We start from the raw sequence: 98,833 nt of genomic DNA on the forward strand, positions 1-98,833 counted from the left end.
CCTCGCGGCCGTCGGGGCCGGGCCGGACGATGCCGCCGTGCCGCCGATTGTGGAGCGCGTTGCCGGCGACGATGCGCGCGCCGAGCTCGGCCACGCGCCGCTCAAAGGCCTCGAACTCGGGGAACTCCGCCGCGATCTGCTCGCCCGCGCCCTCGCCGGCGTAGGCGTCGGAGTCCCAGTCGGGCTCGACGATCATGAACAGGTACTGGTCGGCCATCGCCGCATCCTCTCCTCGAGCCAGGCGCGTCGGTCGCAGTCTGGCAGGTGCTGTGACCGGGCGGCCACACGAGGGAGACGATCGGCGCGCGCCGGTTTCGACACCGTCGGCGCGTCAGTCCTCGACGCGGTGCATCGCCCGGGCGGCGTCCGAGACGGAGCCGGTGAGCGAGGGGAAGACGGGGAAGACGCGGGCGACCTGGTCGACGGTGAGGCGGTGCTCCATCGCCATCGTCACGGGGAAGATGAGCTCGGACGCCTTCGGCGCCACGATGACGCCGCCGATGACCGTGCCGGAGCCCGTGCGCGCGAAGAGCTTCACGAAGCCGTCCTCGACGCCCATCATCTTCGCGCGGGCGTTCGTCGAGAGGTCGATCCGGTACACCTCGCCCTGCGCGATGCCGTCCTCGATCTCCTTCTGCGACCATCCGACGGTCGCGATCTCGGGCTGCGTGAAGATGTTCGAGGCGACCGTGCGCATCGAGATCGGGTCGACCGCGTCGCCGAGGGCGTGGAACATCGCCGTGCGGCCCTGCATGGAGGCGACGGATGCGAGCGGCAGGGCATCGGCGCAGTCGCCGACCGCGTAGACGTTCGGCAGGTTCGTGCGGGCGACCCGGTTGACGAGGATGTTGCCGGACTCGGCGAGCTCGATGCCCGCCTCCTCGAGGCCGATCCCTGCCGTGTTCGGGATGGAGCCGACGGCCATGAGGCAGTGCGAGCCCTCGACGGTGCGGCCGTCGGTGAGGGTGACGACGACACCCGTCTCGGTGCGCTCGACCTTCTCGGCGCGCGACTTCGACAGCACGTGCATGCCCTGGCGGCGGAAGACGTCCTCGATGACGCGGGCGGCGTCGGAGTCCTCGCCGGGCAGCACCTGCTCGCGGCTCGAGATGAGCGTCACCTCGGCGCCGATGAGGCTGTAGGCGCTCGCGAACTCGGCGCCGGTGACGCCGGAGCCGACGACGATCAGGTGCTCGGGCACCTCCTCGAGGCCGTAGAGCTGGGTCCACGTGAGGATGCGCTCGCCGTCGGGCATCGCCGAGGGGAGCTGCCGGGGCGTCGCGCCGACCGAGACGACGATGGTGTCGGCCTCGAACTCGTCGAAGTCGGCGCCCTGCTTGCCGGTCGAGACCACCACGCGGCCGGGCCCCTCGAGGCGGCCCTCGCCCTGCACGATCGTGACGCCCGCGGCCTCGAGGTCGGCCTTCATGTCGAGCGACTGCTTCGCCGCGAGCGACAGCAGGCGACGGTTCACGGCGCGCAGGTTGACGGCGACCTCGGGCTTCTGCGGGCGGCCGCTGTCGCCGCGCACCGAGAACTGCACGCCCAGCTGGCTCGCGTCGCGGATGGCCGCTGCCGACTCGGCGGTCGCGATGAGCGACTTCGAGGGCACGACGTCGGTGAGGATCGCGCTGCCGCCGACGCCCGTGCGCTCGATGAGGGTCACGTCGGCGCCGAGCCGGGCGCCCGCGAGCGCGGCCTCGTACCCGCCGGGTCCGCCGCCGATGATGACCACGCGCTGCTTGCGCTCGAATGCACTCACGCGCTCCATCATCCCGCACATCCAGGCGGCGACGATCCCCTGCCTTCAGCCGGCGGCGCGCTCGTGCACCGCCGAGGTCAGCGACGTGCCGTTCACCTCGACGTAGAGGGTGCCCTCGGTGCGGGAGACCGACATGGTCGTCCGCCGCGCGACGGCATCGGCGACCGCGTCGACGAAGCCGTCGTCGAACCACACGAGCCGCACGTCCTCGACGCGGTGGATGCGCTTGCCCGCCCACTTCGCGGCCACTCGCTCGGGGTCGCGGTGCGTGTAGACGGCGGTGCGCTCGGCAGCGCGGCTGCCGCGGTGCACCCGCTCCGCGTCGGGCGCGCCGATCTCGATCCAGGCCATGAGCGCCCCGGTGAGGTCGCGCGCGAGCACCGCCGGCTCGTCGCCGCCCGCGACGCCGTCGCCGAATGCGATGCCCTCCTCGTGCTCGAGGCACAGGGCGAGCACCCGGGTGACCATGAACGCCGTCGTCTCCGAGGGGTGCTGCGCGACCTTGAGCGACAGCTCCTCGTAGACGCCGCGATCGACGTCCGAGAGCTGCACGTCGAACGTGTGGATCGTCGCGCCGATGGCCATGGTCGCCGAGCCTACGCGCCGTGCGCCCTGCTGGCCGCCCGTCGCCGGGAGCGCCCCTAGAGTGGGCGCCATGACGCACCCGCTCGACCCCCCTGCCGACCCGCGCGAGGTCGCGCGCCTGGCCGCCGACGACATCCGCCGCATCACCGGCGTCGAGTCGCACGACATCGCCCTCACCCTGGGCTCCGGATGGGCGCGGGCCGCCGACCTGCTCGGCGAGACCACGCACACGATCGACGCGACCGAGATCACCGGCTTCTCGAAGCCGGCCCTCGAGGGGCACGTCGGCACGATCCGCTCGGTGCGCACCGACGACGGCCGCCGCGCGCTCGTGATCGGCGCGCGCACGCACTACTACGAGGGCCACGGCGTGCGCCGGGTCGTGCACTCCGTGCGCACCGCCGCCGCCGCGGGCGCGAGCATCATGGTGCTCACGAACGGCGCCGGCGGCATCAAGCCGCACTGGACCCCGGGGCAGCCCGTGCTCATCAGCGACCACATCAACCTCACCGCCGACTCGCCGCTCGAGGGCGCCACGTTCGTCGACCTCACCGACCTCTACTCGCCGCGCCTGCGCGACATCGCCCGCACCGTCGACGGCAGCCTCGACGAGGGCGTCTACGTGCAGTTCCGCGGTCCCCACTACGAGACGCCCGCCGAGGTGCAGATGGCGAAGGCGATCGGCGGCCACATCTGCGGCATGTCGACCGCGCTCGAGGCGATCGCCGCGCGCGAGGCGGGCATGGAGGTGCTGGGTCTGAGCCTCATCACCAACCTGGCCGCCGGCATCCAGACGACGCCGCTGTCGCACGCCGAGGTCATCGAGGCGGGCCGCGAGGCCGAGGCGCGCATCTCGCGGCTGCTCGCCGACGTGGTCGCCGCGATCGGGACGCAGGCGTGAGCGCCTCTCCCGAGACCGTCGCCGCGGCGCGCGCGTGGCTCGCCGGCGACCCCGACGAGGCCACTCGCGCCGAGCTCGAGGCGACGATCGCGTCCGCCGAGGCCGGCGACGACGCGGCGGTCGCCGAGCTCGCGGATGCGTTCCGCGGCCGCCTGCAGTTCGGCACGGCCGGGCTGCGCGGCCGCATCGCGCCGGGCCCCAACCGCATGAACCGCGTGGTCGTGCAGCAGGCCTCCGCCGGGCTCGCCGCGTTCCTGCTGAGCCGCGAGCCGCACCCGTCGGTCGTGGTCGGCTGGGACGGCCGCCGCGGCTCCGAGCGGTTCGCGCGCGACACGGCCGAGGTGCTCGCGGGCGCCGGCGTGCGCGCGATCCTGCTCCCCCGCCTCATGCCGACGCCCGTCACCGCGTTCGCGGTGCGCGACCTCGGCGCGAGCGCGGGCGTGATGGTGACGGCGAGCCACAACCCGCCGGCCGACAACGGCTACAAGGTGTACCTCGGCGGCGACGACGAGGGCAGCCAGATCGTGCCGCCCGTCGACGCCGAGATCGCCGCCCGCATCGCCGAGGCGGCCGAGACGCCCGTCGCCGACTACCCGCGCGGCGAGCCGGAGGTCACGGGCGAGGCCGTCTGGCGCGCCTACGTCGCCGCGACCGCCGCCATCGGCCAGCCCGACCAGGGCGTCGCCGGCGCGACGAGCGGCCCGCGCGTCGTCTACACGCCGCTCCACGGCGTCGGCCTCGAGACGGTCGAGGCGGTGCTCGCCGAGGCGGGCTTCCCGCCCGTCATCCCCGTCCCCGAGCAGTCCGAGCCCGACGGCGCCTTCCCGACCGTCGACTTCCCGAACCCCGAGGAGCCCGGCGCGCTCGACCTCGCGATGGCGCTCGGCACGGCCGAGCAGGCCGACCTCATCATCGCCAACGACCCCGACGCCGACCGGCTCGCGGTCGCCGTGCCCGACGCATCCGCCCCCATGGGCTGGCGCATGCTGACGGGCAACGAGGTCGGGCTGCTGCTCGGCTGGGACGCCGCCCGCACCGCGCGCGGCCAGGGCGTGCTGGCGGCGTCGATCGTCTCCTCCCCCGGCCTCGGCGCCATCGCCCGGGCGCACGGGCTCGAGTTCGTGCAGACGCTCACGGGCTTCAAGTGGGTCTCGCGCGTGCCCGGCCTCGTCTACGGCTACGAGGAGGCGCTCGGCTACCTCGTCAACCCCGGCACCGTGCGCGACAAGGACGGCATCTCAGCGCTCGTGCGGCTGCTCACGCTCGCGAGCGACCTCCACGAGCGCGGCTCGTCGCTCGGCGAGGAGCTGCTCGCGCTCGCGGGCGAGTTCGGCGCCTTCGCCTCGGGGCAGGTGAGCGTGCGCGTCAGCGACCTCGCGCGCATCCCCGCGATCATGGCGGCGCTGCGCGCGGCGCCGCCGGCCGAGCTCGCGGGCTCGCGCGTGCTGGCCGCCGACGACCTGGCCCTGCCCGAGCACGGCTCGATCGGCGACATCCTGCGCTTCACGCTCGACGACGGCTCGCGCGTCATGGTGCGCCCGAGCGGCACCGAGCCGAAGGTGAAGGTCTACATCGACGCCTCCTCGACCGACGGCGCGCCCGCGGCGCGCGTGCGCGCGGCGCGCGAGCGGGTCGCGGCGATCGCCGAGGCGGTGCGGCCGCTGCTGGCCTGAGCCCGGGCCCGGCCTCGTCCGGATGCGGCACACTGGTGGGCGGATGCGCCGACCGGGCGCGGGAGGGACGCGCATGCTGCGCACGATGCTGCAGGGCAAGATCCACCGGGCGACGGTCACGCAGGCCGAGCTGCACTACGTCGGCTCGCTCACGGTCGACGAGGACCTGCTCGACGCGGCCGACATCCTCCCCGGCCAGCAGGTCGACGTCGTCGACGTCGACAACGGCGCACGCATCACGACCTACGCGATCCCCGGCGAGCGCGGCAGCGGCATCCTGTGCGTCAACGGCGCGGCCGCCCGGCTCGTGCACGTCGGCGACACCGTCATCGTCATCGCCTACGCCCAGCTCGACGACGCCGAGGCGCGCGCGTTCGAGCCGTCGGTGGTGTTCGTCGACGACGCGAACCGCATCGTCGAGACCGGCCACGACCCGGGGCACGCGCCCGAGGGCACCCACTTGCGCACGGCCGCGCGGCCGCTGACCGACTAGCGCGCTCGCGCCGGCCGGCGTCGGGCCGGCGTCAGCCGCGCAGGGCCGCGATCGCCGCGTCGCGGTCGGCGGCAGCCGCGAGGCGGTCGATGACCCCGTCGCCGTCGAGCGCGTTGGCGAGCTCGGCGAGCATCTGGAGGTGGCGGCGCGGGCTCTGCGCGGCCATCGCGATGACGACGCGCACCGGGTCGTGGTGCGGGTGCCCGAAGGCGACCGGCTCATCGAGCACCACGATCGCGAGCGCATCGCGCCGCACGACGGCGCTCGCCCGGGCGTGGGGCACGGCCACGCCGGGCGCGACGACGCAGTAGGGCCCGGCCTGCTCGATCTGCTGCACGAGCTCGTCGACGTAGGCGCGGCCCACCGCGCGCGCGGTCACGAGGTCGACGCCGCCGGCGCGCACGGCCGCGCGCCAGTCGGCGGCATGCACCCCTGGCGAGAACGTGGCCTCGTCGAGCGGGAGCGTCATCGAAGGTCGTCGAACCCGTCGGCGATGAGGTCGGCGATCTCCTCGCGCTCCTCGAAGGTGCAGAAGGCGCTCGCCGCCGCGTTCTGCGCGACCTGCTCGAGGTCGTCGAGCTCCCAGTCGAACGCCTCCACGAGCAGGCCCAGCTCGCGCGTGAGCGTCGTGCCCGACTGCAGGCGGTTGTCGGGGTTGACGGTGACGCAGAAGCCCAGCTGGTGCAGCAGGTCGATCGGGTGGTCGTCGAGCGCCTCGCCCCACTGCGCGATCGTGCCGGTCTGGAGGTTCGAGGACGGGCTCACCTCGAGCGCGATCTGGCGGTCCTTCACCCACTCGGCCAGCTCGCCCAGGCGCACGACGACGGCGTCGTCGGTCTCCTCCTCGACGACGATGTCCTCGGCGATGCGCGTGCCGTGGCCGAGCCGCAGCGCGCGGCCCGCGAAGAGCGCGTCGGCGATCGAGTCGAGCCCCGCACCCTCGCCCGCGTGCACCGTGGCCGGGAAGTGGGCGTGGGCGAGCCGGTCGAACGCCGACTGCAGGCGCGAGGCGGGGAAGCCGGCCTCGGGGCCGGCGATGTCGAAGCCGACGGCGCCGCGGTCGCGGTGCCGCAGCGCGAGCTCGGCGATCTCGTCGGCCCGGTCGAGGTGGCGCATGGCGCTGATGAGCTGGCCGGTGCGGATGCGGCCGCCGTGCGTGGCGACGAGGGCGGCGGCCTCGTCGATGCCGGCCTGCACCGCCTCCACCGCCTGGTCGAGGGTGAGGCCCCGCTGCAGGTGCTGCTCGGGCGCCCAGCGGATCTCGCCGTAGACGACGCCGTCCTCGGCGAGGTCGAGCACGAACTCCTTCGCGACCCGGTGCAGCCCGTGCTCCGTCTGCATCACCGCGGTCGTGATGTCGAACGTCGTGAGGTACTCGGGCAGCGAGCCGGAGTTCGACTGCGCGGCGAACCACGCGCCGAGCTCCGCCGCGTCGGTCGCCGGCAGCGCGAAGCCGATCTCGTCGGCGAGCTCGATGATGGTCTGCGGCCGCAGGCCCCCGTCGAGGTGGTCGTGGAGGCTGACCTTGGGCAGGCTCTGGATGTCGACGCCGTCGACCTCGTAGCGGCTCATCTCGTCTCCGTCGTCCGATGCGGTGGATCTCGATGCTATCCGCCGAACGTGGCCGTCGTGTTGCCGACGACGCGCGCCGGCGGCGCGGCCGGCGTCAGGCGATGCGCTCCCGCACGATGGGCGGCACCGGCACCGCGGTGCCGGGCGCCGCGAGCTCCCAGGCGCCCTCGAGCGCCTCGAGCGCGCGCGGGATGCGGGTGGCGTCGTCGGCGCTGATCGTCCAGAGCGGATCGCCCTTCCGCACCGCGTCGCCCGGCTTCACGTGCAGGTCGATGCCGGCCGCGTGCACGACCGGGTCGCTCGCGCGGGCACGGCCGGCGCCCAGCCGCCAGGCGGCGATGCCGAACGGCAGCGCCTCCTGGCGCGCGAGCACGCCGTCGGCCTCGGCGACCACCGTGTGCGTCTCGCGCGCGACCGGCAGCGGCGCATCCGGGTCGCCGCCCTGCGCGACGACGAAGCGCCGCCAGACGTCCATCGCGCGGCCGTCGGCGAGCGCGGCCTCGACGTCGGCGTCGCCCTTGCCCACCGCGTCCAGCATCTCCCGGGCGAGCGCCACGGTGAGCTCGACGACATCGGCCGGGCCGCCGCCGGCGAGCACCTCGACCGACTCGCGCACCTCGTTGGCGTTGCCGATCGCGAGGCCGAGCGGCACGTCCATCGTCGTGAGCAGCGCGCGCGTCTCGACGCCCGCGTCGCGGCCGAGCTCGACCATCGTCAGTGCGAGCTCGCGAGCGCGCTCGAACTCCTGCATGAACGCGCCGGAGCCGAACTTCACGTCGAGCACGAGCGCACCGGTGCCCTCGGCGATCTTCTTCGACATGATCGACGAGGCGATGAGCGGGATCGCCTCGACCGTGCCGGTGATGTCGCGGAGCGCGTAGAGCCGCTTGTCGGCCGGGGCGAGGCCCGTGCCGGCCGCGCACACGACGCCGCCGACGGTGCGCAGCTGCTCGAGCATCTCGTCGTTCGTCAGCTCGGCCCGCCAGCCGGGGATCGACTCGAGCTTGTCGAGCGTGCCGCCGGTGTGGCCGAGCCCGCGGCCCGACAGCTGCGGCACGGCGGCGCCGAAGGCGGCGACGAGCGGCATGAGCGGCAGCGTGATCTTGTCGCCGACGCCGCCGGTGGAGTGCTTGTCGACCGTGGGCGCGTCGAGCGACGAGAAGTCCATCCGCTCGCCGGAGGCGATCATCGCCATCGTGAGGTCGTGGATCTCGCGGCGCTCCATGCCGTTCAGCAGGATCGCCATCGCGAGCGCCGCCATCTGCGGGTCCTCGACGTAGCCGCGCGTGTACGCATCGATGAGCCAGTCGATCTGCTCGGTCGAGAGCGCACCGCGGTCGCGCTTCGTGCGGATGATGTCGACGGCGTCGAAGGCCTCAGCCACGATCTGCCCCTCCGGTCTCGGGATGCCCTGCGGCGTAGGCGTCGAGCGCGCCCGGGCCGAACGCATCCGGGAGCACCTCCGCCATGGTGCGGATGCCGCTCACGGTGTCGAGCAGCATGCCGGGGGCGGCGTGCTCGGAGAGCAGCTGGCGGCAGCGGCCGCACGGCATGAGCCGCTCGCCGTCGCCGTTGACGCACGCGAAGGCCACCAGCCGGCCGCCGCCGCCCATCACCATCGCGCTCACGAGCGAGCACTCGGCGCACAGCGTGACGCCGTAGGCCGCGTTCTCGATGTTCGCGCCCGTCACGACCCGGCCGTCGTCGACGAGCGCCGCCGCGCCCACCGGGAACCGCGAGTACGGCACGTACGCGTGCCGGGTCGCCCCGTGGGCCGCGTCGTGCAGCGCCTGCCAGTCGATGTCGCCCATCGCCGCTACTGCTTCACGTACGGCTTGCCGCTGGCCGCGGGCGGCCTCGACCGCCCGATGAAGCCGGCCACCGCGAGCAGCGTGATGACGTACGGGAGCATGAGCATGAACTCGCTCGGCACGGGCGAGCCGATCGCGCCGAGCGTCTGCTGCAGCGCCGACGCGAAGCCGAACAGCAGCGCCGCGAGCGTCGCCTTGATCGGGTGCCACTGGCCGAAGATGACCGCCGCGAGGGCGATGTAGCCGAGTCCGGCCGTCATCTCGCGCGTGAAGGAGCCGTTGGAGTCGAGCGTGAAGTACGCGCCGCCGAGGCCGGCGACGGCGCCCGCGAGCGCGACGTTCCAGAAGCGCAGCCGGTTCACCTTGATGCCGACCGTGTCGGCGGCCATCGGGTGCTCGCCGATGGCGCGCAGGCGCAGGCCCCAGGTGGTCTTGAACAGGCCCCACGCGATGAGCGGCACGATGACGTACATCGCGTAGACGATGATCGTCTGCTTGAACAGCGCCGGGCCGATGAGCGGGATGCTCTCGAGCAGCGGGATGGGGATCTTCGGCAGGCGCACGGGCGAGTTGAGCGCCGGGTTGTCGGTGAGCACCGACGAGTAGAAGAAGTTCGTCAGGCCCGCGACGAGCACGTTGAGCACGACGCCGACGATGACCTGCTCGACGAAGTAGCGGATCGCGAAGACCGCGAGCACCATCGACACCAGCACGCTCGCGAGCATCGCCGCGACGACGCCGACGAGCGTCGAGCCGGTGGCCGAGGCGACCACGGCACCGGTGAACGCGCCGCCGAGCAGCTGCGCCTCGATGGCGATGTTCACGACGCCCGCGCGCTCCGAGAGCACGCCGCCCATCGCGCCGAGGATGAGCGGCACCGACAGGCCGACGGTCGCGAAGAGCAGGCCCGCGATCGGGATCATGGACCCCGCGCCCGCCCAGGTGAGGAACGCGACGACGAAGAGCACGCCGAAGACGATCGGCAGCCAGACGCCGAGCCTCCGCGCGGTGGCCGCCGCCCAGAACGACAGCGCCGTGAGCGCCGCGAGCAGGATGACGATGACGATGCCCGTCGCGCGCGCCGGGAGCACCGCGTCCGGCAGCTGGAACAGGTCGCCGGACGAGGCGAGGCGCAGCGTCGCGGAGCCGTCGCGGCCGAGCACGACCGTGAGCAGGAGCGCGACGAGCGTGAGCACCGCGTACGAGATCGGCGCCTTCCAGTGCTTGACGACGGCGCGCTCGAGCTCGACGGTCTCGGCCTGCGCCGGCGCCTGGGTGGTGGGCTGCTGCGCGGTCACGACTGCGCTCCCTTCGCCTTGGTCGCGTCCGCGATCGCGGCCTCGTCGCGCAGCTGCCTGCGCGACTTCCTGCCGGGCTGCGGCAGGCCGAACATCGCGCGCACGAGCGGCGGGGCCGCGATGAACAGCACGATGAACGACTGCACGACGAGGATGATGTCGATCGGCACGCCCTCGGCCGCCTGCATGCGGAAGCCGCCGGCCTTGAAGGCGCCGAACAGCAGCCCCGCGAAGAACGTGCCCCACGGCGTGGAGCCGCCGAGCAGCGCGACCGTGATGGCGTCGAAGCCGATGCCGGCGTCGATGCCCGAGGTGAAGCCGGTGGTGACGGCGCCCGTCACCTGCTGGGCGCCCGCGAGCCCCATGAAGCCGCCCGCGAAGAGCATCGCGTAGACGGTGAGGCGCTTGACGTCCATGCCGGCGTTGAGCGCGGCGTTGGCGTTGTAGCCGACGGCGCGGAACTGGAAGCCGATGTTCGAGCGGTTGATGAGCCACGAGCAGAAGATCACCGCGGCGACCGACAGCACGAAGCCCCAGTGCAGGATGAACGGCGGGCCGAAGATCGACGGCAGCACCGCGGTCTCGGCCATCGGCGGCGAGATCGGGTTGTTGCTGCCCGGGTTCTGCAGGAGGCCCGGCGTGCGCAGCATCCAGGTGATGAACCACAGCGCGACGAAGTTCAGCATGATCGTGACGATCACCTCGTGCGCGCCCGTGTACGCCTTGAACGCGCCGGCGATGCCGCCCCAGATGGCGCCCGCGGCGATGCCGGCCGCGATCGCGACGAGCACGTGCAGCACGGGCGGCAGGGCGAACGAGTAGCCGACCCAGCCGGCCGCCGCGGCGGCCCACAGCATCTGGCCGCGGCCGCCGATGTTGAACAGGCCGACGCGGAACGCGATCGCGACGCCGAGGCCCGCGGCGATGAGCGGGGTGGCGAAGTTGAGCGTGTCGGTGAGCGGCTTGATGAGCTGCGCGAAGCCGGCGTCGGCCCGCGAGACGTTGAGGATCGAGCCCTGGAAGAGCGCCCAGTAGGCGCCGCCGACGGCGTCCCATGCCGCGGCGAGCGTGTCGCCGGGCCGGGCGAAGAAGTAGCCGCTCGTCTCCTGCACGCGCTCGTCGGTCGCGGCGATGAGGATGCCGCCGACGACGAGCGAGGTGATGATCGCGAGCACGGCCATGACGAGGTTGCCGCCCATGATGCGGCGGAAGGCGCTGCCCCAGGGGTCCTCGTGCTCGACCTGCCGGTCGTCGGTGGGCACGACGACGGCCGGCGCGGCCACCTCCGCGGCCTCCGGCGCGTGCACGACGGCGGGGGCGTCGCCGGAGTCGGGCGAGCCGCCCGGGCGCTGCAGCCCCGCGGGCTCCATCGGGTCGTCGGCGTCGCGCGGCCTGTCGTTCACGCTGCGGCTCCCTTCGAGGGGGTCGGCGCCGGGATGCCGGCGGGGCGCTCCCCGGCCATCATGAGGCCGAGGATGTCGCGGCTGGTGTCGGCGGGGACGATGCCGACCACGCCGCCGCGGTACATGACCGCGATGCGGTCGGCGAGCCCGACGACCTCGTCGAGCTCGGTGGAGACGACGATGACGGGGATGCCCGCGTCGCGGGTGGCGATGATCTGGCTGTGCACGAACTCGATCGAGCCGACGTCGAGGCCGCGGGTGGGCTGCGAGGCGACGAAGAGCGAGAGCGGGCGCCCGAGCTCGCGCGCGAGCACCACCTTCTGCTGGTTGCCGCCCGAGAGCGTGCCGACGTGCGTGTCGATGCCCTGGGCGCGGATGTCGAAGGCGCCGAGCTTCTCGGTCGCGAACTCGTCGCGGGCGCCGCGGTCGATGGTGCCGGCGCTCACGAACGGCGCTCCGCGGTAGCGGTCGAGCATGAGGTTCTCGGCGATCGTGAAGTCGCCGACGAGGCCGTCGACCTTGCGGTCCTCCGGCACGAACCCGACGCCGGCGTCGAGCACCTCGCGCACGGAGTCGCCGAGCAGCTCGTTGCCGTTGAGGTCGATCGAGCCGGTGGCGCGGGGCTGCAGGCCGAGGATGGCCTCGGTGAGCTCGGTCTGGCCGTTGCCCTGGACGCCGGCGATGCAGAGCACCTCGCCGCCCTGCACCGTGAACGAGACGTCGTTGACGACCTTCTGGCCGATCGCATCCAGCACCGTCAGGCCCGTGACCTCGAGGCGGTTGTCGGTGAGCACGGGCGGGCGCTTGTGCACGGTGAGCTCGACCGGGCGGCCGACCATCATCGAGGCGAGCTCGGTGCTCGACGACTGCGGGCTCGCCTCGCCCACGACCTTGCCGAGGCGGATGACCGTGATGCGGTCGGCGATCGCGCGCACCTCGCGGAGCTTGTGGGTGATGAAGACGATCGCGGTGCCCTCGTCGCGGAGCTGCTGCATGATCGCCATCAGCTCGTCGGTCTCCTGCGGCGTGAGCACCGCGGTGGGCTCGTCGAACACGAGCACCTTCGCGTCCTGCGAGAGGGCCTTGATGATCTCGACGCGCTGCTGGACGCCGACGGGCAGGTCCTCGATCTTGGCGTCGGGGTCGATGTGGAAGCCGAAGCGCTGCGAGATCTCGCGCACCTTCTCCTTCGCGCCGGCGAGTCCGCCGAGGGCGCGCTCGTGGCCGAGCAGCACGTTCTCGGCGACGGTGAAGACGGGGATGAGCATGAAGTGCTGGTGCACCATGCCGATGCCGGCGTGCATCGCGTCGCCGGGCCCTGCGAAGCGCTGCGGCGCGCCGTCGAGCAGGATCTCGCCCTCCTCGGCGTGGTACAGGCCGTAGAGCACGTTCATGAGCGTCGACTTGCCGGCGCCGTTCTCGCCGAGGAGGCAGTGGATCTCGCCGGCCCGGACCTCGAGGTCGATGTGGTCGTTCGCGACCAGCGCGCCGAAGCGCTTCGTGATCCCCCGGAGCTCGAGGGTGGGGTGCTCGACGGCCATGTGCCTTCCTTCGACCTTGACGACGCCTGTGAATCTAGTCGGATTGCGCGGGAGCCGCAGGTGCGTCGGCTCCGCTCACGCGCGTGGGGGCCGACCGGAGCCGACCCCCACGCACGTGCCTGCGGACTACGGCTGCGGGCTCGCCGGCGACTCGACCGTGATCTCGCCGGCGATGATGCCCGCGGTGATCTCGTCGAGCTGCGCCTGCAGCTCGGGGTCGACCTCGCCCTCGAAGTCGTGGAACGGCGCGATGCCGACGCCCTCGTTCTCGAGCGTGCCGACGTACGGCTCGTTCGAGAACTCGCCCGCGGCGGCCTGCTCGACGACGGCCTGCGTGCCCTGCGCCATGCCCTTGAGCACCGACGTGAGGAAGAGGTCGGCGTTGTCGGGCGACGTCTCGTAGAGGTCGGCGTCGACGCCCACCATCGTGATGCCCGAGTCCTCGCCCGCGTCGCGGATGGCCTCAGCGGCCGAGAGGAAGATCGGGCCACCGACCGGCATCAGCACGTCGGCGTTCTGGCCGATGAAGGTCTCGGCCATGGCCTTCGCCTCCACGCCGGCCTCGAAGCCGCCCGTGAACGAGCCGTTCTGCGCCTCGGGGTCCCAGCCGAGCACCTGCACGTCCGTGCCGTTCTGCTCGTTGTAGTACATGGCGCCCTCGTAGAAGCCGTCCATGAAGATCGTCACCGGCGGGATCTGGATGCCGCCCCAGGTGGCGATGATGCCCGTCTCGGTGTGCGAGGCGGCGGCGTAGCCGGCGAGGAACGCGGCCTGCGCGGTGTCGAAGACGATCGGCTGCACGTTCGGCAGGTCGATCGAGCTGTCGTCGATGATCGCGAACTGGATGTCAGGGTTGGCCTCGGCGGCAGCCGCGGTGGCCTCGGCGAGGAGGAAGCCCACGGTCACGACCATGTTGCAGCCCTGGTCGATGACGCTCGAGATGTTGGGTGCGAAGTCGGCCTCCGACTGCGACTCGACCTCGATCGCCTCGACGCCCAGGCCCTCGGCCGCCGCGCGGACGCCCTCGGCGCCGAGCTGGTTGAAGGATCGGTCGTCGAAGCCGCCCGAGTCGGAGACGATGCAGGGCTGGATGTCGACCGTGGCGGCCGGCTCCTCGGTGGCGGGCGACGAGCCGCTGGGCGCCTCGGGCGCGGCGGCGCAGCCGGCGAGCAGCAGCATCGCGCCGACGGCGATGGCGCCGCCGCGCGCGGCGGTACGGGTGAACTTCCTCAAGGGATCCTCCAGTGCAAAGGATGCTCGCCGCGACGCGGCTGAGCGCATGATGGTTGAGCATACGGCCGCGCGACGGCGGTTCGAGACGGTCTGAGGGCACCGCAACGCAATCGTTGCAATCCCGAAACCGGGGTCACGGGCTCGAGGGCGACTCCACCGTGATCTCGCCGGCGATGATCTGCTCGCGCAGCGCATCCAGCTCGGCCTTCGTCTCGTCGCTGACCCGGTCGTCGAGGTCGTGGAAGGGGGCGATGTCGACGCCGCCGTTCTCGAGCGTGCCGATGATGGGCTCGTCGGAGATCGTGCCGTCGGTGGCGTCGGTGACCGCGCCCACCACCGCGTCCTCGGTGTTCTTCAGCACGCTCGTGAGCAGCAGCGGCCGGAACTCCTCCGGCAGGGTGTCGTAGCCGTCGTTGTCGACCCAGAGCACGAGCACCTCGCCGCCCGCGTCGAGCGAGGCGCGGAACGCGCCCTCCCCCACCTGGCCGGCGACCGGCAGGATCACGTCGGCTCCCTGCGCGATGAAGGCCTGCGTCTGCGACTGCCCGAGGCTGACGTTCTCGAAGTCGCCCGTGAAGGTGCCGTCCTGGGCCTCCGGGTCCCAGCCGAGCAGCTGCACGTCGGCGCCCTTCGCCTCGTTGAACGCGTCGATGCCGGCGGCGAAGCCGTCCATGAAGAGGGTGACGGGAGGCTGGTTGCCGCCGCCGAAGGTGGCGACCGTGCCCGTCTCGCTCACGGATGCGGCGGCGTAGCCGGCGAGGAACGCCGCCTGCGCGGTGTCGAACACGATCGAGCGCACGTTCGGCGCCTCGACGATCTCGTCGACGATCGCGAACTGCACGTCGGGGTTCGCCTCCGCCTGCTCGGCGGTCGCGGCGGCCAGCTCGTAGCCGACGGTGAGCACGAAGCCGCACCCGGTGTCGACGGCAGCCTGCACGTTGGGCGCGAGGTCGCTCTCGGTGGTGGAGACGAGCACGTTCGCCTCGACGCCGAGCTCCTCCTGCGCGCGCTCCATACCCGCCCAGCTCGTCTCGTTGAAGGAGCGGTCGTTCAGGCCGCCGGAGTTCGTCACCATCTGCGCGCACTCGAGCGACTGCTCGGGGGCGTCGCTCGCGCCGGGCGCGGCAGTCTCGGCGGGCGGCGGCGCCGAGCAGCCGGCGAGCAGCAGCAGGGCTGCCAGCGCCGGGACGGCGAGGACGGTGGCGGCCCTGGCGGGCGAGAGCGTGCGGGACACGGCGACTCCTTCGTGCGGTGGCGCCATGGTAACCGCCATGGCGCGTGCGGGCACCCTGCGATCGCCGCGCTCGATCGGGCAGAGCGACGCCGCGGAGCCGCATGCAGCGCGACGGTGCGCTCAGGCCGATCGAGCGCGCCCCCTCCACAGGTCGGCCCGGCGCTCCCCCGCCCGGGCCCGCGCTGCCGCATGCTCCGGGCATGGAGGCGACCGATCTGTTCCGTGCCTTCCTCGGCGTGCTGACGACCGCCCAGCTGCTCGAGGCCGGCATCGCACGACCGGCGATCGAGCGCGCCGTCGCCGCCGGGCGGGTGCGCCGGCTGCGTCGCGGCTGGTTCGCGTGGAGCGCGCACCCGGATGCGCTGAGCGCGGTGGCGCGGAGCGGATGCGTCAGCTGCCTGACCGCGCTCGGGCACCACGGCGCGTGGCTGCCGCGGGGCAGCGCCCTGCACTGCCGGCTGGCGGACGGCCAGCGCGACCGCGTCGCCGGCGCGCTGAAGGGCTGCCGCCCCTTCGGCCCGAACCCGGCCGTCGCGCGAGCGATCGACGACGTCGAGACGGCCTTCCGCTGCGCGCTCCGCTGCGCCGGCGCGGAGGACCTCGTGGCGGTCGCGGACTCGCTCGTGCACCGCCGGATCGCGACGCTCGAGCAGCTGCGCGGCTGGGCGACCGGAGCACCGGCGTCGCGTCGACGGCTCCTGGACCTCGTGGATGCGGCCGCCGAATCGGGCACGGAGTCGATGGTGCGCGTGCGCCTCCGCGGACTGCGCATCCGCTGCCGCACACAGGTCGTGCTCTGGCGCGGCCGCCGCGTCGACCTGCTGGTGGGCGACCGCCTCATCATCGAGTGCGACTCCGTGGAGCACCACACCGACCGCGACGCCTACCAGCGCGACCGACGCTACGACCGCATCCACGTGTCGCAGGGCTACCTGGTCGTGCGGCTGACGTGGCAGCAGATCCACGACGAGTGGCCGGCCATCGAGCAGGACCTCCTCGCTATCGTCCGCCGAGGCGACCATCGGTGGCGCGGCGCGCGCTCGATCGGGCAGAGCGGCGCGTCGGCGCCGCATGCGGGGTGACGGCCCGCCCCGGCCGATCCAGCGCGCGGGGCGCGGCGTCAGAGGGCGTCGGCGTTGCCCGAGCGGCGCACCGCGTCGACGACCTGCTTCACGCGCTGCGCGTTGTCGGTCGTCGTCACGAGCAGGGCGTCGGGGGTGTCGACGATCACGACGTCCTGGATGCCGACCACCGAGATGATGCGCTTCGACTGCGAGACGACGATGCCCGAGGCCGAGTCGGCGAGCACGGTGCCCTCGCTGCCGAGGATCGCGAGCCGGCCGCGCCGGCCGCCGTTGTGCAGCTTCGCGACGGCCGAGAAGTCGCCCACGTCGTCCCAGTCGAAGTCGCCGGGCACCACCACGAGGCGCCCCCGCTCGGCTGCCGGCTCGGCGACCGCGTAGTCGATCGCGATCTTCTTCAGCTGCGGCCAGAGCCGGTCGACCGCCGGGCCGCGGCGGGCCGGCTCGTCCCAGGCCTCGGCGAGCTCCTCGATCTGCGCGGCGAGCTCGGGCTCGCCGATCGCGAGCTCGGCGAGCAGCACGTCGGCGCGCGCGATGAACATGCCGGCGTTCCAGAGGTGGTGGCCGCCGGCGAGGTACTGCCTCGCGACCTCGGCCGAGGGCTTCTCGACGAACGCGCTCACGGCCGCCGCGTGCGGCGCATCCGCGATCCCGGCCGGCTCGCCGGCGCGGATGTAGCCGAAGCCGATCGCGGGCTCCGTGGGGGTGATGCCGATCGTGGCGATGAAGCCGGCGCGCGCCGCCGCGGCCGCCTCCTGCACCGCGCGCCGGAACGCGCGCTCGTCGTGGATCACGTGGTCGGCGGCGAACGAGCCGACGATCACGTCAGGCTCGCGCCGGCGGAGGATGGCGGCCGCGAGCGCGATCGCCACGGTGGAATCGCGCGGATCGGCCTCGAGCACGATGCTCGCGTCGTCGAGCTCGGGGATCTGCGCCTCGACGGCGGAGCGGTGGGCGCGGCCGGTGACGACCATCGTGCGCCCCGGTCCCGACAGCGGCACGACCCGGTCGTAGGTGGCGCGCAGCAGCGTCTTGCCGCTGCCGGTGAGGTCGTGGAGGAACTTCGGCGCATCGGCGCGCGACAGCGGCCACAGCCGGGAGCCCGCGCCGCCGGCGGGGATGATGCTGAAGAAGTCGTCGATCGCCGTCACGGTGCGAGCCTAGCCAGCGGCGGGCGGCCAGCCGCCGCCCGGGGTGTTCACGCGCCGTTCACCGCGCGCTTCCAGCCTCGGCCGCGCCGCCGACGTACGGTTGCCCCGTGCGCATCGAGCGGGTGGCCATCGTGACGGAGAGCTTCCTCCCCACCGTCAACGGCGTCACGACCTCCGTCTGCCGGGTGCTCGACCACCTGGTCGACACCGGCCGCGAGGCGATGGTCATCACCCCCCGGTGCGGCGCGCCGATGCACTACCGCGGCGCGCCGGTGCACGAGGTGCCCTCGTTCGCCTACCGCCAGTTCCCGGTCGGGCTGCCGAGCCCGCAGGTCGCGTCGCTCCTCGCGCGCTTCCAGCCCGACGTGCTGCACGCCGCGAGCCCCTTCATGCTCGGCGGCCAGGCGATCGCCGAGGCCGCGCGCATCGGCCTGCCGAGCGTCGCGATCTACCAGACCGACGTCGCCGGCTTCGCCCGCCGCAACCGGCTGGGCGCCGGCGCCGCCTTCGCGTGGCAGATCATCCGGCGCATCCACAACGCCGCCGACCGCACGCTCGCGCCCTCGACCGCGGCGATCGCCGACCTCGAGGAGGCGGGCGTGAAGCGCGTGCACCCGTGGGTGCGCGGCGTCGACCTCGACGGCTTCCACCCCGACAACCGCCAGGGCCAGGCCGCCGCGGCGCTGCGCCGCCGCATCGCGCCGCACGGCGAGGCGGTCGTCGGCTACGTCGGCCGCGTCGCGCCCGAGAAGGGCCTCGACCGGCTGCGGGCGCTCGAGGGCGTGCCCGGCATCCGCGTCGTGATCGTCGGCGACGGCCCCGGCATGGCCGAGACGCGCTCACGGCTCTCGCGGCTGCGGCCGCTCTTCCTCGGCCAGCTGCACGGCGACGCGCTCCGCGCGGCCTACGCCGCGATGGACGTCTTCGTGCACACCGGCGCCGAGGAGACGTTCGGCCAGACGCTGCAGGAGGCTGCCGCGAGCGGCCTGCCGGTCGTCGCGCCCCGCGCGGGCGGGCCCATCGACCTCGTGGACCACGGCACCACCGGGTTCCTCTTCGCGCCCGACGACGCATCCGCCCTCCGCCGCGCGGTCGCGACCCTCGCCGCCGACCCGGCGATGCGGGCGCGGATGGGCGAGGCCGGCCGCCGCCGCGTGCTCGGCCGGTCGTGGCCCGCGGTCGCCGACCAGCTGGTCGAGCACTACGAGGCGGCGGCGCGGCGCGCGCTCCGCGGCGCGGGCGGGCTCGTCGACGCCTAGCCCGACGGGCCGACGGCGTCGGCGGGCGGGCATAGGATGGATGCACCTTGCCCGGTCGACCAACGGAGGGAACGCGCGTGTCTGAGACATCGAGCAGCCTCACCCTCCCCGACCCCAAGCCCCAGAGGACCACGTTCAGCGGCACGCTGTATCGCGGCAACGAGGGCATGTGGTCGTGGGTGCTCCACCGCATCACCGGTGTGGCGATCTACTTCTTCCTGCTCGTGCACGTGCTCGACACGTCGCTGATCCGCGTGAGCCCGGAGGCGTACAACGCGGTGATGGAGTCGTACAAGAACCCGATCATGGGCCTGGGCGAGGTGGCGCTCGTTGGCGCCGTCGTGCTCCACGCGATGAACGGGCTGCGCATCATCCTCGTCGACGTGTGGCCGTGGGCCACGCGCCACCAGCGCCTGCTGTTCTGGATCGTGATGGGCGTCGTCGTCGCGCTGATGCTCTACTTCACGCCGAACCACCTGGTGAACGTGTTCTCGCCGGCCGAGGGGGGCGAGTGATGAGCACCACGATCGAGAGCCCCAACTACGCCTACCCGGCGCGCTCGAAGGGCCGTCGCGGCCCCAACCTCGAGAAGGCCGGCTGGATCTTCATGCGCGCCTCGGGCGTCGTGCTCGTGGTGCTGATCTTCGGCCACCTCGCCTACAACCTGCTCTGGACGCCGGGCGGCATCCACGCCATCGACTTCGGCTTCGTGGGCGGCAAGCTCGCCGACCCGTTCTGGCAGTGGTGGGACGTCACGATGCTGTGGCTGGCGATCCTCCACGGCTCGAACGGCATGCGCACGATCGTCAACGACTACGTGCACAAGCCCGCGATCCGCACGGTCGCGATCGGCGCGATCGGCGTCGCCGCCGCGGTGCTGATCATCCTCGGCACGCTCATCACCTTCACGTTCGACCCCTGCCCGACGGCCGCCGACCCCGCGCTGCTGCCGGAGTTCTGCGCGTCGCTCTAGTCGAGATCTACGGAGACCCCCACCTTCCATGGCTGATCACAGTTCCGTCACCGACGGCATCCACTACCACCAGCACGATGTCGTCATCGTCGGGGCCGGCGGCGCCGGCATGCGCGCGGCGATCGAGGCGGCGCCCAAGGCGTCGACCGCGGTCATCACGAAGCTCTACCCGACGCGATCCCACACGGGTGCGGCGCAGGGCGGCATGGCCGCGGCGCTCGCCAACGTGGAGGAGGACAGCAACGAGTGGCACACGTACGACACCGTCAAGGGCGGTGACTACCTCACCGACCAGGACTCGGCCGAGATCCTGACGCGCGAGGCGATCGACGCGGTCTACGACCTCGAGAACATGGGCCTGCCGTTCAACCGCACGCCGGACGGCAAGATCGACCAGCGGCGCTTCGGCGGCCACACGCGCGACCACGGCAAGGCGCCCGTGCGCCGCGCCTGCTACGCGGCCGACCGCACCGGCCACATGATCCTGCAGACGCTCTACCAGAACTGCGTCAAGCACGGCGTCGAGTTCTTCAACGAGTTCTACGCGCTCGACCTGATCATGGCCGAGGTCGACGGCGTCAAGCGCGTCTCGGGCGTCGTCGCCTACGAGCTCGCGACGGGCGAGATCCACGTCTTCCAGGGCAAGTCGGTCGTCTTCGCCACCGGCGGCTTCGGCAAGATCTACAAGACCACCTCCAACGCGCACACCCTCACGGGCGACGGCGTCGGCATCGTGTGGCGCCAGGGCCTGCCGCTCGAGGACATGGAGTTCTACCAGTTCCACCCGACGGGCCTCGCGGGCCTCGGCATCCTCCTCACCGAGGGCGCCCGCGGCGAAGGCGCGATCCTGCGCAACGCCTCCGGCGAGCGCTTCATGGAGCGCTACGCCCCCACCATCAAGGACCTCGCGCCGCGCGACATCGTCGCCCGCTCGATGGTGCAGGAGGTGCTCGACGGCCGCGGCGCAGGCCCGAACAAGGACTACGTCTACCTCGACTGCACCCACCTCGGCGCCGAGGTGCTCGAGACGAAGCTGCCAGACATCACCGAGTTCGCGCGCACCTACCTCGGCGTCGACCCGGTGGTCGAGCGCGTGCCCGTCTACCCCACCGCGCACTACGCGATGGGCGGCATCCCCACCAACAACGACGCGCAGGTCCTGAGCGACAACGAGACCGTCATCCCGGGCCTCTACGCCGCCGGCGAGTGCGCGTGCGTGTCGGTGCACGGCGCCAACCGCCTGGGCACGAACTCGCTGCTCGACATCAACGTCTTCGGCAAGCGGGCCGGCAACAACGCCGTCGCGTACGCGCAGACGGCCGACTTCGTCGACCTGCCCGCGGACGCCGCGGACGGCGTCGTGAAGATGCTCGCCCAGCTGCGCGAGGGCGAGGGCACCGAGTCGGTCGCCGAGATCCGCAAGGCGCTGCAGGAGACGATGGACCGCAACGCCCAGGTGTTCCGCACCGAGGAGACGCTGCAGACGGCGCTCGCCGACATCGCCGCCCTGCGCGAGCGCTACCCGAACGTGCGCATCCACGACCGCGGCCGGCGCTTCAACACCGACCTGCTCGAGGCCGTCGAGCTGGGCTTCCTGCTCGACCTCGCCGAGGTGGTGGTCGTCTCGGCGATCAACCGCAAGGAGTCGCGCGGCGCCCACATGCGCGACGACTACCCGACGCGCGACGACGTGAACTACATGCAGCACACGATGGCGTACCTGACCGACGCCGAGACGGGAGCCAGCCAGGGCATCCGCCTCGACTGGAAGCCCGTGCGCGTCACCCACTACCAGCCGACGGAGCGGAAGTACTGATGGCCGAGAGCGAGCAGAAGAACGAGAACAGCGCCGGCTTCGAGCGCGAGGCCGAGACCGGCGACCCCGCCGCGCAGGCCGACGCCGCCGTCGAGGCGACGACGGCCGACGCCGAGAGCGCGATGTCGTCGAGCGGCACGAGCGCCGCGCCGGTCGGCTCCGCTGCCGAGGCCGCCGACCGCCCGGTCGAGGCCGCGCCGGTCGAGGTGCCCGAGAGCTTCACCGTGACGCTCATCGTGCGCCGCTACGACCCCGAGGTCGACGACGAGCCGCGCTGGGTCGACTACGACGTGCAGATGTACCAAACGGAGCGCATCCTCGACGCCCTGCACCGCATCAAGTGGGAGCAGGACCCCTCGCTCGCCTTCCGCCGCTCGTGCGCGCACGGCGTGTGCGGCTCCGACGCGATGCGCATCAACGGCAAGAACCGGCTCGCCTGCAAGGCGCTCGTGAAGGACTTCGACATCTCGAAGCCCATCTACGTCGAGGCGATCAAGGGACTGCCGCTCGAGAAGGACCTCATCGTCGACATGGAGCCGTTCTTCGACTCCTTCCGCGAGATCCAGCCGTTCCTGCAGGCCTCGGGCAAGCCCGAGAAGGAGCGCCACCAGACGATCGCGCAGCGCGAGCGCTTCGACGACACCACGAAGTGCATCCTCTGCGCCGCGTGCACGACCTCGTGCCCGGTGTTCTGGACCGACGGCCAGTACTTCGGCCCGGCGGCGATCGTGAACGCGCACCGCTTCATCTTCGACAGCCGCGACGAGGCGAGCCAGGTGCGCCTCGACATCCTCAACGACCGCGAGGGCGTGTGGCGCTGCCGCACCACCTTCAACTGCACGGATGCGTGCCCGCGCGGCATCCAGGTGACGAAGGCGATCGCCGAGGTCAAGCAGGCGATGCTGACGGGCGTCAAGCTCTAGGCGAGCGCCCGCCTCTCGAGGGCCCGCTCCCGACCACCATCGGTCGGAGGCGGGCCCTCGGCACATCCTCGGCGACCGCTCGTCGAATAGTTAGCCTGGCAATGTAGTCTGCGGGCATGGACCGCACCTCGACCCTCGACCGCATCCGCCCCTGGGCCGTGTTCATCGCGCTGCCGGTGACGCTTGCGATGGCCGCGCTCGGCTCGGGCGCGTTCGGCGGCGCCGAGGTGCAGGCCTCCTCGAGCGGCGCGCTCGCGGCGGATGCGACGCCGCTCGCCCCCGCGAGCCCGGCCTTCTCGATCTGGTCGGTCATCTACCTCGGGCTCGCCGTCTACGCGGTGTGGCAGGTGCTGCCCGCCCAGCGCCACGACCGCCGGCAGCGCGCGATCGGCTGGCTCGCAGTGGCCTCGCTCGTGCTGAACGCGGCGTGGATCCTGTGCGCGCAAGCGGGGCTGCTGCCGGTGACCGTCGTCGTCATCGTCGTGCTGCTCGCGGTGCTGGCCGCCATCTTCGAGCTGCTGTGCCGCATCCGCCCCGCCTCGCGCCTCGAGGCGGTCGTCGTCGACGGCACGTTCGGCCTCTACCTCGGCTGGGTGTCGGTGGCGACGGTCGCGAACATCGCGGCCTGGCTCGCGGATGCGGGGGTGCGGCCGGAGCCGTTCGAGCCGCTCGCGATCGTGGTGCTGGCGGTCGTCGCGCTCGTCGGCGCGCTGATCGCCGCCCGCGGCGGCGGCCGCATCGCCCCGACGCTCGCCATGCTCTGGGGGCTCTCGTGGATCGGGATCGGGCGCGCGCTCGACGAGCCGGCGTCGTTCCCCGTCGCGGTCGCCGCCGCGGCGGTGTGCGTGGCGATCGGCGCCGCGACGGTGATCGCGCGGCTGCGGCGGGTGCCGGCGCCCATCAGGTAGCCCGGCCGACGCTCGGGCTCGTGGGGCAGACTGGCCGCGTGACCGACGCCACCATCGCCGCCCTCGAGCGGCTCGACGCCCTGCGCGACGCCCTCGACGGCGTCGCCCTGCCGCTGTCGGTGGCGGGCGCCGACGCCGCGCGCGACGCGCGGAAGGCGGCGGTGCGGCAGATCGACGACTACATCCAGCCGCGCCTCAGCCACCTCGACGCACCGCTGCTCGCGGTCGTCGGCGGCTCGACCGGCGCCGGCAAGTCGACGCTCGTGAACGCCCTCGTGGGCCATCCCGTCACCCGCACCGGGGTCATCCGCCCCACCACCCGGCAGCCGATCCTGCTCCACTCCCCTGCCGACGCCGGCTGGTTCGGCTCGACGCGCATCCTGCCCGGCCTCGCGCGGGTGCGGGGCGTCGTGCGCGAGGCGCCCGCGAGCGAGGCGGGCGACGAGCCCGACGCCGCGCTCATCGGCTCGGTCGTGCTCGTCGCCGACGAGCGCGTGCCGCGCGACCTCGCGATCCTCGACGCGCCCGACGTCGACTCGATCGCCGACGAGAACCGCGCGCTCGCCGCGCAGCTGCTCGCCGCCGCCGACCTGTGGCTGTTCTCGACCACCGCCAACCGCTACGCCGACGCCGTGCCGTGGAAGCTGCTCGACGACGCCGCGGCCCGCGACATCACCGTCGGCGTCGTGCTGAACCGGGTGCCGCCGGGCGCCGAGGCCGAGGTGGAGGCCGACCTGCGCCAGATGCTCGCGGTGCGGGGCCTCGCCGACGCGCCGGTCTTCGTGATCGCGGAGTCGCCGCTCGACGGAGGCGGCATGCTCCCCGAGGCCGCGACCGAGGCGATCCGCGGCTGGCTGACCGGCATCGCCGGCGACCGCGCCGAGCGTGCCCGCATCGCCGGCCGCACGCTCGCGGGCACGGTGGAGCGGCTCGGCGTCACGGCGCGCGCGGTCGCCGACGCCCGCGACGAGCAGCTGGTGGTCGCGCAGGACCTCCGCGACACGGTGCGCACCGCGCACGCCGATGCGGCCGAGCGCGTCACCGACGCGACGCGCGACGGCGTGCTGCTGCGCGGCGAGGTGCTCGCCCGCTGGCAGGACTTCGTCGGCACCTCCGACGTGTTCCGCACGGTCGAGTCCTGGTACTCCCGCACGCGCGACCAGGTCGTCGCGTGGTTCCAGGGCAAGCCGCCGCCCGCGGTCGAGGTCGAGCACGAGATCGAGAGCGGCCTGCATGCGGTCATGGTCGACGAGGCCGGCCGCGCCGCCTCCGATGCGTGGCAGCGCGTGCGGCACAGCGCCGTCGGCCGGCAGCTCACGAGCGGCGCCGACCTCGCGCATCCGTCGCCCGACCTCTCGGAGCGCGCCGCGACGCTCGTGCGCGACTGGCAGCAGGCGCTCATGGAGCTCATCACCGAGCAGGCCGCCGGCAAGCGCACCAAGGCGCGGGTGATGTCGCTCGGGCTCAACGTGATCACGGTGGCGCTCATGGTCGTGGTGTTCGCGTCGACCGGCGGGCTCACCGGCGGCGAGCTCGCGATCGCCGGCGGCTCGGCGGTCGTCGGGCAGAAGCTGCTCGAGACGATCTTCGGCGAGGACGCCGTGCGGCGCCTGGCCGCGCAGGCGCGCGACGACCTCGAGACCCGGGTGCGCGCGCTGCTCGAGCGGGAGGCGTCGCGCTGGGACGCGCTGCTCGCGCCCGTGGAGGCGGGCACGGCGGCGGATGTGCTGCGGGACGCGGCGACGGAGCTCGAGACCGCGATGGCGGCCGTCGGGCGCGCCGAGGAGCCGCACTCGCGGGCGCTGCAGCCGAGCGACCTCGTCGAGGGCGAGGCGCTCGACGACGACGCCGAGTCGCCGGTCGACGGCGAGGCCGACGACGTGCGCGAGCTCGGGCCGGGCCCCCACGCCGCCGACGAGCGCCCGGGGGCGCCGCGATGAGCGAGCCGACCGTCGACGCGCTGCTCGGCGCGCTCTCCGAGGCGGCCGAGCTCGGCGCGGGCCGCGTGCCGGAGGCCGAGCTCGAGGCGGTGCGCCGCATCGCGGCGAGCGCCGGCGAGCGCCGCGCGCTGTCCTCCGAGCACACCGTCGTGGGCCTGTTCGGCGCGACCGGATCGGGCAAGTCCTCGCTCATGAACGCGCTCGCGGGCGAGGCGCTCGCGCGCACCCACGTGCGCCGGCCGACCACCTCCGAGCCGCTCGCGGCCGTCTGGAACCCCCGCGGCGCATCCGCGCTGCTCGACTGGCTGCAGGTGAGCGACCGGCGCATCATGGAGCGGCCCTTCGCCGCCGGCCAGGAGCTGTCGCTCATCGTGCTCGACCTGCCCGACTTCGATTCGGTCGCGCTCGAGCACCGCGCGATCGCCGAGCGGCTCGCCGGACAGGTCGACGTGCTCGTGTGGGTCGTCGACCCGCAGAAGTACGCCGACGCCGTCATCCACCGCGACTTCATCGCGCCGCTCGCGACGCACGCGGCGGTGACGGCGGCGGTGCTCAACCAGGTCGACCGGCTGCCGGCCGGCGAGGTGCAGCACGTCGTCGGCTCGCTGCGCGGGCTGCTGCGCCGCGACGGGCTCGAGGGCGTGCGGGTGCTGCCGGTCTCGGCCGCGACCGGCGAGGGCATCGACGACCTGCGGGCGCTCATCGCGCGCTTCGCCGCGGATCGGAAGGCGGCCTCGCAGCGCCTCGCCGCCGACATCCGCGGCATCGCGGGCAGGCTCGAGCAGTCGGGCGTGCCGGGCAAGCTGCGCTCGGCCGACGTGCAGCAGCTCGAGCGGGGCCTCGGCGCCGCCGCGAACGTCGAGGCGGTCGCGCAGGCGGTCGCCGGCAGCTACCGCAAGCGCGCCGGCCAGGTGACCGGCTGGCCGCTCACGGCGTGGATGCTGCGGCTCGCGCCCGACCCGCTCCGACGGCTGCACCTCGCGCTCGGCCGCGAGCGCGGCCGCGACGCCGAGGTGCACCGCACCGGCATGCCGCCCATGAGCGCCGCGCAGCGCGCCCAGGCGGGCACCGCGGTGCGCGCCTACGCCGACGCGGCCGCCGCGGGGCTCGGCGAGGGCTGGTCTGCGGCGATCCACGAGCACGCGGCGGATGCGCTCGAGCGGCTCCCGGCGGAGCTCGACCGGGCGGTCGCCCGCACCGACCTCGGCGCCCGCGGCTCCTGGTGGTGGCCGCTCCTCGCCGCGATCCAGTGGATCGCGCTGCTCGCGGCGGTCGTGAGCGGCATCTGGCTGCTGCTGCCCGTGCTGCTGCCGCTGTGGGGCATGGTCGCGCCGACGATCCCGCAGGTCGAGGGCACGGCGACATGGCTCGACGGCTGGCCGGTGCCGCTCGTGGGGCTCATCGGCGGCGTGCTGCTCGGCATCGTGCTCGGCATCGTGGGCGCGCTCATCGGCGGTGCGGTCGGCGCGTCCCGGCGCGCGCGGGCGCGGCGCCGGTTGCGCAAGCAGGTGCACGCCGTCGCCCAGGAGGTCGTGGTGCTGCCGATCGAGGGCGAGCGGGAGCGCGCCCGGGAGTTCGCCGTCGCCGTCGCCCGCGCGGCCGGGCGGAAGCGCTAGGCGGCAGCCGCCGCCCTCGCGCCGGCCGCCGATCGGGCGGCGACCGCCCGAGCGGCGCGCTCGCGCGCCTCGTCGAGCGTCACGGCCAGCAGCTCGGCGCGCACGTCGGCGAGCGCCGAGGCGCTCATCGACAGCGACGTCACGCCGAGGCCGACGAGCACGACCGCGAGCGCCGGATCCGCCGCGGCCTCGCCGCACACCCCCACGGGCTTGCCGGCCTTCGCCCCGGCCTCGCCGAGCATCCCCACCAGCCGCAGCACCGCCGGGTGCCACGGGTCCTGGAAGGCGGCGACGGAGCCCAGCTGCCGGTCGGCGGCGAGCGTGTACTGCGTCAGGTCGTTCGTGCCGATCGAGACGAAGTCGGCCACCTCGAGCACCTGGTCGGCGACGACCGCGATCGACGGCACCTCAGCCATCGCGCCGACGGTGCGCAGGCCCAGCTCCCGCCCGAGCGCGACGAAGTACTCGGTCTCCTCGACGTCGGCGATCATCGGCGCCATCACCCACAACTCGGCGTCGGTCGCCGCCTGCGCGTTCGCGAGCGCCGTGAGCTGGTCGCGCAGGATCTGCTCGGTCGCGCGCAGCGCACGGATGCCCCTGAGGCCGAGCGCCGGGTTCTCCTCGTGGGCGTCGTTGAGGAACGGCAGCGGCTTGTCGGCGCCGGCGTCGAGCACGCGCGCGACGACCTTCTTGCCGGGGAACGCCTGCAGCAGCTCGGTGTAGGCCGCGGTCTGCGCCTCGACGCTCGGCGCGCTCGACGAGTCGAGGAAGAGGAACTCGGTGCGGAAGAGCCCCACGCCCTCCGCGCCCAGCGCGACAGCCGCGGGCGCGTCCTTCGGCGAGCCCACGTTCGCGAGCAGCGGCACCTTCGTGCCGTCGGCGAGGGCGCCCTCGGTGATGGGCGCGCTCGAGGCGGCCGCCCGCGACTCGCGCTCGACGAGGGCGGCGGCGACGGATGCGTCGTCCGGGTCGAGCACGACGGTGCCGGCCCGCGCGTCGACGATCACGCGCTGGCCGTCGGCGACCGCCGACAGCAGCCCCACGACCCCGACGACCGCGGGCAGCGACTTCGAGCGGGCCAGGATCGCGGTGTGCGACGTGGGACCGCCCTCCTCGGTCACGAGGGCGAGCGTGCGCTCGAGGTCGAGGGTCGCCGTGTCGGCGGGCGCGAGGTCGCGCGCGACGAGGATGAACGGCTCGTCGGACTGCGGCACGCCCGGCGCCGCGACGCCGCGGAGGCGCGCGACGACGCGCTGGGCGACGTCGTCGAGGTCGGTCGCGCGCTCGGCCATGTAGCCGCCCATCGCCGTGAGCATGTCGCGGAACGCGCCGTACGCATCCCACGTCGCGCGCTCGGCGTTCGCGCCGCCGTCGAGCCGCGCGCGCACGTCGTCGAGGATGGCCGGGTCCTGCGCCATGAGCGCGGCGGCCTCGAGCACCTCCTGCGCGTCGCCGCCCGCGGCGGCCGCGCGCGCCTGCAGCTCGTGCGCGACGCCCTCGAGCGCCTGCCGCACGCGCTCGTGCTCGGCACCGGCGTCGGCGGCGAGCGGCTCGTCGCTCGGCGGGGCGAGTGGCTCCGGCATCCGCAGCACCTTCGCGACAGCGATGCCCCGACCGACTCCGACCCCTGAGAGCGCACTCATCCCGCCACACTACGCTGGGCCCCCTGCCCGCCACGACCCCGACCGGAGGCACCATGAAGCCGCTGCTGGAGCGCGTGATGCGGTCGTGGCCGGTGCGGGCGTGGCAGCGCTACAGCGAGCAGCGCGGACCCGTGCTCGCGCAGGGCATGACCCTCCAGGCGTTCCTGTCGCTGTTCGCGGCGCTGTTCGTCGCGTTCGCGATCTTCATGGCGGTGCTGGGCGGCAACGTGGCGCTCCGCGAGGCCGTGATCGACTCGATCTCGTCGTCGATCCCCGGGCTCATCGGCGAGGGCGGCGCGCTCGACGTCGAGCAGCTGACCGGCTCGTCGATCGTCGGCTGGGCGGGCGCCATCGCCGCCGTCTCGATCCTGATCACCGCGATCGCCTGGATCGGCGTGAGCCGCGAGGGCTTCCGCGCGATGTTCGACCTCGGCGCCCCGCCGTCGAACGTCATCCTGCTGAAGCTCGGCGACTTCGGCGTCGCGCTCGGCATCGGCCTGCTCGTCGTCGTCTCCTCGGGGCTGCTCGTGGTCACGCAGACGCTCGCCGATGCGCTCGGCCTCGGCTGGGCGGGCCGGGTGCTCGGCTTCGCCATCCAGCTGCTGCTCGACACCGGCATCGTGCTGCTGCTGTTCCGCTTCGGCGGCCGGCTGCGGCTGCCGGCCAAGCAGGTCGTGCTCGCCGCCCTCGCGTGCGCGGTGGCCTTCCAGGTGCTCAAGCTGCTCGCATCGCTGCTGTTCGGCGCGGTCGAGAACAACCCGCTGCTCGCCGGGGTCGCCGCGGTCGTGATCATCCTCATCTGGCTCGGCTTCATCATGCAGATCCTGCTCGTGTCGCTCGCGTTCGTCGCGGTCACGCCCACCGGCCGCGCCTACACGCGGCTCGTCGAGGCGGGCGGCATCGATGCGCGTCTGAGCCCCGCGCAGGCGAAGGAGCTCCTCGTCGAGGTGCAGGCCAACCGGCGCGAGGGCGGCGACCACGCCCGGCTCCACAAGCGGCTCGCGCGGCGCATCCGCTGACCTCCCGGAGCGCTCCGCGGCCGCCCGGCCGGTCCGGGGCGCCCGTGCCCGCTCGGTAGGCTCGAGGGCATGGTCCGCATCGCCTCCGTCAACGTCAACGGCGTGCGCGCCGCGTTCCGCAACGGCATGGGCGAGTGGCTCGAGGCCGGTGGCTTCGACATCGTGGCGCTGCAGGAGGTGCGCGCGCTCGACGAGGACCTCCTGCCGCTCGTGCCCGGCTGGCACGTGCTGCACGACCCCGCCACCGCGAAGGGCCGCGCAGGCGTCGCCGTGCTCTCGCGCGAGCCGTCGATCGAGCACCGCACCGACATCGGCCTGAAGACCTTCGACACGAAGGGGCGCTGGCTCGAGGCCGACTTCCTCCTCGGCGAGACGCTGCTCACGGTCGTCTCCGCCTACGTGCACTCGGGCGGCGAGGTCGGCAGCGAGAAGCAGGACGCGAAGTTCCGCTTCCTCGATTCGATGGCGAAGCGCCTGCCGCAGCTGCGCTCGCACGCCGAGCACGCCGTGGTCGTGGGCGACTTCAACGTCGGCCACACGCCGCTCGACATCAAGAACTGGCGCGGCAACCAGAAGAACGCGGGCTTCCTGCCCGAGGAGCGCAGCCACCTCGACCGCTTCTTCGGCACCGGCATGGTGACCGGCGTCGACGGCCGCCGCGGCCGCGGCCACGGATGGGTCGACGTGGGCCGAGCCGCGCATCCCGACGTCGACGGCCCCTACACCTGGTGGTCGCAGCGCGGCAAGGCGTTCGACACCGACACCGGCTGGCGCATCGACTACCACATGGCCTCGCCCGCCCTCGGGGCGGTCGCCCGCGACTACCGCATCGATCGCGCGAGCGCGTGGGACACCCGATGGTCCGACCACGCCCCCGTCATCGTCGACTACGACCTGTGATCACTCAGACTGGAACCACCATGGCCAAGCCCCGCCTCTACTCGGGGATGCAGCCCTCCTCGGGCTCGCTCCACCTCGGCAACTACATCGGCGCGCTGCAGCAGTGGCGCGGGATGCAGGACGAGTACGACGCGTTCTTCTCGATCGTCGACCTGCACGCGATCACCGTCGCGCAGGATCCGAAGGTGCTGCGCGAGCAGGTGCGCACCCTCGCCGCGCAGTACATCGCGGGCGGCATCGACCCCGACCGCTCGTGCCTGTACGTGCAGTCGCACGTCGCCGCGCACGCGCAGCTGCAGTGGCTGCTCTCGACCATCACCGGCTTCGGCGAGGCGAGCCGGATGACGCAGTTCAAGGACAAGACCGCCAAGGGCGGGCAGGAGACGGCCTCCGTCGGCCTCTTCACCTACCCGATCCTGATGGCCGCGGACATCCTGCTCTACGACACCGAGGTCGTGCCGGTCGGCGACGACCAGAAGCAGCACGTCGAGCTCACGCGCGACCTCGCCGAGCGCTTCAACAAGCGCTTCGGGCGGACCTTCACGGTGCCGAAGCCCGTGATCCTCGCGAACGGCGCCCGCATCTACGACCTGCAGGCGCCGGCGTCGAAGATGTCGAAGTCGGCCGACAACGACAAGGGCGTGGTGTGGCTGCTCGACGAGCCCGCCCGCACCGCGAAGAAGATCCGCTCGGCCGTCACCGACACCGAGGGCTCGATCCGCGCCGACCGCGCCGAGAAGCCGGGCGTCACCAACCTGCTCGACATCCTCTCCGCGATGACGGGCACGCCGGTGGCCGGTCTCGAGGCGGAGTTCGCCGGGCAGGGCTACGGCGTCTTCAAGACGGCCGTCGCCGACGCCGTCGTCGCCGAGCTGGCGCCGGTGCGCGAGCGCACGCTCGAGCTGCTCGCCGACCCCGCCGAGCTCGACCGCCTGCTGGCTGCGAACGCCGAGCGCGCGGCGGCGGTGGCGGATGCGACGCTCGGCCGCGCGCTGGAGGCGATGGGGCTGCGATGACCGCCGGGTCGCTCGCGGGGCCGTCGCTGCCCGTCGTCGGCGGGAAGGTGCTGCTCACGGCGCTCCGCGAGGCCGACATCGACCGGGTCGTCGAGGCGTGCACGACCCCCGAGGCGGAGCGCTGGCTCGAGACGCCCGTGCCGTACCGCCGCGAGGACGCCGAGTCGTTCGTGCGGGAGTTCGCTCCCGCCGGCTGGCGCGGCGAGCACGACGAGCGCGTGTGGGCGATCCGCGAGTCGCTCGGCGGGCCGCTCGCGGGCGTCATCGGGCTGCGCGAGGGCAGCCGCGAGGTGGGCTTCTGGCTGCACCCCGCGGCGCAGGGCCGGGGCCTGATGGCCGACGCCGTGCGCACCGCGGTCGGCCACGCCGACGGCTGCCTGACCTGGCCCGAGGTGCGCTGGGCCTGCTACGACGGCAACGTCGCGTCGATGCGCGTCGCCCGGGCCGCCGGCTTCCACTACCTCGGCACGCGCGCGGGGCTGCACCGCGGCGTGCCCGAGCTGCAGCACCACGCGGTGCGGCCGGCCCACGGCGAGCCGGCCGACGCGCTCCCCTGGCCCGATCTCGGCTGACCGGCCGGCGCATCCGCCCGCCCGCTCAGCGCGCGTTGTTCGTGATGCCCGCCGCAGCCGGAGCCGCGGCACCCATGCCGGTGATGATCGGCGCCGGCGCCGCGCCGCCGCGCACCTCGAGCGCGCGCCGGTAGAGCGTGCCCGCCCGGTACGACGAGCGCACGAGCGGCCCCGACATGACGCCCGCGTAGCCGATGCGGGTCGCGATCTCGCCGAGCTCGGCGAAGCGCTCGGGCTCCACCCAGCGGTCGACCGGGTGGTGGCGCGGCGAGGGCCGCAGGTACTGCGTGATGGTGATGAGCTCGGTGCCGGCCTCGTGCAGCGCCTCGAGCGTCTCGACGACCTCGTCGTCGGTCTCGCCCATGCCGAGGATGAGGTTCGACTTCGTCACGAGCTCCTCCTCGCGGCTCCAGCGCAGCACGTCGAGGCTGCGCTCGAAGCGGAAGCCGGGGCGGATGCGCTTGAAGATGCGCGGAACGGTCTCGACGTTGTGGGCGAAGACCTCGGGCCGCGTCTCGAACAGCTGCTGCAGGAGGTGCCGGCGGCCGGTGAAGTCGGGCGCGAGCATCTCGACGCCGACGCCGGGGTTGGCCTCGTGGATGCGCCGCACCGTCTCGGCGTAGAGCCAGATGCCCTCGTCCTCGAGGTCGTCGCGGCAGACGCCCGTGACGGTCGCGTAGCGCAGCCCCATCGTGCGCACCGACTCGGCGACCCGCACCGGCTCCATGAGGTCGAGCAGCGCCGGCTTGCCGGTGTCGATCTGGCAGAAGTCGCAGCGGCGCGTGCACTGGTCGCCGCCGATGAGGAACGTCGCCTCCCGGTCCTCCCAGCACTCGTAGATGTTGGGGCAGCCCGCCGACTGGCAGACGGTGTGGAGATCCTGCGCCTGCACGAGCTCCTGCAGCTCGCGGAACTGCGGGCCCATGCGGGCGCGCGTCTTGATCCAGGCGGGCTTGCGCTCGATGGGCGTCTCGGCGTTCCGCGCCTCGATGCGCAGCATGCGCCGGCCCTGCGGCTCGGGGCGGGCGGCGTCGGCCTGGGCCTGCTCCTGCGTCTGCGCCGACTGGCTGCGCGCGCTCACGCGTGCACCGCCGCGCGGTCGTCGAGCGCCACCGAGGTGAACGGCGCGAAGTCGAGCAGCGGCTCGAGCTCGGCCGCGAAGCGGCGCCCGATCGCCATCGGCTCGTGTGGGCGGCCCGTCTCGAGCTCGACGGTCGTCACCCCGGCGTCGGCGATGCCGCACGGCACGATCGCCGTGAAGGGCGCGAGCGAGTTGGCGACGTTGATCGCGATGCCGTGCATGGAGGCGCGCGAGGCGACCCGCACGCCGACCTGCGCGACCTTGCGCTCGCCCGCCGCATCCGCCACCCAGACGCCCGCGCGGCCGCGGATGCGCCGGGTCGCGAGCCCGCTCGCCGCGAGCGCGCGGATGATCGCCTCCTCGAGCCGGCGCACCCAGTCGACGACCTGCACCGCGTCGGGCAGCGCGACGATCGGGTAGGCCACGAGCTGGCCCGGGCCGTGCCACGTGATGCGGCCGCCGCGGTCGACCTCGATCGCCTCGCTGCCGTCGGTCGGGAGGTCGCCGGGCTGCGTCGAGGTGCCCGCGGTGTAGACGCTCGCGTGCTCGAGCAGCAGCAGCGTGGGCCGCGCGCCGTCGACGACCTGCGCGTGGAGCGCGCGCTGCAGGGCCCAGGTCTCGCGGTAGTCGGCGCCCGCGCCCAGCTCGACCACATCCATCCGTCGCTCGGTCTCCACGTCGTCGTGCCCCCATCCGGATTGCTATACCCAGTACGACAATACAGGCGGCAACGGATGCGCGGGCACGGGAATGGGCGCGGCCGGAGGCGAGTTGTAGGCTGGCAGTGCAACGTGCCCGGGGTCAGTGCAAGTCTGAACCGGCGGTGATAGTCCGCGACCCGAGCGGCGCCCTCCAGCAGGAGGTGCTGCTCGGCTGAGCTGGTGGAACTCCAGCACCGACGGTGAGAGTCCGGAGGGGAGGCGCACGTGGGGTCGCGACGCGACCCCTCGGATCCCCGCGCGCGTTCTGGAGAGGACGGCATGGCAGGGATCAGCGGCGCTGAGCAGGGCGCCATGGCGCGCGCCCGCGAGCTCGCGCTCCGCGGCCCCCGCGGCGTCAACCCGCAGGTCGGGGCCGTCGTGCTCTCCCCCGATGGCCGGGTGCTCGCCGAGGGCTGGCACCGCGGCGCCGGCACGCCGCACGCCGAGGTCGACGCGCTCTCGCGGCTCACGCCCGCCGAGGCGCGCGGCGCGACCGCCGTCGTCACCCTCGAGCCCTGCAACCACACCGGCCGCACCGGCCCGTGCGCCGTCGCGCTGCTCGACGCGGGCGTCGCGCGCGTCGTCTACGCCGCGGCCGACCCCGGCGACGCGTCGAGCGGCGGCGCGCAGCGCCTCGCAGCGGCGGGTGTCGAGGTCGTGCGCGCCGACGAGGCCGAGGGCGCGGTGCTCGTCGCCGACTGGCTCTTCGTGCAGCGCACCGGCCGGCCGCGCGTGACGGTGAAGTGGGCGCAGTCGCTCGACGGCCGCGCCGCCGCCGCCGACGGCAGCAGCCGGTGGATCACGGGCCCCGAGGCCCGCGCGCACGTGCACCGCGAGCGCAGCGCCCACGACGCGATCGCCGTCGGCACCGGCACCGTGCTCGCCGACGACCCGCAGCTGACCGCCCGCATCGAGGGCGAGCCGGATGCGCCGCAGCCGATCCCGGTCGTCTTCGGGGGGCGCGCCGTGCCCGGCTCCGCCGCCCTGCACCGGCACCCCCGCGGATTCCGCACGGCCGGCCACGAGCTCGAGCGCGAGCTCTTCGCCCTCGCCGCCGCAGGCATCCAGACCCTCTACGTGGAGGGCGGGCCGACGCTCGCGAGCGCGTTCATCCGCGCGGGCCTCGCCGACCGCCTCACCGTCTACCTCGCGCCGACCCTCCTCGGGGGCCCGCGCACGGCCCTCGACGACCTCGGCGTCGGGACGATCGACGAGCAGCGCCACCTCACGGTGACGCGGCTCGAGCAGCTCGGCCGCGACCTCCTGGTCGAGGCCACGACAGAGAGCGAGCAGTGATGTTCACCGGCATCATCGAGGAGCTCGGCGAGGTCGTCTCGTTCGAGCCCCACAGCACCGGGCAGGGCGAGGCCTGGCGCCTCACCGTGCGCGGCCCCCTGGCCGTCAGCGACGCGTCCCACGGCGACTCCATCGCCGTCAACGGCCTCTGCCTGACCGTCGTCGAGCGGACGGCGGATGCGTTCACGGCCGACGTCATGCAGATCTCGGTCGACATGTCGACGCTCGCCGACCGTCGGCCGGGCGACCGCGTGAACCTCGAGCGCGCCGCCGCCGTCGGCGACCGCCTGGGCGGCCACATCGTGCAGGGCCACATCGACGGCACCGCGCGGGTGCTCTCGGTCGTCGACGCCGAGGGGCAGCGCACCGTGCGCTTCGCCCTCGACCCGGCGCTCGCGCACCTCGTCGTGCGGAAGGGCTCGGTCGCCGTCGACGGCATCAGCCTGACCGTGTCGGCCGTGAGCGAGCCGGGCGAGGCCGAGCAGTGGTTCGAGGTGTCGCTCATCCCCGAGACGCTCGAGTCGACGACGCTCGGCTTCCGCGCCGCCGGCGACCGGGTCAACATCGAGACCGACATCGTCGCTCGCCACGTCGAGCGCATGCTGCAGCTGCAGCGGGAGGCATCATGAGCATCACCACCATCGACGCGGCACTCAAGGCGCTGCGCGAGCGCAAGCCCGTCATCGTCGTCGACGACGAGGGGCGCGAGAACGAGGGCGACCTGATCATGTCGGCGCAGCTCGCGACGACCGAGTGGATCGCCTTCATGGTGCGCCACACCTCGGGCTACCTGTGCGCGCCGCTCACCGGCGAGCGCGCCGACGAGCTGGGACTGCCGCTCATGGTGCTCGAGAACGAGGACGCGCGGCAGACGGCGTACACGATCACCGTCGACGCCGCCGACCGCGACTCCACCGGCATCTCGGCCGACGACCGCGCCCACACGCTGCGCGTGCTCGCCGACCCCGCGACCACCCCGCAGGACCTGCGCCGGCCCGGCCACATCGTGCCGCTGCGGGCGGTCGAGGGCGGCGTGCGCGAGCGCAAGGGCCACACCGAGGCGGGCGTCGAGCTCATGAAGCTCGCGGGCCTCGAGCCGGTCGCCGTGATCGGCGAGCTCGTCGAGGACGGCGGCGAGATGCGCCGGTTGCCCTCGCTCATCGCCTTCGGCGAGGAGCACGACCTGCCGGTCATCACGATCGAGGACCTCATCGACTACCTCGACGCCGGCGGGCTCCCGACGGCGTGCAAGGGCGCGAACGACGAGTCGGCGCGCGTCTCCTTCGAGGTCGAGACCAACGTGCCGACGCGCTTCGGCACGTTCCGCGTCGCCGCCTACCGCGACCGCCAGACCGGCGCCGACCACGTGGCGATCATCGCCGGCGACGAGCTCGCCGACGGCGCGCTCGTGCGCGTGCACTCCGAGTGCCTCACCGGCGAGGCGCTGCACTCGCTCAAGTGCGAGTGCGGCCCGCAGCTCGACGCGGCGGTCCAGGCCATCCAGGAGGCCGGCAACGGCATGGTGGTCTACCTCCGCGGCCACGAGGGGCGCGGCATCGGCCTCATCAACAAGCTGAAGGCGTACCGCCTCCAGGAGGACGGGCTCGACACGCTCGACGCCAACCTCGCGCTCGGCCTCCCCGCCGACGCCCGCGAGTACGGCGCCGCCGCCGGCATCATCCGGCAGCAGGGCGTGCAGTCCATCCGGCTGCTCTCCAACAACCCGCTGAAGCAGGAGGCGCTCGAGCGCCACGGCATCGAGGTCTCCGAACTCGTGCCGCTCCTCGTGGGCGTCGGCGAGCACAACGAGCAGTACCTCTCGGCCAAGCGCGACCGCATGGGTCACCAGCTGCCGGCCGTGATCGCAGCCAACGATGAGCAGGGAGAAGACTGATGGCCGGAGCAGGAGCACCGCGGACGAGCGGGCTGGACGCGAGCGGGATGCGCATCGCGATCGTGCACGGACGTTGGCACGAGCAGATCGCGACCGGGCTGCTCGAGGGCGCCCGGCGCGCGCTCGCCGAGATGGGCGCCGACGTGGTCGAGCTGCCCGTGCCGGGCTCGTTCGAGCTGCCGGTCGTCGCGCAGGCGGCGATCGAGGCCGGGTGCGACGGCGCGGTGGCGCTCGCGGTCATCATCCGGGGCGGCACGCCGCACTTCGACTACGTCGCGCAGGCGGCGACGGTCGGCCTCACCGACGTCGCCATCCGCACCGGCAAGCCCGTCGGCTTCGGCGTGCTGACCCTCGACGACGAGCAGCAGGGCATCGACCGTGCGGGCCTCCCCGGCTCGAAGGAGGACAAGGGCCGCGAGGCCGCCGAGGCGGTCGTCGAGGCCGCGCTCGCGCTCCGCTCCCTGCAGGGCTGAGCCCGGCGCATCCGCCCTCGACGAAGGGCGGGTGCGTCGCGGCGGCGGGCGGGCAACGGTCGTCGAGGCCGTGGCCGGTTACCAGGCTCGGTACACTGGGATGTCGTCGTCCCGGGGCCGCAGCCGTCCCCCAGATGGCCGGCCCGTCACGAGCGGACCGCACCGTTCGCGCGCGCCGCACCACCCCGCATCCAGCGCGCGCCACCGCATCCAGGAAGCAGCATGTCCATCTCCGCAACCCAGACGACCGCCGCGTCGTCGCAGCCGGCCAACTCCCGCGGCCGCGTCATCTTCGCCAGCCTCATCGGCACGACGATCGAGTTCTACGACTTCTACGTCTACGCGACCGCCGCCGTGCTGGTGTTCCCGCACCTCTTCTTCCCTACCGGCGACGACACGACGGCCCTCCTCGCCTCGTTCGCCGCGTTCGGCGCCGCGATGGTCGCGCGCCCCATCGGCTCGGTCGTCTTCGGGCACCTCGGCGACAAGTTCGGCCGCAAGGCGACGCTCGTCGGCGCGCTGCTGACGATGGGCATCGCCACGTTCCTCATCGGCGTGCTGCCCACCTACGCGCAGGTCGGCTGGTTCGCCGCCGCGCTGCTCGTGCTCATGCGCCTCGCGCAGGGCTTCGCGCTCGGCGGCGAGTGGTCGGGCGCGGCGCTCGTCGCGACCGAGAACGCCCCCGCCGGCAAGCGCGCCTGGTACGGCACCTTCCCGCAGCTCGGCGCGCCGATCGGCTTCATCATCGCCAACGGCCTCTTCCTCATCATCGCCGCGCTGCTGCCGAGCGACGACCCCTCGCGGCCCTCGCAGGCGTTCCTCGACTGGGGCTGGCGCATCCCGTTCCTCTTCTCGGCCGTGATGGTCGTCGTCGGCCTGTGGGTGCGGCTGCGGCTCGTCGAGTCGACGTCGTTCGAGAAGGCGAAGCAGTCGGGCACCATCCAGCGGCTGCCGCTCGGCACCGTCGTGCGCCACCACTGGCGCGAGCTGCTGCTCGGCACCTTCTTCATGCTCGCGACGTACGTGCTCTTCTACCTGATGACCACGTTCTCGCTCACGTACGGCCGCACGCCCACCGACGCGGCGATCCCCGGGCTCGGCTACTCGTACAACGCGTTCGTGATCATGCTCATCGTCGGCGTGGTGTTCTTCGGCATCTTCACGCTCGTCTCGGGGCCGCTCGCCGACCGCTTCGGCCGCCGCGCGACGCTCATCGTCGTGACGCTCGGCATCATCGCCTTCGGCCTCCTGTGGGTGCCGCTCACGAGCGCCGGCTTCGTCGGCGTGATGGCGTGGCTCATCATCGGCATGTCGCTCATGGGCTTCACCTTCGGCCCGATGGGCGCGCTGCTGCCCGAGCTGTTCCCGACCAACGTGCGGTACACGGGCTCGGGCGTCTCGTACAACGTCTCGTCGATCCTGGGCGCCGCGGTCGCGCCGTTCATCGCGGTGGCGCTGTGGACGGCGGGCGGCGGCAGCATCTTCTGGGTCGGCGTCTACCTCGCGGGCGCCGCGGTGCTGACGCTCATCGCGCTGCTGCTGTCGAAGGAGACGAAGGACATCGACATGGAGCGCTGACGCGCCCGGCTCGACCGCGGCCCGCCGCCCCTCGGGGTGGCGGGCCGCTCGTCGTCGCGCGTCAGGCGCCGCGGTCGGCGATCGTGCGCACGACCGTCACGGTCGCGTTGCCGGCGGCGAGCCGCTCCATGTCGCTGCCGGGCGCGTCGGCGGCGCGGTGCTCGCGGATCGACAGCCGCACCTCGTCGCCGTCGAGCTCGGTCATCGTGGTCTGGACGATGCCGAACGGCGCGAGCGGCGCCTCGACGAGCTCGAGCCCCGCGGGGTCGGGCACGTCCGGCACGTTGACGTTGAGGATGGTGCCCGCCGGCGCGCCGACGAGCGTCGCGAGCGCGCGGCCGGCGATCGCCGCCGCGGTCTCCCAGTGCTCGTCGCCGCCGTCGCGCAGCCCCACGTCGAGCGAGACGGCGAGCGCGCGCACGCCGCCCTGCGCCGCCGTGAGCGCGGCGCCGACGGTGCCGGAGTGCATGATCGCGCCGCCCACGTTCGCGCCGCGGTTGATGCCGCTCAGCACCACGTCGGGCACGGCGCCGAACGATCCGTGGAGCGCGAGCAGCACGATGAGCGCGGGCGCCGCGTGCACCGCGTAGACCTCGCCGTCGACGCCCGGCACCGTGCGGCGCTCGGAGCGCACCGTGCCCTTGCCGCCCGCAGCGGTCACCGCCGTGCCCTGCGTGGCGATGATGGATGCGCTGGCGCCGGAGTGCTCGTGGGCGGGGGCCGCGACCACGACCTCCATGCCAGCGTCGGCGGCGGCGCGCGCGAGAGCGGCGAGCCCCGGCGAGTCGATGCCGTCGTCGTTCGTGATGAGTGCGCGCATCAGCGCTCCTTCCCGATCGGCTCGAGCTCCACCCGCCCGGCGATGGCGCGGATGGCGTCGGCGTCGCCGGTGCCGAGCCCGCGCCGGGTGGCGTTGACGGCGCCGGCCGCGGCGCCGAGGCGCACCGCGTCGGCGTGGCTGCCGCCGGCCGCGAGCGCCGCAGCGAGGCCCGCCGTGTACGAGTCGCCGGCACCTCGCGTGTCGACCGGCTCGAGCTGCGGCGCGACCACGCGCCACGCGCCCTCCTCGCCGACGACGACCGAGCCGGCGTCCGCGCGGGTGACCGCGACGAGCGCGATGCCGTCGTCGGCGAGCTGCTGCGCGGCCGCGACGAGCTGGCCCTCGTCGTCGCCGTCGTCGACCCGGCCGTCGTCGACCAGCTCCTCGTGGCTGACCTTCAGCACGTCGACGCCGCCCTCGAGCGCGGCAGCGAGGCGCTCGCCGGCGAGGTCGACGAGCACAGTGCGCCCGAGCTCGCGCATGTCGCTCGCGAGCCTGCGGTAGACATCCGCCTCGAGCATCTCGTCGCCGTCGGGCCCCGAGAGGATGACGAGCTCGGCGTCCATCGCCGCGCGCAGCGTCGCCGAGTAGAGCGCGTCGAGGTCGTGCCGGGTCAGCGGCTCGCCGTGCGCCTCGACGACCTCCTGCCGGTCGCCGCTGCGCCGGTCGTGCACGTAGGCCGGGCCGTTCCCGTCGCGGTCGATCGCGACGACCTCGAAGCCCTCGCGGTCGAGCAGCTGCCGCGCCACCGCGCCCGTCTCCCCCGCCACCGTGCACACGACCGTCACGTCGGCGCCGAGCGCCGCGAGCATCCGCGCCTGCCACACGCCCTGCCCGCCGACGTGCAGGTGCACGTCGGGTGCGCCCTCATGCTCCTCGACCGTGATCGTGAGCGTCGGAGCGGGGGCGAAGACGAGCACGCGTGCCATGCGCCCACCCTAGGCACGCCGCCTGGGCGTCAGCGCAGGAAGAGGGCCCGCAGGCGCGAGGTCGTGAACCACAGGCCCACGACGATCATCACCGCGAAGTACAGCAGGTGCAGCAGGATCGACGGCTGGATGAGCCCGGTCGTCAGCTGCCGGATCATGTCGACGCCGTGCCACAGCGGCATCGCCTGGATCACCCACTGCAGGCCCTGCGGGTACACCTCGATGGGGAAGAACGTCGCCGACAGCAGGAACATCGGCATCATGACGAAGTAGACGTAGTCGAGGTGCTGGAAGGTCTTCATGTAGCTCGTGATGGCCATGCCGAACGAGGCGAAGCCGAACGCCACGACGAGCGCCGCGGGGATCGCCAGGATCGCCGTCCACGAGAGGTTGAGCCCCATGAGGGTCGTCACGAGCATGAAGCCCGACGCGTACAGCAGGCCGCGGAACAGCGCCAGCAGGATCTCGCCGAGCGCGACGTCGAGCGGGCCGAGCGAGGTCGACAGCATCTGCTGGTAGAGCTTCGCGTAGTTCATCTTGAAGAAGACGTTCATCGTCGAGTCGTACACGGCGCCGTTCATCGCGCTCACCGCCATGAGCGCGGGCGCGATGTAGGCCGCGTACGGCACCTCGGCGCCGTAGAACTCGACGGTGCCGATGAGGGCGCCGAGGCCGATGCCCATCGAGAGCAGGTAGAAGACCGGCTCGAAGAAGCCGGTGACGACGATGAGCCAGTTGTTGCGGGCGATCACCTGGAGGCCGCGGGCCACGACCGAGCGCGTGTTGCCGGCGTAGATGCCGCGGAGCGGTCCGCGGACGGTCGGCGCGGGCGCCTCGAGCAGCTGCTCGTTCATCGGTCGAGCCTCCGTCGGAAGGTGCGGATCGAGAGCAGGCAGGTGGCGGCGGCCAGCAGCACGAGGTAGCCGACGTGCACGAGCGCCATGCCAGGGGCGAGCGCGGCGCCGTACAGCGCCGCTCGGCCGAGCTCGGCCGCGTGCCAGAGGGGCGAGATCCAGCCGATCCAGTGCAGGAACCAGGGCAGCGTCTCGAGCGGGAAGTAGGTGCCCGAGAAGAGCGTCAGCGGCACGACCACGAAGCGCTCGATGAAGGAGAGCTGGCCGCGGTCCTCGGTCTGCGTCGCGACCCACGACATCACCGCGAAGCCGACCGCGGCGCCGAGCAGCAGCCCGATGGGCACGAGCAGGATCGCCCCGGCCGCGGAGCCGATGCCGAAGAGCACCATCACGAGCACGAAGGCGACGAGCGGCAGCAGCACCCGCACGAGCACCGACACCTGGAAGCCGATCACGATGTGCGCGGGCCCGATCGGGGTGCCGTTCATGGCGAAGAACATCGGGAACCACTTGAAGCCGCCGAAGACGCCGTAGGTGTTCTCCTGCGACGCGGTCTGCATCACCGTCGCCATCGCGAGCGCCGGCGCGAGGAAGGTCAGGTACGGCACGCCGTCGACGCCCGCGGCGCCCTGGTTGGCGTCGACCAGCAGCCCGAGGCCCACGCCGAGCCCCAGCAGGAACAGGAACGGCGAGCCGACGCCGATCGCGACCCACGACGCGACGTACGAGCGCATCGACCGGATGCGGTGCTCGGCGACGAACCACCAGCCCCACGACCGCGAGGAGCGCGCGACGGCGGCGTGGTCGACGCCGCCCACGTCGACGAGCCCGCGGCGCTGCACCGTGCCGCTCATTCGATCAGCGACCTTCCCGTCAGCCGCAGGAAGACGTCCTCCAGGCTCGAGCGCCGCACGAGGCTCGTGATCGGCTGCAGGCCGCGCTCGTGCACCGCCGACATCGCCGCCTCGCCGTCGTCGTCGTAGACGAGCACGCGGTCGGGCAGCACCTCGATGCGCGAGCCGATGCCCTCGATCACGGTCGCCGCCTCGGCGTTGCGGCTCGAGCCGAACCGCACCTCGAGCACCTCGCGGGTGGAGTACTGCCGGATGAGCGCGGCGGGGCTGCCCTCGGCGACGATGGTGCCCTTGTCGACCACCACGAGCCGGTCGCAGAGCTGCTCGGCCTCATCCATGTAGTGCGTGGTGAGCACGAGCGTCGTGCCCTCCTCCTTCAGCCGGAAGAGGCGGTCCCACAGCACGTGCCGCGCCTGCGGGTCGAGGCCCGTGGTCGGCTCGTCGAGCAGCATCGCCTTGGGGCTGTTGATGAGTCCGCGCGCGATCGTGAGCCGGCGCTTCATGCCGCCCGAGAGCCCGTCGACGCGGGCCTTGCGCTTCTCGGTGAGCTGCGCGAACTCGAGCAGCTCCTCGGCCCGGCGCTTCACGTACGGCAGCGGCAGGCCGAAGTAGCGGCCGTAGACGATGAGGTTGTCGATGACCCGCAGCTCCTCGTCGAGCTGGTCGGCCTGCGGCACGATGCCGAGCTGGGCGCGGATCTCGGGCCCGTGGCTCTCGGGGTCGAAGCCGAGCACGCGGAGCTCGCCCGACGTGCGCGTCGACGTCGCCGCGATCATGCGCATCGTGGTCGACTTGCCCGCGCCGTTGGGGCCGAGGAACCCGAACGCCTCCCCCGGCTCGATCGCGAAGTCGATCCCGTCGACCGCCGTGAAGTCGCCGTACTGCTTCGTCAGGCCCTTGGCCTCGATCACCGGTGCTGGCACGGTTCCCGATGCTAGGCCCTGCCGCCGACATCGGCGCCCCCGGGAAGCGGGAGAATGGATGCGATGAGCGAGCGACGAGGGATCTTCGGCCGGCGGCGGGGCGACGACGGGCCGCGGGCGAGCCTCCGCGAGCTGCTGCCCTACCTCTTCCCCAAGAAGGGGCTGCTCGCCGGCGCGATCGTGCTGTCGGTGCTGGGCGCCGCCTTCTCGCTCGCCCAGCCCGCGCTCGCGCAGGAGCTCATCGCCCGCGTCGAGCGGTCGGAGCCGCTCGCGTGGCTGCCGCTCCTCCTGCTCGTGATCGTCGTGGTGGGCGCGGTGCTCGACGGCTTCCAGCACTTCCTGCTGCAGGTGCTCGGCGAGCACGTCGTGCTGCGCACGCGCCGCACGCTCGTCGGCTCGCTCCTGCGGCTGCCGATCGCCGAGTTCGACGCCCGCCGCGTTGGCGACCTGGTCAGCCGGGTCGGCAGCGACACGACGCTGCTGCGCGCCGTGCTCACGCAGGGGCTCGTCGAGTCGATCGGCGGCCTGCTGACGCTCGTGGGCGCGGTGATCGCGATGCTCGTCATCGATCCGCTGCTGCTGGGCCTGACCGTGCTCGTGCTGGGCGTCGCGATCGCCGCGATGCTCGCGGTGATGCCGCTGCTCACGCGCGCCTCCGGCCGCGCCCAGGAGCAGGTCGGGCACCTCACGAGCGCGCTCGAGCGCGCCATCTCGGCCGTGCGCACGGTGCGCGCCGCGGGCGCGACCGAGCGCGAGGCACGGGCGATCGGCGACCGCGCCGGCGACGCGTTCGCGGCCGGTGTCGGCGTCGCGCGCATCTCGGCGCTCGTCGTGCCGATCTTCGGCGTCGCGATGCAGCTCGCGTTCCTCGTGGTGCTCGGCGTCGGCGGCCTGCGGGTCGCCACCGGCGAGATCGGCATCGCGCAGCTGGTCGGCTTCCTGCTGTTCCTGTTCCTCATGATCATGCCGCTCGGCCAGCTCGCCGGGGCGATCTCGGCGGTGAGCGTCGCGCTCGGCGCGCTGGGGCGCATCCAGGAGATCGTGCGCCTCCCCTCGGAGACGGATGCGGATGCCCGCGTCGCGCTCGAGCCGCGGCCGGGTGCGCCCATGGTCGCCTTCGAGGACGTCGCCTTCGCGTACCCGTCCTCCCCCGACCGGCCGGTGCTCGAAGGAGTCTCGTTCGCCGTGCCGGCGGGCACCCGCACGGCGATCGTCGGCCCGTCGGGCGCCGGCAAGTCGACGGCGTTCGCGCTCGTCGAGCGCTTCTACGACGCGGACGCGGGCCGCGTGCTCGTCGGCGGCGAGGACGTCCGCGACGTGGACCGCGCATCCCTGCGCTCCCGCATCGGCTACGTCGAGCAGGACGCGCCCGTGCTCGCCGGGTCGCTGCGCGACAACCTGCTGCTCGGCGCGCCGGACGCCACCGACGAGCAGCTGCTCGCCGCGCTCGAGTCGGTGAACCTGGGCGAGCTCGTGCGCCGCGCCGCGGACGGGCTGGGCGCCGAGGTCGGCGAGGGCGGCGTGCTGCTCTCGGGCGGCGAGCGGCAGCGGCTCGCGATCGCGCGGGCGCTGCTCGCCGCGACGCCGATCCTGCTGCTCGACGAGTCGACCGCCAACCTCGACGCGCGCAACGAGGCCTCGCTCAAGCTCGCGCTCGACGTCGCGAGCGAGGGCCGCACCACGCTCGTGATCGCACATCGGCTCGCGACCGTAATCGACGCCGACCAGATCGTCGTCCTCGAGGCCGGCCGCGTGCTCGCGACGGGCACGCACGCCGAGCTGCTCGAGACCTCGCCGCTCTACCGCGAGCTCGCGGCCCACCAGCTGCTCGCCCCGGCAGCGTGAAGGAGGCACCATGACCGCCAGGAGCTCCCTGCTCTCGACCGACCTGCCGCTGGCCGCCGCACCCATGGCGGGCGGCCCGACCTCGGTGGCGCTCGCCACCGCCGCGGCGGCGGCCGGCGCCTTCCCGTTCCTCGCCGCCGGCTACAAGGCGCCGGAGGCGATGGCGGGCGAGATCGAGCAGCTCCGCGCGCTCGACGCGCCGTTCGGGGTCAACCTCTTCGTGCCCGCGAGCGCCGCGGTGGACCGCGCGGCGTTCGCGGCGTACGCCGAGCGCCTGCAGCCGGAGGCGGACGCCTATGGCCTGCGCCTCGACCCCGAGCCCGTCGAGGACGACGACGCCTGGGAGGCCAAGCTCGACCACCTGCTCGCGCACCCCGTGCCGGTCGTCTCGCTCACGTTCGGCCTGCCGCCGCGGTCCGAGATCGCGGCCCTGCAGCAGCGCGGCACGCGCGTGCTCGCCAGCGTCACGACGCCGGAGGAGGCCGGCCGCGCCGCCGCAGCAGGCGTCGACGGACTCGTGGTGCAGGGCCCCGACGCCGGCGGGCACTCCGCGACCCACGACCCGCTCCGCGCGATCGAGCCGGCCCCGACGGCATCGGTCGTGCGCGGGGTGCTGCGCTCGGTCGACCTGCCGGTGATCGCCGCGGGCGGCGTCGACGGACCGGCCGCGGTGCGCGCGCTGCTCGACGCCGGCGCGGAGGCGGTCACCGTGGGGACGCTCCTGCTGCGCACCGACGAGGCCGGCACCTCGCCGACGCACCGCGCCGCGCTGCGGGATCCGCGCTGCACCGAGACCGTGCTGACCCGGGCGTTCACCGGTCGACCGGCGCGGGCGCTGCGCAACGGCTTCATCGACAGGCACGACGCCGCGGCGCCGGCGGCCTACCCCGCCGTGCACCACCTCACCCGCGAGCTCCGCCAGGCGGCGGGCCGAGCGGGCGATGCCGACCGGCTGCACCTGTGGGCCGGCACCGGCTGGCGCAGCGCGACCGAGGGCCCCGCAGGCGAGGTGCTCGCGCAGCTCGCCTCGCAGGTGTGAGGCGGCGCGGCTAGGGCAGGAAGCGCACCGACTCCGCCGGCCCTTCGTGCACCGTCAGCGTGAAGACATCGGGCCGCGCATAGTGGCCCACCGCATCGAAGTCGAGGTGCGAGCGGGTCTTGGCATCCGGGTCGAGGTCGGCGTACAGGATCGCCTCCTCGTCGAAGACCGGACCCGCGAGCACCTGTCCGGCCGGATCGATGATCACGCTCCCACCGCGCATCAGGATGTCGCCGCCGGGCAGCTCGTACTCGACGGGATGATCATCCGGGAACGCATCCCTCGTGATGACCTGACAGCTCGAGAGCACGAAGACGCGCCCCTCGATCGCGATGTGCTGCGCCGTGGCCTGCCAGGTCGGGCGATCGTCCGCGGTCGGCATGCAGTAGATCTCCACGCCCTTCGCGTACATCGCCTGCCGCAGCAGCGGCATGTAGTTCTCCCAGCAGATGACGGTGCCGACCCGCCCCCCGGGCGTCTCCATGGTGTCGAGGGTCGAGCCGTCCCCGAACCCCCAGACGAGACGCTCCGTGGCGGTGGGCATCAGCTTGCGGTGCTTGCCGACGAGGCCCTCGGTCGGCGAGATCATCAGCGCGGTGCAGTAGAGCGTGTTGCCCAGTCGCTCGATGACGCCGACGACCAGGTGCACGCCGTGCTCGGCCGAGGCGCCCTCGAGTCGGCGCACCTCCTCGCCATCGAGCCGCACCGCGCCGCCCACGTACCGCAGGTACTCCGTGCGGCCGGCATCCGTCCGGGTGCCGATCGCCGTCCCGAAGGACGTCCCCTTCGGGTAGCCGCCGATGAAGGCCTCGGGGAACACCGCGAGCTCCGCGCCGTTCGCGGCGACCTCGGCGATGAGCTGCTCCGCCCTGGTGGTTGCGGCGTCGGCGTCGAACGGCACCGACGCCGCCTGGATCACTGCGACCTTGTACATGCTCGTCTCCCTGTCGGTCATCGATCTAGCCGTGCGAGATGTCGCGGCCCTTCGTCTCCGGCAGGAGCGGCCACAGCACCGCCAGCGCGACGAGCCCGACGGCGATCACGTAGATGGCGGGCGAGTACAGCAGGCCGGTGTTGGCGACCAGCGCAGCGGCGATCAGCGGGCCGGGGCCGGCGAGCAGCGCGTAGGCGATGTTGTAGCCGACCGCCGAGCCGGTCGCCCGGATCGACGCGGGGAAGACCTCGACCAGCAGCACGTTGTTCGTGACCGCCGTGGCCGCCACGAACAGGGCGAAGGGCACCAGGCCGACGATCACCAGGAACGGGTTGCCGGTGTTCATCAGCAGGAACGCGGGCAGCGACCACAGGATCAGACCGATGATGCCGAAGTGGTTCACGGGCTTCCGGCCCCATCGGTCGGCCGCGAGGCCCATGAGCGGGTTGAACGCGACGTAGATCACCATGACGACCGCCGTGGCCCACAGCGCCTCGAAGCGCTCCATGCCCACTGGCCCGGAGAGGTGGTTGTTGGCGTAGGTGACGAGGTAGTAGAGCGACACGCCGAAGATGCCCGCGAAGGCCAGCGTCATGACGAAGGCCTTGGCCTTGTCGCCGCCGGTCGTGTGCTCGATGGTGTTCGCCTTGCGCTTGCGCTCGACCTCCTCGAAGACGGGCGTGTCCTCGAGCTTGCGGCGGATGTAGACCGCCACGATCGCCATCGCGAGCGATGCGATGAACGGCACACGCCAGCCCCAGCTCGCGAGCGCCTCCGAGTCCATGACCGCCGTGAGCGCGACCGCGGTCAGCGTGCCGACCAGGAACGCGAGGCCGGCCGTCGCCGTGACCAGGCTGGCGTACAGCGCGCGCTTGTGCTTCGGCGCGCTCTCCCCGATGTACGCGGCGGCGCTCGTCCACTCGCCGCCGACCATCATGCCCTGCAGCAGGCGGAGGACGACGATGATGATGGGCGCGGCGATGCCGATGGTCCCGTAGGCCGGGACGAGCCCGATCAGCGCGGTGATGACGCCCATGCCGAGGACCGTGATGATGAGCACCGTACGCCGGCCGAACCGGTCGCCCATGGGGCCGAGGAACAGCGCACCGATGGGGCGTGCGAGGAACCCGACGGCGAAGACGGCGAGCGCCGACAGCATCTCGGCGGTGGCGTCGCCGGAGGGGAAGAACTGCGCGCCGATGATCGCGGCGAAGTAGCCGTAGATGGCGAAGTCGAACCACTCCATGAAGTTGCCGATACCGACAGCGACCATGCGCTTGCGGCGGTCGGCGCTGGAGAGCTCCCTGAGCTCGTGGGTGCCGACCTGCTGGTCGACGGCGTTCTGCGACATGTGATCTCCCTTGTCCACTGCGCGGTGCCGTCAGCGTACCGTCATACGGTAATACCGTCTTGCTTCATCGATGATTAGCATGAGCACTATGAACACGGTCGATCTTCGGCGAGTGGACCTCAACCTGCTCGTGGTCTTCCAGGTGCTGTGCCAGGAGCGCAACGTCACGCGTGCGGCCGTGAAGCTGAGCCTCAGCCAGAGCGCCGTGAGCGCGGCACTCGCCAGGCTCCGGGTGCTCTTCGACGACCCGTTGTTCATGCGCGCCCGCGGGGGGATGGTCCCCACCGCGCGCGCGCTCGCGATCTCAGCTCGGGTCGGGCCCAACCTGGCGTCCATCGGCGAGGTGATCTTCGACGACGACGCCTTCGACCCGCTCCGGTCCACCCGCGTCTTCCACCTGGCCATGTCCGATGACGTGGAGGCCGTGCTCGCGCCGTGGCTGATCACCGAGCGCCTGACGCACGGCTGGACGATCGGCTTCGCCATCCATCAGACGAACAGCACGCTGTGGCGCGAGACGCTCCAGGATCCCAGGGTCGATGCGGTCGTCGCTCTCACGCCGCAGCAGCAACCGGCGAGCACGCAGTCCGAGCCGCTCTTCTCGGGCACCTACCTGTGCCTGTTCGACCGGGACAGCGTCGGATGCTCACTGCCGATGACCCGGCAGGAGTACCTGGAGTCCGACCACGTCCGCGTGTCCTTCGACCTGCAGCGCGGCTGGGTCGACGACCGGATGGCGGAGCTGGGCCGCACCCGCAGGACCGTGTGCACCATCAGCCACTTCGGCGGGCTGGCGACCCTGCTCCGGGCGGTGCCGGCCGTCGCGACGATCCCCGAGCACGCCGCGCGAGCGATCGCAGGCGCGACGGGGCTCGACACCAGCCCTGTGCCCATCGAGGCCCCGCGCTTCTCGATCTCCGCGTCGTGGAGCACGCGGTCGGACGGCTCGTCCGAGAACGCCTGGCTCCGCGGCATCCTCAAGCGCTTCGCCGCGGCGGTCTGAGCCGCCGCGGCGCGCGTCGGTCAGGCGAACGGGTTGGGCATCAGCGTGTACTTCGTCTCGAGGTACTCGTGGATGCCCTCGGCGCCGCCCTCGCGGCCGAGGCCCGACTGCTTCACGCCGCCGAACGGGCCCGCCGCGTTGGAGACGACGCCGACGTTCAGGCCCATCATGCCCGTGTCGATGCGGTCGATCATGCGCTGGCCGCGCTTGGTGTCCTCGGTGAAGACGTAGCCCACGAGGCCGTACTCGGTGGCGTTCGCGAGCCGCACCGCGTCGTCCTCGGTCGCGAAGCGCTGGATCGCCACCACCGGCCCGAAGATCTCCTCGATCGACACCGCCATCGACGCATCCACGCCGTCGAGCACGGTCGGCTCGAAGAACGAGCCGGGCCCGTCGATCGCCCTGCCGCCGGTGACGAGCGTCGCGCCGTCGGCGACCGCCGACTCGACGAGCCGCACGGCGTTGTCGACCGCCTTGTCCTCGACGAGCGGGCCGATCTGCACGCCCTCCTCAGTGCCGCGGCCGATCTTCATCGCCTTCACCGCGTCGCCGACGCGGCGTGCGAACTCGTCGGCGATCGACTCGTGCACGATGAAGCGGTTCGCGGCCGTGCAGGCCTGCCCGATGTTGCGGAACTTCGCCAGCAGCGCGCCCTCGACCGCCTTGTCGAGGTCGGCGTCGTCGAACACCACGAACGGCGCGTTGCCGCCGAGCTCCATGGACGCCTTCAGGACGTTGTCGGCCGCCTGCTTCAGCAGCTGCACACCCACGGGCGTCGAGCCCGTGAACGACACCTTCCGCAGCCGCGGGTCGGCCAGCAGCCGCTCCGAGAGCGCGCCGGTCGACTTCGTCGTGATGACGTTCACGACGCCCTTCGGCAGGCCCGCCTCCTCCAGCAGGCCCACGAGTGCCAGCGTCGTCAGCGGCGTCAGCGTCGCCGGCTTCACGACCGCGGTGCAGCCCGCGGCGAGCGCGGGCGCGATCTTGCGGGTCGCCATCGCGAGCGGGAAGTTCCACGGCGTGATCAGGAAGCACGGGCCGACCGGCCGATGGGTCACGATCATCTGGCCCGTGCCCTCGGGCGTCATCATGTAGCGGCCGTCGATGCGCACCGCCTCCTCCGAGAACCAGCGCAGGAACTCGCCGCCGTAGGCGACCTCGCCGCGGGCCTCGGCCAGCGGCTTGCCCATCTCGAGCGTCATGAGCAGCGCGAACTCCTCCTTGCGCTCCTGCAGCAGGTCGAACGCCTTCCGCAGGATCTCGCCGCGCACGCGAGCGGGCGTGCGCGCCCACTCCTCCTGCGCCGCGACCGCCGCGTCGAGCGCTCGCACGCCGTCCTCGACCGAGCCGTTCGCGATCTGCTTGATGACCTCGCCGGTCGCCGGGTCGCGCACGTCGATCGTGCCCTGCTCCCCCTCGACCCATTCGCCGCCGATGAACAGCCGGCCCTGCACGGCCTCGAGGACCTCCGACTCGCGGCTGTCGATCTGGGTGTTGACGCTCATGAGGACTCCTTCGACGGGAACGGTGACATCGTATACGAAGCGCGTGCTACGCGGCGTGGTGGATCCGCGCGATCGCGGCCTCGAGGTACGTCGCGAAGCGCGCGGGATGCTCGGCGTGCGGGAAGTGCCCCAGGTCGGGCATCACCGCGAACGAGCTGTTCGGGATGCGTGCCGCGAGCGCCCGCGAGGCCTCCGGCGGCACGCTGGTGTCGTAGGCGCCGCTCAGCACCGCGATGTGCGGCGACTCGGGCGTCAGCAGGTGCTCGACCTCGGCGACGTCCCACTGCTGGTAGCCCGTGATGTCGGCGTCGTAGGCGCCGTAGCCGCCACGCGAGTACCCCCACCACACCAGGTCGCGGTGGTCACGGGGGGAAGCAGGGTTCATCAGGCCGTAGGTCCACTCGGGCACGTGCAGGGCCTGGTTGACGAGCGGGGAGCGTAAGGCCGGCGTGCTCCTGCCGCGCACGCTCGAGCCCGCCTGGCACGAGACCGCGCCGGCGAACCGGTGCGGATGCGTCGCGACGGCCCGGACGACCGCGGCTCCCGCCATGGACGGGCCGACGAGGATCGGTCGCTCGAGCGCTGCGGCGTCGGCGATGGCGACGATGAGCGCCGTGTAGCCGGCGGGATCGAGGCGGTAGTCGGCCGGATCGACACCACGGACCGGCATCGACTTGCCGTGCCACGGCAGGTCGACTGCCACGATCTCGAACCGCTCGCTGAGATCCGTGTCCGTCACGAGCCCGTGGTACTGGCTTGAGTCGCTGCCTGCGGTCGCGAGGCACAGCAGCTGCTGCCCTCGGCCGGCGCGCTCGACGTAGACGTCGGAGACGCCGTGCGGGCCTTCGACGCGCACGTACCCGCCCCGCAGGCTCAACGGCCGCAGCTCGCTCGGCCCCGCGTGGCGCCCGGACGCCGCAGGGCGGGCGCGGAGCGCCTCGATGAGCCGGCGCACGAGGTGCAGGTGCTGGGCGAAGGAGGTCTCGTCGCCCGCGATGCTCGCGCGGCCGTCGCGCAGCATCGCGAGCACGTGCTGCGCACCCGGGACCGGCTCCTCCGCCAGCAGGGCCGACCATGCGTCGTCGTCCATCCGGATCCGGAAGCGCGGCTCGGCGCCGGCAGCGTCTTCGATCTCGCCGTCGCGCAGCCAGACGCGCTGCTCGCCGCGCGCGTCGGCGAGTGCGAGCACGACGTCGGCGCCGCGCGCCATCGATCGCAGCCGCGCGTCGTCGGCGCACGCCGCGACGATGTCGGCGGGCAGGCTCACGACTGTCGCCCGATGACGGCCGCGAGACCCGCGAGCGACTCCCCGAAGGCCTCCAGCTCGTCGAGCGTGCCCGCGTCGTGGCCCGTCAGGACGTAGGCGGCGTCGGCCGCCCGGATGCGGTCGAGGACGCGGTAGGACTGCGGCACGTCGGCCATGGAGACGAAGGGCATGTCGCGCTCGAGCTCCTCGACGAAGTGCGCCGCATCGCTCGCGATGAGCACGCGCCCCGCAGCCGTCTCGACCATGACCATCGCCTGGCCCGGCGTGTGCCCGCCCACCTCGATGAGCCGCACCCCGTCGGCGATGCCCTGCTCGCCGCTGAAGGTGCGCAGCCGCCCTTCGGCCTGCGCGAGGCGCAGCTGCTCGATCTCCTCCTGGTCGCCGAAGTGCGAGAAGAGCGGCCGGGTCGCGACCTCGCTCGTCCAGAAGTCCATCTCGGCCTGGGAGATGTGCACGGGCGACGACGAGAACGCGCCCAGGTTGCCGATGTGGTCGTAGTGCGCGTGGGTGACGACGACCGGCACGCCCGAGGCCGGGTCGATGCCGAGGCGCCGCACCGCCTCCAGCGGGTCGATGAGCACCGTGCGATCGCGTGCGAGCGCGCCCGCCGCGGAGTAGCCCGTGTCAACGACGATGGCCTCGCCGCCGCGCCGCAGCACCCACAGGAAGTAGTCGAGCGTGAAGGGCCCGTCGTCCTCGCCGTAGAAGGCGTAGTTGAGGAACACGTCGTTGCGGCGCGCGGCGCGCGTGCCGTGCCGCACGACCACGACCTCCCACGGGTGCTGGATCGTCATGCTGCTCGTGCCGGCCGCTACTCGCCGGCCCCGGAGCCGCCCTGGTGCACTTCGACGGTCGGCTCGATGCCGTCGGCGCCGACGACCTCGCGCCACGCCTCGAAGCCGGCCTGGAACGCCACGATGCCCGCCTCCGGCAGCGCGATCTCGATCGCCTCGAGGATCTCGGTGGGCGTCAGGCCGAGGTCGAGCGCGACCCGGATGTGCGACTGGAGGTGGCCCTTCGAGGCCCGCATCACGGTGAGCGAGACGATGAAGATGAGCTCCTTCGTCTTGCGGTCGAGCGTGCGCTGATCCAGGTAGGCGGCGGAGACCATGTGGTTCGCGGCCTGCAGCACGGGGAAGTCCTGCTTCGCCATGACCTTGTGGTAGTCAAGGACGTAGCCGCGCTTCCGCGCCATGTCGTCGATGTACTCCTGCGGGTCGATGGTCGTCATGCTGCGTGCCCTTCGTCGATGGTGATGCCCGTCGCGCGCTCGTAGACCCGCGCGATCTCGGTGTGGTCGGGGTCGTCGCCGAGCGAGGCTCGGCCGTCGGCGAGCGTCTCGAACGCCGCCGCCGTCACGGGCGAGAAGCCGACCTCGTCGGCCATCCTGCGGGCGATCCCCATGTCCTTCAGCATCAGGTCGTAGGCGAACCTCGATGCGTAGCTGCCCGGCAGGATGTGCTGCGGGAACTTGACCTGCGTCGCCTGGCTCATGCCGGTGGAGGCGTTCAGCACCTCGACCATCGTCGACGGCTCGATGCCGTAGTGCTTCGCGACGATGACGGCCTCGGTCGCGACCGCGATGTTCGCGGCGCTGACCAGGTTGTTGAGCGCCTTGGCGGCATGGCCGGCACCCGCAGGGCCGACGTGGACGATCGATGCGCCGACCGTCTCCAGGTGCGGTCGCGCGCGCTCGACCGGCGCCTGCTCCCCGCCCACCATGATCGTGAGCTCGCCGGTCTCGGCCTTCGCGATCCCGCCCGACACCGGGGCGTCGACGTAGTCGATCCCGAGCGCCGCAGCATCCGCGGCGAGCGCACGCGTGCTGGACGGCTCGCTCGAGCCCATGTCGATCACCAGGCTCCCCGGCCGCAGCCGCTGCAGGACCCCGTCCGGTCCGCGCAGGGCGTCCTCGACGTGCCGGCTCGTCGGCAGCATCAGGATGACGACGTCGATCGCCTCGCCCTCGCGCGCGAGGTCGGCGACAGGCTCGGCCTCCGAGGCGGCGGCGACCGCGCTGACCGCATCCGGGAAGACGTCGTAGACGCGCGTCGGGAAGGCGGCGGCGTGCCGCCGCGCCATCGGCGCGCCCATCCTGCCGAGGCCGACGAACAGCGTCGCGCTCACGCGGCGTCCTCCGCGCTCGCGTCGAGGTGCTCCAGTGCGATGGCGGACGCGGTCATGACATGCGCCATCGAGAGCTCGAACGCCGCGTCGGCGTCGTGGCGGGCGATCGCCTCCACGACGGCGCCGAGCTCCGTCCGCATCGCGTGCTGGCGCCCGGGTGCCGAGAGCGTGACGGCACGGAGCTGGCTGATGCGCGCCTGCACGTTCGCGAGCTGCTCGCCGATGATGGGGTTTCGGCTCGCCGCGATGAGCGCCGTGTAGAAGCCGTTCTTGAGGGCGAGCAGCTCGTCGAGCGACGAGGGGGCCTCGTCGGGGATCCGCTCGAACGCCGCGCGCAGTCCCCGGATGTGCTCCTCGTCCGCATAGCCGGCGGCCAGCCTGGCCGCAGCCGCCTCGAGGGCGGCTCGCACCTCGTAAAGCTGCCGGGCCTCGTCGGCGCTGAGCTCGGACACGACCGGGCCGATACCCGGCTGGATGCGCACGAGCCGCTCGCTCTCGAGCTGCCGGAGCGCCTCGCGCACGACGGTCCTGCTCACACCGAGCCGCTGCTCGACAGACTTCTCCGTGATGCGCGACCCCGGGGGCAGCTCACCCCGCACAATCGAAGCACGGAGCTCCTCCACTGCGCGCTCCCTCAGGGGAGCGGCCCGTCGTTCCAGCATCGGCGCGACCTCCTCATCGCGTATGACGGTATTACGATGCCTGGCCGGTCGCAAGTCCGTGCACCGTGAGGGGCTCCCGCTCTGCTCAGGAGCGGCGGCCCGCGCGGTCGAGCGGCGCGCCCTCCCGCCCCAGCCTCGACGGCCACCACGTCCTCGGGCCGATCTCGAGCGCGAGCGCCGGCACCAGCAGCGAGCGCACGATGGTCGTGTCGATCAGCACGCCGAGCGCGACGATGATGGCGAGCTGCAGCAGGAACAGCACCGGGATCACGCCGAGTGCCGCGAAGGTGGCCGCGAGCACCACGCCGGCGGAGGTGATGACGCCGCCGGTGACGCGCAGACCGCGCAGCACGCCCTCCCGGTGCCCGAGCCTGCCGACCTCCTCGCGCACGCGGGTCATGAGGAAGATGTTGTAGTCGACGCCCAGCGCGACGAGGAACACGAAGGCGAACAGCGGCACCGAGGGGTCCATCGCGGGCACGCCGAGCGCGGTGAGGATGACGGCGCCGACGCCGAGCGCCGTCCCGTACGACAGCACCGTGGTGGCGATGAGCAGCACCGCCGACACGATCGAGCGCAGCAGCGCCATCAGGATCAGCAGGATCACCGCGAGCACGACCGGGATGATGAGCGCGCGGTCGCGCTGGGATGCGTCGTTCGTGTCGATCGCGGTCGCGGTCGGCCCGCCGACGATCGCGTCGGGCGTCACGGCGGCCACGCGCTCGCGCAGCTCCCGCACGGTCTCCTGCGCGGCGTCCGAGTCGGGGGCGTCGACGAGCGTCGCCTGGATGAGCACCTGCCCCTCGACCACGGTCGGGGTGGCCGCGGCGAACGGTGAGGCCGGGTCCACGGGCAGCGGGATCGAGCCGGCGGGCGAGTCCTCGCTCGCGACCGCGACGCCGTCGACGCCGTCGACCTCCGCCGCGGCCTCGGCCACCGCATCCAGCTCCCCCTCCGGTGCGAGGATCTGCGTGGGCGAGCCCGAGCCGCCCGGGTAGTGCGCCGAGAGCAGCTCCTGCCCGTCGCGCGCCTGCGACTCCCCCACCACGAACTCGCTCGAGGGCACGCCGTTCGCCTGCAGCTGCACGAGCCCCACCGCGCCGACGCCGAGCACGAGCGCCGAGGCGATCCACACGGCGCGGGCGCGACGGTCGACGAGCTGCGCGACCGCGTTCCACAGGCCCTTGCCCTCGGGCTTCGTGCGCGGCCGCTCGGGCGTCGGCGCGAACGGCCAGAAGGCGACGCGCCCGAACGCCAGCAGCAGGGCGGGCAGCAGCGTGAGGCCGGCGAGGATCGCCGCCGCGATGCCGATGGCGGCGACCGGGCCGAGCTGCTGGTTGGAGACGAGGTCGCTCAGGAGCAGGCACAGCAGGCCCGCGATCACCGTGCCGCCCGAGGCGATGATGGGCTCGAACGAGCCGCGGAGCGCCTGCAGCGTCGCGCGCCAGCGCGAGCGCTCCTGCCCGAGCGCCTCGCGGTAGCGCGCGGTGTAGAGGAGGCCGTAGTCGGTCGCCGCGCCGACGACGAGGATGAAGAGGATGCCCTGGGTCTGGCCGCTGAGCGTGAGGACGCCGGCCTGCGCCAGCAGGAACACCACGAGGATCGCCAGGCACAGCGCGGCGACCGAGGTCAGCAGCACCAGGATCGGCAGCAGCGGCGACCGGTAGACCACGATGAGGATGACGAGCACGGCGCCGAGCGCGACGAGCAGCAGGATGCCGTCGATGCCGGCGAAGGCGGCCGAGATGTCGGCGCTGAAGCCTGCGGGGCCGGTCACCGCTGCGGTGGCGCCGGCGGGCAGCTCGGCCTCCTCGAGCGCCAGGCGCACGGCCTCGACCGTCTCGGTGAGCTCCTCGGTCGAGCCGGAGCCGTCGAGCAGCGCCACGACCTGCGCGGCCTGGCCGTCGTCGCTCGGAATGACCGGCGACACCTCGACGACGCCCTCGAGCTCGGCGATCTCCTGCCGCAGCTGCTCGACCTGCTCGAGGTCGCCCTCGTCGAGCTCGCCCTCGGTCGCGAGCACCACGATCGCGGGCACCTCGTCGGCGCCGAGGAACTCCGGCAGCAGCGACTGCACCTCGGTCGAGTCGGCGCTGGCCGGCAGGAAGCTCGTCTGGTCGTTCGACACGACCGACGAGAGCCGGCCGAAGGTCGGGCCGCCGAGCCCGAGCGCGGCGAGCCAGCCCAGGATCAGGACGGCGGGGATGAGCACCCGCAGCCAGGTGGGCACGCGACGGGTGGACGAGGTGCGGGAGGAGGTAGCCACTTAGCCAGCCTATCTGTTAGTTCGGCTATGTAAACAGCGCATCGCTCGGACGCGCAATGCAGACAGGCTACATGTAGTTCGGCTACATCTCGATTACGGCAGGCCGACGACCTCCACGCCCGCGTCCCGCAGCTCGTCGAGCGCCGCCGCGCGGGTCACGGGCGACACCGCGGAGGTCAGGCCGTCGATGACCCGCACGGAGAGCCCGGCGAGTGCCGCGTCGAGCGCCGAGGCCTTCACGCAGTAGTCGGTCGCGATGCCGACGACGTCGAGCCGATCGACGCCCTGCTCCTCCAGCACCTCGCCGAGCGTCTCGCCGTCGTCGGTCGTGCCCTCGAACGCGGAGTACGCGGGCTCGCCCTGTCCCTTCTTGATGTGGACGTCGATCGCGAGCGCGTCGAGCGCGGGGTGGTACTCGGCGCCCTCGGTGCCGGCGACGCAGTGCACCGGCCAGGAGTCGACGAAGTCGGGCTCCCCTGCCGCGAAGTGCCCGCCGTTGTCGCTGTCGGGGTCGTGCCAGTCGCGGCTCGCGGCCACGAGCGCGTACTCGTGGGTGCGCAGGTGCTCGGTGATCGCGGCGGCGACCGCCGCCCCGCCCGTCGTGCCGAGCGCGCCGCCCTCGGTGAAGTCGTTCTGCACATCGACGATCAGGAGTGCTGTGGTCATGCGCCCAGCGTAGGACTCGGATGCCTCGGCCGAGTTGCGGAGACGATACCCCGGTGGGTATCGTGGGTCGCGACCACATACCCCCAGGGGTATTGCCGATCGCCTCGAGGAGACATCATGTGCCGTTCCGTCCGCTGCCGAACCTGCGGCAAGACCACCTGGGCAGGCTGCGGCCAGCACGTCGCCGAGGTGCGCCGCGGCGTGCCCGCCTCGCAGTGGTGCGGAGGCCACCAGGACGAGCCGAAGCGCGGCTTCTTCGCGTCGCTGTTCGGCCGCTGACCGACAGGGCATAGCGGGCGCCGAGGGCGCGGCCGTATCGTGAGGCGCCAGAGCGTCGTGCGGTGCGGCCGCACCGGTCGGCGCAGGATCGGCGAGCAGGTGCACGCATGACGACGGGACCGGGGCTGACCCGCCTCTGGCGAGCCCTCCGCCGGGCGCTGCCGTCGCGCGGCGTGCCGGTCTGGGCGTGGCGCGCCATGATGCGCGCGGTCGCGGGCCGCGAGCTGCGCACGTTCAACGCAGACCCGATCGCCGACGTCCGCTACGACCTCGACATCGACTACGTCGGGGACGGCGACGCCGCGCACCGCCTCGACGTGCTGTCGCCCGCGTGGCACGCCGATCGAGCGGGCGCCGGGGCGGCGCCGCTGCCGGTCTACGTCTACTTCCACGGCGGCGGGTGGACCTCCGGCGACAAGGCCGCGCTCACGAAGTACTGCGCGAGCCAGAGCGTCGGCGGGATGGTGGTCGTCAACGCCAACTACCGCCGTGCGACGCGCGCCCACATGGGGCACATCCTGCAGGACGCGGCAGCCGTGATGGCGTGGGTCACCGAGCACATCGCCTCCTACGGGGGCGACCCCGAGTCGGTGGTGCTCGGCGGCGACTCCGCGGGCGGGCAGATCGCCGCGCTGCTCACCGCCGCCTCCTTCCACCCCGAGCTGCAGCACCACCACGCGCTGGCCTCCGTCCCCGACCGGCGCATCGTGAAGGGGCTCGTGCAGCACTGCAGCGTGGTCGACTTCTCCGTCGTCTTCGAGCGGGGCTCCGCGCTCAGCCTCGACTTCATCCGCATGCTCGTGCCCCGCCACCGGCACGTCCGGGGCGCGACGGCGTCGGCCGCGATGCGCTGGCTGCGCGGCGAGGCCCGGTTCCTCTCGCCGATCGAGTGGCTCGCGCCGGAGTTCCCGCCCGTGCTCGTGACCACCTCCGAGCGCGACTACTTCTACCGCGCCAACATGAACTTCCTCCAGCGGCTCCGCGCGCACCGCATCCCGGTCGAGGCGCTCGTGTACGACCGGTCGGCGCGCAGGGCGGTGCACACGTGGCAGCAGAACGCCGCGCACGCCGAGTCGCAGGAGGTGTACCGCCGGCTGCACCGGTTCGTGCAGAGGGTGACGGGCGCAGCCCCGGAGGGCCTCCGCGCATGACCGCGACGCGCGGCGGCCCGGGTCCCGCTCCGGAGGGCGGCGGGCCGCCGGAGCGCTGGCACACCGGCGCCGGCGCCCGCGTCGTCGACGTCGCCGACTGGACCGCGACGCCGCGCGGCGCCTCCCGCTCGTGGTTCGACGCCCCGAGCGGACGGCTGGCGACCCTCAGCATGGGGCCCGAGGAGGGCGAGTCGGTGCTGCTCGTGCCCGGCCTGACCGGATCGAAGGAGGACTTCTCGCTCGTCCTGCCGGGCCTCGCGCATGCCGGGCTGCGCGCGCTCAGCTACGACCTCGCGGGCCAGTACGAGTCGGCCGAGGCGGGCCCGGAGCACCTCGTGCCGCCGCGCGCCCGCTACGACTACGACCTGTTCGTCGACGACCTCATCGCGCTGCTCGAGTCCCGCGGCGGCCCGTCGCACGTGCTCGGGTACTCGTTCGCCGGCATCGTCGCGCAGCTCGCGCTCGTGCGACGGCCCGAGCTGTTCTCGAGCCTGACGCTCATGAGCTGCCCGCCCCGGCCCGGCCCGGGCTTCCGCGACGTCCCCGTGGTGGGGCGGTTCAGCGTCGTCGCGAGCAGCCGCGTCAACGCGGCGATCGTGGTGTGGGCGCTGCGCCGCAACGTCGCCCGCGTCCCGCGCTCGCGCATCCGCTTCGTGCGGCAGCGCTTCGGCCTGACCCGGCGCCGATCGGTCACCGACGCCTTCGAGCTCATGCAGCACACGCCCGACGTGCGCGGGATCCTCGCCACCGCGCGCCTGCCGAAGCTCGTCGCGGTGGGCGAGCACGACATCTGGCCGCTCGAGCTGCATCGCCGCTTCGCCGCCGAGATCGGCGCGCGCCTCTCGGTGTACCCGGGCGGGCACAGCCCGTGCGAGACCTCGCCGCTCGAGCTGACCGAGGATCTCCTGCAGCTCATCCGCGGAGCCTGACGTGCGCATCTCCGTCGTGATCCCGGTGCGCGACGACGCGATCGCGCTCGAGGGCTGCCTCGCCGCGCTCGCGCGCCAGTCGCGTGCGCCCGACGAGATCCTGGTCGTCGACAGCGGCAGCATCGACGGCAGCGCGGAGATCGCCGCGCGCCACGGCGCGCGCGTGCTCGCGGTGCACGCGCCCGGCATCCCCGGGGCGACCGCCGCCGCGCTCGACGCGGCCGTCGGCGACGTGCTCGCGCGGCTCGACGCCGACACCGTGCCGCCGCCGCAGTGGGTCGGGCGCATCGAGGCGGCGTTCGCCGCCGACCCGCGGCTCGACGCGATCAGCGGGGCCGCGACCTTCTACGGCGGCACGTGGCTCGTGCGGTACCTCGGCCGCAAGAGCCTCACGGTGGGCTACTTCCGGCTGATCGCCGCGCTGCTCGGGCACGCGCCGCTGTACGGCTCGAACTTCGCGATGCGCGCCGATCTCTGGAGGCGGATGCGACTGGCCGTGCACCGCGACCGTGCCGACGTGCACGACGACGTCGACCTGTCGCTGCACCTGCCGCCCGGCAGCGCGGTGCGCTACGACCCGCAGCTCACCGTCGGCGTCTCCGCCCGATCCTTCACCCGCCCCCGCGGCACGCGCGGCCAGATCGGGATGACGGCTCGCACGCTGCTGGTCACGAGCCGCGAGACGGGCCTCATGCGCCTGCGCCTCGCGTGGTTCCTCGCGGCGCTGCCCACTGGCGCTGCCGCGCGCGGTCCGCTCGGGCGGCTGGAGCGGCGGACGGCGGCGGCGTCGAGACGCGGCTGGCGGCGGCTGCTGCGCCGGTTCCCGCGCCGCTGATCGGCCGCGAGGCCCCGACGATGTCGGGAATGAGGTGCTGGTGCCGCCTGGGAGAATCGAACTCCCGACCTATTCATTACGAGTGAATCGCTCTGCCGACTGAGCTAAGGCGGCGTGCCGAGGCACGATCATCGAGCATAGCGCATGGCCGGCCTGCGCCACGACCGGCGGGACGGCATCCGCCCTTGACGACCGAGGGCGCCGCGCACCAGGCTCGAGCCATGACGGCGACCGCCTGGCAGCGACGGAGCGGCGGGCCCTCCCCCGACGACCTCGACCGCGTCGACGCCTGGTGGCGCGCGGCGAACTACCTGAGCATCGGGCAGATCTACCTGCTCGAGAACCCGCTCCTGCGGCAGCAGCTCGCGCGCGAGCACATCAAGCCTCGGCTGCTCGGCCACTGGGGCACGACCCCGGGACTCACGTTCCTGCAGGCGCACCTGAACCGCGCCATCCGCGAGCGCCGGCAGCGCACCCTCTTCGTCACCGGGCCCGGCCACGGCGGGCCCGCGGTCGTCGCGGGCGCCTGGCTCGACGGCGTCTACGCCGAGCGCTACCCCGAGGTCGGGCTCGACGAGCGCGGCATGCAGCGGCTCTTCCGGCAGTTCTCGTTCCCGGGCGGCATCCCGAGCCACGCGGCACCCGAGACGCCCGGCTCCATCAACGAGGGCGGCGAGCTCGGCTACTCCCTCGCGCACGCCTACGGCGCCGCGTTCGACGACCCCGACCTGCTGGTCGCCTGCGTCATCGGCGACGGCGAGGCCGAGACCGGTCCGCTCGCGACCGCCTGGCACGGCAACAAGCTGCTCAACCCCGCAGCCGACGGCGCCGTGCTGCCGATCCTGCACCTGAACGGGTGGAAGATCGCGGGCCCGACCCTCCTCGCGCGCATCCCAGAGCACGAGCTCGTCGCGCTCATGCGCGGCTACGGGCACGAGCCGCTCGTCGTCACCGTCGGCTTCGACGACGAGCCGGCGCGGGAGGTGCACACGCGCTTCGCCGCGGTGCTCGACGACGCCGTCGATCGCATCGGGGCCATCAAGGCCGACGCCGCCGCGGGCACGCTCACCGAGCGGCCCGCGTGGCCGATGATCGTGCTGCGCAGCCCCAAGGGCTGGACCTGCCCCGACGAGGTCGACGGCGAGCGCATCGAGGGCACCTGGCGCGCCCACCAGGTGCCGCTGTCGGGCGTGCGCGACGACGACGGCCACCGCCGCATCCTCGAGGAGTGGATGCGCTCGTACCGACCCGAGGAGCTCTTCGACGAGCGCGGCGCGCCCGCCGCCGCCGTGCGGGCCAACGTGCCGGAGGGCGACCTGCGGATGGCCGCGGAGCCGGCCTCGAACGGCGGCGTGCTGCGGCAGCCGCTGCGCCTCACGGCGATCGGCGGGCACGCGATCGACGTCGCACCCGACGCGCGCGGCGCCGTCGAGGCGCAGGCGACGGCGGTGCTCGGGGAGTGGCTCGCCGACGTCATCCGCGACAACCCCCGCACGTTCCGCATCTTCGGGCCCGACGAGACCGCATCCAACCGCCTCGCCCCCGCCGTCTACGCCGCCACCGAGCGCCAGTGGAACGCGCGCATCGAGCCCGGCGACGAGCACCTCGCCCCCACCGGGCGCGTGATCGAGGTGCTCAGCGAGCACCAGTGCCAGGGCTGGCTCGAGGGCTACCTGCTCACGGGCCGGCACGGGCTGTTCAACACCTACGAGGCGTTCGCGCACATCGTCGACTCGATGCTCGGCCAGCACGCGAAGTGGCTCGAGTCGGCGATGCACGTGCCGTGGCGCGAGCCGATCGCGAGCCTCAACTACCTGCTCTCGAGCCACGTCTGGCGGCAGGACCACAACGGCTTCAGCCACCAGGACCCGGGCTTCATCGACGTCGCGCTCAACAAGAGTCCCGAGGTCGTGCGCGTGCACCTGCCGTTCGACGCCAACACGCTGCTCGTGACCGCCGACCACTGCCTGCGCTCGACGGGCCGCATCAACCTCGTCGTTGCCGGCAAGCAGCCGGCGCCGCAGTGGCTGAGCATGGCCGAGGCCGAGGAGCACTGCGGTCGCGGGCTCGGCGTGCTGCCGTGGGCGGGCACCGAGCGGGAGGGGGCGGGCCCGGATGCGGTGCTGGCGGCGGCCGGGGACGTGCCGACGCTCGAGGCGCTCGCCGCGGCCGCCATCCTCCGCGAGCGCGCGCCGGAGCTGTCGCTGCGCGTCGTGAACGTCGTCGACCTCGGCAGGCTGCAGCCGCCGGACGTGCACCCGCACGGACTGCCGGACGACGAGTACGACCGCATCTTCCCGCCCGAGGCGCCGACCGTCTTCGCCTACCACGGCTATCCGTGGCTCATCCACCGCCTCGCGTACCGCCGGGGCCACCACCCGAACCTGCACGTGCACGGCTTCCTCGAGCGCGGCACGACGACGACGCCGTTCGACATGGTGATGATGAACGAGCTCGACCGCTTCCGGCTGGCGATCGACGTGCTGCAGCGCGTGCCGGGGCTCGCCGAGGCGCACGCCGGGCTGCTCGACGAGCTCGGCGATGCGCGCGCGAGGGCCCGCGCCCACACCCGCGAGCACGGGGTCGACGTGCCGGAGGTCGCCGACTGGCGCTGGCCGGCGTCGTCGCTCAGCGGCTGAGCGCCGGCCCGCCTCAGCAGTCGATCTGCCCGGCGGGCGCGACGCCGTCGAGGAAGTACTCGTTCACCGGCCGGTCGACGCAGTCGTTGCCGCCGAAGTACTGCCCGTGGCCCTCCGCGTCGACCGAGATGAGCACGCCCGACTCGAGCATCGCCGCGAGGTCGACCGACTGCTGGTACGGCGTCGCGGGGTCGTTGATGCCGCCGATCACGATGATCGGCTCGGCGCCCGGCGCGGTGATCTCGTGCGGCTCGCGCGTCGCCTCGAAGGGCCACGCAGCGCAGCTGCCGAGCCCCACGAAGTCGGGCCCGAGCGTCGGCGCCGCGGCCATGATCTGCTCGGCGTTCGCGCGCACCTCGTCGAAGTCGGTGACCGGCGGGTAGTCGAGGCAGTTGACCGCGATGAGCGTCTCGAGCGAGTTGTCCTCGAAGGAGCCGTCCGGGCGCACGCCGTAGTACGCGTCGGCCTGCGCGAACGCGGTCTCGCCGCGGCCCGCCGCGACGTCGGCGATCACCTGGCGCAGCGTCTCCCACTGCGCGTCGCTGTAGAGGTTGGCGGCGATCGCGGTGAAGAACGCGCCGGAGCCGAGCTGGCGGCCGTCGGCGACCTCGATCGGGTCGGCGTCGATCGCGTCGAGCAGGGCGCGCGTCTGCTGCAGCGCATCCTCCTTCGACCCCTGGAAGGGGCAGTCGCGCTGCTGCAGGCAGTCGGTGACGAAGTTGCCGTACGCGAGCTCGAAGCCGGCCGCCTGGTAGAGCGTGCCCTCGAAGTCGGTCGAGTCGGGCGCGACCGCCGCGTCGAGCACCATGCGGCCGACGTTCTCGGGGAACAGGTCGGCGTAGGTCGAGCCGATGAGCGTGCCGTACGAGACGCCGAGGTAGTTGAGGCGCTCCTCGCCCAGCAGGGCCCGCAGCAGGTCGAGGTCGCTCGCGACCTGCTCGGTGCCGATGTGCTGCAGGTAGTCGCCGGTGTGCGCGAGGCATGCGTCGCCCAGCCACTGCGCCGACTCGAGCTGCTGCTCGAGGTCCTCGTCGCTGAGCGGCTCGGGCGCGGGGCCCGGCGGGATCTCCCACAGCCAGTCGTAGAGCTCCTGCGGGTCGTCGTAGCAGGAGATGGGCGTCGAGCCGCCGACCCCGCGGGGGTCGAAGCCGACGAGGTCGTAGTGCTCGCGCACATCCGGGTGCAGCAGGTAGTCGGCGTAGCTCTGCACGTACTCCACGCCGGATGCGCCGGGGCCGCCGGGGTTGTAGAGGATCGCGCCGCGGCGCTCACCGGTCGCGGGCGCCACGGTGACGGCGAGCTCGATCGACTCCTCGCCCGCGCTGAACCAGTCCATGGGCGCGGTGACGGTTCCGCACCAGTTGGCGCCGCAGTCCTGCCAGTCGACGTCCTGCCCGAAGTAGGGCTCGAGCTCGGGCGCGACGGCCTCGCCCGTGGGGCTCCACCGCGGCTCGTCGCTCGCGCCGGGCGTGCCGGAGGTGCCGGGCGTGCTCGGGCTGCCGGGCAGCGGCGGCGGCAGGATGACGCAGCCCGTGAGGGCGAGCCCGGTGGCGGCGACGACGGCCAGTGCGGTGAGGCCGCGGCGGCGGAGGCGATGCATGCCCCCACGGTATTGCCCGAGCCTGTGGCCGGGGCCTGTCAGCGGCGCTGCGCCGCCCGCGCGGCGCGCACGAGCATCGCCTCGAGCGCCAGCAGCGGCGGCACGTTGGCCTCGATGCGCTCGCGGGCGATGCGGATCTGGTCGAGCACGTCGATCACGGCGGCGCGCTCGAGGTAGTCGGCTGCGGCCTGCACGGTCGGGCGCATCGCCTCGTTGACGAGCTCGCGCCCGACGCCGAGCTGCGTCATGAGGATGTCGCGGTAGAGCGACAGCAGGTCGACGAGGATGCGGTCGACGCCGTCGCGCATGCCGCGCTTGGCTCGCTGCTTCTGGGCGTCGTCGAGCTCCTTCAGCTGGCGACGGAGCTGCGGCGGCACGGTGCCGCCCGGCTCGATGCCGAGCTGGCGCAGCGCCTGCGCGCGCTCGGCCTCGTCGCGCTCGGCCGAGAGCGCGTCGGCGTCGGCCGTCGCGATCTCGACGTAGCGGGCCGCGGCGAGCACGGCCGAGGCCGCCGTCGACACCCGCATCGCGATCTGCAGCGTCTCGGCGCGGCGGGCCCGCGCCTCGTCGCTCGTCGCGAGCCGACGCGCCATGCCGATGTGGCTCTGCGCCTCGCGAGCCGCGCGCTCGGCGACCGCGGGGTCGACCCCGTCGCGCTCGACGAGCAGGCGGGCGACGTCGGCCGGGTCGGGCACCTGCAGCGTGAGGGTGCGCACGCGCGAGCGGATCGTCGGCAGCAGGTCTGCCTCGCTGGGCGCGCAGAGGATCCAGACGGTCTCGGGCGGCGGCTCCTCGAGCGCCTTGAGCAGCGCGTTGGAGGTGCGCTCGGCCATCCGGTCGGCGTCCTCGACCACCACGACGCGGTAGCGCGCGGTCGAGGGTGCGAGCGACGCCCGCTGCACGACGGCGCGGGCCTGCGCGATCGTGATGAGCACGCCCTCGGTCGAGAGCGTCACGAGGTCGGGATGGGTGCGCGCCTCGACGAGGGTCGCCACCTCCGGCTCGATGCCGGTCGGCGCAGACAGCAGCGCCGCGGCGAAGGCGTAGGCGAGGTTGGAGCGGCCCGATCCGGGCGGGCCCGTGAGCAGCCACGCGTGGGTCATCGCGCCGTGGGCGTCGCCCGGCTGCTCGGCCGCGGCGCGACGCAGCTGCTCGACCGCATCCGCCTGGCCGACGATCTCGCTCCAGCCGCCCGTCATCCGCTCCCCTTCAGTGGTGCGCGTCGAGCATCGCACGCACGAGCGACACGACGCTCGCGTGCACCTCGTCGGGGGTGCCGGATGCGTCGACGACGGCGAAGCGGTCGGGCTCGGCCGCGGCGAGCCCGAGGTAGGCCTCGCGCACGCGCCGCGCGAAGTCGAGCCCCGTCTCCTCGAGCCGGTCGTACGGCGCGTGCTCGCGCGCCGCCATCCGCTCGCGCCCCGCCTCGGGCTCGATGTCGAGCAGGATCGTGAGATCCGGCAGCAGCCCGTCGACGGCCCACAGCGACAGGTCGCGCACCTGCTGGCCGTCGAGCTCGCGGCCGGCGCCCTGGTAGGCGACCGAGGAGTCGAGGTAGCGGTCCTGCACGACGACGTCGCCGCGCTCGAGCGCGGGCCGCACGAGCGTCGCGACGTGCTGCGCGCGGTCGGCTGCGTACAGCAGCGCCTCGGCGCGCGGCGCGACGTGCCCCTCGGTGTGCTGCACGAGCCGGCGGATCTCGACGCCGAGCTCGGTGCCGCCGGGCTCGCGCGTGCGCACGACCGTGCGGCCGCGCTCCTCGAGCCACGCCTGCAGCATCGCCGCCTGGGTCGACTTGCCGGAGCCGTCGCCGCCCTCGAGCGTGATGAAGGCGCCGGTCACTGCTCCGCCGCGGGCTTCTTCGCCGCCGGCTTCTTGGCGGCCGGCTTCTTCGCGGCCGGCTTCTTGGCGGCGGGCTTCTTGGCGGCCGTCTTCCGCACCGGCTTCTTGGTCGGGCCCTTCTCGCGCTTGAGCTGCAGCAGCTCGATGGCGCGTTCGAAGGTGATCGCCTCGACCTCCTCGCCGCGCGGGATGGTCGCGTTCGTCTCGCCGTCGGTCACGTAGGGCCCGAAGCGGCCGTCGCGCACCTTCACCGGCTTGCCCGAGACCGGGTCGGCGTCGAACTCCTTGAGCGCCGACGCGGCGCGCCGGGCGCCGTACTTCGGCTGCGCGAAGCGCTCGACCGCCTGCTCGAGCGTGATCGAGAAGATCTGGTCCTCCTCGTCGAGCGAGCGGGTGTCCTCGCCCTTCGACAGGAACGGCCCGTAGCGGCCCGGCCGCGCGGTGATCTCGACGCCCGACTCCGGGTCGACGCCCACGACGCGCGGCAGCGAGAGCAGCTTGAGCGCCGTCTCGAGGTCGACCGACTCCGGCTCCATCGCCTTGAAGAGGGATGCGCGGCGCGGCTTGGGCGCGGCCTTCCCCTTCTTCGGGGCGACGGGCTTGCCCTCGTCGTCGAGCTCGACCGGCAGCGCCTCCTCGATGTAGGGCCCGAAGCGGCCGTTCTTCACGACCACGTCGAGGCCCGTCTCCGGGTGCTGCCCGAGCACGCGGTCCTGCACGGGCTCGGCGGCGAAGAGCTCCTCCGCCTTCTCGGGCGTGAGCTGGTCGGGCGTGAGGTCCTCGGGCAGGTTCGCGCGCTTCGTCTCGCCGTCGGGGCCGGTGCCCTCGAGGTAGGGGCCGTACTGGCCCACGCGCAGCGTGACGCCCTCGGCCACCGGGATCGAGTTGACGGCCCGCGCGTCGATGTCGCCGAGGTTCTCGACGGTCGACTTCAGGCCGGGCCGCTCGTCGCTGCCGAAGTAGAAGCGCTGCAGCCACTCCTGCCGGTCGAGCTCGCCGTCGGCGATGCGGTCGAGGTCGGCGAGCATCTCGGCGGTGAAGTCGTAGTCCACGTAGTCGCCGAGGTTGTCCTCGAGCAGCTTGATGGTCGAGAACGCGATCCAGTTCGGCACGAGCGCGCCGCCGCGCTGCGTGACGAAGCCGCGGCGCACGATCGTGTCGATGATCGAGGCGTACGTGGACGGCCGGCCGATCTCGAGCTCCTCGAGCGCTTTCACGAGGCTCGCCTCGGTGTAGCGCGGCGGAGGCGTCGTCACGTGCTCCTTGCGCTCGAGCTCGGCGAGGTCGACGCGGTCGCCGCCCTTGACGTCGGGCAGCGTGCCCTCGGCCTCGGCGTCGTCGGCGTAGCGCGAGGCATCCTTGCCCTCCTCGTACGCCTGCAGGAAGCCGGGCTCGGTGATGACGGTGCCGGATGCGGTGAACTCGGCGACGCCGCGGGCCGTCTTCTCCGAGGCGATGGTGATGGTCGCGGTCTGGCCCGTCGCGTCGATCATCTGGCTCGCGACGGTGCGCTTCCAGATGAGCTCGTACAGCCGGTGCTCGTTGGGCGTCATCGACGCCTTGACCTCGCTCGGGGTGCGGAAGGCCTCGCCGGAGGGGCGGATCGCCTCGTGCGCCTCCTGCGCCGACTTCGACTTGCCGGCGTAGTGGCGAGCGGCCTGCGGCACCGAGCCCGGGCCGTAGAGGCTCGTGGCCTGCGCGCGCGCTGCGGCGATCGCCTGCGACGACAGCGAGGGCGAGTCGGTGCGCATGTAGGTGATGTAGCCCTGCTCGTAGAGCGACTGCGCCACCGACATCGTCTGCTTCGCCGAGAGCTTGAGCTTGCGGCCCGCCTCCTGCTGCAGCGTCGACGTCGTGAACGGCGCCGACGGGCGGCGGCGGTACGGCTTCGACTCGACGCCGGCGACCGCGAAGGCTGTCTGCTCGAGCTCGGTCGCGAGCGACTCGGCCGCCTCCGCGTCGAGGATCGTGCGCACGCCCTTGATCTGGCCTCGGTCGTCGAAGTCGCTGCCGGTCGCGACGCGGGCGCCGTCGAGGCGCACGAGGCGCGCACCGAAGCGCGACCCCTCGGCCTCGAACTGCGCGGTCAGGCTCCAGTAGCCGGCGGCGACGAACGCCATGCGCTCGCGCTCGCGGTCGACGATGAGGCGGGCGGTCGGCGACTGCACGCGGCCGGCCGACAGGCCCTGCCGCACCTTGCGCCACAGCACCGGGCTCACCTCGTAGCCGTAGAGGCGGTCGAGGATGCGGCGGGTCTCCTGGGCGTCCACGAGCGGCATGTTGAGCTCGCGCATCGAGTCCTTCGCCTGCTCGATGGCGTCCTTCGTGATCTCGTGGAACACCATCCGCTTGACCGGCACCTTCGGCTGCAGCACCTCGAGCAGGTGCCACGCGATGGCCTCGCCCTCGCGGTCCTCATCCGTCGCCAGGATGAGCTCGTCGGCGTCCTTGAGCGCGCGCTTGAGCTCGGCGACGGTCTTCTTCTTCTCGTCGCTGACGACGTAGTAGGGGGCGAAGCCGTGGTCGACGTCGACGGCGAACTTGCCGTACGACCCCTTCTTCAGGTCGGCGGGCAGGTCGCGCGGGCTGACGAGGTCGCGGATGTGGCCGACGGAGGCCAGCACCTGGTATCCCTCGCCGAGGTACCGCTCGATCGTCTTGCCCTTCGCCGGGGACTCCACGATGACGAGCTTCTTGCCCATGCTCACGCTCACTGCTCTTCTTGGGGGATGGTGCGCCCGACCGGGCCACGCCTCGACACAATACACACGGTGTCATGGTGCTCCCCAGGTGGTCGGCGCGGCTGCCGCCCGCCTGCCGCGCAGGAGGGCCGTCGACGCGGGGGCGCCGCCGATCTACGCTGAGCGTGGCGCCGGATGACGCCGGTGAGGGGCCCACGATGGCCGGAAGCGACGTTCCGCAGGCCCCGCGCAGCTATCTGCTCGGGCTCACCGACGCCGGCGGGACGGTGCCGCCGGAGCTCGGCGTGGCCCGCCGGCTCGCGACGCGCGGGCACCGGGTGACGGTGGTCGGCGACCGGAGCATGGCGGATGCGACGGCGCGCGCGGGCGCCGCCTTCACCGCCTGGTCGCGGCCCGCCGTCGAGGTGCGCGACTGGGCCGCACGCTCCCCCGGCAGGCTCGTGCGGGAGCTGGCGGAGGCGATGATCATCGGCCCGGCGCCGTCGCAGGCCGACGACCTGGCCGCAGCGATCGCGGCCGAGCCGCCGGACGTCGTGCTGACCTCCTCCTTCGCGGTCGGGGCGATGATCGCCGCCGAGGCGGCAGGCGTGCCGTACGGCGTCCTCGTCCCCAACATCTACCCGCTCGGCGCCGAGGGCATCCCGCCGTTCGGCGCAGGGCTGCGTCCCGCGCGAGGCCGGGCCGGCAGGATCCGCGACCGGGCGCTGACGGCGGCCAGCACGCGCATGTTCGACCGCCGTGCGCTCGGCGGCCTGAACCGCGTGCGCTCCGCGCACGGCCTCGAACCCATCGCGACGTTCTGGCAGCAGCTCCTGCGGGCCGAGCGCCTCCTCATCCTCACGTCGGCCGCGTTCGACCTGCCGGGCGACCTGCCCGCGCACGCCCGCTACGTCGGACCGGTGCTCGACGACCCGTCGTGGGCCGGCGCCGCGGCGTGGCTGCCGCCGGCGGGCGACGAGCCGCTCGTGCTCGTCGCGATGTCGTCGACCTTCCAGCACCATGCCGAGTGCCTGCAGCGCGTGATCGACGCCCTCGCGATCCTGCCGGTGCGCGCCGTGGTCACCACCGGCCCGGCCATCGATCCCGCGTCGCTGCGCGGCGCGGCGCGCGTGTCGGTGGTGCGGGCGGCGCCCCACGCCGACGCGATGCGCGACGCGAGCCTCGTGGTGACGCACGGCGGCCACGGCACGGTCGTGAAAACGCTGGCCGCCGGCTGCCCGCTGCTGATCCTGCCCCACGGCCGCGACCAGGCCGACAACGCGGTGCGGGTCGTCCTCCGGGGCGCCGGGCGCACGCTCTCCCGTCGCGCCTCGCCGCGCCGGATCGCCGCCGCGGCGGCCGCGCTGCTGCAGGACGTCGACGCCGCGGCGGCGGCTCGTCGGCTCGGCGCCGCGATCGTCCGCGACGCGAGCGGGTCGGCGCTCGTCGACGAGCTCGAGTCGATGTAGCGCGCTCACGGCGCACCGCCCTGCGGCGGTCCGGCGACGGCGGTGCCGGATGCGCGCCACGGGCCGACCGGGACGACGGCCGTCACGTGCGCGTCGAGCCCGTCGAGCGCGCACGCCTCGAGCCGTGCGCCGCTCGCCGCCGCGACCGCCTGCGCGAGCGCGCACGGCGCGCCGTCGGCGAAGCCGGAGCGCGCATCGGCTGCCGCGAGCGCGGCTGCCTCCGCCGCAGCCGCCGCCCGCGCCTGCGCGATCGACGCGGTGCCCGCGCCGACGACGAGCAGCGCCAGCAGCAGCGCCGTGCATGCCACCGCGAGCGCGAGCGCGGCGCCGGCGCCGCGCTCCTCCGCCCACCGCGCCCGCACCTATCGACCGCCGCCGTGCGCGCAGCTGCTCGCCTGCAGCGTCAGCGCGCCGCCCAGCGCCTCGCGCGCGAGCACGGCGCAGACGAGCTCCCCGCGCGCGTCGATGCGCAGCGCGGCACCGTCGGCGTAGAGCTGCGGGTCGTCGCCGCGCCCCGCCGCCCGCGCGGCCGCGCCCGCCGACTGCTCGAGCCCGACCTGGACCGCTGCCGCCGACACCGCAGCGACCGCGAGGCCGATGGCGAGCACCGCCGCCGGCAGCGCCGCGGCGAGCTCGGCCGTCACCGCGCCGAGCTCGCCGCGGCGGTCGCTGCCGGGTGCCACCTACTGCACCGTCAGGGCTCGCTGCACCATGTCGGTGAGGATCCCGCGCACCTCGTCGGAGCGCAGGATCACCACCAGCAGCCCGGCGAAGCCCACCGCCGCCATCGTCGCGATGACGTACTCGGCGGTCGCCGCGCCGTCCTCCTCCTGCACCAGCCTGTCGAGCATCCGCATGCTCGCCTCCTTCCCTCGGGGAGCCCCAAGGGTGCGGCAGGCGCGGGTGCCGGCGTGCGACGATCGAGCCGCCCTGTGGAGGAGCGGCTCGATCGGGATGCTGCGGGGACCCGGTCCGGGGTCGCCGACGGGCCTCAGCGCCGGCGCTGCTGCGGGCGGATGGGCACCGTCGCCACGATCGGGTGCGGGGCGCTGCCGAACGATGCGGCGAGCGCGGCGAACCAGTTGACGAGGGACTCGAAGAGGTTGCGCATGCCCCGACCGTAGGGGCCCGACCTGTCCGCCCCCTAGGTGAGCGGGGTGAGGGCGCCGGTCAGCATCGACGCGATGAGCGGCACGATCACGAGCAGTGAGAAGGCCGGCAGCACGCACGCGCCGAGCGGCAGCGACAGCTGCACCGCGGCCCGCTGCGCCCGCGCCTCGGCCTCGAGCCGCGCGCGGATGCGCGCCGCCTGCGCCTCTGCCAGCAGCAGGCCGCGCACCGGCACGCCCGCGCGACGCGCGAGCGCGAGCGCCGCGTCGACCTCGGCCCAGCCGTCGGCGGCCACCCCGGCATCCGCGAGCGCGGTCTCCGCCGCGGCGCGGGCGCGATCGGCCGCGCCGCCGCCCGCGAGCGCGACGGCGACCAGGTCGAGCGCCAGCCCGGGGGCCGCCTCGCCGCGGGCCGCGCGGCGCACGATCGCTCGCGACCAGGCCCACGCCGCCACCAGCAGCGCCGCGCCCAGGAGCATCGACCACGTGCCGACGCCGCCGCCCGTCGCCGCGCCGACGACATCGAGCCCGAGCGCCAGCCCGAAGCCGATCCCGACGATCGGCAGCGCCATCACCAGCCGGGCCGTCGCGCGCGGCCCGGCGAGCGCCGCCTCGAGCGCCCGCGCCTGCACCGCCTGCTCGCGCAGCAGCCCGGCGAGGCGCTCGAGGGTCGGCGCGGTCGGCGCACCCGTCTCGCGCGCGAGCGAGAGCACCGCGGCGACCGTGCCGCCCGCGCCGCCCCTCTGCGCGTCGACCGCCGACGCATCCGTGCCGAGCACCGACCACGCGCGATCGATGGGCAGGCCGCCCGCGACGAGCGCAGCGAGCCGGTGCACGGTCGCGGCGGCCTCCTCTTGCGCCGCAGCGGTCATCGCCGCCGCACCGCAAGCCGATCGCCCTCGAGCACGAGCGAACCGATCGCCGCCACCCGGCGCACAGGCGCCCCCGCGACCGCCGCGCGCTCGACGTGCAGCACCGCGTCGATCGCGCTCACCGCCTGCCGCGCGAGCGCCGCGGGGCCGAGACCCGCGAGCGCGCCGAGCGCCTCGAGCCTCGCCGGCACGTCGTCGAGCGAGTTCGCGTGCAGCGTGCCCGCGCCGCCGTCGTGGCCTGTGTTGAGCGCCGACAGCAGCTCGCGCACCTCGGCGCCGCGGCACTCCCCCAGCACGAGCCGATCGGGCCGCATGCGCAGCGCCTCGCGCACCAGCTGCTCGAGCCCGATCGCGCCCGCCCCCTCCGCGTTCGCCTGCCGCGCCTCGAGCGCCACGACGTGCGGATGACGGATGCGCAGCTCGGCGACGTCCTCGATCGTCACGATGCGCTCCCCTGCCCCCGCTTCCGAGAGCATCGCGCCGAGCAGCGTGGTCTTGCCCGAGCCGCCGGCGCCCGAGACGAGCACGTTCGCGCGCCGGGCGACGAGCGCGCGCACCTCGGCGAGCGGCACGAGCGCGAAGGCGCCCGCCGCGTCGAGCTCGGCCAGCGTCAGCGAGCGCACGCGCGGCAGCCGGATCGACAGCTGCGCGCCCGCGACCGCGACGGGCGGCAGCACCGCGTGCACGCGGATGCCGTCGTGCAGGCGCACATCGACGCACGGCGTCGCCTCGTCGACGTGGCGCCCGCCCGCCGCGACGAGCGCGACCGCGAGCGCGCGGGCGCGCTCCGGCTCGAGCCGCAGCGCTGCGGCCTCGGCGCCCCGACCGCGATCGACCCACACCTGCCCGCCCGTGACGAACACATCCGTCACCGCCGCCTCCGCCACGAGCGGCGCGAGCTCGCCGAACTCGCGCAGCGTGCCGCCGTCGGCCGCCGTGCGCGCCGGGTCGCGCGTGCTCGGGCGCGGGGCGCCGGCGACGAAGGGGATCCCGGTGGCGCGCTGCTGCATGGGCGCACGCTACGGGCGGCGCGCGCGGCGCGGGGACCGCCGCCGGGCGGCTGTGGAGAGGGCGACCGCGCCGCAACGAGGGAGGCGGCGCCCACCTGGGGGGAGGGGACGCCGCCGCAGGGAGGCGGATGGGGGATCCACCGGTCACCTGCTGGTGCCGGCAGGGCCGGCGTCGCCATCGTAGGCTTCCGAGCGCGGGCCGGGCGGCGCAACACGGCGCAACCTCGCGCCGAGCCCTCGCTAGGCTCGCAGCGACGAGGAAGTCTGGAGGACCCGTGTCGGACCACATCGACCACCTGCTCACCGAGACCCGCCGGTTCGCGCCCCCCGAGGCGCTCGCGAGCGAGTCAGCGACGGATGCCGCGCTCTACGAGCGGGCCGCCGACGACCGGCTCGGCTTCTGGGCCGAGCAGGCGCGAGAGCTGCAGTGGGAGACGCCCTTCACCGAGGTGCTCGACTGGCAGCCGCCGCACGCCAGGTGGTTCCACGACGGCACCCTCAACGTCGCCGTCAACTGCCTCGACCGGCACGTCGACGCCGGGCACGGCGACCGCGTCGCGCTCCACTGGGAGGGCGAGCCGGGCGACCGCCGCACCATCACGTACGCCGAGATGACCGTCGAGGTCAAGCGGCTCGCGAACGTGCTCACCTCGCTCGGCGTGCAGGCGGGCGACCGCGTCGCCATCTACCTGCCGATGCTCCCCGAGGCGGTCGCCGCGATGCTCGCCTGCGCCCGCATCGGCGCCGTGCACACCGCCGTCTTCGGCGGCTTCAGCCCATCCAATCTCCGCGGCCGCATCGACGACGCGGGCGCGAAGCTCGTCATCACCACCGACGGCGGGCACCGCAAGGGCAAGGTGTTCCCGCTGAAGCCGACGGTCGACGAGGCGCTCCGCGAGCCCGGCCATGGCGTCACGAACGTGCTCGTCGTGCGGCGCGGCGAGAACGAGATCGACTGGGTCGACGGCCGCGACGTCTGGTACCACGAGGCGATGGCCGACGCCGATCCCGAGCACGCGGCCGAGGCGTTCCCGGCCGAGCACCCGCTCTTCATCCTCTACACCTCCGGCACGACGGGGCGCCCGAAGGGCATCCTCCACACGAGCGCCGGCTACCTCGCGCAGACCTCGTTCACGCACCGCCACGTGTTCGACCTGAAGCCCGAGACCGACGTCTACTGGTGCACGGCCGACATCGGCTGGGTCACCGGCCACAGCTACATCGTCTACGGCCCGATGGCCAACGGCACCACGCAGGTGATGCACGAGGGCACGTTCGACACCCCGACGCCCGAGCGCCCGTGGCAGATCATCGAGCGCTACGGCGTGACCATCTTCTACACCGCCCCCACGGCCATCCGCACCTTCATGAAGCTCGGCCGCCAGCACACGCATTCGAGCGACCTGTCGAGCCTGCGCGTGCTCGGCACGGTCGGCGAGCCCATCAACCCGGAGGCGTGGATCTGGTACCGCGACGTCGTCGGCGGCGGCACGACCCCGGTGATGGACACCTGGTGGCAGACGGAGACCGGCGCGATCATGATCTCGGGACTCGCGTCGGTGACGACGCTGAAGCCGGGCAGCGCGCAGGTGCCGATCCCCGGCGTCGAGATCGACGTGGTCGACGACTCGGGCGCATCCGTCGACGACGGCGACGGCGGCCTGCTGGTCGTGACGAGCCCGTGGCCGTCGATGCTGCGCACCATCTGGGGCGACGACGAGCGCTACCGCGAGACGTACTGGGAGAAGTTCGGCGACCGCTACTTCGCCGGCGACGGCGCCCGCAAGGACGAGGACGGCGAGATCTGGCTGCTCGGCCGCGTCGACGACGTCATGAACGTGTCGGGCCACCGGCTCTCGACCGCCGAGATCGAGTCGTCGCTCGTCGCGCACGAGGGCGTCGCCGAGTCGGCGGTCGTCGGGGCGACGGATGCGACGACGGGCCAGGCGGTCGTGGCGTTCGTGATCCTGAAGGAGAGCGCCGCGCACCACCCCGTCGAGGAGGCCGAGCGCATCCTCCGCCAGCACGTGGCATCCGACATCGGGGCGATCGCGCGGCCCCGCCAGGTGTTCATCGTGCCCGACCTGCCGAAGACGCGCTCCGGCAAGATCATGCGGCGGCTGCTGCGCGACCTCGCGGAAGGGCGCGACCTCGGCGACACGACGACGCTCGCCGACCAGTCGGTGGTGGAGGCCATCCAGTCGCAGCTGCGCTGACGCGCCGCCCCGCCGCAGATGTAGGGCGAGTTGCGCTGGATGCGCCCGCATGGCAGCCGTTGGCCCTGCATCTGCGGCGGCGTGCTCCGCGGCGCGAGCGTCGCCGAGCAGTCGTGCGGCGAGCCCGCCGGCGCGACGCGGCTAGGCGAACTCGGCGATGACCTCGACCTCGACCGGGGCGCCGAGCGGCAGCTCGGCCACGCCGACGGCGCTGCGCGCGTGGCGGCCCGCGTCGCCGAAGATCTCGCCGAGCAGGTTGCTCGCGCCGTTGATCACGCCCGGCTGGCCGTGGAAGCCCTCGGCCGAGGCGACGAATCCGACCACCTTCACGATGCGGGTGATGCGGTCGAGCGACCCGATCTCGGCGTCGATCGCCGCGAGCGCGTTGAGCGCGCACTGGCGCGCGTCGGCCGTGGCCTCGTCGGCCGACACCTCGGCGCCGACCTTGCCCGTGCGCGGCAGCGCGCCGTCGACCATCGGCAGCTGGCCGGAGGTGAAGACGAGGCGGCCGCTCGAGACGGCCGGGATGTAGGAGGCGACGGGCGGCACGACCGCGGGCAGCTCGAAGCCGAGCTCGCGGATGCGCTCGGCGACGCTCACGCGGACGCCTCGATCGGGCGCTTCAAGAATGCGACGAGGCCGCCCTCCGGGCCGTTCGCGACATGCACGAGCTCCCAGCCGTCGGCGCCCCAGGTGTTCAGGATCGCCGTCTCTCGGTGGATGAGCAGCGGCGTCGTCGCATACTCCCAGGTCGTCTTCGCCATCGTGCGTGGTCCCCTGCCCTCATAGGTTGGTCGCGTACCCTCGTATGCTATGGCCGCATCACGACACAAGCCAGGAAGCCTGCTCGCCTCGCTCCTGGGACTCATCGGTTTCAGCGCGATCGCCGGGATCCTCGTCTCGGCGACGCTGACGCCGGCGCTCGCGGTCGCTTCGAGCACCGCGAACAGCGGCCTCGACATCTTCGAGAGCCTGCCCTCGTACGCGCAGATCAACCAGCAGGCCGAGCGCAACCGCATCTACGGCCTCCGCGACGGCCAGCCCGTCGAGATCGCCCAGTTCTACGCCCAGGACCGCCAGGTGCTGCGCTGGCAGCAGGTGCCGCGCAACACCGTCGAGGCGCTCGTCGCGGGCGAGGACCGCCGCTTCTACTCGCACGGCGGCGTCGATGCGCCGTCGGTCATCCGCGCCGGTCTCTCGCAGGTCGGCTTCGGCGGCGAGTCTGGCGCCTCGACCCTCACGATGCAGCTCGTGCGCCAGCAGATCGCCATGGACGCGTTCATCCGCGGCGACCAGGAGACCTACGAGCAGCAGTACCAGGAGAGCTACCAGCGCAAGCTCGCCGAGATGCGGCTCGCGATCGGCCTCGAGCAGCGCTACACGAAGAACGAGGTGGTGCTCGCCTACCTCAACATCGCCAACTTCGGCGGCAACGTCTACGGCATCCAGGCCGGCGCGCAGCGCATCTTCAACAAGCCGGCCTCCGAGCTGACGATCGCCGAGTCGGCCGCGCTCATCGCGACGGTGCAGAACCCGTCGATCCGCAACCTGTTCAACGCCGACAACTGGGAGCGCAACCAGGAGCGGCGCGACTTCATCATCAACCGGATGGCCGCCGACGGCTACATCACGGCGGAGGAGCGCGACGAGGCGCTCGCGACGCCGGTCGACGAGGAGTTCGTCGACATCCAGCCGGCGAACAACGGATGCATCGCGGGCTACGACTCGGCGCGCTTCTTCTGCGACTACGTGCAGCGCGTGCTCGCGCAGGACCAGGTCGACGGGCACTACATCCTCGGCGCATCCGAGGAGGACAACGCCGCCGCGCTCTTCCAGGGCGGCTACCGCATCTACACGTCGATCGACCTCGGCCTCAACGACTCCGTGCAGGCGCTGCTCGACCAGAACGTGCCGAACACCGAGACCCGCTGGCAGTCCGGCGGCGCCGTGACCCAGCTCGAGGTCGGCACCGGGCGCATCCTGACGATGGCGCAGAACAAGGACTACTTCAACGGCGACGGCGCACCGCCCACCGCGAGCGCGGTGAACTTCAACGCCGACTACGCGCACGGCCGCTCCGGCGGCTTCCAGCCGGGCTCGGGGTTCAAGATCTTCACGCTCGCCCAGTGGATCATCGACGGCCACTCGGTCGACGAGCAGATCGACGCGACGCGCGAGGAGTGGCCCATGGGCGCCTTCCGCGCCGAGTGCACGGGCCTCGTCTCGGAGCCGTGGGACCCGCAGAACAACGAGGGCAACGAGTACGCCCGCATGACGCCGACCGAGATCATGGTCAACTCCGTCAACACCGGCATCGCCCGCATGGCGAGCCAGATGGACCTGTGCGACATCCACCAGACCGCCGCGAACATGGGCGTCGTGCCCGCCGACGGCAGCGACTGGCAGATCTTCGCGCCGGCCGTGATCGGCTCGGGCTCGAACGTGACGCCCATGGGCATGGCCTCGGCCTTCGCCACCATCGCGAACGGCGGCGTCTACTGCCGCCCGATCGCGATCGACCGGATCGTCGCGCGCGACGGCTCCGAGGTGCAGCCTCCCGGCCAGGACTGCCAGCAGGCCATCACGCCCGAGGTGGCGTCGGTGCTGCAGGCCACGCTCGAGACGGTCACCGAGCGCAACCCGATCAACAACCCGCCCGGCACCACGCCCGTCATCTCGAAGACGGGCACGACGAACGGCGTCGTGCAGACCTGGGTGAACGGCGCGAGCCCGTCGATCGCGACCTCCGTCTGGGTCGGCAACATCGTCGGCAACTACTCGCTCGAGGAGCGCTGGAACGTGCGCTCGACGATCTTCCGCGGTGCGATGGCCGAGGGCATCGCCCGCTACCCGGGCGGCGAGTTCCTCTCCCCCGACGCCGACACGCTGCGCGGCAACGCGAGCCAGCTGCCGGATGTCTCGGGCCAGTCGGTCGAGGCCGCCACGGCCGCGCTCGAGGGCGCCGGGTACACGGTGCAGGTCTCCGACCCGATCGACGGCCTGCAGGCCGAGGGGCTCGTCGAGTACACGGCGCCCGGCGCCGGCTCGCTCGTGACCACGTCGACGCCGATCATCCTGTACCCGTCGAACGGCGGGCTCGCCGAGGGCGGCGACGCGGAGGAGACCGCGCCGCCTGCCGACCCGGCCGCCCAGACGTGGCCGGACCTCGTGGCGAGCTCGCTCGCCGACGCCCGCACGACGCTCTCCGGCGCCGGGTTCGACCCCGCGCTGCTGCAGATCACCTGGCAGGACCACGGCGAGGCCAACCTCTGCACGGTGCTCGCGCAGAACCCGCTGCCCGACACGCCGGGCGAGCCCGACGACCCGATCTCGGTCGTCGTGGGCACCAACGCCTCCGGGGGCGACCCTGGCTGCTAGCCGCGCGGTCGGCGCGGTCGTCGGCGGCGTGCTCGCCGCCGGCGCCGCGGTCGCCGCGTACGCCACCGCCGTCGAGCCGCGCGCGTTCCGGATCCGCTCCGAGACGCTGCGCATCCTCCCCGCCGGCGCGCGCCCGATCACGCTGCTGCACCTCGCCGACATCCACCTCGCGCCCTGGCAGGAGACGAAGCTCGACTGGCTCGAGGGTCTGGCGACGCTCGAGCCCGACCTGATCGTCAACACCGGCGACAGCCTCGGGCACCGCGCCGCGCTGCCGGTGCTGGCGGATGCGCTGCGGGTGTTCCAGGGCGTGCCCGGCTTCTTCGTCCACGGGTCGAACGACGTCTACGGCCCCGAGCTGAAGAACCCGCTCCGCTACTTCCGCGGGCCGTCGAGCGTCTCGGGCGAGTCGCGCGTCGAGCGCCTCGACATCCACGGGCTCGAGCGCGCGTACGAGGACCTCGGCTGGCTGAGCCTCAACAACACCGCGCGCGCCATCGAGGTGCGCGGCACCACGATCGCCGGCTTCGGCGTCTCGGACGCGCACCGGCACTGGGACCGGCTCGACGAGACCGAGGGAGCGCTCTCGCGCATGCGACGGGCGCTCGGTGACGCGCCCCGCGCCACGCTGGGCGTGACGCACGCGCCGTACCGCCGCATCCTCGACGCCTTCGTCGACCTCGGCGCCGACGCGATCCTCGCCGGCCACACGCACGGCGGCCAGGTGCGCGTGCCCGGCGGGCACGCGATCGTCACGAACTGCGACATCCCGCGCGAGCAGGCCTCGGGGCTCAGCGAGTGGGCCCACGGCGGCCGCTCCGTGCCGCTCACCGTGTCCCAGGGCATCGGGTCGTCGATCTTCGCCCCGTTCCGGCTCGGCACGCCGCCGGAGGCGGTCGTCGTGTCGCTCCAGCCGCGCGACATCGGGTAGACTGGCGAGGTTGCACAGCCGGGGACGCGTTCCCGGCGGAGCACCGGGGTGTGGCGCAGCTTGGTAGCGCGCGTCGTTCGGGACGACGAGGTCGCAGGTTCAAATCCTGTCACCCCGACTTGAGGCAGAAGGGCTCAATGCGGCGAAGCCGCGTTGAGCCCTTCTGGGTCAAGGTCGAGCAGCGCGCGTACCGAGACCTGGCTGCTGGGCCGGCGAGCGCTCGCGTCTCGATACGCCGCCTGCGGCGGCTACTCGACGAGCGTAGGTGGCGCTACTCGACGACCGCCGCGGGAGCGCCCAGCCGCCCCCCGGACTCCTCCAGGTAGCACGTGGCGCACAGCGACTCGTAGGTGACGGCCTCGCCGTCGATCGCGACCTGGTCGCCGTCGAAGACGAAGCGGTCGCCGACCTTGCGGCCGTTGAACAGCGCCTTGCGGCCGCAGCGGCAGATGGTCTTCAGCTCCTCGAGCGAGTGCGCCAGCTCGAGCAGCCGCGCCGAGCCGGGGAACGCGTGCGTCAGGAAGTCAGTGCGGATGCCGTAGGCGAGCACGGGCACGCCGCGCTCGACGGCGATGCGCAGCAGCTCGTCGACCTGCTCGGGCCGGAGGAACTGCGCCTCGTCGACGAGCAGGCACGCGACGGGCTCGGGCCGCTCGGCGGCGGCCGCCTCGAACGCATCCAGCACCGAGTCCTGCGGCCCGACGAGGAAGTCGACCGCGCGGGTGACGCCGAGCCGCGAGACGACGTCGCGCTCGCCCTTCGTGTCGGTGGCGGGCTTCGCGAGCAGCACGCGCTGCCCGCGCTCCTCGTAGTTGAACGCCGCCTGCAGCAGCCCGGTGGACTTGCCGGAGTTCATCGCCCCGTAGCGGAAGTACAGCTTCGCCACGGCTAGAGCAGGCCGTCTTCTTCTGCGCGGTTGATGAGCTCGGCGCGACGGCCGGCGGGCCGGTCGACGGCCGCGTACTTGGCGCGGACGCGCCGCAGGAAGGTCTTGGCGGTCTCGTAGCCGACGCCCATCTCGGCCGCGACCTGCACGGTCGTCAGCCCCTGCACGTAGTGCGTGAGCGCCCGCCGCTCCCCCGGCGACAGGCGAGGGCGCCGCTCTGCCGGCTCGTCGGTCCAGTTCGTGGTGCGGCGCCGCGTGGGACGACGCACCGCCGCGACCTGCTCGGCCACCGCCTCGACGGGCTCGCTCGGCGGCACGATCGCGGCACCCAGGCCCTCGAGGGCCCGCCGCAGGGTCGTGTCGACGTCGGCGTGCACGACCACGAGCGCGCCTGCGGCGACGACCGTGCGCGCGTGCGCGAGCATGGTCCTGCCGGGCTCCTCGGCGAGCACGACCACGTCGCCAGGGAACCCCGGGTCGACGACGAGGTTGGCGAACCGCGACGAGATCGCGGTCAGGGTGAGCGCCTCACGGGCGTCGATCGCGTCGCGCAGCGCGTCCCTCTGCTCGCTGCCCGCGACCGCGCTGACGCGGCGCAGCGTCCCCGCCTCGGGGGACTCGGTCATGGACATCGGTCTGCCTCTGTCGCTAGGCGGTGCCGCTGCCCGCGGCAGCGGCCTGGAGCTCGGGCGCGGACTCGGGGACGAGGCGCAGCACGCGAGCGGTGCGCTCGAGGCTCTCCCGCGCGGCCACCGGGTCGTCGTTCAGCCGGGTGCCGTAGCTGGGGATGAGCTCGCGGATCGTCTCGCGCCACTGGGGCATGCGCTCCGGGAAGCAGCGCTCGAAGATCGTCAGCATGATGTGGACGGCGGTGGATGCGCCGGGCGATGCGCCGAGCAGGCCGGCGATCGTGCCGTCCGCGCCCGTGACGACCTCGGTGCCGAACTGCAGCACGCCGCCCTTGTCGGGGTCGCGCTTCATGACCTGCACGCGCTGGCCCGCGGTGATGAGGCGCCAGTCCTCGTCGCGCGCGTTCGGCATGAACTCGCGCAGCGCCTCGAGGCGCTTCGTCCGCGACGCGAACACCTCGCCGAACAGGTAGCCGACCAGATCGAGGTTGGCGAGCCCGGCGCGGATCATCGGGTACAGGTTGTGGCCCTTGATCGTCTCGAACATGTCGGTGTACGAGCCGGTCTTCAGGTACTTCGGGCTGAAGCCCGCGTAGGGGCCGAACAGCAGGCTCGCCTCGCCGTCGACGACGCGCGTGTCGAGGTGCGGCACCGACATCGGCGGGGCGCCGACGCTCGCCTTGCCGTAGACCTTGGCGTTGTGGCGGGCGACGACCTCGGGGTTGTCGGTGCGCAGGAACGCACCGGTGATCGGGAACCCGGCGAAGCCCTTCGCCTCGGGGATGCCCGACTTCTGCAGCAGCTTGAGCGCGCCGCCGCCGCCGCCGACGAAGACGAACCGCGCGATCGCCTCGTTGGTGCTGAGGCCCACCTCGCGGCGCAGCTTCAGCCGCCAGGTGCCGTCGCCGAGCCGCTTGAGCCCGGTGACGGTCGTGTCGGTGTGCACGACCGCGCCGTCGGCCTGCAGGCGGTCGAAGAGCATCCGGGTCAGGGCGCCGAAGTCGACGTCGGTGCCGTCGGTCGAGCGGGTCGCGGCGATGCGCTGCGACTTCTTGCGGCCGGGGATGAGCGCGGGCGTCCAGGAGCGGATGACCTCGGGGTCCTCGGTGTACTCCATGCCCGCGAAGAGCGGCTCGTCCTTCAGCAGCTCCCAGCGGCGGCGCAGGTAGTCGACGTTGTCGTCGCCCCAGACGAGGGTCATGTGCGGCGTCGGCGAGATGAAGCCGGAGGGATCGGGCAGCGTGCCGTCCTCGACGAACGACGCCCAGAGCTGGCGGGAGAGCTGGAACTGCTCGTTGATGTCGATCGCCTTCGCGGCGGTCATCGAGCCGTCGGGGCCCTCGGGCATGTAGTTGAGCTCGCAGAGGGCGGCGTGACCGGTGCCGGCGTTGTTCCACGGGCCGGATGACTCCTGGCCGACCTCGGGCAGGCGCTCGAAGACGCGGATCGTCCACGAGGGCTCGAGGCGGTGGAGGAGGGCGCCGAGCGTCGCGCTCATGATCCCTCCGCCGATGAGGGCCACGTCGATCGTCTTCGTCACCCTTCGATTCTAGGACGTCCTCCATGGACGCTCGACCCAGATCGTGCGCATCGCCAGGTTCACAGGCCTAGCATGGGCGCGTCACCATCCGGCGAGAGGAGCGACCATGGGAATCCTGGACGACGCGAAGGACAAGCTCGGCGACGCGGCCGAGTGGGTCAAGGACAAGGCCGAGAACCTGGGCGAGCAGGCGCAGGGCGCCGGGCAGACGCTCGGCGAGAAGGCCGCCGACGCGCGCCACTGGGCCGAGTCGAAGCTGGGCGGCGACAGCGGCGAGCCGCAGCGCTTCGCCGGCGGCGCCGCTGAGGAGCGCACCGCCGACGGCGGCAGCTTCGCCACGGAGTGGGTGGATGCGTCGACCGACCAGGCGGCGGACGCACCGCAGGCCGAGCCGTCGGCGGAGGCGCCGCACGGCGACCACCACCCCCAGCACCCCGCGGCCTGAGCCGGTCGAAGACGGAGGGCGGCGCCGATCGGCGCCGCCCTCCTCCGTTCCGCCCTGGTCAGCCGAGGCGCTGCGCGACGAGCTCCGCCAGCTGCACCGCGTTCAGCGCGGCGCCCTTGCGGAGGTTGTCGTTGGCGACGAACAGGACGAGCCCGCGGCCGGGCTCCGCCGACTGGTCGGCGCGGATGCGCCCCACCAGGGAGGCGTCGGCGCCGGCCGCCTGCAGCGGCGTCGGCACGTCGACGAGCTCGACGCCGGGCGCCTGCTCGAGGAGCGCTCGCGCCTGCTCGGGCGACAGGTCGCGCTCGAACTCCGCGTGGATCGCGAGCGAGTGACCGGTGAAGACCGGCACCCGCACGCACGTGCCGGCGACGCGCAGCTCGGGACGCTCGAGGATCTTGCGCGACTCGTTGCGCAGCTTCTGCTCCTCGTCGGTCTCGCCCGAGCCGTCGTCGACGAGCGAGCCGGCCAGCGGCAGCACGTTGTGCGCGATCGGCTGCGTGTAGACGCCGGGCTCGCCGAGGTCGACGGCGCCGCCGTCGTGCGTGAGCCGCTCCGGATGCTGGCCGGCGGCCCGCTCGAGCTGCCCGCGGAGCTCCTCCACGCCGGCGAGGCCGGAGCCGGAGACCGCCTGGTAGGTGGCGACGACGAGCCGCTCGAGGCCCGCAGCCAGGTCGAGCGGCTTGAGCACGGGCATCGCGGCCATCGTCGTGCAGTTCGGGTTCGCGATGATGCCCTTCACGGCACCGGTGATCGCGTGCGGGTTGACCTCGGAGACCACGAGCGGCACCTCCGGGTCCATCCGCCAGGCCGACGAGTTGTCGATGACGACGACCCCGGCCTCCGCGAAGCGCGGCGCCAGCCGACGCGACGTGGCGCCGCCGGCAGAGAAGATGGCGACGTCGAGGCCGCTCGGATCGGCCGTCTCGGCGTCCTCGATCGTGATCGAGCGGCCCTGGAACTCGATCGCGCGGCCGGCGGAGCGGGCGGACGCGAACAGCCGCAGCTCGTCGATCGGCACGGCGCGGTCGGCGAGCAGCCGCAGCACGACGCCGCCGACCTGGCCGGTCGCGCCGACGACGCCCAGGCGCAGCGGGCGAGCGGGCCCGGCCTCATCGCTCAGCCGCCGGATCATCGCCCGGTCCCCGCGTGCACGACGGCCTCCTGGTCGCCGTCGAGCTCGAACGCCGAGTGCACGACGCGCACGGCCTCGATCAGCTGGTCGGCGCGCGTCACGACCGAGATGCGGATCTCGGAGGTGGAGATCATCTCGATGTTGATGCCCGCATCCGACAGCGCCCGGAACAGCCGCGCCGAGACGCCCGCGTTCGTGCGCATGCCGGCGCCGACGAGCGCCAGCTTGCCGATCTGGTCGTCGTGCTGGATCGACTCGAAGCCGACCTCGGCGCGATGCGCCTCGAGCGCCTGCAGCACGCTGCCGGCCTCCTCCTTCGGCAGGGTGAAGGAGATGTCGGTGCGACCGGTCGCCGCCTCGGACACGTTCTGCACGATCATGTCCACGTTCGCGCCGGACTCGGCGACGATCGTGAAGATCCTGGCCGCCGTGCCGGGCACGTCGGGCACCCCGACGACCGTGACCTTGGCCTCGGACAGGTCGTGGGCGACGCCGACGATCATCGGCTCTTCCATGGTGGACCCCGCTCTCTCTGGGTCGTAGACGATGGTGCCGTCGTCATTCGTGAACGACGATCGGACGTGGAGGGTGACGCCGTGCCGGCGGGCGTACTCGACGCTGCGGATGTGCAGCACCTTGGCGCCGGCGGCGGCGAGCTCGAGCATCTCCTCGCTCGTGACGCGGGCGATGCGGCGGGCGCGCGGGACGACCCGCGGGTCGGCGGTGAACACGCCGTCGACATCCGTGTAGATCTCGCACACGTCGGCCTCGAGCGCCGCCGCGAGCGCCACCGCGGAGGTGTCGGAGCCGCCGCGGCCGAGCGTGGTGATGTCGCCGGTGACCTTGTTGAAGCCGGCGAAGCCCTGCACGATCGCGATCTGCCCGGCGTCGAGCGCCTGGCGCACGCGGCCGGGCGTCACCGAGACGATGCGGGCGGAGCCGTGCTTGTCGTCGGTGAGCATGCCGGCCTGGCTGCCGGTGAACGACACGGCCTCGGCGCCCTGCGACTTGATCGCCATCGCGAGCAGCGCCATCGAGATGCGCTCTCCGGCGGTGAGGAGCATGTCGAGCTCGCGACCGCCCGCGGGGAGGTTCGGCACGACGGCGTGGGCGAGGTCGAGCAGCTCGTCGGTGGTGTCGCCCATCGCGGAGACGACCACGACGACGTCGTCGCCGCGCTTCCTCGTCTCGACGATGCGCTTCGCGACACGCTTGATGCTCTCGGCGTCGGCCACGCTCGACCCGCCGAACTTCTGCACGATGAGGCTCACGCCGCTCCCCAGGTCCCGGAACACCCCAGTCTAGGCGGCGGGCGCATGCCCTCGGCGTCGACGGATGGCGCGGAGGGTCACCTCTCCACAGTGCGGCGGCCCTCGAACGCCCGGCCGAGCGTCATCTCGTCGGCGAACTCGAGATCGCCGCCGACGGGCAGCCCGCTCGCGAGCCGCGACACGCGCACGCCGAGCGGCAGGAGGGTGCGGATGAGGTAGGTCGCGGTGGCCTCGCCCTCGACGTTGGGGTCGGTGGCGATGATGACCTCCTCCACCGCGGCGTCCTGCAGCCGGGTCATGAGCGACGCGACGCGCAGCTGGTCGGGGCCGACGCCCTGCATCGGGTTGAGCGCGCCGCCGAGCACGTGGTACAGCCCGCGGTACTCGCGGGTGCGCTCGATGGCGACGACGTCCTTCGGCTCCTCGACGACGCAGATCGTCGTCGGCACCCGGCGAGGGTCGCGGCAGATCGCGCAGCGCTCCTCCTCGCCGATGTTGCCGCAGACGACGCAGAAGCGCACGCGCTCGCGCACCGTCTGGAGGATCGTCGCGAGCCGGTCGACGTCGAAGGTCTCGGTCTGGATGATGTGGAACGCGATGCGCTGCGCCGACTTCGGTCCGACGCCGGGAAGCCTCCCGAGCTCGTCGATGAGGTCCTGGACGATGCCGTCGTACACCTAGCGCTCCCCTCGCACCCGCGGGCGCTCCTCGATCAGCTCGGCTCCGAGCTCCTCCCGCACGACCGCCTCGCCGTAGCGCGCGGCCTGCGACGCCGAGAGCGCCGGCTCGGGCGCCGGCGCGGAGCGCGCGAGCTCGGCCAGCGACGGCCCGCTCGGCGCCGCCCTGGGCTGCTCGACCGGCGCGGGCTCGGCCGCGATCGGGGCGTCGGGCGCGGAGACGAAGGAGAAGGGATCGGGCTCCGGCTGGTCGGGCAGGTCCTGCTCCGGGAGGTCCTCGGGCGGCGCCTCGGCGTCGCTCGGGATCGTCGCGACGGCCCAGCCTGTGACCGGCTCCGCGGCGGCCGCGGCGGCCGCCGGCTTCGCGCGGGGGGCAGGCGCCACCGCCGCCGAGGCGTCGGGCCGCAGCGCCGGCGGAGGCGCGGCGGCCGGAGCGGGTGCGGGCGCCGCCGGGGTGCGGCCCCGGTGCGCCTCCTCGCCGCCTGCCGCAGCGGCAGGCTCGGACGGGCGGCGCGAGCCCTGACGGGTGCGCGGCACGTACCGCACGTCGAAGCCGAGCAGCTCGCGGATGGCCGTGCGCAGCGCGTCGGCGACGCTCGGACGTGTGCCCTGCGGCTGCTTGAAGCGCTCGACGTCGGCCTCCGACTGGAAGCCGAGCACGAGCACGTCGCCGTCCCGCAGGTCGATCGGCGTGAGGGTCGTCGCGACCATCCACGCCGAGCGGTGCTGGTCGGCGAGCAGCTGCAGCACCTCGTCCCAGGCGTCGCGCAGCTGGCCGAACGTGATCGCCTCCGCCGACGCCGCGACCTGCGGCGCAGGAGCAGCCGGCGTCGGCGCGGACGCGCTCGCCGCAGGCGTGCGGACCTGCGGGGCCGCGGCCGGAGCGGGCGCGGGGGCGCTCGCAGCCGGAGCGGGTGCCGATGCGGGCACGGGCTGCGGCGCAGGGGCGGGCGCGGCCCTCGGCGCCGACGCGGGCGCCGCCTGCGGCGCAGGGGCCGGCGCGGATGCGGCGGCCCGCGGCGCAGGGGCGGGCGCGGATGCGGTGGCCGGCGCCGGCGCGGCTGCCGGCGCCGTCGCGCTCGGGACCGGCGCGGGCGTCGCGCCGTCGAGCCGCTGCTCGAGGCGCTCGACGCGCGCCAGGGTGCCGACCTCGGGGTCGCCGCTCTCGGGCACCAGCAGTCGCGCGGCCATCAGTTCGAGGTGGAGCCGCGGGCTCGTGGCGCCCGCCATGTCGGTGAGCGCCTTCGCCACGATGTCGGCGGCTCGCGAGAGCTCGGCCGCGCCGAAGCCGCCCGCCTGCTCGACGAGCGTGGCGAGCTCGTCCTCGGGGACGCCGTGCAGGATCGCGGCCGGATCGCTGGCCGCGTGCGCGACGATCAGGTCGCGCAGCCGCTCGAGGAGGTCCTCGACGAAGCGGCGCGGGTCCTGCCCCGTCTGCACGACGCGGTCGATCGACGCGAACAGCCTCGGCGCATCCGCCGCCGAGAGCGCGGTGACGATCTCGTCGAGCAGCTCGCCGTGCGTGAACCCCAGCAGCGCGACCGCGTGCTCGTAGGTGACGCCGCCCTCGGAGCCCGCGATGAGCTGGTCGAGCAGGCTCAGGGTGTCGCGCGCGGAGCCGCCGCCGGCGCGCACGACGAGCGGCAGCACGCCGGGCGCGACCTCGACGCCCTCCTGGGCGCACAGCTGCTGCACGTACTCGAGCATGGGCGCCGGCGCGATGAGCCGGAACGGGTAGTGGTGCGTGCGCGAGCGGATGGTGCCGATGACCTTCTCGGGCTCGGTCGTCGCGAAGATGAACTTGATGTGCTCGGGCGGCTCCTCGACGATCTTCAGCAGCGCGTTGAAGCCGCCGGAGGTCACCATGTGCGCCTCGTCGATGATGAAGACCTTGTAGCGGTCGCGGCTCGGCGCGAAGGTGGCGCGCTCGCGCAGGTCGCGGGCGTCGTCGACGCCGCCGTGGCTCGCCGCATCGATCTCGACGACGTCGAGCGAGCCGCCGCCGTCGCGACCGAGCTCGACGCACGAGTCGCAGACGCCGCACGGCTCCGGCGTGGGGCCCTCGGCGCAGTTGAGGCAGCGGGCGAGGATGCGCGCGCTCGTGGTCTTGCCGCAGCCGCGGGGGCCCGAGAAGAGGTAGGCGTGGTTCACGCGGTCGGCGCGCAGCGCCGTGCGCAGCGGGTCGGTGACGTGCGCCTGCCCGATGAGCTCGGAGAACGACTCCGGCCGATAGCGGCGGTAGAGGGCGGCGACCATGCGACCCAGGCTACTTCCCGCCGGTGACGTGCCGCGCCGCAGGCCGGACATGCGAGGACTCCCCGCGCACCCGCCAGAGCCCGGTTGCCCTTGCTTCGTCTCCGACCTGGGGGATTTGGCCTGGATGGCGCCACGCGGGGAGCCGCATCCATCGTACCCAACGCGCGGCACCGGTGCGACGCAGGTGCGCGCCGGTACCGTGTCGGCATGCTTCCCGCGACGGGCAACCCGTTCGACCTCGCCTTCGGCCTGCCCCTGCACCCGCTCGCGGTGCACGTGCCCGTCGTGCTGCTGCCGCTCGGCGCGCTCGGCCTGCTGCTCGTCCTCGCCATGCCTCGCTGGCGGGCGTCGCTCGCCTGGCCCGTCGTCGGCGTGCTCGGCATCGCCGCCGCGGGCGCGCTCGTGGCGAAGCTCTCGGGCGAGGCGCTCGCCGCCAGGGTCGGCTCGCCCGGCCAGCACGAGCAGCTCGGCAACTGGCTGCTCGCGACTGCCGCGACGCTCTTCGCCGCTGCCCTCGCGTGGTGGCTGTGGCAGCGGCGGCTCACCCGCGCCCGGCGCTCGTCGGGCATCATCGGGCTGCTGAGCGGCATCGTGCTGGCGGCGGTCGCGCTCGGCGCGCTCATCATCGCGGTGCTGACCGGGCACACGGGCGCCACCGCCGTCTGGCAGGACCGCGTCGCGGGCATCCCCCCGAGCGCGGAGCCGGAGCCGGCGGTGGGCCCGACCCCGTCCGCGGGCGAGGACGGCATCTCGATCGGCGACGTCGCGGGGCACGACGACTCCGCCTCCTGCTGGGTCGCGATCGACGGCACCGTCTACGACCTCACGGAGTGGGTGACCGAGCACCCCGGCGGCCCCGACCGCATCCTCGGCATCTGCGGCACCGACGCGACCGAGGACTTCGCCGCGCAGCACGAGGGCATGGAGCTGCCCGCCGAGCGCCTGGCGCAGTTCGAGGTGGGCGAGCTCGCCGACCGCTGAGCCGGTCGTCAGGGAGCGTCGACCAGCGCCGCGACCTGCCGCGCGATCTCGAGCTCCTCGTTCGTCGGCACGACCCACACCTCGATCGGCGAGTCGTCGGCCGAGATGCGGCGCTCGCCGCGCCCGCAGTTGCGCTCGGGGTCGAGCACGATGCCCAGCCCCTCGAGCCCCTCGAGCGCGATCTCGCGCACGCGCGCGGCGTTCTCGCCGATGCCCGCGGTGAAGGCGATCGCGTCGGTGCGGCCGAGGTGCGCGAGGTAGGCGCCGACGGTGCCGCGCAGGCGGTGCCCGACGATCTCGAGCGCCTCGACCGCCCGGCCGATCCCCGCATCCGCCGCCTGCAGCACGTCGCGCATGTCGCCCGTGCCGGTCATGCCCAGCAGGCCCGATCGCTTGTTCAGCAGCGTGTCGATCTCGTCGACCGACATGCCGGCGACGCGATGGAGGTGGAAGACGACGCCCGGGTCGATGTCGCCGGAGCGCGTGCCCATCACGAGGCCCGCGAGCGGCGTCATGCCCATCGAGGTCTCGATGCTCCTGCCCCCGCGCACCGCGGTCGCCGAGGCGCCGTTGCCGAGGTGCAGCACGATGCTGTTGACCTCGTCGAGCGGCCTGCCGAGCAGCTCGGCCATGCGGCGCGAGACGTACTGGTGGCTCGTGCCGTGGAACCCGTACTTGCGCACGCGGTGCTCGGCGGCGACCCGCTCCTCGATCGCGTAGCGGTGCGCCGCCGGCGGGATCGTGAGGTGGAACGCGGTGTCGAAGACCGCGACGTGCGGCAGGCCGGGGAACGTCGCACGGGCCGAGCGGATGCCCTGGAGGTTCGCGGGGTTGTGGAGCGGGGCGAGCGGGGCGAGGTCCTCGATCTGCTGCTGCACGTCGTCGTCGACCCGCACCGCGCGGTCGAAGCGCGCGCCGCCCTGCACGACGCGGTGCCCGACGCCGACGAGCCCGGCCCGCTCGAGGTCGGGACCGTGCCGCTCGAACTGCCGCAGCACCCATCCGAACGCCTTCTCGTGATCCGGGATGACGCGCTGCTCGACGACGGGCTCGCTGCCGGGCACCTCGTGCTTGGCCTCGCCGGTGGTCTCGCCGATGCGCTCGATCAGGCCGCTCGCGAGCGCGCGGCCCGCGTCGACGTCGACCAGCTGGTACTTGAGGCTCGACGAGCCGGCGTTGATGACGAAGACGGAGCGCGTCATGCCTGCGCTCCCGGTGCCTGCGCCCCCGAGGCCTGCGCCTGGATCGCGGTGATCGCGATCGTGTTCACGATGTCGCTCACGAGCGCACCGCGGGAGAGGTCGTTGACGGGCTTGTTGAGCCCCTGCAGGACGGGGCCGATCGCGAGCGCGCCCGCCGAGCGCTGCACCGCCTTGTAGGTGTTGTTGCCGGTGTTGAGGTCGGGGAAGACGAAGACCGTCGCCCGCCCGGCCACCTGCGAGTCGGGCATCTTCTTGCTCGCGACCGCCGCATCCGCCGCCGCGTCGTACTGGATCGGGCCCTCGACCGGCAGCTCGGGGGCCCGCTCGCGCACGAGCTGCGTCGCGGCCCGCACGCGGTCGACCTCGGCGCCGGTGCCCGACTCCCCCGTCGAGTAGGACAGCATCGCCACGCGCGGCTCGATGCCGAACTCGCGCGCCGTCTGCGCCGACGAGATGGCGATGTCGGCGAGCTCCTCGACGGTCGGCTCGGGGATGACGGCGCAGTCGCCGTAGACGAGCACCCGGTCGGCGAGGGCCATGAGGAACACGCTCGAGACGACGGAGACCCCCGGCTTCGTCTTGATGGTCTCGAAGGACGGCTTGATCGTGTGCGCGGTCGTGTGGGCGGCGCCGGACACCATGCCGTCGGCGTCGCCCAGGTGCACCATGAGGGTGCCGAAGTAGCTGACGTCGAGCAGCCGCTCCATCGCCTGCTCGATCGAGACGCCCTTGTGCGCGCGCAGCCGCTGGTACTCGGCCGCGTAGCGGGGCCGCAGCTCGGCGTCGTCGGTCGCGACGATGCGGGCGCCCGACAGGTCGAGGCCGAGGGCCGCCGCGCGCTGGCGGATGGACGCCTCGTCGCCGAGGATCGTCAGCCGGGCGATGCCCCTCGCGAGGACGGTGGATGCGGCCTGCAGGATGCGGTCGTCGTCGCCCTCCGGCAGCACGATGTGCCGCACGTCGGCGCGCGCCCGCTCGATGAGGCTGTGCTCGAAGATGAGCGGCGTGACGACGTCGGTCGTCGCGACCTCGAGGCGCTCGAGCAGCGCCGCGGCGTCGACGTGCTGCTCGAAGAGGGCGAGCGCCGCGTCGCGCTTGCGCTGCGTGCCGTCGATGAGCGAGCCGCGCGTGCCGGCGATGCGTCGCGCCGTCTCGTAGGTGCCGTGCGGGTTGGCGCCGATCGGCAGGTCGAGGTCGAGGCCGTCGAGGAGGCGCTGCACGGCGGGGTGCAGCTCGAAGCCGCCGTTGAGGATGATGCCGGCGATCGACGGGAAGGTGTCGGACTGCTGCGCGAGCAGCGTGCCGACCACGACGTCGGAGCGGTCGCCGGGCATGACGAGGATGCCGCCCTCGATGAGCCGCTCGAGCACGTGCTCCATCGACATGCCCGCCACCACCGTGCCGAGCGACTCGCGCGACAGGAGCCCCGGGTCGCCGCGCAGCAGGGTCGCGTCGACGGCGCGGAAGAGCGAGCCGACGCTGGGCGCGCTCAGCAGCGCGTCCTCCGGGATCGACCACACGGGCACCCCGGCCGGCACCGCCCCGGCCATCGCCGCCGGGATCTCGCCCATCGCCGAGGGGTCGGCGCGGTTGACGACGACGCCGGCGATGGCTGCGTGGGCCTGGGCCAGCTCGGCGGTCGTCACCTCGGCGAGCTGCCGCAGCTGGTCGGCCGTGCGGGGCGCGTCGGTCTCGGGGTCGCGACCGCCGAGCACGAGGAGCACGGAGGCACCGAGGTTGGCCGCGACGCGCGCGTTGAAGCCGAGCTCGGTGGGGCTGCCGACGTCGGTGTAGTCGGAGCCGACGATGACGATCGCGTCGAAGCGCTCGTCGATGCGGTGGTAGCGGTCGACGATCGTCGAGAGCGCGGCCTCGGCGTCCTCGTGGACCGCGGCGTAGGTCGTGCCGATCGCCTCGTCGTAGTCGAGCTCGACCGCGTCGTGCGCGAGCAGCAGCTCGAGCACGCCGTCGCGCTCCTCCTCGGAGCGGGCGACGGGACGGAAGACGCCGACGCGCTCGACCCTCCTGCCGAGGGCGTCGAGCAGGCCGAGCGCCACGATCGACTTGCCTGCGTGGCCCTCCGGGGAGGCGATGACGATGCGGGTCGGCACCCCTCCACGCTAGTGCCATGCGTCCGGGAGGTCACGAAAAGGTAACGCTTCCTCGACACTCTTCCGCCGACCACAGCGCGCCCATAGATTCAGGCACATCTGCCCCCCCACTTCACCGGGGGCTTCGTCCTGAACGAAGGATCACCTTGTGAGCACACTGAACTCGAAGCGTGTGCGCCTTCGCAGCGGCATCGCACTCACCACCGCCCTCGCGCTCAGCGCGGGGGCGTCGGTGCTTGGTGCGGCCGCAGCGAGCGCTGCTCCGCCTCAACCCCCCATCGACACGAGCGGCTTCGACAGCGGCCGCTACATCGTCGTCCTCGAGGACGACGCGATGTCGACCTACCGCGGCGGCCTGCCCAACCTGGCGCGCACCGCACCGCTCGGCACCGACGACATCGACGTCGACTCGGCAGCAGCGAACGCGTACGCCGCGCACCTCGAGACCCAGCAGGCCGAGGTCGCATCGGGGATCGGCGCGCAGATCGCGACGAACCTGACGGTGACGATGAACGGCTTCGTCGCCGATCTGTCGGCCGAGCAGGCGCTCGAGCTGGCGCGCGACTCGCGCGTCTCGCAGATCTTCCCCGACGAGATGCTCCAGATCCAGGCGAGCCCCGCCAACGAGTACCTCGACCTCGAGGGCCTCTGGTCGCAGGTCGGCGGCGTCGACGAGGCCGGCGCCGGCGTGGTCGTCGGCGTGCTCGACACGGGCATCGCGCCCGAGAATCCGCTCTTCGCGGGCGAGCCGCTCGGCACGACCCCGGGCGCGGAGCCCTACCTCGACGGCGACGCGATCGTCTTCGACAAGGGCGACGGCAGCCAGTTCGTCGGCGCGTGCGAGACGGGCTCGCAGTTCACGGCCGAGGACTGCTCGACCAAGATCATCACCGCCCGCTACTACGTCGACGGCTTCGGCGCCGACAACATCGGCGGCGAGGACCTCGGCGAGTACCTCTCACCGCGCGACGGCGACGGCCACGGCTCGCACACCGCCTCCACGGCGGCGGGCAACGCCGAGGTCGCCGTGACCTCCGCCGGCGGCGCCGACCTGGGCACCATGTCGGGCGTCGCGCCCGAGGCCCGCATCGCCTCTTACAAGGTGTGCTGGACCGGACCTGACCCCGACCCGAACGCCAACGACGACGGCTGCGCGACGAGCGACTCGGTCGCCGCGATCGAGCAGGCCGTCATCGACGGCGTCGACGTCATCAACTTCTCCATCGGCGGCGGCGCCGCGACCTCGGTCGCGACGGCCACCGACGTGGCGTTCCTGGGTGCTGCGGCAGCCGGCGTCTTCGTGTCGGTCTCGGCCGGCAACTCGGGCCCCGGTGCGTCGACCCTCGACCACGCATCCCCCTGGTACACCACGGTCGCCGCGGCGAGCATCCCGAACTACGAGGCGACCGTCGTCCTGCCGGGCGACGTGCGCATCCCGGGCGGCTCTATCACGGTCCCCATGGAGGAGGGCGCGCCGGAGATCTCCGGGCCCTTCATCTACGCCGGCGACATCGCCGCCGACGGCCAGGACCCGGCTGAGGCCGCGCTCTGCCTCCCCGGCACGCTCGACGCCGCCGAGGCCGCCGGAGCCATCGTGCTCTGCGACCGCGGCGTCATCGCGCGCGTCGACAAGTCGCAGACGGTCGCCGACGCCGGCGGCATCGCCGCGGTGCTCGTCAACGTCACGCCCGGCTCGATCGACCTCGACGACCACGTGATCCCGACGATCCACGTCGACGCGCAGTACCGCGACCAGCTCCTGGCCGCTGCGCAGACGCCCGGCACGGTCGTCTCGTTCGAGGCCGGCAACACCTCGGGCATCGAGACCGTCGCGCCCGTCGTGGCCGGCTTCTCGTCCCGCGGCCCGGCCCTCGCCGAGGGCAGCGACGTCATCAAGCCCGACGTGGCATCCCCCGGTGTCGGCATCATCGCCGCCGGCCCCAACCCCGCCGACGGCGAGCCGACCTACCGGATGCTCTCGGGCACCTCGATGGCCGCGCCGCACGTGGCGGGCCTCGGCGCGATCTACCTCGGTGCGCACCCGAACGCCTCGCCCGCCGAGGTCAAGAGCGCGCTGATGACGACCGCGACCGACACCCGCAACCTCGACGGCTCGGTCTCGACCGACCCGTGGGCGCAGGGCGCCGGCTTCGTGAACACGCAGTCGATGCTCGACGCGGGCCTCGTGTACGAGAACGGCACGGCCGACTGGTTCGGCTACCTGCGCGGGCTCGGCTACGTGCTGCCCGACTCGTGGGTGGGCACCCCGATGGACCCGAGCGACCTCAACATCGCCTCGATCGCCGTCGGCTCGCTCGCGGGCACGCAGACGGTGACGCGCACGGTGACGGCCCTCGAGGCCGGCTCGTACGCGGTGTCGACGTCCGGCATGTCCGGCATCGACGTCGCGGTGTCGCCGTCCACGCTCGAGTTCACCGAGGCGGGCCAGTCGCTCTCCTACGAGGTGACCTTCACCACGGCCGGCGCTGAGCTCGGCGCGTGGACGTCGGGCTTCCTCACCTGGACCAGCTCGGAGCACACCGTCCGCTCGCCGCTCGCGGTGAAGCCGGTCGCGGTGGCCGCCCCGGAGTGGGTCGAGGGCATGGGCACCGTCGGACAGACCCCCGTCTCGGGCATCTCGGGCATCGACGGCTCGATCCCGCTCGAGGCGAACGGCCTGGCTCCGTTCCAGCTGCTGGGAGCCGACGGCGGCGACGCCGGCGACTACTTCCAGTACGTCGTGGAGATCCCGGAGGGCGAGATCGCGCACTACTTCTCGCTCGACGCCGAGGACGACACGGCCGACCACGACCTGTACGTGCTGCGACTGAACGACGCCGGCACGCCGGTCGAGCAGTTCACGGCCGCGACCGGGTCGGCGGACGAGACGCTGCTGCTGGAGGACCCGCAGGCGGGCACCTACGTGGCGATCGCCGAGGTCTGGGCGACCGGCGAGGCCGGCGCGCCGAGCACCTTCGAGCTCGACCACGTCGCCGTCGGCACGGGCCAGCAGGAGGGCTCGTTCCGCACGGAGCCGACGTCCATCGACGGCACCGTCGGCGGGCACTTCACCTACACGGCCATGTGGAACGGCCTCGACACCAACGCCGAGTACCTCGGCGTGGTGGGCTACGGCGGCACCGACGTGCGCACCTTCGTCCACGTGACGACGGGTGACCTGACGATGCCGACGCCGGAGCGCCTCGAGGGCGACGACCGCTACGAGACCGCGGTCGCGATCTCGCAGCACGGCTTCCCGGAGGGCGCTGACGTCGTGTACGTCGCCAGCGGCCAGAAGTTCCCGGACGGCCTCGCCGCTGCCCCCGCCGCTGCCCGTGAGGGCGGACCGCTGCTGCTGACGCAGGGCGGCGCGCTGCCCGACGTCGTGGCCGAGGAGATCGAGCGCCTGTCGCCCGAGCGCATCGTGATCGTGGGCGGCGAGCCCTCGGTCGCGCCCGCGGTCGCCGACGAGCTCGAGGGCCTGGCCGGCACGGTCGACCGCGTGGGCGGTGCGGACCGGTACGAGACGAGCCGCCTGATCGCGCAGTACGCCTTCGAGGAGGGTTCGGCGAACGCGTTCGTCGCGACCGGCCGCAACTACCCCGACGCCCTGTCGGCGGGCGCGGCAGCCGGTTCGATCGACGCTCCGATCCTGCTGGTGGACGGCCTCCGGGACGGCGCGGATGACGCGTCCGTCGCAGAGCTCGACCGCCTCGGCGCGGAGAACGTGTACCTGCTCGGAGACCAGAACTCGATGTCGAACGGCATCGAGCTGGACTTCGACCTGCTGGGTCTCGTCGTCCACCGCTTCGCAGGCTCGGACCGCTACCAGACGGCGGTGCTCGTGAACCAGGAGATGTTCGACGGCCCCGTGCCGGCGATGTACCTGGCCAGCGGGCAGAAGTTCCCGGATGCCCTGAGCGCCTCGGCGCTCGCGGCCGCCGAGGGCTCGCCGCTGTACCTGGCGAAGCCGACCTGCATCAACTCGGCGATCGTGACGGAGAGCCTGCGGCTGGGACAGCCGCCGGTCTTCCTGCTCGGCAGCGAGGCGACCCTGTCGTCCGCCGTCGAGGAGTACGCGATCTGCCCGTAGCAGCGCAGTGAGGGAGGGGGCGGGGACTTCGGTCCTCGCCCCCTTCTCGCTCCGCTAGGATCGCTAGGTCGGCCGTTCGCGGCCGGCTCAGGAGGATTCGCCTAGTGGCCTATGGCGCACGCTTGGAAAGCGTGTTGGGTGCAAGCCCTCGGGGGTTCGAATCCCCCATCCTCCGCCCTTGTGATGAGTCGCGACATAGGTCTCACCTGAGTCGCGACATGTGTCACGAAGAGAGAGCCCCTGGCCATCGGCCGGGGGCTCTTCTCGTGTTGCG

General features: G+C 73.3%; 87 protein-coding genes, 3 tRNA genes, 1 other RNA gene and 1 riboswitch (1 of these 92 cut by a window edge). Of the genes, 38 read left to right on the top strand and 53 right to left on the bottom strand.

What is annotated here, in order from left to right; genetic code table 11:
* From J2X49_RS11375 to J2X49_RS11385, 3 genes are all read right to left on the bottom strand, one after another.
* On the bottom strand, positions 1–217 hold the 5' portion of the coding sequence (locus J2X49_RS11375) for a YciI family protein (protein ID WP_128190619.1). Its footprint begins 164 nt before the window's first position; 217 of the gene's 381 nt are visible here — the first part of the coding sequence; the start codon lies at positions 215–217; its stop codon lies beyond the left edge, outside the window.
* A gap of 114 nt (positions 218–331) precedes the next feature.
* Positions 332–1,771, bottom strand: a complete 1,440-nt coding sequence (locus J2X49_RS11380) for an NAD(P)H-quinone dehydrogenase (RefSeq protein ID WP_246993394.1) — start codon at positions 1,769–1,771, stop codon at positions 332–334.
* Positions 1,772–1,807: 36 nt separating this feature from the next.
* Positions 1,808–2,347: a YaeQ family protein gene (locus J2X49_RS11385; protein WP_128190618.1), complete on the bottom strand. Its 540-nt coding sequence runs from the start codon at positions 2,345–2,347 to the stop codon at positions 1,808–1,810.
* Positions 2,348–2,417: 70 nt separating this feature from the next.
* On the opposite strand from J2X49_RS11385, the gene J2X49_RS11390 reads away from it, so the two are divergent.
* From J2X49_RS11390 to panD, 3 genes are all read left to right on the top strand, one after another.
* Positions 2,418–3,248 carry a purine-nucleoside phosphorylase gene (locus tag J2X49_RS11390; protein ID WP_310126361.1) on the top strand — a complete coding sequence of 277 codons (831 nt, stop codon included), beginning with the start codon at positions 2,418–2,420 and terminating at the stop codon, positions 3,246–3,248.
* Positions 3,245–4,921 (top strand): phospho-sugar mutase, encoded by a 1,677-nt coding sequence (locus J2X49_RS11395; RefSeq protein ID WP_310126364.1) that lies wholly within the window; start codon positions 3,245–3,247, stop codon positions 4,919–4,921. Before J2X49_RS11390 ends, J2X49_RS11395 begins: the two co-directional genes overlap by 4 nt.
* Positions 4,922–4,994: 73 nt before the next feature.
* Positions 4,995–5,414, top strand: coding sequence for an aspartate 1-decarboxylase (gene panD / locus J2X49_RS11400; protein WP_146357855.1), 420 nt, complete (start codon positions 4,995–4,997; stop codon positions 5,412–5,414).
* Positions 5,415–5,445: 31 nt separating this feature from the next.
* Here the strand turns inward: panD and J2X49_RS11405 are convergent, their stop codons facing one another.
* From J2X49_RS11405 to J2X49_RS11445, 9 genes are all read right to left on the bottom strand, one after another.
* A complete protein-coding gene (locus J2X49_RS11405; protein ID WP_310126368.1) occupies positions 5,446–5,883 on the bottom strand; it encodes a PTS sugar transporter subunit IIA in 438 nt (145 codons plus the stop codon).
* Positions 5,880–6,986, bottom strand: a complete 1,107-nt coding sequence (locus tag J2X49_RS11410; protein WP_310126371.1) for an adenosine deaminase — start codon at positions 6,984–6,986, stop codon at positions 5,880–5,882. The genes J2X49_RS11405 and J2X49_RS11410 overlap by 4 nt, the downstream gene beginning before the upstream one ends.
* Before the next feature lie 94 nt (positions 6,987–7,080).
* Entirely contained in the window at positions 7,081–8,370 is a 1,290-nt protein-coding gene (locus J2X49_RS11415; protein ID WP_225792848.1) for a thymidine phosphorylase, read from the bottom strand.
* Positions 8,363–8,797: a cytidine deaminase gene (locus tag J2X49_RS11420; RefSeq protein ID WP_310126377.1), complete on the bottom strand. Its 435-nt coding sequence runs from the start codon at positions 8,795–8,797 to the stop codon at positions 8,363–8,365. Before J2X49_RS11420 ends, J2X49_RS11415 begins: the two co-directional genes overlap by 8 nt.
* A 5-nt stretch (positions 8,798–8,802) precedes the next feature.
* Positions 8,803–10,095 carry an ABC transporter permease gene (locus J2X49_RS11425; protein ID WP_128190313.1) on the bottom strand — a complete coding sequence of 431 codons (1,293 nt, stop codon included), beginning with the start codon at positions 10,093–10,095 and terminating at the stop codon, positions 8,803–8,805.
* Positions 10,092–11,465 carry an ABC transporter permease gene (locus J2X49_RS11430; protein WP_396131326.1) on the bottom strand — a complete coding sequence of 458 codons (1,374 nt, stop codon included), beginning with the start codon at positions 11,463–11,465 and terminating at the stop codon, positions 10,092–10,094. Before J2X49_RS11430 ends, J2X49_RS11425 begins: the two co-directional genes overlap by 4 nt.
* Before the next feature lie 29 nt (positions 11,466–11,494).
* Positions 11,495–13,039 (bottom strand): ABC transporter ATP-binding protein, encoded by a 1,545-nt coding sequence (locus J2X49_RS11435; RefSeq protein ID WP_310126382.1) that lies wholly within the window; start codon positions 13,037–13,039, stop codon positions 11,495–11,497.
* A 126-nt stretch (positions 13,040–13,165) separates the two neighbouring features.
* Positions 13,166–14,272, bottom strand: a complete 1,107-nt coding sequence (locus J2X49_RS11440) for a BMP family ABC transporter substrate-binding protein (protein ID WP_205649594.1) — start codon at positions 14,270–14,272, stop codon at positions 13,166–13,168.
* Positions 14,273–14,405: 133 nt separating this feature from the next.
* A complete protein-coding gene (locus J2X49_RS11445; protein ID WP_310126387.1) occupies positions 14,406–15,506 on the bottom strand; it encodes a BMP family ABC transporter substrate-binding protein in 1,101 nt (366 codons plus the stop codon).
* A 200-nt stretch (positions 15,507–15,706) separates the two neighbouring features.
* Here J2X49_RS11445 and J2X49_RS11450 point away from each other — a divergent pair, with 200 nt between their 5' ends.
* Complete coding sequence (locus J2X49_RS11450) at positions 15,707–16,588, top strand: type IV toxin-antitoxin system AbiEi family antitoxin domain-containing protein (RefSeq protein WP_310126390.1); 882 nt, start codon at positions 15,707–15,709, stop codon at positions 16,586–16,588.
* 38 nt (positions 16,589–16,626) lie between these two features.
* Here J2X49_RS11450 and J2X49_RS11455 read toward each other — a convergent pair whose 3' ends face one another.
* Complete coding sequence (locus tag J2X49_RS11455) at positions 16,627–17,739, bottom strand: mannose-1-phosphate guanylyltransferase (protein ID WP_128188794.1); 1,113 nt, start codon at positions 17,737–17,739, stop codon at positions 16,627–16,629.
* 107 nt (positions 17,740–17,846) lie between these two features.
* On the opposite strand from J2X49_RS11455, the gene J2X49_RS11460 reads away from it, so the two are divergent.
* The 8 genes from J2X49_RS11460 to J2X49_RS11495 all read left to right on the top strand — a co-directional run bounded on the left by J2X49_RS11460 (position 17,847) and on the right by J2X49_RS11495 (position 27,174).
* The gene (locus tag J2X49_RS11460) at positions 17,847–18,998 is read left to right on the top strand and encodes a glycosyltransferase family 1 protein (protein ID WP_310126394.1); all 1,152 of its coding nucleotides are present in this window, start codon (positions 17,847–17,849) and stop codon (positions 18,996–18,998) included.
* A gap of 77 nt (positions 18,999–19,075) precedes the next feature.
* Positions 19,076–19,513 (top strand): succinate dehydrogenase, cytochrome b556 subunit, encoded by a 438-nt coding sequence (sdhC, locus tag J2X49_RS11465; RefSeq protein ID WP_396131305.1) that lies wholly within the window; start codon positions 19,076–19,078, stop codon positions 19,511–19,513.
* Positions 19,513–19,971, top strand: a complete 459-nt coding sequence (locus J2X49_RS11470) for a succinate dehydrogenase hydrophobic membrane anchor subunit (protein ID WP_310126397.1) — start codon at positions 19,513–19,515, stop codon at positions 19,969–19,971. The genes sdhC and J2X49_RS11470 overlap by 1 nt, the downstream gene beginning before the upstream one ends.
* 28 nt (positions 19,972–19,999) lie before the next feature.
* On the top strand, positions 20,000–21,787 hold the full coding sequence (gene sdhA / locus J2X49_RS11475; RefSeq protein ID WP_310126400.1) for a succinate dehydrogenase flavoprotein subunit: 1,788 nt from the start codon (positions 20,000–20,002) through the stop codon (positions 21,785–21,787).
* Between the two features lie 122 nt (positions 21,788–21,909).
* Positions 21,910–22,710, top strand: a complete 801-nt coding sequence (locus J2X49_RS11480; RefSeq protein ID WP_396131328.1) for a succinate dehydrogenase iron-sulfur subunit — start codon at positions 21,910–21,912, stop codon at positions 22,708–22,710.
* Positions 22,711–22,826: 116 nt separating this feature from the next.
* Complete coding sequence (locus J2X49_RS11485) at positions 22,827–23,618, top strand: tryptophan-rich sensory protein (RefSeq protein ID WP_310126406.1); 792 nt, start codon at positions 22,827–22,829, stop codon at positions 23,616–23,618.
* 38 nt (positions 23,619–23,656) lie between these two features.
* The gene (locus J2X49_RS11490) at positions 23,657–25,558 is read left to right on the top strand and encodes a dynamin family protein (RefSeq protein WP_310126408.1); all 1,902 of its coding nucleotides are present in this window, start codon (positions 23,657–23,659) and stop codon (positions 25,556–25,558) included.
* Positions 25,555–27,174, top strand: coding sequence for a GTPase (locus tag J2X49_RS11495; RefSeq protein ID WP_310126410.1), 1,620 nt, complete (start codon positions 25,555–25,557; stop codon positions 27,172–27,174). The genes J2X49_RS11490 and J2X49_RS11495 overlap by 4 nt, the downstream gene beginning before the upstream one ends.
* On the opposite strand, the gene ptsP is transcribed toward J2X49_RS11495, so the two are convergent.
* A complete protein-coding gene (gene ptsP, locus J2X49_RS11500) occupies positions 27,171–28,817 on the bottom strand; it encodes a phosphoenolpyruvate--protein phosphotransferase (RefSeq protein WP_310126413.1) in 1,647 nt (548 codons plus the stop codon). The genes J2X49_RS11495 and ptsP overlap by 4 nt on opposite strands.
* Before the next feature lie 53 nt (positions 28,818–28,870).
* On the opposite strand from ptsP, the gene J2X49_RS11505 reads away from it, so the two are divergent.
* From J2X49_RS11505 to J2X49_RS11520, 4 genes are all read left to right on the top strand, one after another.
* Positions 28,871–29,836 (top strand): YhjD/YihY/BrkB family envelope integrity protein, encoded by a 966-nt coding sequence (locus tag J2X49_RS11505; protein ID WP_310126416.1) that lies wholly within the window; start codon positions 28,871–28,873, stop codon positions 29,834–29,836.
* A gap of 69 nt (positions 29,837–29,905) precedes the next feature.
* Positions 29,906–30,736 (top strand): exodeoxyribonuclease III, encoded by an 831-nt coding sequence (locus J2X49_RS11510; RefSeq protein WP_310126418.1) that lies wholly within the window; start codon positions 29,906–29,908, stop codon positions 30,734–30,736.
* 20 nt (positions 30,737–30,756) lie between these two features.
* The gene (gene trpS, locus J2X49_RS11515) at positions 30,757–31,752 is read left to right on the top strand and encodes a tryptophan--tRNA ligase (RefSeq protein WP_310126421.1); all 996 of its coding nucleotides are present in this window, start codon (positions 30,757–30,759) and stop codon (positions 31,750–31,752) included.
* On the top strand, positions 31,749–32,324 hold the full coding sequence (locus J2X49_RS11520; RefSeq protein ID WP_310126425.1) for a GNAT family N-acetyltransferase: 576 nt from the start codon (positions 31,749–31,751) through the stop codon (positions 32,322–32,324). Before trpS ends, J2X49_RS11520 begins: the two co-directional genes overlap by 4 nt.
* 25 nt (positions 32,325–32,349) lie before the next feature.
* Here J2X49_RS11520 and J2X49_RS11525 read toward each other — a convergent pair whose 3' ends face one another.
* Both J2X49_RS11525 and lipB read right to left on the bottom strand, forming a co-directional pair.
* A complete protein-coding gene (locus J2X49_RS11525) occupies positions 32,350–33,324 on the bottom strand; it encodes a lipoyl synthase (RefSeq protein WP_128188829.1) in 975 nt (324 codons plus the stop codon).
* A gap of 77 nt (positions 33,325–33,401) precedes the next feature.
* Positions 33,402–34,064: a lipoyl(octanoyl) transferase LipB gene (gene lipB, locus J2X49_RS11530; RefSeq protein ID WP_310126427.1), complete on the bottom strand. Its 663-nt coding sequence runs from the start codon at positions 34,062–34,064 to the stop codon at positions 33,402–33,404.
* A 128-nt stretch (positions 34,065–34,192) separates the two neighbouring features.
* Positions 34,193–34,335: riboswitch (FMN riboswitch) on the top strand.
* Between the two features lie 50 nt (positions 34,336–34,385).
* On the opposite strand from lipB, the gene ribD reads away from it, so the two are divergent.
* The 5 genes from ribD to J2X49_RS11555 all read left to right on the top strand — a co-directional run bounded on the left by ribD (position 34,386) and on the right by J2X49_RS11555 (position 39,347).
* Complete coding sequence (gene ribD / locus J2X49_RS11535) at positions 34,386–35,402, top strand: bifunctional diaminohydroxyphosphoribosylaminopyrimidine deaminase/5-amino-6-(5-phosphoribosylamino)uracil reductase RibD (protein ID WP_310126430.1); 1,017 nt, start codon at positions 34,386–34,388, stop codon at positions 35,400–35,402.
* Entirely contained in the window at positions 35,402–36,031 is a 630-nt protein-coding gene (locus J2X49_RS11540; protein WP_246992129.1) for a riboflavin synthase, read from the top strand. The genes ribD and J2X49_RS11540 overlap by 1 nt, the downstream gene beginning before the upstream one ends.
* Positions 36,028–37,296 carry a 3,4-dihydroxy-2-butanone-4-phosphate synthase gene (gene ribB, locus J2X49_RS11545; protein ID WP_310126435.1) on the top strand — a complete coding sequence of 423 codons (1,269 nt, stop codon included), beginning with the start codon at positions 36,028–36,030 and terminating at the stop codon, positions 37,294–37,296. Before J2X49_RS11540 ends, ribB begins: the two co-directional genes overlap by 4 nt.
* Complete coding sequence (ribH, locus tag J2X49_RS11550; RefSeq protein ID WP_310126438.1) at positions 37,296–37,769, top strand: 6,7-dimethyl-8-ribityllumazine synthase; 474 nt, start codon at positions 37,296–37,298, stop codon at positions 37,767–37,769. The genes ribB and ribH overlap by 1 nt, the downstream gene beginning before the upstream one ends.
* Before the next feature lie 222 nt (positions 37,770–37,991).
* Positions 37,992–39,347 carry an MFS transporter gene (locus J2X49_RS11555; RefSeq protein ID WP_310126440.1) on the top strand — a complete coding sequence of 452 codons (1,356 nt, stop codon included), beginning with the start codon at positions 37,992–37,994 and terminating at the stop codon, positions 39,345–39,347.
* Positions 39,348–39,408: 61 nt separating this feature from the next.
* On the opposite strand, the gene surE is transcribed toward J2X49_RS11555, so the two are convergent.
* Genes surE through J2X49_RS11580 form a run of 5 tightly spaced genes read right to left on the bottom strand, consistent with a single transcriptional unit; the run spans position 39,409 to position 43,727 of the window.
* Positions 39,409–40,167, bottom strand: a complete 759-nt coding sequence (surE, locus tag J2X49_RS11560) for a 5'/3'-nucleotidase SurE (protein ID WP_310126443.1) — start codon at positions 40,165–40,167, stop codon at positions 39,409–39,411.
* Positions 40,167–41,096, bottom strand: a complete 930-nt coding sequence (locus J2X49_RS11565) for a PfkB family carbohydrate kinase (protein WP_310126445.1) — start codon at positions 41,094–41,096, stop codon at positions 40,167–40,169. The genes surE and J2X49_RS11565 overlap by 1 nt, the downstream gene beginning before the upstream one ends.
* Positions 41,097–41,125: 29 nt before the next feature.
* The gene (locus J2X49_RS11570) at positions 41,126–41,950 is read right to left on the bottom strand and encodes an ABC transporter permease (RefSeq protein ID WP_128188815.1); all 825 of its coding nucleotides are present in this window, start codon (positions 41,948–41,950) and stop codon (positions 41,126–41,128) included.
* Positions 41,947–42,804, bottom strand: coding sequence for an ABC transporter permease (locus J2X49_RS11575; RefSeq protein WP_146357889.1), 858 nt, complete (start codon positions 42,802–42,804; stop codon positions 41,947–41,949). The genes J2X49_RS11570 and J2X49_RS11575 overlap by 4 nt, the downstream gene beginning before the upstream one ends.
* Positions 42,801–43,727, bottom strand: coding sequence for an ABC transporter ATP-binding protein (locus J2X49_RS11580; protein WP_128188817.1), 927 nt, complete (start codon positions 43,725–43,727; stop codon positions 42,801–42,803). The genes J2X49_RS11575 and J2X49_RS11580 overlap by 4 nt, the downstream gene beginning before the upstream one ends.
* A 54-nt stretch (positions 43,728–43,781) precedes the next feature.
* On the opposite strand from J2X49_RS11580, the gene J2X49_RS11585 reads away from it, so the two are divergent.
* Positions 43,782–45,572, top strand: coding sequence for an ABC transporter ATP-binding protein (locus J2X49_RS11585; protein ID WP_310126451.1), 1,791 nt, complete (start codon positions 43,782–43,784; stop codon positions 45,570–45,572).
* A gap of 10 nt (positions 45,573–45,582) precedes the next feature.
* Entirely contained in the window at positions 45,583–46,611 is a 1,029-nt protein-coding gene (locus J2X49_RS11590; protein WP_310126454.1) for a nitronate monooxygenase, read from the top strand.
* 10 nt (positions 46,612–46,621) lie between these two features.
* Here J2X49_RS11590 and J2X49_RS11595 read toward each other — a convergent pair whose 3' ends face one another.
* Together J2X49_RS11595 and J2X49_RS11600 are read right to left on the bottom strand one after the other, a co-directional pair.
* The gene (locus J2X49_RS11595; protein ID WP_310126457.1) at positions 46,622–47,566 is read right to left on the bottom strand and encodes a carbon-nitrogen hydrolase family protein; all 945 of its coding nucleotides are present in this window, start codon (positions 47,564–47,566) and stop codon (positions 46,622–46,624) included.
* A gap of 4 nt (positions 47,567–47,570) precedes the next feature.
* The gene (locus tag J2X49_RS11600) at positions 47,571–48,896 is read right to left on the bottom strand and encodes an MFS transporter (RefSeq protein ID WP_310126462.1); all 1,326 of its coding nucleotides are present in this window, start codon (positions 48,894–48,896) and stop codon (positions 47,571–47,573) included.
* Positions 48,897–48,975: 79 nt separating this feature from the next.
* Here J2X49_RS11600 and J2X49_RS11605 point away from each other — a divergent pair, with 79 nt between their 5' ends.
* Entirely contained in the window at positions 48,976–49,899 is a 924-nt protein-coding gene (locus tag J2X49_RS11605; protein WP_310126465.1) for a LysR family transcriptional regulator, read from the top strand.
* Positions 49,900–49,919: 20 nt separating this feature from the next.
* Here J2X49_RS11605 and J2X49_RS11610 read toward each other — a convergent pair whose 3' ends face one another.
* The 8 genes from J2X49_RS11610 to J2X49_RS11645 form a co-directional block, all read right to left on the bottom strand.
* Positions 49,920–51,404, bottom strand: a complete 1,485-nt coding sequence (locus J2X49_RS11610; protein WP_310126468.1) for an NAD-dependent succinate-semialdehyde dehydrogenase — start codon at positions 51,402–51,404, stop codon at positions 49,920–49,922.
* Positions 51,405–51,450: 46 nt separating this feature from the next.
* Positions 51,451–52,671: an alpha/beta hydrolase gene (locus tag J2X49_RS11615; RefSeq protein WP_310126471.1), complete on the bottom strand. Its 1,221-nt coding sequence runs from the start codon at positions 52,669–52,671 to the stop codon at positions 51,451–51,453.
* A complete protein-coding gene (locus J2X49_RS11620) occupies positions 52,668–53,465 on the bottom strand; it encodes an N-acyl homoserine lactonase family protein (RefSeq protein WP_310126474.1) in 798 nt (265 codons plus the stop codon). The genes J2X49_RS11615 and J2X49_RS11620 overlap by 4 nt, the downstream gene beginning before the upstream one ends.
* Before the next feature lie 17 nt (positions 53,466–53,482).
* Positions 53,483–53,902: a carboxymuconolactone decarboxylase family protein gene (locus J2X49_RS11625; protein ID WP_310126475.1), complete on the bottom strand. Its 420-nt coding sequence runs from the start codon at positions 53,900–53,902 to the stop codon at positions 53,483–53,485.
* On the bottom strand, positions 53,899–54,798 hold the full coding sequence (locus J2X49_RS11630) for an NAD(P)-dependent oxidoreductase (protein ID WP_310126476.1): 900 nt from the start codon (positions 54,796–54,798) through the stop codon (positions 53,899–53,901). Before J2X49_RS11630 ends, J2X49_RS11625 begins: the two co-directional genes overlap by 4 nt.
* Positions 54,795–55,460 (bottom strand): GntR family transcriptional regulator, encoded by a 666-nt coding sequence (locus tag J2X49_RS11635; protein ID WP_310126478.1) that lies wholly within the window; start codon positions 55,458–55,460, stop codon positions 54,795–54,797. The genes J2X49_RS11630 and J2X49_RS11635 overlap by 4 nt, the downstream gene beginning before the upstream one ends.
* Positions 55,461–55,545: 85 nt before the next feature.
* Positions 55,546–57,726: an MMPL family transporter gene (locus J2X49_RS11640; RefSeq protein ID WP_310126480.1), complete on the bottom strand. Its 2,181-nt coding sequence runs from the start codon at positions 57,724–57,726 to the stop codon at positions 55,546–55,548.
* A gap of 93 nt (positions 57,727–57,819) precedes the next feature.
* Entirely contained in the window at positions 57,820–58,392 is a 573-nt protein-coding gene (locus tag J2X49_RS11645) for an isochorismatase family protein (RefSeq protein ID WP_310126482.1), read from the bottom strand.
* A 117-nt stretch (positions 58,393–58,509) separates the two neighbouring features.
* Between J2X49_RS11645 and J2X49_RS11650 the strand changes: the two genes are divergently transcribed.
* The 4 genes from J2X49_RS11650 to J2X49_RS11665 all read left to right on the top strand — a co-directional run bounded on the left by J2X49_RS11650 (position 58,510) and on the right by J2X49_RS11665 (position 61,586).
* On the top strand, positions 58,510–58,671 hold the full coding sequence (locus J2X49_RS11650; protein ID WP_164877051.1) for a hypothetical protein: 162 nt from the start codon (positions 58,510–58,512) through the stop codon (positions 58,669–58,671).
* 107 nt (positions 58,672–58,778) lie between these two features.
* Positions 58,779–59,822, top strand: coding sequence for an alpha/beta hydrolase (locus tag J2X49_RS11655; protein WP_310126486.1), 1,044 nt, complete (start codon positions 58,779–58,781; stop codon positions 59,820–59,822).
* Positions 59,819–60,751: an alpha/beta hydrolase gene (locus J2X49_RS11660; RefSeq protein WP_310126488.1), complete on the top strand. Its 933-nt coding sequence runs from the start codon at positions 59,819–59,821 to the stop codon at positions 60,749–60,751. Before J2X49_RS11655 ends, J2X49_RS11660 begins: the two co-directional genes overlap by 4 nt.
* Position 60,752: 1 nt before the next feature.
* Complete coding sequence (locus J2X49_RS11665; RefSeq protein ID WP_310126491.1) at positions 60,753–61,586, top strand: glycosyltransferase family A protein; 834 nt, start codon at positions 60,753–60,755, stop codon at positions 61,584–61,586.
* A 38-nt stretch (positions 61,587–61,624) separates the two neighbouring features.
* On the opposite strand, the gene J2X49_RS11670 is transcribed toward J2X49_RS11665, so the two are convergent.
* Positions 61,625–61,700: transfer RNA gene (locus tag J2X49_RS11670), tRNA-Thr, on the bottom strand.
* A gap of 107 nt (positions 61,701–61,807) precedes the next feature.
* On the opposite strand from J2X49_RS11670, the gene J2X49_RS11675 reads away from it, so the two are divergent.
* Complete coding sequence (locus tag J2X49_RS11675; protein WP_310126493.1) at positions 61,808–64,225, top strand: phosphoketolase family protein; 2,418 nt, start codon at positions 61,808–61,810, stop codon at positions 64,223–64,225.
* Positions 64,226–64,238: 13 nt separating this feature from the next.
* Here the strand turns inward: J2X49_RS11675 and J2X49_RS11680 are convergent, their stop codons facing one another.
* Genes J2X49_RS11680 through topA form a run of 4 tightly spaced genes read right to left on the bottom strand, consistent with a single transcriptional unit; the run spans position 64,239 to position 70,369 of the window.
* Positions 64,239–65,825, bottom strand: a complete 1,587-nt coding sequence (locus tag J2X49_RS11680; RefSeq protein WP_310126494.1) for an alpha/beta hydrolase — start codon at positions 65,823–65,825, stop codon at positions 64,239–64,241.
* A gap of 38 nt (positions 65,826–65,863) precedes the next feature.
* Complete coding sequence (locus tag J2X49_RS11685) at positions 65,864–67,024, bottom strand: DNA polymerase III subunit delta' (protein ID WP_128188826.1); 1,161 nt, start codon at positions 67,022–67,024, stop codon at positions 65,864–65,866.
* A 10-nt stretch (positions 67,025–67,034) separates the two neighbouring features.
* A complete protein-coding gene (gene tmk, locus J2X49_RS11690) occupies positions 67,035–67,667 on the bottom strand; it encodes a dTMP kinase (RefSeq protein WP_128188827.1) in 633 nt (210 codons plus the stop codon).
* A complete protein-coding gene (topA, locus tag J2X49_RS11695) occupies positions 67,664–70,369 on the bottom strand; it encodes a type I DNA topoisomerase (protein WP_396131330.1) in 2,706 nt (901 codons plus the stop codon). Before topA ends, tmk begins: the two co-directional genes overlap by 4 nt.
* Before the next feature lie 197 nt (positions 70,370–70,566).
* Between topA and J2X49_RS11700 the strand changes: the two genes are divergently transcribed.
* Positions 70,567–71,817 (top strand): glycosyltransferase, encoded by a 1,251-nt coding sequence (locus tag J2X49_RS11700; protein ID WP_310126498.1) that lies wholly within the window; start codon positions 70,567–70,569, stop codon positions 71,815–71,817.
* Positions 71,818–71,822: 5 nt separating this feature from the next.
* Here the strand turns inward: J2X49_RS11700 and J2X49_RS11705 are convergent, their stop codons facing one another.
* From J2X49_RS11705 to J2X49_RS11725, 5 genes are all read right to left on the bottom strand, one after another.
* The gene (locus tag J2X49_RS11705; RefSeq protein WP_310126500.1) at positions 71,823–72,179 is read right to left on the bottom strand and encodes an Rv3654c family TadE-like protein; all 357 of its coding nucleotides are present in this window, start codon (positions 72,177–72,179) and stop codon (positions 71,823–71,825) included.
* Positions 72,180–72,500: a hypothetical protein gene (locus J2X49_RS11710; RefSeq protein ID WP_310126502.1), complete on the bottom strand. Its 321-nt coding sequence runs from the start codon at positions 72,498–72,500 to the stop codon at positions 72,180–72,182.
* A complete protein-coding gene (locus J2X49_RS11715; RefSeq protein WP_146357911.1) occupies positions 72,501–72,674 on the bottom strand; it encodes a DUF4244 domain-containing protein in 174 nt (57 codons plus the stop codon). It abuts the gene before it with no gap.
* 287 nt (positions 72,675–72,961) lie between these two features.
* The gene (locus J2X49_RS11720) at positions 72,962–73,798 is read right to left on the bottom strand and encodes a type II secretion system F family protein (RefSeq protein ID WP_310126503.1); all 837 of its coding nucleotides are present in this window, start codon (positions 73,796–73,798) and stop codon (positions 72,962–72,964) included.
* Positions 73,795–74,808, bottom strand: coding sequence for a TadA family conjugal transfer-associated ATPase (locus tag J2X49_RS11725; protein ID WP_310126504.1), 1,014 nt, complete (start codon positions 74,806–74,808; stop codon positions 73,795–73,797). The genes J2X49_RS11720 and J2X49_RS11725 overlap by 4 nt, the downstream gene beginning before the upstream one ends.
* Positions 74,809–75,083: 275 nt before the next feature.
* Here J2X49_RS11725 and acs point away from each other — a divergent pair, with 275 nt between their 5' ends.
* Positions 75,084–77,024 carry an acetate--CoA ligase gene (gene acs / locus J2X49_RS11730; protein WP_310126506.1) on the top strand — a complete coding sequence of 647 codons (1,941 nt, stop codon included), beginning with the start codon at positions 75,084–75,086 and terminating at the stop codon, positions 77,022–77,024.
* A 141-nt stretch (positions 77,025–77,165) separates the two neighbouring features.
* Here acs and J2X49_RS11735 read toward each other — a convergent pair whose 3' ends face one another.
* The gene (locus tag J2X49_RS11735; RefSeq protein ID WP_128188327.1) at positions 77,166–77,624 is read right to left on the bottom strand and encodes a RidA family protein; all 459 of its coding nucleotides are present in this window, start codon (positions 77,622–77,624) and stop codon (positions 77,166–77,168) included.
* Positions 77,621–77,788: a hypothetical protein gene (locus tag J2X49_RS11740; protein WP_164877025.1), complete on the bottom strand. Its 168-nt coding sequence runs from the start codon at positions 77,786–77,788 to the stop codon at positions 77,621–77,623. The genes J2X49_RS11735 and J2X49_RS11740 overlap by 4 nt, the downstream gene beginning before the upstream one ends.
* A gap of 49 nt (positions 77,789–77,837) precedes the next feature.
* On the opposite strand from J2X49_RS11740, the gene J2X49_RS11745 reads away from it, so the two are divergent.
* From J2X49_RS11745 to J2X49_RS11755, 3 genes are all read left to right on the top strand, one after another.
* On the top strand, positions 77,838–80,402 hold the full coding sequence (locus tag J2X49_RS11745; RefSeq protein ID WP_310126513.1) for a transglycosylase domain-containing protein: 2,565 nt from the start codon (positions 77,838–77,840) through the stop codon (positions 80,400–80,402).
* 28 nt (positions 80,403–80,430) lie between these two features.
* Positions 80,431–81,333, top strand: a complete 903-nt coding sequence (locus J2X49_RS11750; RefSeq protein WP_310126516.1) for a metallophosphoesterase — start codon at positions 80,431–80,433, stop codon at positions 81,331–81,333.
* Positions 81,334–81,377: 44 nt separating this feature from the next.
* Positions 81,378–81,451, top strand: a tRNA-Pro gene (locus J2X49_RS11755).
* Between the two features lie 153 nt (positions 81,452–81,604).
* On the opposite strand, the gene J2X49_RS11760 is transcribed toward J2X49_RS11755, so the two are convergent.
* Genes J2X49_RS11760 through J2X49_RS11770 form a run of 3 tightly spaced genes read right to left on the bottom strand, consistent with a single transcriptional unit; the run spans position 81,605 to position 84,388 of the window.
* Positions 81,605–82,219 carry a thymidine kinase gene (locus tag J2X49_RS11760; RefSeq protein WP_310126518.1) on the bottom strand — a complete coding sequence of 205 codons (615 nt, stop codon included), beginning with the start codon at positions 82,217–82,219 and terminating at the stop codon, positions 81,605–81,607.
* Positions 82,220–82,221: 2 nt separating this feature from the next.
* Positions 82,222–82,845 (bottom strand): sigma factor-like helix-turn-helix DNA-binding protein, encoded by a 624-nt coding sequence (locus tag J2X49_RS11765; protein WP_310126519.1) that lies wholly within the window; start codon positions 82,843–82,845, stop codon positions 82,222–82,224.
* Positions 82,846–82,867: 22 nt separating this feature from the next.
* Complete coding sequence (locus tag J2X49_RS11770; RefSeq protein WP_310126521.1) at positions 82,868–84,388, bottom strand: malate:quinone oxidoreductase; 1,521 nt, start codon at positions 84,386–84,388, stop codon at positions 82,868–82,870.
* A 106-nt stretch (positions 84,389–84,494) separates the two neighbouring features.
* Here J2X49_RS11770 and J2X49_RS11775 point away from each other — a divergent pair, with 106 nt between their 5' ends.
* Positions 84,495–84,833 carry a hypothetical protein gene (locus J2X49_RS11775; protein WP_310126524.1) on the top strand — a complete coding sequence of 113 codons (339 nt, stop codon included), beginning with the start codon at positions 84,495–84,497 and terminating at the stop codon, positions 84,831–84,833.
* 58 nt (positions 84,834–84,891) lie between these two features.
* On the opposite strand, the gene J2X49_RS11780 is transcribed toward J2X49_RS11775, so the two are convergent.
* From J2X49_RS11780 to ffs, 5 genes are all read right to left on the bottom strand, one after another.
* Positions 84,892–85,965: an aspartate-semialdehyde dehydrogenase gene (locus tag J2X49_RS11780; protein WP_396131332.1), complete on the bottom strand. Its 1,074-nt coding sequence runs from the start codon at positions 85,963–85,965 to the stop codon at positions 84,892–84,894.
* Positions 85,965–87,239: an aspartate kinase gene (locus J2X49_RS11785; RefSeq protein WP_310126529.1), complete on the bottom strand. Its 1,275-nt coding sequence runs from the start codon at positions 87,237–87,239 to the stop codon at positions 85,965–85,967. Before J2X49_RS11785 ends, J2X49_RS11780 begins: the two co-directional genes overlap by 1 nt.
* A gap of 77 nt (positions 87,240–87,316) precedes the next feature.
* The gene (gene recR, locus J2X49_RS11790) at positions 87,317–87,916 is read right to left on the bottom strand and encodes a recombination mediator RecR (protein ID WP_128188335.1); all 600 of its coding nucleotides are present in this window, start codon (positions 87,914–87,916) and stop codon (positions 87,317–87,319) included.
* The gene (locus J2X49_RS11795; RefSeq protein ID WP_310126532.1) at positions 87,917–90,172 is read right to left on the bottom strand and encodes a DNA polymerase III subunit gamma and tau; all 2,256 of its coding nucleotides are present in this window, start codon (positions 90,170–90,172) and stop codon (positions 87,917–87,919) included.
* A 50-nt stretch (positions 90,173–90,222) separates the two neighbouring features.
* An RNA gene (ffs, locus tag J2X49_RS11800) (signal recognition particle sRNA small type) lies at positions 90,223–90,319 on the bottom strand.
* 60 nt (positions 90,320–90,379) lie between these two features.
* On the opposite strand from ffs, the gene J2X49_RS11805 reads away from it, so the two are divergent.
* Complete coding sequence (locus tag J2X49_RS11805; RefSeq protein WP_310126534.1) at positions 90,380–91,153, top strand: cytochrome b5-like heme/steroid binding domain-containing protein; 774 nt, start codon at positions 90,380–90,382, stop codon at positions 91,151–91,153.
* An 8-nt stretch (positions 91,154–91,161) separates the two neighbouring features.
* Here the strand turns inward: J2X49_RS11805 and J2X49_RS11810 are convergent, their stop codons facing one another.
* Both J2X49_RS11810 and pta read right to left on the bottom strand, forming a co-directional pair.
* On the bottom strand, positions 91,162–92,355 hold the full coding sequence (locus J2X49_RS11810) for an acetate kinase (protein WP_310126535.1): 1,194 nt from the start codon (positions 92,353–92,355) through the stop codon (positions 91,162–91,164).
* Positions 92,352–94,466, bottom strand: coding sequence for a phosphate acetyltransferase (gene pta / locus J2X49_RS11815; RefSeq protein ID WP_310126538.1), 2,115 nt, complete (start codon positions 94,464–94,466; stop codon positions 92,352–92,354). Before pta ends, J2X49_RS11810 begins: the two co-directional genes overlap by 4 nt.
* 148 nt (positions 94,467–94,614) lie before the next feature.
* On the opposite strand from pta, the gene J2X49_RS11820 reads away from it, so the two are divergent.
* Both J2X49_RS11820 and J2X49_RS11825 read left to right on the top strand, forming a co-directional pair.
* Positions 94,615–98,559: a cell wall-binding repeat-containing protein gene (locus tag J2X49_RS11820; RefSeq protein WP_310126540.1), complete on the top strand. Its 3,945-nt coding sequence runs from the start codon at positions 94,615–94,617 to the stop codon at positions 98,557–98,559.
* 90 nt (positions 98,560–98,649) lie between these two features.
* Positions 98,650–98,734, top strand: a tRNA-Ser gene (locus tag J2X49_RS11825).
* Positions 98,735–98,833: the final 99 nt, after the last annotated feature.

The sequence above is a fragment of the Agrococcus sp. BE272 genome (assembly GCF_031457935.1).
Lineage (GTDB): Bacteria > Actinomycetota > Actinomycetes > Actinomycetales > Microbacteriaceae > Agrococcus > Agrococcus sediminis.

Bases quoted from the DNA above. Each gene is read 5' to 3' on its own strand.
- J2X49_RS11380 (WP_246993394.1), bottom strand. From the start codon at position 1,771: ATGGAGCGCGTGAGTGCATTCGAGCGCAAGCAGCGCGTGGTCATCATC.
- J2X49_RS11385 (WP_128190618.1), bottom strand. From the start codon at position 2,347: ATGGCCATCGGCGCGACGATCCACACGTTCGACGTGCAGCTCTCGGAC.
- J2X49_RS11390 (WP_310126361.1), top strand. From the start codon at position 2,418: ATGACGCACCCGCTCGACCCCCCTGCCGACCCGCGCGAGGTCGCGCGC.
- panD (WP_146357855.1), top strand. From the start codon at position 4,995: ATGCTGCGCACGATGCTGCAGGGCAAGATCCACCGGGCGACGGTCACG.
- J2X49_RS11405 (WP_310126368.1), bottom strand. From the start codon at position 5,883: ATGACGCTCCCGCTCGACGAGGCCACGTTCTCGCCAGGGGTGCATGCC.
- J2X49_RS11410 (WP_310126371.1), bottom strand. From the start codon at position 6,986: ATGAGCCGCTACGAGGTCGACGGCGTCGACATCCAGAGCCTGCCCAAG.
- J2X49_RS11420 (WP_310126377.1), bottom strand. From the start codon at position 8,797: ATGGGCGACATCGACTGGCAGGCGCTGCACGACGCGGCCCACGGGGCG.
- J2X49_RS11430 (WP_396131326.1), bottom strand. From the start codon at position 11,465: ATGGAGCCCGCGGGGCTGCAGCGCCCGGGCGGCTCGCCCGACTCCGGC.
- J2X49_RS11435 (WP_310126382.1), bottom strand. From the start codon at position 13,039: ATGGCCGTCGAGCACCCCACCCTCGAGCTCCGGGGGATCACGAAGCGC.
- J2X49_RS11450 (WP_310126390.1), top strand. From the start codon at position 15,707: ATGGAGGCGACCGATCTGTTCCGTGCCTTCCTCGGCGTGCTGACGACC.
- J2X49_RS11470 (WP_310126397.1), top strand. From the start codon at position 19,513: ATGAGCACCACGATCGAGAGCCCCAACTACGCCTACCCGGCGCGCTCG.
- sdhA (WP_310126400.1), top strand. From the start codon at position 20,000: ATGGCTGATCACAGTTCCGTCACCGACGGCATCCACTACCACCAGCAC.
- J2X49_RS11480 (WP_396131328.1), top strand. From the start codon at position 21,910: ATGTCGTCGAGCGGCACGAGCGCCGCGCCGGTCGGCTCCGCTGCCGAG.
- J2X49_RS11485 (WP_310126406.1), top strand. From the start codon at position 22,827: ATGGACCGCACCTCGACCCTCGACCGCATCCGCCCCTGGGCCGTGTTC.
- J2X49_RS11495 (WP_310126410.1), top strand. From the start codon at position 25,555: ATGAGCGAGCCGACCGTCGACGCGCTGCTCGGCGCGCTCTCCGAGGCG.
- ptsP (WP_310126413.1), bottom strand. From the start codon at position 28,817: ATGAGTGCGCTCTCAGGGGTCGGAGTCGGTCGGGGCATCGCTGTCGCG.
- J2X49_RS11505 (WP_310126416.1), top strand. From the start codon at position 28,871: ATGAAGCCGCTGCTGGAGCGCGTGATGCGGTCGTGGCCGGTGCGGGCG.
- J2X49_RS11510 (WP_310126418.1), top strand. From the start codon at position 29,906: ATGGTCCGCATCGCCTCCGTCAACGTCAACGGCGTGCGCGCCGCGTTC.
- trpS (WP_310126421.1), top strand. From the start codon at position 30,757: ATGGCCAAGCCCCGCCTCTACTCGGGGATGCAGCCCTCCTCGGGCTCG.
- J2X49_RS11520 (WP_310126425.1), top strand. From the start codon at position 31,749: ATGACCGCCGGGTCGCTCGCGGGGCCGTCGCTGCCCGTCGTCGGCGGG.
- J2X49_RS11525 (WP_128188829.1), bottom strand. From the start codon at position 33,324: ATGCTGCGCATCGAGGCGCGGAACGCCGAGACGCCCATCGAGCGCAAG.
- lipB (WP_310126427.1), bottom strand. From the start codon at position 34,064: ATGGATGTGGTCGAGCTGGGCGCGGGCGCCGACTACCGCGAGACCTGG.
- ribD (WP_310126430.1), top strand. From the start codon at position 34,386: ATGGCAGGGATCAGCGGCGCTGAGCAGGGCGCCATGGCGCGCGCCCGC.
- J2X49_RS11540 (WP_246992129.1), top strand. From the start codon at position 35,402: ATGTTCACCGGCATCATCGAGGAGCTCGGCGAGGTCGTCTCGTTCGAG.
- ribB (WP_310126435.1), top strand. From the start codon at position 36,028: ATGAGCATCACCACCATCGACGCGGCACTCAAGGCGCTGCGCGAGCGC.
- ribH (WP_310126438.1), top strand. From the start codon at position 37,296: ATGGCCGGAGCAGGAGCACCGCGGACGAGCGGGCTGGACGCGAGCGGG.
- J2X49_RS11555 (WP_310126440.1), top strand. From the start codon at position 37,992: ATGTCCATCTCCGCAACCCAGACGACCGCCGCGTCGTCGCAGCCGGCC.
- surE (WP_310126443.1), bottom strand. From the start codon at position 40,167: ATGCGCGCACTCATCACGAACGACGACGGCATCGACTCGCCGGGGCTC.
- J2X49_RS11565 (WP_310126445.1), bottom strand. From the start codon at position 41,096: ATGGCACGCGTGCTCGTCTTCGCCCCCGCTCCGACGCTCACGATCACG.
- J2X49_RS11570 (WP_128188815.1), bottom strand. From the start codon at position 41,950: ATGAACGAGCAGCTGCTCGAGGCGCCCGCGCCGACCGTCCGCGGACCG.
- J2X49_RS11575 (WP_146357889.1), bottom strand. From the start codon at position 42,804: ATGAGCGGCACGGTGCAGCGCCGCGGGCTCGTCGACGTGGGCGGCGTC.
- J2X49_RS11585 (WP_310126451.1), top strand. From the start codon at position 43,782: ATGGATGCGATGAGCGAGCGACGAGGGATCTTCGGCCGGCGGCGGGGC.
- J2X49_RS11590 (WP_310126454.1), top strand. From the start codon at position 45,583: ATGACCGCCAGGAGCTCCCTGCTCTCGACCGACCTGCCGCTGGCCGCC.
- J2X49_RS11595 (WP_310126457.1), bottom strand. From the start codon at position 47,566: ATGACCGACAGGGAGACGAGCATGTACAAGGTCGCAGTGATCCAGGCG.
- J2X49_RS11600 (WP_310126462.1), bottom strand. From the start codon at position 48,896: ATGTCGCAGAACGCCGTCGACCAGCAGGTCGGCACCCACGAGCTCAGG.
- J2X49_RS11605 (WP_310126465.1), top strand. From the start codon at position 48,976: ATGAGCACTATGAACACGGTCGATCTTCGGCGAGTGGACCTCAACCTG.
- J2X49_RS11610 (WP_310126468.1), bottom strand. From the start codon at position 51,404: ATGAGCGTCAACACCCAGATCGACAGCCGCGAGTCGGAGGTCCTCGAG.
- J2X49_RS11620 (WP_310126474.1), bottom strand. From the start codon at position 53,465: ATGACGATCCAGCACCCGTGGGAGGTCGTGGTCGTGCGGCACGGCACG.
- J2X49_RS11625 (WP_310126475.1), bottom strand. From the start codon at position 53,902: ATGACGACCATCGACCCGCAGGAGTACATCGACGACATGGCGCGGAAG.
- J2X49_RS11635 (WP_310126478.1), bottom strand. From the start codon at position 55,460: ATGCTGGAACGACGGGCCGCTCCCCTGAGGGAGCGCGCAGTGGAGGAG.
- J2X49_RS11645 (WP_310126482.1), bottom strand. From the start codon at position 58,392: ATGACCACAGCACTCCTGATCGTCGATGTGCAGAACGACTTCACCGAG.
- J2X49_RS11650 (WP_164877051.1), top strand. From the start codon at position 58,510: ATGTGCCGTTCCGTCCGCTGCCGAACCTGCGGCAAGACCACCTGGGCA.
- J2X49_RS11655 (WP_310126486.1), top strand. From the start codon at position 58,779: ATGACGACGGGACCGGGGCTGACCCGCCTCTGGCGAGCCCTCCGCCGG.
- J2X49_RS11660 (WP_310126488.1), top strand. From the start codon at position 59,819: ATGACCGCGACGCGCGGCGGCCCGGGTCCCGCTCCGGAGGGCGGCGGG.
- J2X49_RS11675 (WP_310126493.1), top strand. From the start codon at position 61,808: ATGACGGCGACCGCCTGGCAGCGACGGAGCGGCGGGCCCTCCCCCGAC.
- J2X49_RS11680 (WP_310126494.1), bottom strand. From the start codon at position 65,825: ATGCATCGCCTCCGCCGCCGCGGCCTCACCGCACTGGCCGTCGTCGCC.
- J2X49_RS11685 (WP_128188826.1), bottom strand. From the start codon at position 67,024: ATGACGGGCGGCTGGAGCGAGATCGTCGGCCAGGCGGATGCGGTCGAG.
- topA (WP_396131330.1), bottom strand. From the start codon at position 70,369: ATGGGCAAGAAGCTCGTCATCGTGGAGTCCCCGGCGAAGGGCAAGACG.
- J2X49_RS11700 (WP_310126498.1), top strand. From the start codon at position 70,567: ATGGCCGGAAGCGACGTTCCGCAGGCCCCGCGCAGCTATCTGCTCGGG.
- J2X49_RS11715 (WP_146357911.1), bottom strand. From the start codon at position 72,674: ATGCGGATGCTCGACAGGCTGGTGCAGGAGGAGGACGGCGCGGCGACC.
- J2X49_RS11720 (WP_310126503.1), bottom strand. From the start codon at position 73,798: ATGACCGCTGCGGCGCAAGAGGAGGCCGCCGCGACCGTGCACCGGCTC.
- J2X49_RS11725 (WP_310126504.1), bottom strand. From the start codon at position 74,808: ATGCAGCAGCGCGCCACCGGGATCCCCTTCGTCGCCGGCGCCCCGCGC.
- J2X49_RS11740 (WP_164877025.1), bottom strand. From the start codon at position 77,788: ATGGCGAAGACGACCTGGGAGTATGCGACGACGCCGCTGCTCATCCAC.
- J2X49_RS11745 (WP_310126513.1), top strand. From the start codon at position 77,838: ATGGCCGCATCACGACACAAGCCAGGAAGCCTGCTCGCCTCGCTCCTG.
- J2X49_RS11765 (WP_310126519.1), bottom strand. From the start codon at position 82,845: ATGACCGAGTCCCCCGAGGCGGGGACGCTGCGCCGCGTCAGCGCGGTC.
- J2X49_RS11775 (WP_310126524.1), top strand. From the start codon at position 84,495: ATGGGAATCCTGGACGACGCGAAGGACAAGCTCGGCGACGCGGCCGAG.
- J2X49_RS11795 (WP_310126532.1), bottom strand. From the start codon at position 90,172: ATGGTCGCCGCCCTCTACCGCCGCTATCGGCCGGAGTCGTTCTCCGAG.
- J2X49_RS11805 (WP_310126534.1), top strand. From the start codon at position 90,380: ATGCTTCCCGCGACGGGCAACCCGTTCGACCTCGCCTTCGGCCTGCCC.
- J2X49_RS11810 (WP_310126535.1), bottom strand. From the start codon at position 92,355: ATGACGCGCTCCGTCTTCGTCATCAACGCCGGCTCGTCGAGCCTCAAG.